General features: G+C 70.2%; 100 protein-coding genes, 2 tRNA genes and 1 pseudogene (1 of these 103 running past the window's edge). 68 read left to right on the plus strand and 35 right to left on the minus strand.

Annotated features, from left to right (window positions below; genetic code table 11):
* Positions 1–210: 210 nt before the first annotated feature.
* Both ACWCPI_RS28885 and ACWCPI_RS28890 read right to left on the minus strand, forming a co-directional pair.
* Positions 211–879: a hypothetical protein gene (locus ACWCPI_RS28885; protein WP_451040907.1), complete on the minus strand. Its 669-nt coding sequence runs from the start codon at positions 877–879 to the stop codon at positions 211–213.
* 265 nt (positions 880–1144) lie between these two features.
* Positions 1145–2179 carry a DUF3883 domain-containing protein gene (locus ACWCPI_RS28890; protein ID WP_451040908.1) on the minus strand — a complete coding sequence of 345 codons (1035 nt, stop codon included), beginning with the start codon at positions 2177–2179 and terminating at the stop codon, positions 1145–1147.
* A gap of 970 nt (positions 2180–3149) precedes the next feature.
* Here ACWCPI_RS28890 and ACWCPI_RS28895 point away from each other — a divergent pair.
* Together ACWCPI_RS28895 and ACWCPI_RS28900 are read left to right on the plus strand one after the other, a co-directional pair.
* Positions 3150–4277 carry a hypothetical protein gene (locus ACWCPI_RS28895; RefSeq protein WP_451040909.1) on the plus strand — a complete coding sequence of 376 codons (1128 nt, stop codon included), beginning with the start codon at positions 3150–3152 and terminating at the stop codon, positions 4275–4277.
* A 160-nt stretch (positions 4278–4437) separates the two neighbouring features.
* A complete protein-coding gene (locus ACWCPI_RS28900; RefSeq protein ID WP_451040910.1) occupies positions 4438–4707 on the plus strand; it encodes a hypothetical protein in 270 nt (89 codons plus the stop codon).
* 91 nt (positions 4708–4798) lie between these two features.
* Here the strand turns inward: ACWCPI_RS28900 and ACWCPI_RS28905 are convergent, their stop codons facing one another.
* The gene (locus ACWCPI_RS28905) at positions 4799–6046 is read right to left on the minus strand and encodes an XRE family transcriptional regulator (protein ID WP_451040911.1); all 1248 of its coding nucleotides are present in this window, start codon (positions 6044–6046) and stop codon (positions 4799–4801) included.
* 158 nt (positions 6047–6204) lie between these two features.
* Positions 6205–6585 carry a GntR family transcriptional regulator gene (locus ACWCPI_RS28910; protein WP_362668338.1) on the minus strand — a complete coding sequence of 127 codons (381 nt, stop codon included), beginning with the start codon at positions 6583–6585 and terminating at the stop codon, positions 6205–6207.
* A 488-nt stretch (positions 6586–7073) separates the two neighbouring features.
* Here ACWCPI_RS28910 and ACWCPI_RS28915 point away from each other — a divergent pair, with 488 nt between their 5' ends.
* The 14 genes from ACWCPI_RS28915 to ACWCPI_RS28980 all read left to right on the plus strand — a co-directional run bounded on the left by ACWCPI_RS28915 (position 7074) and on the right by ACWCPI_RS28980 (position 19470).
* Complete coding sequence (locus tag ACWCPI_RS28915; RefSeq protein WP_451040912.1) at positions 7074–7847, plus strand: DUF4097 family beta strand repeat-containing protein; 774 nt, start codon at positions 7074–7076, stop codon at positions 7845–7847.
* A gap of 158 nt (positions 7848–8005) precedes the next feature.
* Positions 8006–8296, plus strand: a complete 291-nt coding sequence (locus tag ACWCPI_RS28920; protein WP_451040913.1) for a hypothetical protein — start codon at positions 8006–8008, stop codon at positions 8294–8296.
* Positions 8293–9288: a DUF2637 domain-containing protein gene (locus ACWCPI_RS28925; RefSeq protein ID WP_451040914.1), complete on the plus strand. Its 996-nt coding sequence runs from the start codon at positions 8293–8295 to the stop codon at positions 9286–9288. Before ACWCPI_RS28920 ends, ACWCPI_RS28925 begins: the two co-directional genes overlap by 4 nt.
* On the plus strand, positions 9288–9659 hold the full coding sequence (locus ACWCPI_RS28930) for an RRQRL motif-containing zinc-binding protein (RefSeq protein WP_451040915.1): 372 nt from the start codon (positions 9288–9290) through the stop codon (positions 9657–9659). The genes ACWCPI_RS28925 and ACWCPI_RS28930 overlap by 1 nt, the downstream gene beginning before the upstream one ends.
* Positions 9660–9752: 93 nt before the next feature.
* Complete coding sequence (locus ACWCPI_RS28935; protein WP_451040916.1) at positions 9753–11978, plus strand: cell division protein FtsK; 2226 nt, start codon at positions 9753–9755, stop codon at positions 11976–11978.
* A gap of 141 nt (positions 11979–12119) precedes the next feature.
* A complete protein-coding gene (locus ACWCPI_RS28940) occupies positions 12120–12377 on the plus strand; it encodes a hypothetical protein (protein WP_037760950.1) in 258 nt (85 codons plus the stop codon).
* 14 nt (positions 12378–12391) lie between these two features.
* Positions 12392–12586 carry a hypothetical protein gene (locus ACWCPI_RS28945; RefSeq protein WP_073492950.1) on the plus strand — a complete coding sequence of 65 codons (195 nt, stop codon included), beginning with the start codon at positions 12392–12394 and terminating at the stop codon, positions 12584–12586.
* Between the two features lie 12 nt (positions 12587–12598).
* A complete protein-coding gene (locus tag ACWCPI_RS28950) occupies positions 12599–13060 on the plus strand; it encodes a hypothetical protein (protein ID WP_451040917.1) in 462 nt (153 codons plus the stop codon).
* 138 nt (positions 13061–13198) lie between these two features.
* Positions 13199–13906, plus strand: coding sequence for a DNA methylase (locus ACWCPI_RS28955; RefSeq protein WP_451041023.1), 708 nt, complete (start codon positions 13199–13201; stop codon positions 13904–13906).
* The gene (locus ACWCPI_RS28960) at positions 13903–14793 is read left to right on the plus strand and encodes a bifunctional DNA primase/polymerase (protein WP_451040918.1); all 891 of its coding nucleotides are present in this window, start codon (positions 13903–13905) and stop codon (positions 14791–14793) included. Before ACWCPI_RS28955 ends, ACWCPI_RS28960 begins: the two co-directional genes overlap by 4 nt.
* A gap of 349 nt (positions 14794–15142) precedes the next feature.
* Positions 15143–16309: a DUF3631 domain-containing protein gene (locus ACWCPI_RS28965; protein ID WP_451040919.1), complete on the plus strand. Its 1167-nt coding sequence runs from the start codon at positions 15143–15145 to the stop codon at positions 16307–16309.
* Between the two features lie 206 nt (positions 16310–16515).
* Entirely contained in the window at positions 16516–16821 is a 306-nt protein-coding gene (locus ACWCPI_RS28970; RefSeq protein WP_451041024.1) for a helix-turn-helix domain-containing protein, read from the plus strand.
* Positions 16822–16893: 72 nt separating this feature from the next.
* The gene (locus ACWCPI_RS28975) at positions 16894–18408 is read left to right on the plus strand and encodes a LacI family DNA-binding transcriptional regulator (RefSeq protein ID WP_451040920.1); all 1515 of its coding nucleotides are present in this window, start codon (positions 16894–16896) and stop codon (positions 18406–18408) included.
* Positions 18409–18708: 300 nt separating this feature from the next.
* On the plus strand, positions 18709–19470 hold the full coding sequence (locus ACWCPI_RS28980; protein WP_451040921.1) for a hypothetical protein: 762 nt from the start codon (positions 18709–18711) through the stop codon (positions 19468–19470).
* A gap of 139 nt (positions 19471–19609) precedes the next feature.
* Here ACWCPI_RS28980 and ACWCPI_RS28985 read toward each other — a convergent pair whose 3' ends face one another.
* From ACWCPI_RS28985 to ACWCPI_RS29000, 4 genes are all read right to left on the minus strand, one after another.
* Positions 19610–21562 (minus strand): hypothetical protein, encoded by a 1953-nt coding sequence (locus ACWCPI_RS28985; protein ID WP_451040922.1) that lies wholly within the window; start codon positions 21560–21562, stop codon positions 19610–19612.
* A gap of 266 nt (positions 21563–21828) precedes the next feature.
* A tRNA-Pro gene (locus ACWCPI_RS28990) sits at positions 21829–21902 on the minus strand.
* 33 nt (positions 21903–21935) lie between these two features.
* Positions 21936–22745 (minus strand): Pr6Pr family membrane protein, encoded by an 810-nt coding sequence (locus ACWCPI_RS28995; RefSeq protein ID WP_451040923.1) that lies wholly within the window; start codon positions 22743–22745, stop codon positions 21936–21938.
* 199 nt (positions 22746–22944) lie between these two features.
* Positions 22945–23871, minus strand: a complete 927-nt coding sequence (locus ACWCPI_RS29000; protein ID WP_451040924.1) for a metallophosphoesterase — start codon at positions 23869–23871, stop codon at positions 22945–22947.
* Positions 23872–24057: 186 nt separating this feature from the next.
* Here ACWCPI_RS29000 and ACWCPI_RS29005 point away from each other — a divergent pair, with 186 nt between their 5' ends.
* Positions 24058–24522: a GatB/YqeY domain-containing protein gene (locus tag ACWCPI_RS29005; RefSeq protein ID WP_451040925.1), complete on the plus strand. Its 465-nt coding sequence runs from the start codon at positions 24058–24060 to the stop codon at positions 24520–24522.
* 191 nt (positions 24523–24713) lie between these two features.
* On the opposite strand, the gene ACWCPI_RS29010 is transcribed toward ACWCPI_RS29005, so the two are convergent.
* Complete coding sequence (locus ACWCPI_RS29010; protein WP_451040926.1) at positions 24714–27002, minus strand: transglycosylase domain-containing protein; 2289 nt, start codon at positions 27000–27002, stop codon at positions 24714–24716.
* A 614-nt stretch (positions 27003–27616) separates the two neighbouring features.
* On the opposite strand from ACWCPI_RS29010, the gene wblA reads away from it, so the two are divergent.
* Complete coding sequence (gene wblA / locus ACWCPI_RS29015) at positions 27617–27955, plus strand: transcriptional regulator WblA (RefSeq protein ID WP_451040927.1); 339 nt, start codon at positions 27617–27619, stop codon at positions 27953–27955.
* Positions 27956–28134: 179 nt separating this feature from the next.
* Here the strand turns inward: wblA and ACWCPI_RS29020 are convergent, their stop codons facing one another.
* Positions 28135–29529 carry an ArsA family ATPase gene (locus ACWCPI_RS29020; protein WP_451040928.1) on the minus strand — a complete coding sequence of 465 codons (1395 nt, stop codon included), beginning with the start codon at positions 29527–29529 and terminating at the stop codon, positions 28135–28137.
* A gap of 94 nt (positions 29530–29623) precedes the next feature.
* Positions 29624–30601, minus strand: a complete 978-nt coding sequence (locus ACWCPI_RS29025; protein ID WP_388804216.1) for an ArsA family ATPase — start codon at positions 30599–30601, stop codon at positions 29624–29626.
* A gap of 106 nt (positions 30602–30707) precedes the next feature.
* Between ACWCPI_RS29025 and ACWCPI_RS29030 the strand changes: the two genes are divergently transcribed.
* A complete protein-coding gene (locus tag ACWCPI_RS29030) occupies positions 30708–30869 on the plus strand; it encodes a DUF4177 domain-containing protein (protein WP_003975360.1) in 162 nt (53 codons plus the stop codon).
* A complete protein-coding gene (locus tag ACWCPI_RS29035; RefSeq protein WP_019754118.1) occupies positions 30866–31333 on the plus strand; it encodes a RidA family protein in 468 nt (155 codons plus the stop codon). Before ACWCPI_RS29030 ends, ACWCPI_RS29035 begins: the two co-directional genes overlap by 4 nt.
* Positions 31334–31536: 203 nt before the next feature.
* Here ACWCPI_RS29035 and ACWCPI_RS29040 read toward each other — a convergent pair whose 3' ends face one another.
* From ACWCPI_RS29040 to ACWCPI_RS29050, 3 genes are all read right to left on the minus strand, one after another.
* Positions 31537–32367: an MBL fold metallo-hydrolase gene (locus ACWCPI_RS29040; RefSeq protein WP_451040929.1), complete on the minus strand. Its 831-nt coding sequence runs from the start codon at positions 32365–32367 to the stop codon at positions 31537–31539.
* A gap of 49 nt (positions 32368–32416) precedes the next feature.
* Positions 32417–33283, minus strand: a complete 867-nt coding sequence (locus tag ACWCPI_RS29045; protein ID WP_451040930.1) for an NUDIX hydrolase — start codon at positions 33281–33283, stop codon at positions 32417–32419.
* 119 nt (positions 33284–33402) lie between these two features.
* Positions 33403–34077 carry a Crp/Fnr family transcriptional regulator gene (locus tag ACWCPI_RS29050; RefSeq protein ID WP_053750087.1) on the minus strand — a complete coding sequence of 225 codons (675 nt, stop codon included), beginning with the start codon at positions 34075–34077 and terminating at the stop codon, positions 33403–33405.
* A 368-nt stretch (positions 34078–34445) separates the two neighbouring features.
* Here ACWCPI_RS29050 and nth point away from each other — a divergent pair, with 368 nt between their 5' ends.
* The 3 genes from nth to ACWCPI_RS29065 all read left to right on the plus strand — a co-directional run bounded on the left by nth (position 34446) and on the right by ACWCPI_RS29065 (position 37644).
* Complete coding sequence (gene nth, locus ACWCPI_RS29055; protein WP_451040931.1) at positions 34446–35546, plus strand: endonuclease III; 1101 nt, start codon at positions 34446–34448, stop codon at positions 35544–35546.
* Between the two features lie 106 nt (positions 35547–35652).
* Positions 35653–36348, plus strand: coding sequence for an NUDIX hydrolase (locus tag ACWCPI_RS29060; protein ID WP_388804610.1), 696 nt, complete (start codon positions 35653–35655; stop codon positions 36346–36348).
* A gap of 96 nt (positions 36349–36444) precedes the next feature.
* Positions 36445–37644: a MarP family serine protease gene (locus ACWCPI_RS29065; protein WP_388804229.1), complete on the plus strand. Its 1200-nt coding sequence runs from the start codon at positions 36445–36447 to the stop codon at positions 37642–37644.
* 87 nt (positions 37645–37731) lie between these two features.
* On the opposite strand, the gene ACWCPI_RS29070 is transcribed toward ACWCPI_RS29065, so the two are convergent.
* The 6 genes from ACWCPI_RS29070 to ACWCPI_RS29095 form a co-directional block, all read right to left on the minus strand.
* Positions 37732–37914 carry a hypothetical protein gene (locus ACWCPI_RS29070; protein WP_388804232.1) on the minus strand — a complete coding sequence of 61 codons (183 nt, stop codon included), beginning with the start codon at positions 37912–37914 and terminating at the stop codon, positions 37732–37734.
* A gap of 127 nt (positions 37915–38041) precedes the next feature.
* Positions 38042–38980 carry an alpha/beta fold hydrolase gene (locus ACWCPI_RS29075; protein WP_451040932.1) on the minus strand — a complete coding sequence of 313 codons (939 nt, stop codon included), beginning with the start codon at positions 38978–38980 and terminating at the stop codon, positions 38042–38044.
* Positions 38977–39474 carry a phage holin family protein gene (locus tag ACWCPI_RS29080; protein ID WP_451040933.1) on the minus strand — a complete coding sequence of 166 codons (498 nt, stop codon included), beginning with the start codon at positions 39472–39474 and terminating at the stop codon, positions 38977–38979. The genes ACWCPI_RS29075 and ACWCPI_RS29080 overlap by 4 nt, the downstream gene beginning before the upstream one ends.
* A 76-nt stretch (positions 39475–39550) precedes the next feature.
* The gene (gene nhaA, locus ACWCPI_RS29085) at positions 39551–40990 is read right to left on the minus strand and encodes a Na+/H+ antiporter NhaA (protein WP_451040934.1); all 1440 of its coding nucleotides are present in this window, start codon (positions 40988–40990) and stop codon (positions 39551–39553) included.
* Between the two features lie 186 nt (positions 40991–41176).
* Positions 41177–43132: an acetate--CoA ligase gene (gene acs, locus ACWCPI_RS29090; RefSeq protein WP_451040935.1), complete on the minus strand. Its 1956-nt coding sequence runs from the start codon at positions 43130–43132 to the stop codon at positions 41177–41179.
* A gap of 298 nt (positions 43133–43430) precedes the next feature.
* On the minus strand, positions 43431–46037 hold the full coding sequence (locus ACWCPI_RS29095) for a bifunctional SulP family inorganic anion transporter/carbonic anhydrase (protein ID WP_451040936.1): 2607 nt from the start codon (positions 46035–46037) through the stop codon (positions 43431–43433).
* A 295-nt stretch (positions 46038–46332) separates the two neighbouring features.
* Between ACWCPI_RS29095 and ACWCPI_RS29100 the strand changes: the two genes are divergently transcribed.
* Complete coding sequence (locus tag ACWCPI_RS29100; protein ID WP_451040937.1) at positions 46333–47661, plus strand: hypothetical protein; 1329 nt, start codon at positions 46333–46335, stop codon at positions 47659–47661.
* Here the strand turns inward: ACWCPI_RS29100 and ACWCPI_RS29105 are convergent.
* Positions 47651–48661 (minus strand): ATP-binding protein, encoded by a 1011-nt coding sequence (locus ACWCPI_RS29105; RefSeq protein ID WP_451040938.1) that lies wholly within the window; start codon positions 48659–48661, stop codon positions 47651–47653. The genes ACWCPI_RS29100 and ACWCPI_RS29105 overlap by 11 nt on opposite strands.
* A 101-nt stretch (positions 48662–48762) precedes the next feature.
* Here ACWCPI_RS29105 and ACWCPI_RS29110 point away from each other — a divergent pair, with 101 nt between their 5' ends.
* Positions 48763–49587 carry a Fic family protein gene (locus tag ACWCPI_RS29110; RefSeq protein WP_451040939.1) on the plus strand — a complete coding sequence of 275 codons (825 nt, stop codon included), beginning with the start codon at positions 48763–48765 and terminating at the stop codon, positions 49585–49587.
* A gap of 513 nt (positions 49588–50100) precedes the next feature.
* On the opposite strand, the gene ACWCPI_RS29115 is transcribed toward ACWCPI_RS29110, so the two are convergent.
* Positions 50101–50934, minus strand: a complete 834-nt coding sequence (locus tag ACWCPI_RS29115; RefSeq protein WP_388804259.1) for an HAD family hydrolase — start codon at positions 50932–50934, stop codon at positions 50101–50103.
* Between the two features lie 558 nt (positions 50935–51492).
* Between ACWCPI_RS29115 and ssd the strand changes: the two genes are divergently transcribed.
* The 7 genes and pseudogenes from ssd to ACWCPI_RS29150 form a co-directional block, all read left to right on the plus strand.
* Positions 51493–52620 (plus strand): septum site-determining protein Ssd, encoded by a 1128-nt coding sequence (gene ssd, locus ACWCPI_RS29120; protein WP_451041025.1) that lies wholly within the window; start codon positions 51493–51495, stop codon positions 52618–52620.
* Positions 52621–53000: 380 nt separating this feature from the next.
* Positions 53001–54173: a TadA family conjugal transfer-associated ATPase gene (locus tag ACWCPI_RS29125; RefSeq protein ID WP_451040940.1), complete on the plus strand. Its 1173-nt coding sequence runs from the start codon at positions 53001–53003 to the stop codon at positions 54171–54173.
* Between the two features lie 34 nt (positions 54174–54207).
* Positions 54208–55068, plus strand: a complete 861-nt coding sequence (locus tag ACWCPI_RS29130) for a type II secretion system F family protein (protein ID WP_451040941.1) — start codon at positions 54208–54210, stop codon at positions 55066–55068.
* Between the two features lie 75 nt (positions 55069–55143).
* The gene (locus ACWCPI_RS29135; protein WP_451041026.1) at positions 55144–55935 is read left to right on the plus strand and encodes a type II secretion system F family protein; all 792 of its coding nucleotides are present in this window, start codon (positions 55144–55146) and stop codon (positions 55933–55935) included.
* A 157-nt stretch (positions 55936–56092) separates the two neighbouring features.
* Positions 56093–56302 carry a DUF4244 domain-containing protein gene (locus ACWCPI_RS29140; protein ID WP_451041027.1) on the plus strand — a complete coding sequence of 70 codons (210 nt, stop codon included), beginning with the start codon at positions 56093–56095 and terminating at the stop codon, positions 56300–56302.
* A complete protein-coding gene (locus ACWCPI_RS29145; RefSeq protein WP_451040942.1) occupies positions 56289–56693 on the plus strand; it encodes a TadE family type IV pilus minor pilin in 405 nt (134 codons plus the stop codon). Before ACWCPI_RS29140 ends, ACWCPI_RS29145 begins: the two co-directional genes overlap by 14 nt.
* A 185-nt stretch (positions 56694–56878) precedes the next feature.
* Positions 56879–57253 (plus strand): annotated as a pseudogene (locus tag ACWCPI_RS29150) (Rv3654c family TadE-like protein); the annotation flags it as partial.
* Here the strand turns inward: ACWCPI_RS29150 and ACWCPI_RS29155 are convergent.
* Complete coding sequence (locus tag ACWCPI_RS29155) at positions 57222–59912, minus strand: DEAD/DEAH box helicase (protein ID WP_451040943.1); 2691 nt, start codon at positions 59910–59912, stop codon at positions 57222–57224. The pseudogene ACWCPI_RS29150 and the gene ACWCPI_RS29155 overlap by 32 nt on opposite strands.
* A gap of 82 nt (positions 59913–59994) precedes the next feature.
* Here ACWCPI_RS29155 and bldG point away from each other — a divergent pair, with 82 nt between their 5' ends.
* The 8 genes from bldG to tmk all read left to right on the plus strand — a co-directional run bounded on the left by bldG (position 59995) and on the right by tmk (position 73287).
* Positions 59995–60336 (plus strand): anti-sigma factor antagonist BldG, encoded by a 342-nt coding sequence (bldG, locus tag ACWCPI_RS29160; RefSeq protein WP_003975386.1) that lies wholly within the window; start codon positions 59995–59997, stop codon positions 60334–60336.
* A 117-nt stretch (positions 60337–60453) separates the two neighbouring features.
* A complete protein-coding gene (locus ACWCPI_RS29165; RefSeq protein ID WP_451040944.1) occupies positions 60454–60888 on the plus strand; it encodes an ATP-binding protein in 435 nt (144 codons plus the stop codon).
* Positions 60889–61196: 308 nt separating this feature from the next.
* On the plus strand, positions 61197–63602 hold the full coding sequence (locus tag ACWCPI_RS29170; protein WP_451040945.1) for a sodium-translocating pyrophosphatase: 2406 nt from the start codon (positions 61197–61199) through the stop codon (positions 63600–63602).
* Between the two features lie 195 nt (positions 63603–63797).
* Entirely contained in the window at positions 63798–64406 is a 609-nt protein-coding gene (locus ACWCPI_RS29175) for a small secreted protein (RefSeq protein ID WP_451040946.1), read from the plus strand.
* A gap of 89 nt (positions 64407–64495) precedes the next feature.
* Positions 64496–66037, plus strand: a complete 1542-nt coding sequence (locus ACWCPI_RS29180) for a DUF7059 domain-containing protein (RefSeq protein ID WP_451040947.1) — start codon at positions 64496–64498, stop codon at positions 66035–66037.
* A gap of 529 nt (positions 66038–66566) precedes the next feature.
* Positions 66567–66764, plus strand: coding sequence for a hypothetical protein (locus tag ACWCPI_RS29185; protein WP_451040948.1), 198 nt, complete (start codon positions 66567–66569; stop codon positions 66762–66764).
* A gap of 245 nt (positions 66765–67009) precedes the next feature.
* Positions 67010–69844 carry a type I DNA topoisomerase gene (gene topA / locus ACWCPI_RS29190; RefSeq protein ID WP_451040949.1) on the plus strand — a complete coding sequence of 945 codons (2835 nt, stop codon included), beginning with the start codon at positions 67010–67012 and terminating at the stop codon, positions 69842–69844.
* Between the two features lie 167 nt (positions 69845–70011).
* Positions 70012–73287: a dTMP kinase gene (gene tmk / locus ACWCPI_RS29195; protein WP_451040950.1), complete on the plus strand. Its 3276-nt coding sequence runs from the start codon at positions 70012–70014 to the stop codon at positions 73285–73287.
* A gap of 103 nt (positions 73288–73390) precedes the next feature.
* On the opposite strand, the gene ACWCPI_RS29200 is transcribed toward tmk, so the two are convergent.
* Complete coding sequence (locus tag ACWCPI_RS29200; RefSeq protein WP_451040951.1) at positions 73391–73534, minus strand: hypothetical protein; 144 nt, start codon at positions 73532–73534, stop codon at positions 73391–73393.
* 121 nt (positions 73535–73655) lie between these two features.
* On the opposite strand from ACWCPI_RS29200, the gene ACWCPI_RS29205 reads away from it, so the two are divergent.
* From ACWCPI_RS29205 to ACWCPI_RS29245, 9 genes are all read left to right on the plus strand, one after another.
* A complete protein-coding gene (locus ACWCPI_RS29205; protein ID WP_451040952.1) occupies positions 73656–74861 on the plus strand; it encodes a DNA polymerase III subunit delta' in 1206 nt (401 codons plus the stop codon).
* 156 nt (positions 74862–75017) lie between these two features.
* A complete protein-coding gene (locus ACWCPI_RS29210; RefSeq protein WP_451040953.1) occupies positions 75018–76661 on the plus strand; it encodes an alpha/beta hydrolase in 1644 nt (547 codons plus the stop codon).
* A gap of 89 nt (positions 76662–76750) precedes the next feature.
* Positions 76751–76824, plus strand: a tRNA-Thr gene (locus tag ACWCPI_RS29215).
* A gap of 496 nt (positions 76825–77320) precedes the next feature.
* Positions 77321–78772, plus strand: a complete 1452-nt coding sequence (locus ACWCPI_RS29220; protein ID WP_451041028.1) for an AAA family ATPase — start codon at positions 77321–77323, stop codon at positions 78770–78772.
* A 384-nt stretch (positions 78773–79156) separates the two neighbouring features.
* Positions 79157–79942 carry a CDP-diacylglycerol--serine O-phosphatidyltransferase gene (gene pssA, locus ACWCPI_RS29225; RefSeq protein WP_451040954.1) on the plus strand — a complete coding sequence of 262 codons (786 nt, stop codon included), beginning with the start codon at positions 79157–79159 and terminating at the stop codon, positions 79940–79942.
* A gap of 167 nt (positions 79943–80109) precedes the next feature.
* Complete coding sequence (locus ACWCPI_RS29230; protein ID WP_451040955.1) at positions 80110–80631, plus strand: hypothetical protein; 522 nt, start codon at positions 80110–80112, stop codon at positions 80629–80631.
* Positions 80632–81300: 669 nt separating this feature from the next.
* Entirely contained in the window at positions 81301–82704 is a 1404-nt protein-coding gene (locus tag ACWCPI_RS29235; RefSeq protein WP_451040956.1) for a Tat pathway signal sequence domain protein, read from the plus strand.
* Between the two features lie 190 nt (positions 82705–82894).
* The gene (locus tag ACWCPI_RS29240) at positions 82895–83791 is read left to right on the plus strand and encodes a glycosyltransferase family 2 protein (RefSeq protein ID WP_451040957.1); all 897 of its coding nucleotides are present in this window, start codon (positions 82895–82897) and stop codon (positions 83789–83791) included.
* A gap of 446 nt (positions 83792–84237) precedes the next feature.
* On the plus strand, positions 84238–87717 hold the full coding sequence (locus tag ACWCPI_RS29245) for a BTAD domain-containing putative transcriptional regulator (protein WP_451041029.1): 3480 nt from the start codon (positions 84238–84240) through the stop codon (positions 87715–87717).
* Here the strand turns inward: ACWCPI_RS29245 and ACWCPI_RS29250 are convergent, their stop codons facing one another.
* Positions 87718–89421 carry a bifunctional 3'-5' exonuclease/DNA polymerase gene (locus tag ACWCPI_RS29250; RefSeq protein WP_451040958.1) on the minus strand — a complete coding sequence of 568 codons (1704 nt, stop codon included), beginning with the start codon at positions 89419–89421 and terminating at the stop codon, positions 87718–87720.
* A 34-nt stretch (positions 89422–89455) separates the two neighbouring features.
* Positions 89456–90226 (minus strand): Clp protease N-terminal domain-containing protein, encoded by a 771-nt coding sequence (locus tag ACWCPI_RS29255; protein ID WP_451040959.1) that lies wholly within the window; start codon positions 90224–90226, stop codon positions 89456–89458.
* A gap of 374 nt (positions 90227–90600) precedes the next feature.
* On the opposite strand from ACWCPI_RS29255, the gene ACWCPI_RS29260 reads away from it, so the two are divergent.
* Entirely contained in the window at positions 90601–91719 is a 1119-nt protein-coding gene (locus ACWCPI_RS29260; protein WP_451040960.1) for a DUF2786 domain-containing protein, read from the plus strand.
* A 6-nt stretch (positions 91720–91725) separates the two neighbouring features.
* Here ACWCPI_RS29260 and ACWCPI_RS29265 read toward each other — a convergent pair whose 3' ends face one another.
* From ACWCPI_RS29265 to rpmB, 4 genes are all read right to left on the minus strand, one after another.
* Entirely contained in the window at positions 91726–92262 is a 537-nt protein-coding gene (locus tag ACWCPI_RS29265) for a DUF4232 domain-containing protein (RefSeq protein WP_451040961.1), read from the minus strand.
* A gap of 72 nt (positions 92263–92334) precedes the next feature.
* On the minus strand, positions 92335–92868 hold the full coding sequence (locus ACWCPI_RS29270) for a hypothetical protein (RefSeq protein ID WP_451040962.1): 534 nt from the start codon (positions 92866–92868) through the stop codon (positions 92335–92337).
* A 122-nt stretch (positions 92869–92990) separates the two neighbouring features.
* The gene (gene rpsN / locus ACWCPI_RS29275) at positions 92991–93296 is read right to left on the minus strand and encodes a 30S ribosomal protein S14 (RefSeq protein ID WP_451040963.1); all 306 of its coding nucleotides are present in this window, start codon (positions 93294–93296) and stop codon (positions 92991–92993) included.
* Positions 93296–93532, minus strand: a complete 237-nt coding sequence (rpmB, locus tag ACWCPI_RS29280; RefSeq protein WP_019753827.1) for a 50S ribosomal protein L28 — start codon at positions 93530–93532, stop codon at positions 93296–93298. The genes rpsN and rpmB overlap by 1 nt, the downstream gene beginning before the upstream one ends.
* 62 nt (positions 93533–93594) lie before the next feature.
* Between rpmB and rpmG the strand changes: the two genes are divergently transcribed.
* The 5 genes from rpmG (at position 93595) to ACWCPI_RS29305 (ending at position 96079) form a co-directional block, all read left to right on the plus strand.
* Positions 93595–93759, plus strand: a complete 165-nt coding sequence (rpmG, locus tag ACWCPI_RS29285; RefSeq protein ID WP_003999141.1) for a 50S ribosomal protein L33 — start codon at positions 93595–93597, stop codon at positions 93757–93759.
* A 7-nt stretch (positions 93760–93766) separates the two neighbouring features.
* Positions 93767–94024 (plus strand): type B 50S ribosomal protein L31, encoded by a 258-nt coding sequence (locus tag ACWCPI_RS29290; RefSeq protein WP_451040964.1) that lies wholly within the window; start codon positions 93767–93769, stop codon positions 94022–94024.
* 4 nt (positions 94025–94028) lie between these two features.
* Entirely contained in the window at positions 94029–95249 is a 1221-nt protein-coding gene (locus ACWCPI_RS29295; protein ID WP_451040965.1) for a CobW family GTP-binding protein, read from the plus strand.
* 4 nt (positions 95250–95253) lie between these two features.
* The gene (rpsR, locus tag ACWCPI_RS29300) at positions 95254–95487 is read left to right on the plus strand and encodes a 30S ribosomal protein S18 (RefSeq protein ID WP_451040966.1); all 234 of its coding nucleotides are present in this window, start codon (positions 95254–95256) and stop codon (positions 95485–95487) included.
* A 373-nt stretch (positions 95488–95860) separates the two neighbouring features.
* Positions 95861–96079 (plus strand): DUF397 domain-containing protein, encoded by a 219-nt coding sequence (locus tag ACWCPI_RS29305; RefSeq protein ID WP_388804619.1) that lies wholly within the window; start codon positions 95861–95863, stop codon positions 96077–96079.
* 109 nt (positions 96080–96188) lie between these two features.
* Here the strand turns inward: ACWCPI_RS29305 and ACWCPI_RS29310 are convergent, their stop codons facing one another.
* Positions 96189–96716, minus strand: a complete 528-nt coding sequence (locus tag ACWCPI_RS29310; protein ID WP_451040967.1) for an ATP-binding protein — start codon at positions 96714–96716, stop codon at positions 96189–96191.
* A gap of 333 nt (positions 96717–97049) precedes the next feature.
* Between ACWCPI_RS29310 and ACWCPI_RS29315 the strand changes: the two genes are divergently transcribed.
* From ACWCPI_RS29315 to ACWCPI_RS29335, 5 genes are all read left to right on the plus strand, one after another.
* Positions 97050–97874, plus strand: coding sequence for a helix-turn-helix domain-containing protein (locus ACWCPI_RS29315; RefSeq protein WP_388804622.1), 825 nt, complete (start codon positions 97050–97052; stop codon positions 97872–97874).
* Positions 97875–97986: 112 nt separating this feature from the next.
* The gene (locus ACWCPI_RS29320; protein WP_451040968.1) at positions 97987–99447 is read left to right on the plus strand and encodes an aldehyde dehydrogenase family protein; all 1461 of its coding nucleotides are present in this window, start codon (positions 97987–97989) and stop codon (positions 99445–99447) included.
* 61 nt (positions 99448–99508) lie between these two features.
* Positions 99509–100150 (plus strand): PadR family transcriptional regulator, encoded by a 642-nt coding sequence (locus tag ACWCPI_RS29325; RefSeq protein WP_451040969.1) that lies wholly within the window; start codon positions 99509–99511, stop codon positions 100148–100150.
* A 73-nt stretch (positions 100151–100223) separates the two neighbouring features.
* Entirely contained in the window at positions 100224–101189 is a 966-nt protein-coding gene (locus ACWCPI_RS29330) for an ATP-binding cassette domain-containing protein (protein WP_451040970.1), read from the plus strand.
* Positions 101190–101191: 2 nt separating this feature from the next.
* Positions 101192–101947 (plus strand): ABC transporter permease, encoded by a 756-nt coding sequence (locus ACWCPI_RS29335; protein ID WP_451041030.1) that lies wholly within the window; start codon positions 101192–101194, stop codon positions 101945–101947.
* 20 nt (positions 101948–101967) lie between these two features.
* Here ACWCPI_RS29335 and ACWCPI_RS29340 read toward each other — a convergent pair whose 3' ends face one another.
* Positions 101968–103389, minus strand: a complete 1422-nt coding sequence (locus ACWCPI_RS29340) for a glutamate decarboxylase (protein WP_451040971.1) — start codon at positions 103387–103389, stop codon at positions 101968–101970.
* 88 nt (positions 103390–103477) lie between these two features.
* Here ACWCPI_RS29340 and ACWCPI_RS29345 point away from each other — a divergent pair, with 88 nt between their 5' ends.
* Entirely contained in the window at positions 103478–104239 is a 762-nt protein-coding gene (locus ACWCPI_RS29345) for a MerR family transcriptional regulator (protein ID WP_451040972.1), read from the plus strand.
* A 25-nt stretch (positions 104240–104264) separates the two neighbouring features.
* Here the strand turns inward: ACWCPI_RS29345 and ACWCPI_RS29350 are convergent, their stop codons facing one another.
* A complete protein-coding gene (locus ACWCPI_RS29350) occupies positions 104265–104630 on the minus strand; it encodes a YbjQ family protein (RefSeq protein ID WP_019753737.1) in 366 nt (121 codons plus the stop codon).
* 134 nt (positions 104631–104764) lie between these two features.
* Between ACWCPI_RS29350 and ACWCPI_RS29355 the strand changes: the two genes are divergently transcribed.
* Complete coding sequence (locus ACWCPI_RS29355; protein WP_451040973.1) at positions 104765–105670, plus strand: DedA family protein; 906 nt, start codon at positions 104765–104767, stop codon at positions 105668–105670.
* 38 nt (positions 105671–105708) lie between these two features.
* Here ACWCPI_RS29355 and ACWCPI_RS29360 read toward each other — a convergent pair whose 3' ends face one another.
* Together ACWCPI_RS29360 and ACWCPI_RS29365 are read right to left on the minus strand one after the other, a co-directional pair.
* Positions 105709–107349 carry a threonine/serine ThrE exporter family protein gene (locus tag ACWCPI_RS29360; RefSeq protein WP_451040974.1) on the minus strand — a complete coding sequence of 547 codons (1641 nt, stop codon included), beginning with the start codon at positions 107347–107349 and terminating at the stop codon, positions 105709–105711.
* A 119-nt stretch (positions 107350–107468) separates the two neighbouring features.
* Entirely contained in the window at positions 107469–107960 is a 492-nt protein-coding gene (locus tag ACWCPI_RS29365) for an inorganic diphosphatase (protein WP_019753733.1), read from the minus strand.
* 79 nt (positions 107961–108039) lie between these two features.
* Here ACWCPI_RS29365 and dacB point away from each other — a divergent pair, with 79 nt between their 5' ends.
* The 6 genes from dacB to folE all read left to right on the plus strand — a co-directional run.
* Positions 108040–109665, plus strand: coding sequence for a D-alanyl-D-alanine carboxypeptidase/D-alanyl-D-alanine endopeptidase (dacB, locus tag ACWCPI_RS29370; RefSeq protein ID WP_451040975.1), 1626 nt, complete (start codon positions 108040–108042; stop codon positions 109663–109665).
* Between the two features lie 113 nt (positions 109666–109778).
* On the plus strand, positions 109779–110903 hold the full coding sequence (locus tag ACWCPI_RS29375; RefSeq protein WP_451040976.1) for a zinc-dependent metalloprotease: 1125 nt from the start codon (positions 109779–109781) through the stop codon (positions 110901–110903).
* A 211-nt stretch (positions 110904–111114) separates the two neighbouring features.
* Positions 111115–112308 (plus strand): tRNA lysidine(34) synthetase TilS, encoded by a 1194-nt coding sequence (gene tilS / locus ACWCPI_RS29380; RefSeq protein ID WP_451040977.1) that lies wholly within the window; start codon positions 111115–111117, stop codon positions 112306–112308.
* A gap of 65 nt (positions 112309–112373) precedes the next feature.
* Positions 112374–112934: a hypoxanthine phosphoribosyltransferase gene (gene hpt / locus ACWCPI_RS29385; protein WP_031487462.1), complete on the plus strand. Its 561-nt coding sequence runs from the start codon at positions 112374–112376 to the stop codon at positions 112932–112934.
* A gap of 206 nt (positions 112935–113140) precedes the next feature.
* Entirely contained in the window at positions 113141–115180 is a 2040-nt protein-coding gene (gene ftsH / locus ACWCPI_RS29390) for an ATP-dependent zinc metalloprotease FtsH (protein ID WP_451040978.1), read from the plus strand.
* A 141-nt stretch (positions 115181–115321) separates the two neighbouring features.
* Positions 115322–115343 carry the 5' end (the start) of a GTP cyclohydrolase I FolE gene (folE, locus tag ACWCPI_RS29395; RefSeq protein WP_451040979.1) on the plus strand. 584 nt of this gene lie beyond the right edge of the window, so only the first 22 of its 606 coding nucleotides appear in the window; its start codon is at positions 115322–115324; its stop codon lies off the right edge, out of view.

Below are 115343 nucleotides of genomic sequence, written 5' to 3' on the forward strand. Positions count from 1 at the left end.
ATCAACGCGACCAACCGGCTCGGCGTGATCCTCAACAACCAGGGTGGATCCTACGTGCCCGGCAACCTGACCACCGTCGCCGGTTGACGCACCGAGACTGGCCCCGATCGACGGGTCTTCTCCCTCGGGGTCAAGGCCACCCTCCGCTACACCAGCGCAGTGACCGAATCGGCAGCCGAGCAAGAACCGAACACCCGCTGTCCTGGAGGTTTACTCCACGGGGAGCCGTCGCCGGCCCTCTGGGGTGAAGGTGAAGGTCTGGCGGAAAGGCCCCGATCCAAAACGCACTGCAAGCAGGAGGGGTTCTTCGTGCTCAGGTGGCCATGATTGCTCAGCTCCTGGAGCACTGCCGTTCCAGAGATGGAAGGACACCATCGGTTCCTCCGAGTTCTCAGTCAGGTAGCCCAGGGTCTTGCCGTAGTAGGGGTTGTTGCTACCGAACAGCATGGACGGGTTACCGAACTCGTCGACAACGTCCGTCCACACACGGTCCTCTCCCGCCCACTGGCGGACCGCCCCCTGCAGGACTGCGTATTCGTCAGGGTCCAGTACGCGGTCCGGCTTGAGCCAGCCGCGGTGGTGTGCGAACTCGGCATACACCGAAGCAATCCCGTACTCGTAATAGCGTTCCGGGATCAGATTGCGGAACACGCCCGCGACGCCGGTGCTGGACCAGGCGCCGCGCTCTTCCCAGCTCCGCTGCTGCTCGGCCAAGGCCTCGGGCTGGCACTCCACGAACAGCAAGTGATCCATCAGCATGCGCAGGGCCAGCTCCGGCTCCTTCCCGAACATTCCGGGACGAAGCAGGGCGAGATTCAACTGATCGACCAGATACGCACGTATCTCGTCGGAGGCTGCAAGCGATCTGGAAGTAGGCACCCCACCTGCCGAACGAGTCAGGGCCGGTTTCCCGTGAAGGGAAACCGGCCCTGACCTGGTGTTTCGGCTGTCGGGGTGGCGGGATTTGAACCCACGACCTCTTCGTCCCGAATAAGGTCAGGGCGAGATCCAGACCTGACCTGTGGAGTGTTTATGCAGGTCAGCGCCTTGGTATCGATAGGTCTGGCAAGGCGTCCGGGAGGCAACGGGAGAAGATCTTCTCCCAGATTTCTCCCAGCGTCAGGGCGCGTGGGGAGGGCGGTTGTTAGGCCGGAGGACGACCCTGGTGGCTTCCCTCTGGAAGTGGGTAGCGGTACGCGGTGGCAACAAGCTCTTCCCGCCTTGGCACCCACGCAGTCCACGTCCGCCAACGTCCGCCACGGCAGCGGAGATCGTCGTCGAGTTCGATCTGATCTATCACTATGAGGCAGGTAGATATGCCTTCAGCGTGGCGTACCTCTCCCTCGGTCAGGTCGATAGCCTCGCGGGTGGTCGTGCTGCCCTTCACCTCTATGTGAGTCTCGCTCCCGTCCTTGCGCACGGTGATGTCCCACGGCGAGTGATCACCCACGTCCTCAGCTTCATAGCCCAGCGAGCGGTAGTGGCCGAGTACGAGATCCATGGCGTACCGCTCGACAGCCTGTCGCCGTTTGGCGTCGCGCTGGCGACCGTAGCCGAAAGACCTCGCCAGCTTCGTTGACGAAGAGGGCGAAGGGCCGGGTGCTTCCGCCTCATGGGGTTCGGAGGTCGCAGTCTGGCGTAGCTCCAGAAGCTCAGGGAGCTCTTCCACCAGTGCCCGTGGCAGCTTGGTCAGGTATCCCTGTGCGGCTCGGAGGGGCCGGGTGGCCGACAAGGCGAAAGGGAAGTAGAGCGGCCCCTCGACTGCCTCTGCGAGGTGATCCCGCAGCGTTCGGATAGTCGGCTCGATCTCACGCAGGCGTGCCTGCGTGACTGGATGCTTCAATCGCCGATACCCGCCCAGGGGCGCCTCCCAAGCGGACTCTGGGCCCGATGTACTCCGCTGCCGACCGTAGGTGCCTCGGCTCTGCCAGGTGATGGTGGATGCGAAAGCCTCACCCCGAACGTGGGAGTACCCCACCACTCCGGGGCCGTGGTTCTTGTCCCAATGCAGAACGAGGTCACCGGGCCGTACCTCACGGACGAGTGCGTAGGACCAGTACTCCTCGCCCCGGTCATTGACTTGGGGTGCGAGCAGGTTGGTGCCGATGTCCTCGCGGTTCGTAATCTCCAGCCAGAAGCGTTCGTTCGGGTCGTGTCGCCACCACCTGTTGACGGGCATGGTTCCCCTTGACTAGCAGCCTTTGTCCTTCCGCCGATCTTGTCAGGGCCATTTGGATCCGTGGGCGCATTCGAGGGCACCGCCTTACGGCCTGAGCCTGGCGTGGGCGCCAGCGCCCACGCCAGGCTCAGGCCCGTGCTAACGAGCGCCCACCAAGTGCCACCTACATGCGCTGTGCAGCAGCCCGGCGGTAGCGACCTCTTCGTCCCGAACGCGATCAGACCCCCTTCTGACGTCGTTCCAGGGGGACTGACCTGCTCCTTCACCTCCGTCACAGTCCACTACCCTCCGGGACGGTCTTGGGGCGACCACCTCGTTTGGCCCCCCAGACATGCCCCCCAGGACTCGATTCCCGCATGTCAACGCAGCGCATCGCGGCCGTGATATCTCGTCTCTCCCTCGGTAAAGGTTGAGCAGTCAGGCCCCGCGGTGCTCTACCGCGGTGGGGGCGTGTGGGCCACGATTAGAGCCAGCCGGGCGAGGCGCGCCGGCCGCCAGGGCCACTCGGAGGGGGACAGAGTGCGTAACCCGGACGCGATCCGACATGAATGCGCCGACTGTGGTGCGACTACCAAAGTCAACACCCGGACGGGCCGCCTCTACTCACACCAAGCGCCGGGGGAAGTCGCAGCCTGCTCAGCCTCGGGCGAGGTCGTGGCACCTCCACGGGGCGGTGAACCGCTCCTTCTTCCACCACTGAAGGCTGTGCAAAAGCCTGCGGTTCCCGAGCCACACAGGCCTGTGGTCGACGAACCGTCGAGCAGCGTTCGGACTGTGTCCGGCGGATTGCCAGGCCTCGGGAAGCGGAGCTGACGCCGTCGGTCAATCTTCGGTGAGACGGAAGACGTGCCCCAGGGGCTTCAAGGTGAGATGTTGTTCGATTGCTTCTGAGGGGGCGACAGAGCAAAATTGATCTGCGCTGGAGTGCGACATCAGGGGGTTCTGGCGCTGTCTCAGTAGGGTGGGGGGTATGGGGACGGACAGTCGCGCTTTTGGATCATGGCGCCTGCAAGGCGGGCGCTACGAGCAGCCAGGCTTGCCTGTTGAAGTCCTGGCTGAGTTCGCCAGGTATGAGCGCTTGGTAGTGGACGTCGCTCGGGGGCTCTACAAGCAGCGCCACGCATCGCGCCAACGTGTCCCCAGGGGATTTGCTTCTTCCTTCTCGCTCCGCCTCTCGGATATCCGCAGAGGGAGTGTGATTCCGGTCCTGGAGAGGACCGCAGTCGACGCTGATGCACTCTTCGATGATCGTGACGCGGGCATCTTCGAAGAGGCACGGATGATTATTCAAGACGCTCTTCGGTCGATCCAGGACGGATCGGGCATTCCTCGAACATTTCCGCCGCATGCCTTGCGTGAGTTCTCGCGTTTCGGAAGAAGCCTGCGGGACGATGAACTCATCGAATTCGATAGCGGAACTTCCAATGCTGTCATTTACTCGCAGCCTGTTCGTCGCCAGATCCAAGAGCAGGCACGCCTCGAAAGATTTGAGATCGAAACGCTGGTCTCAGGGCAAGTGGTTGGGGTTAGTGCGGACAAGGGTATTTTCGAATTCCGGCTGACCCGGGGTGACAAGGTAGTTCCCGGCCGCTTCTCTTCGGATGACATTGTTGCGGATCTGAAGCAGTATCTTGATCTCTCGACGATGGCGCCGACTGTTGCCATTAATGCTGTGGCCATTCAGTCGATGAATGAAGAGATTATCGAAATTCAAGACGTCCTGTCCATTGAACCGGTTCTTCCGCCTGAGTGGTCGGAGCGTCTGACTGAGCTGCACGATCTCGAAGCTGGTTGGCTGGACGGGGTGGGGCAACAGGTAAGCCGCAAGGTCCTCCGTGAGGCAGAGTCGTTGCTACTGGAGTTCCTGGACGAGCAAGTTAAGCGTCCTTACATCTACCCGACGGAGGATGGCGGCGTACAACTGGAGTGGCCCTATTCGGCGGGTGAAGTGACGCTGACCGTTACGTCAGATGAGAAGGTGGAAGCTTACGCGTTCTCCAAAGAAGATGATCGGGAGAGCGATCGGACGTTCCACTGGCGCCAGTTGAGCGAGATTACAGAGTTCGTGATCGGGGGGATCACTGAATATGCCGACTGATGGCTCGAACCTTCGTCCTGGTGAGTTCGAGATAACGGATCTAGAAGAGAAGCTATGGCGCCAAGTTCATCCCATCTGGGTCCATGAAGGACGAGTTACCAGTCAACTTTTCAGTCCCACCCCTAAAGACTCGGGTGAACTCTCCGTGACGAGAGCCTCAGTGGTCACCGCCGAGGCTGCCCATCAGCACCACACTGAGGTGGTGGGGTTGAAGTCGATCGGCGTCTATTGCGTGGACATTGCCGAGGTGCAAGAGGTGGGACTCAATGCGGTAGACGATTCTCAAGTCGATGATGGGGCGGAACGCCCTCCGGGGCATGCGTTCGTCGATTTCAAGGCTGCACCGAGCGCAAAGCAGCAGAAGAGGCGTGCCAGCGCTTTGCGCGACAAGGCTGAGAAGCGCGGCTGGCAGCACGGGCCGACATCCTGAGGGTCCCCTCGGAAGACGCGCCGTGCTGACTGACGGCCCGTGCTCTTGGGTTGTTGCGGTAGTTTCTGATCTGCCGCAACGAGCAGACCGCTCATCGGGGCATGAATCCGGGCTTCTGCTCAGCGAGTGAGTGAAGCCGCGCGAGGTAGTCCTGTGCCCCCGGCTCGGAGCTGTACCGGCGGCGCATCTCGGCAGCAAGCTCGCGGCTGGTCATGATCAGTGAGGGGACCGACTTACGGTCCCCTTCGAGGGCCCGCTCCCCCATGATGAGTGCCTGCTCCAAGTCGCCCTCGCGTGCCGCCGTGACGCCCAGCGTGACGCGAGCTTCAGCGTTACGCATCGGCGAGCGGTCGGTGCCGTCGAAGTCCGTTCCTACCCTCAGCACCTCTTCGGCGAGCGTGCGCGCGAGCTTGTCCTCACCGACCAGGCGGTAGCAGTCCATCGCATAGAAGTCGAACTTGGCGGGGTCCACCACGAAGTGGTTGTCCAGGTTCTCGGGGTGCGGCATCCCTTCGAGCATTCGCCGCCCCTTGTCCAAGGCGACCTCGACTTGCCGGCGGTCTCCGAGCCGCGCCCATGCCTTGGCTTCCTGGGCAGCGAGCTGCACGGCCACGCCGTGGTGCGCCGCCGTCTCGGCTCCGGCCCGCGCCGCCGCGATGACGCCGCGGTAGTCGCCGGTCGTGAGGGCGAACCATGCCCGCATCTCGTGCGCCCACCCGGCAACCTCCGCATGGTCAGCCTCGGTTGCGAGGGAGAGCGCAGCCTGTCGCGTCGACTCGGCCGCGTGGCGGTCGCCCGTGTCGTACTCGACACATCCGACCAGCAGGGCGAGCCAACCGGACAGCGCGAGAACCTCACGGTGTTGCGCGAGCGTGAGGCTCTTCGAGTGAAGTTCGACGACACGGCGAAGCCACTGCCGCCCCTCGATGAGAAGTTGCTCGCTCGGCATGAACGGGTACTCCGAGGCGAGTCGGTCCGTCGTGATCCGCAGAGCGTCAAGAGTGGCGTTGTCGACGTCGGACCGGTTGAGACGGCTCACGATCTCCAGCGTCTCCATGCCGGACGCTGCCAGGATCTCCCTGTCCCCGTCTCGCCGTGAGGGCGCTGGGAAGAGCGCGTTCGTCACGGTGCCGAAAAGGGCCGCAATGATCGGTTGGTAGAAGTCGTTCGGCATCTGGCCTGACTCCCAGCGCTTCCACTGGCGAATCATGCTGTCTTCCGCGGGCAGCTCCGTGGGAGCGTGCGCCCGCAGTGCCCTGACTGCGTCACGCTGCGACCAATCGCGCGCCATCCGTTCAGCCGCAATGCGTCGCGCCCATGCGGGCCTGTCGTCGGTCATGCGCCCTCCTCCGAGTGCCTACTCCGAGTCTCGCGCGCGAGCCGGGGGGACAGGGAAGGTGACAGGGGGGTGTCACCGGACATGTCCCCTCCTCCGCTCTGCCGTCCCCTGGCTGTCACTTACGTCACACCCTCCGTTACTCGCATGCTGGTTGCAGATCACGCACCACCCGGCACGGAGCGGCTTTCTAGCGCTTCGAGCCTGCCGCGGAGTTCCGAGACTTGGGAGGTGAGATGTTCGAGCTGACGCAGGACTTCGGGAAGGTCGACACCTGCGTCGGCCTCGCTGGCTTCAGTGGCTTGCTGCGGATCGCGGGCGTAGCTGCCGCGGGATGTGGTCAGGATGAGTCCATCCTCACGGAGGATCGAAAGGGCTCGCTGCACCGTCATTCCCGAGATCTTGAACCGTGTGGCCAAGTCTCGCACGGAGCCCACATGAGCCCCCGGCTCGATGTCGCCACGCAAGATCTCTTGCCGCAGGATGTCGGCCGCCTGCTCGGACTCCGGTCTGGGGTCGTCTTTCGAGATTTCAGCGCTCATCACGCCATCGAGCGTACCCACCCCTAGTACGACCTAGCACGAATCTTCGCGGCCCTCTTGCGTCATGGTACGTGCTAGTACATGCTGTTACATGTCAGTACGGCAGGCCCGAAAGGGCTTCGCCGGCTGTGTCTGCAAGTGCTTGACCTGCAAGACCGCACGACCAGGAGCCCCGCATCGGACGGGGGGAGGCGACCCGGCGCCTTGTCATTAACCGGAGGGCTTAGACCGAAAGGTCACGTCTCCATACGCCTACTTCGAGGCCGGACAGCTCTACCTGATACGGGAGCGCGGTCGCGATGAAGGAGACATGCACTACCGCCCCGATGGTCGTACGAACCGTTCGACTCGGTTCGGGGGCGCCGCCCCGCCGCATCGCGGCATGAGGGCTTCGCGGTACGGCCGCCGTCTCACCACTTCAATGCCGCGGCCGTCCCGCTCCTTCGCTCATCCCGTGCTCCACTCCAACAAGCCTTGGGAGCTTGACCATGACTGAGCGCACCTTCGTCTCCGAGACCTCCGGCCCCATCATGCTGGGCCTGTCGCTGCCGATCGGCAGCGTCCGCGTTCAGGTCCTCGACAGCCTGACCACCGCCCGCGTTGTGCTGCGTACCGACGACGCCACCGGGCCCGCGGCCGACGCCATCAACCGCGCCCGCAGCATGCAGAGCGGGCAGGCGTTCGGCATTGAGGTGCCGGAGATGCCCGGCAACGTGATGGTGCAGAGCCGGCGCGGCAACCGCATCGTGCAGAACGTCGGCACGGTCTACGGTTCGGTGACCGGCGTGACCATCGTCAACGGCCGCGTCATCTCCGGCGGCACGAACACCATGACGACCGTCAGCCCGATCGAGGCCACGGTGTGCCTGCCCCCGCACTCCTCCCTCGCGGTCGTCTCCCAGTCCGCCGACGCGGAGGTCTTCGGCTACGTCGACCGGATGGAGTTCCGTTCTGTCTCTGGCAGCGTCGACGCTGATGGCGTCCGGGAACTGCGCGCCAACACCACCTCCGGCGACATCCACGCCGGCCGCATCACCGAGCTGATCAGCGCACAGGCGGTCTCCGGTGACATCGAGGTCGACCTGTACGACGGTCGCGGCGCGACCCTGAGCACTACCTCGGGGGGCATCAGGGTGCAGGCCACCAATGGCGCCGCCGGGCAGGTCAGCGCCAACAGCGTCTCCGGTGACGTGCGCATCTCCGGTGCCCGGCACCTGAACGTGTCCGCCAACACCGTCTCCGGCCGCGTTCGCAACGGCTGACCCTGCACCACTGCCCCGATGGTCGTAGACCGGGTTCGACTCCTGGTCGGGGCACTTTCCCCTGCCGTGCTGCGGCTCGGGTTCTTCCGGAGTAGTCGCCGTCTCACCAAACGCCTGCGGCTCTCCGGCTCCGTGTCCCTCCCACTTCAGGAGCAGTCATGCGTACGTACATCGGCCACCAACAGGCCATCTCTGCCGCGGACTTCGCGGAGCTGGCGCTCGGCACCCCGGTTGAGCTGTGGCTCGGGGTCGAGGGCGAGACGGACGAAGAGCGCGCGGCCCGCGAGGACGCGGCGCGCGACATCCTCGCCGACCACCCCGACCTTCCCGACGACCTGATCCGCATCGCCGCGCAGGTCATCGAGGAGAGCCCGGACCTGTTCGACGTCATCCCCCTGACCCGCCCCGCCCGGCGCCGCCGCGCGGCACGCAAGGGGGTAGCGGCATGACCACCAACCCCGCTCCCGAGGCGCCTGTGTCCGGGGTGCCGCCACTGACGAAGCCGGAGATGGGGCTCGCCGGAGTTGGCGCGCTTGCCGCGGCCGGCGTCGGCGCGCTCGGTCTCATCTCTTCCTTCGACGCGGTGTCCGCTGCCGCGGCCCGCTGGGGGTTCGGCGAGCCGTGGATGCTGCCGGTCGGTATCGACGTGGCCATTCCGGTGTTCACAGTGGCCAACCTGCTGTTGATCCGCATGGATATGGCGCTCGCGTGGGTGCGGTTCGTGCCCTGGGTGCTCACGCTGATCACGTGCGGGCTGAACATCGCGGCCGGACACTCCCTGTCGGCGAAGGTGGCGCACGGCACGATGCCGCTGCTGTGGGTGGTGTTCTCCGAGATCGGCGCGCACATCTACGCCGTACGGATCGGCGCGGCCACCGGTCGCCGCATGGAGAAGATCCGTTTCTCCCGCTGGCTGCTCGCCTTCCCCTCTACCTTCGCGCTGTGGCGCCGCATGACGCTGTGGGAGGTCACCTCCTACTCCGAGGCGCTGGCGCGGGAGAAGGAGCGGCAGTTGGCGCGCGCGGACCTGCGCGAGCGCTACGGCCGTAAATGGCGCTCCAAGACCCCGCGGCGCGAGCGCGTGATGCTGCGCATGGGCGACCTGGCCCCCGCTGCTGAGCAGGAGACGCCCGCACCGCCCCCGGCGGACAATCCGCCGGCGCCGGTCGACGCCAAGCCGCGCCCGCGCCGCCGGACCCCCGCCAAGGGCAAGGCCAAGGCGCAGCGCACCTTCGAAGAGGCGCTGACCGAGGCGCGCACGGTCACCACAGAGTGGACCGCGGCGGAGCTGACCGCAGACCGTCTGCGCACCACGCTGCATGTCTCGCAGGCCAACGCCCGCAAGCTGCGGGAGAAGTTGAAGGCAGAGCGCGCCAACGGCCGTCCGCTGCACTCCGTGGACGACGCGGAGGGCGACGGCACGACGGCTGAGGCTGCCTGATGTTCGCTAAGTGCTTTGACCCGACCGGTGCGAGGCACGGACTGCCCACCTACCCGTGGCGTTACGCCCCGGACGGGTTGGCCACCCGCCGTCAGCTCCGCGCCCGCGGCTTACGGCCCGGTGGGCAGTCCATCGCGGCACAGATCATGCGCCCGCGTTACCGGCGCGGCCCGCTGGTCGCCTACCTCTACCGCATCGACCGCGCCAAACCGGTCCGGCCGATGACGCCGGGCAAGTGGGCCGCACTCGCCAAGGCCAACCGTGCCCGCCGCACCTGCCCCGCCTGCCGGCAGGACGCCGGATACGTCATCCCTTCCTCGCTCGGCATGTGCGTGCCATGCGCCTACCCCGAGGAACAGCGCGCCGCCTGAACACCCCTGCACCACGATCCGGCGGGGCCCGTCCGCTCACCTCCTACAGCGACGGACCGGCCCCGCCTTTCCTCCCATTGGAAGGGACCATCAGTGAAGCACCCCGACGACGACAACGAACTGTTCAACCGACTCGAAGCCGAGATGAACGCCGACTCCGGGGGAGAGGTAGTCGACCTCGACAAGGCACGGTCGGCCCGTACCGAGTCGGCCGACCCGACCGCCCGACCTGCCTCCGACCCGTCGGCCGACTCCGAGACCGGTCGGTCGGGTGCCGAGTCGGGCGACCCGACCGCGCGCGTGATGGTCGACCTGCCGACCCCGACGGCCACCGGTCCGGGCTACCTCGGTCGGCTGCTCGGTGCCCAGCGCCGTGCGGTCGTTCCCGTGTGGCTGCGGTCGGTGGCGGAACTGCGGACTGCCACGGCGTGGGTGGCCCGTCACTACGCCCACGCTGCCGGGTATCACGCGCTGCGTGCCCCGGTCTACGCCGCCCGGCTCGCCCTGCAAGCCCCGACCGGCGCCGCCCGATTCGTGGGCGGCACGATGCGATGGGTGGCCGACCGTGAGGGCGAACCGGTCCGACTCGCCGCGGTCCGGCGTGAGGACGCCGCGGAGTACCTGAAGCTGTCGCGGCAGCGCGACGGACGCGTCCGACTGCGCACCCTCGTTGCCGTGCTCGCCATGTTCGTCGGGCTCGGCTCCGCGCTCGCCATCTACGTGCTCGCCCCCGACTGGCTTCAGGCGGTGTCGGTGAGCGCGGTCGTGATGGCGCTCGGGTTCGCCGGACGCCGTGCGGATGCCCCGGTCATCCACCGCGCGGTGGAGCTGCCCAAGGCGGTCAAGCTCACCAGTGACATCGTGCTGCGGGCGCTGGGTGCTCTCGGCATCCCTGCCATCAACCAGGCGCAGGCCAAGGGGCGCGACGGATTCGAGTTCACCGCCCCGATCACCCGTGACGGCCCCGGATGGCGCGCGGAGGGAAACCTCCCGTACGGCGTCACGGTGACCGACGTCATCGAGCGTCGCGACCGGCTCGCTTCCGGCCTGCGCCGCCCGCTCGGGTGCGTGTGGCCCGAGGCGGTACCGGATGAGCACACCGGTCACCTCGTGCTGTGGGTGGGGGATCAGGACATGTCCCGCGCCAAGCAGCCCAAGTGGCCGTTGCTCAAGTCGGGTTCGGTCGACCTGTTCAAGCCGGTCGCCTACGGCACCGACCAGCGCGGACGCTGGGTCGAAGCGACGCTGATGTACATCGCGGGCGTCATCGGCGCCATCCCGCGCATGGGCAAGACCTTCCTGCTCAGGCTGCTGCTGCTCATCGCTGCGCTGGACCCGCGCGCGGAGCTGCACACCTACGACATGAAGGGCACAGGCGACCTGGACCCCGTTGGCGACGCCGTCTCCCACCGCCACGCCGCGGGCGACGACGACGAGTCCATCGAGTACTGCCTGAACGACTTCCGGGCACTGCGCGAGGAACTGCGGCGCCGCACCAAGGTGATCCGCTCGCTTCCGCGGGATGTCTGCCCGGAGTCGAAGGTGACCAGCAGTCTCGCTGACAAGCGCTCCCTGGGTCTGCACCCGATCGTGATCGGAGTGGATGAGTGCCAGGTGCTGTTCGAGCACCCCGAGCACGCCAAGGAGTTCGAGGAGATCGCAACCGACCTGGTCAAGCGCGGTCCGGCCACCGGCATCGTGCTGTTGCTCGCCACGCAGCGCCCGGATGCCAAGGCGCTGCCCACGGGCATCTCTGCGAACGCGTCGGCCCGTTGGTGCCTGAAGGTCATGGGGCAGCTCGAAAACGACATGGTGCTCGGCACGTCCGCCTACAAGCGGGGCGTGCGGGCGACCATGTTCGCCTGGGGTGACAAGGGCATTCACTACTTCGTCGGTGAAGGCTCGGACGCCCGGATCGTGCGCGCCATCTACATCGACGGCCGTGCCGCCGAAGACGTCGGAGCCCGCGCTCGCCGCCTGCGCGAGGAAGCGGGCACCCTGTCCGGGCACGCGCTCGGGGAGGCACCCGAGCCGGTCACCAGCGCGTATGACCTGCTGCGCGACATCCTCGCCGTGGTGCCGGCCGATGAGCCCAAGGTGTGGTCCGAAACCGTCGTCGCCCGGCTCGCAGAGCTGCGCGAGGAGGTCTACGACGGCTGGGACCCCGAAGGGCTCGCCGCCGCGCTCAAGCCGCACGGCGTCTCCACCATCCAGGTGGGCCGCCGGGTGAAGGGCAAGGTCGTCAACCGGCGCGGTATCGACCGCTCCCACATCGTCGCCGCGATTGCGGAGCGTGACGGAAAGCGGGACGCGGGATGACCGTCCGGGGCCGCTAGCGCTAGCGGCATACCCCGCTAACGTTAGCGGCCCCGCTAGCGCCCCAAACCAGCTCTGATCAGGCCGCTAGCGGATAGCGGCCCACCTGCGGAAACCCCTGAAACCCGCCTGGAAGGGCCCGTCATGACCCCTGTCCTGCTCGCTATCACCCTGATTCTGGGTGTAACGCTGTGTTACGTCGCCGTGTGCGCTGCCTCGCCGTTCGGCAACTGCCGCAAGTGCAACGGCTGGGGCTTCGCGATGAAGACCGACCGCAAGGGCCGCATGAAGCGCGGCAAGGACTGCCGCCGCTGCAAGGCCACCGGCAAGCGCATACGCGTCGGCCGCTGGCTCTACAACCGCTGGGCCCGCATCTACCGCGCCGGCACCGACACCCCCTGACCGGAAGGCTCCCAATGATCCTGAACATCTCCGCCGTGCTGCTGTTCGGCGCCGCGTCCGCCCTCGCCGTCAAGACCAAGTCCGCCGGAGGCGGCGCGGCCATCGTCCTGTTCCTGTTCGGGTTCTTCGCCGCCGGGACCGGCGCGTACGAGCCCATCCACAACCTCGTGCAGGCGTCCGCCGACGCCCTGTCCGCCCTCGGGAACTGAAGGAGGCTCGTTGTGCACGAGCACGCCAACCTCGTACCCGGCCGTCGTGAAGCGGCCGTGGAAGTCCACCGGCCCACTCCGCTCGCCCCGGTGCCGTCGGCGCCGGTCGTACCGGTACAGCCGGGCGCCATCACGTCGGTGACGAGTGTCGTCCTGCCGGACGGTCGCGTCGTAACCGGCTACGCCCTCGAACCCGCCAAGCCCGAACCCGTCGCGGCCAAGCCGCCCGTCTCCCGCGCGGCGGTGAACATCGCCCTCGGGGGTATCGGGTTCGGTGCCGTCTGCGGCGGACTGTTCCTGCTGACCGCGTTCATCACCGCGCTGACCGCGCTCATCACTCAGCTCATCACCCTCGCCGCCGTCATCTTCGGCGGCTGGGTCGCCGTACAGGTCTTCAGCGCGAGCGGCCACGGCAGCGGGACCACGGTCAACATCCGCAAGGCCGTCTTCAAGCGCAACCACTTCCACGGCTAGCTACGCCCGAGGCGGGCGCCGTCTCACCACAAGCCTGCGCCCGCCCCGGTTCTCCTGTCCCTCCAACAGAACAAGGAGACCTCCAGCATGACCCAACGTCGTGCATTCGGCGAGGGCCATCCGGCCCATGCCACCCCGATGGGGCGCGGCCGACTCCGGCCGCGCCTGCTGGATCTGTTCTCGTGCGCCGGCGGCGCCGCCATGGGCTACGCCCGTGCCGGATTTGTCGTGGACGGCGTCGACATCGCCGACCGGCCGAACTACCCCTTCCCACACCACCGGGGCGACGCGCTCGAACGGCTCGCCGCGCTCATCCTCTCCGGGGACATCGAGCGGTACACGATCGTGCACGCCTCCCCTCCGTGCCAGGACAAGTGCGCCTTGACCGTGGGTACCAATCGGTCCCAGGGGTGGGGCGGAACCCACGAAGACCTCGTGGCGCCCACCCGAGACCTGCTCGACAAAACAGGTCTGCCGTACGTCATCGAGCAGCCCAATGGCCGCGCTGAGATCCGCAAAGACCTCACGCTGTGCGGCGAGATGTTCGGGCTCGGGGTGATCCGCCACCGTAACTTCGAGTTGGGCGGCTGGACCATCGAGCAGCCGGCGCACGTCCCGCACCGCGGGCGGGTGCGCGGCTACCGGCACGGCCGCTTCTACGACGGCCCGTACGTGGCCGCGTACGGCAACGGCGGGGGCAAGCCGTCCATCGCGGAGCTTCAGGCCGCGATGGGCATCACGTGGACCGACGTGCGCGAGGAACTCACCGAAGCCATCCCGCCCGCCTACGCGGAGTGGATTGGCCGCGCGTTCCTCGCGACCCACGCCCTGGGGGTGGCCGCATGAACCGCCACCTCCTGTACGCCGCGCTGGACGCTGCGGAGCGAGGGTGGGCTGTCCTCCCGCTGCGCCCCGGTGACAAGCGTCCGGCCCTGCATGGCGAGGACGTCTGCCCCGGCATCGGGGACTGCGCCGGCGGTCACCGCAAGTGGGAAGAGCGCGCCACCATCGACCCGGACCGCATCCGCCGCGCGTGGGGCGACCTGCCGTTCAACGTCGGCATCGCGACCGGCCCGTCCGGGCTGGTCGTCGTCGACCTTGACATGCCCAAGCGCAAGAGCAGCACGGACACGCCTAACGGCGTGACGACCTTCACGGCGCTCTGCGAGCGCGCCGGGCAGACCGTGCCTACCACCCGCACGGTGCGGACCGCGAGCGGTGGGGTCCACCTGTACTTCACCGCCCCGCCTGGTGCCCGGCTCGGCAACACGGCCGGACGGCTCGGCAAGCGCATCGACACCCGCGCGTGGGGTGGCTACGTCGTTGCCCCCGGCAGCCTCACCCCCGCGGGCGCCTACGCGGTCGTCAACGACATGCCACCCGCACCACTGCCGGAATGGCTGTACGCCCGCCTGACGGCCCGTCAGGCTTCGCGGGCACTAACGGCTGCACCGTCGTCCGTACGGGCGTCCAGCTACGCCGCAGCGGGCTTGAACGCGGAAACCGCGTCCGTACGGCAGGCCCCGGAGGGCGAGCGCAACGCCACCTTGTTGCGGGCGGCGCGAGCCTTGGGGCGGTTCATCGCGTGGGGCGACCTCCCCAGGGAGCAGGTTGAGAAGGCTCTTCAGTGGGCGGGGGAGCAGGCCGGTTTGTCGCCGCGGTCGTGTGAAGCGACCATTCGTAGCGGTCTGAACTGGTCGATTGCCCGCAACGGTCAGGGGAGGGCGGCATGAGCACCCCTCCCCGCCATCCCCTGAAGAGCCTTCCCGCCACCCGGACCGGTCCGCGCGCCGCCGCACAAGCCGCGCCCCGTCCGGCCGTGGGCGAGCCGAAAGGCGCCGCCCGCAAGGGCGTCCCTTCTGCTCTTCGTCCTGACCCACGGCAGGGCGACGGCCGGTACCCGATTGCGTGGCTGTGCATCTGCGCACCGCGCGGCGCCGTGCCTACCGCCACCTCAAAGTGCCTGTGCGGCAGGGACCGCAGCGCCGTCGGTCACACGAAGGTGCTCGCCCTGATCGAAGACCACACCGCCCACCGCGACGCATGCCCGCTCCGCACCAACCAGGAAGGGAGGCAGGCGGCATGAGCGCCAACCCGCCGGCACCCGCCATGGACGGCTCCGCACTGCTCGATGAGGTGGAAGCCTTCCACCGCCGTTTCAACATCTTCCCCCTCGAAGCCGCGTACGTCGCCGTGACGCTGTGGGACGCACACGCGCACCTGCTCGACTGCTTCGACTCCACACCGCGGCTCGCGTTCCTGTCGCCGGAGCCGGGCTCCGGCAAGTCCCGCGCGTTGGAGATCGTGGAAACCCTCGTGCCGCAACCGATGGTGGCGGTCAACGCCTCGGCCTCCGCACTCTTCCGGGCGGTGTCCGGGATGGAGGGACGGCCGACCATCCTGTTCGACGAGATCGACACTGTCTTTGGCCCCAAGGCCGGAGAGAACGAACAGCTCCGCGGGTTCCTGAACGCCGGGCACCGCCGTTCCGGCGTCATGTGGCGCTGCGTGGGCGACGGTTCCAATCAGCAGGTACAGGAGTTCCCGTCGTTCTGCGGGGTCGCGGTCGCCGGTCTCGGCTCGCTGCCGGACACGATCCTGACCCGCTCCGTCATCGTCCGCATGCGCCGCCGCGCACCGAACGAGCGGGTTGAGCCGTTCCGGCAGCGCATCCACGAGAAGGAGGGCCACGCGCTGCGTGACCGGCTCGCCGCCTGGGCACAGTCCGTGCGCCACCTGGTCGACGGGGTGTTCCCGGCACTGCCGGTGGGCATCAGCGACCGGCCCGCGGACGTGTGGGAGCCTCTGCTCGCCATCGCGGACGCCGCGGGCGGCGCGTGGCCGGAGCGCGCCCGCACCGCGTGCATCGAGCTGGTGAACGCGGCCAAGACCAGCGACAAGGGCAGCATCGGTATCCGCCTGCTCACGGACCTGCGCGACTACGTGTTCAACGGCATCGACCGCTTGCCAACCGTCGCCATCCTCGACAGGCTGCACAGCCTCGAAGAGGCGCCGTGGGCGGACATGAGCGGCAAGCCGCTCGATGCCCGCGGGCTGTCGCGGATGCTGCGGGAGTACATGACCGCGGACAACACCCCCATCGCGGCCCGCAACATCAAGGCCGGCGGGAGCGTCATGAAGGGCTACTACGCGAGCGATCTGCACGACGCGTGGCAGCGCTACTGCCCGCCCCCCGCGGAAAGTGCGCTACTTCCGCTACCTCCGCTACCGGGCAGGTCAGAGACCTAAAACCGGTAGCGGATCGCGCTTCCGCATCCGCTACCGCGCCGCCCCGTCCGCTACCCGCCCCGCGGCCACGAACCCGGGGCCGGTAGCGGCTCCATCCGCTACCCGCACCCCTATCCGCTACCTCGATCATGCCCCTGACCAGGGCGGTAGCGGAGGTAGCGGAAGTAGCGGACCTGAGAGGAAGAGGAGCCATGAACCCGGGTGAGATGAACTCCCCCCTTCCCAAGTCCTACTCGGCTGCTGAGGTAGCCGCAGCACTCGACTGCTCCGAGTGGTGGGTGAAGGAACAGGCACGGCGACGCCGTATCCCGTTCCTCCGGAGTGGCAGCGGCTACCGCTTCACACGGAGCCACGTCGAAGAGATCTTCCACATCCTTGAGGAACGTCCCGAACCAGTGAATGTGCCCCAGACCAGGAGCACTTCGACGCGCCCGCGGAGGTTCGTCTCCTTGGACGCACCGGCGTCGCAACTGAGGGCGCGACGCCCCCGACGTATGCGCAACGCCGCCTGACGAACTGACGAAAGACCGCGATGGGCGGGAGCCGTTTTCGGCTCCCGCCCATCGCTCGTGATGAGAGGAAATATGGGGTTCGCGGAGAACCGCGGCACGTACTGGCGTGGCCGCTTCAAGATCTCAACGGGCAAGTACGGCACCGTGGCCGACGAGAACGGCAACGCCATTCGCTTCCGCACGAAGCGCGAGGCCAAGCAAGCCGCCGATGCCGAAGAGGCCAAAGTACGGGGCGGCACATGGAGGGATCCGGCGGCCGGTCAAATCACCTTCGGTGAGTACGCCTCACGGTGGTACGCGGCGCAGGATCTCGCCGCGTCCACGATGCAGAACTACCGTCGGCACCTGGAAGAACACCTACTCCCGGAGTTCGAGGACTGCCCGCTTTCCTCGATCCAGCGCACAGACGTCGACACATGGGAGAAGAAGGAGAAGGCGCTCTACGCCGCGTCAAGCGTGAAGACGTGGCGTGGCACGCTTCACCTGGTCCTCGAAGACGCGGTGGACGACGAACTCATCAGCGCCAACCCCGCCACCAAGCGGCGTGGCAGGGGAAAGCGCGCGGGCCGGTCGCGCGACCGCGGACCCGAAAAGGTGGTAACGGATCCGCTCGGAATTCTCCTGTGCGCTGAGCGCGCTTCTCTCCTTTCCGGGCGAGATGACGAGTTTGTTGCCGTCGTCACCAAGGGCTACACGGGTATGCGGTGGGGCGAAATCGTCGGGTTGGAGACTGAGTTCATCCGGCGTGCGGCCGTACGCGTGGAATGGCAGCTCTACGAACTGGACTCGGGGGAGTTCGAGCGTTGCCCTCCCAAGGACGACAGCTATCGCACCATCGACGCGCCGCGGTGGCTCACTCGTCTCTGGACGGGGCACATCGCCCGTACTCAGCCCAAGCCCTGCTCGTGCCACGGCAACACCTACGTGTTCCGTGGGCAAGGCATGTCCCGGACCGGCGAGACCGGCGCGAAGGTGGTCGACGTGGCGAGACGCGCTGGTGTCTCCACAGGCACCGTGTCCAACGTCCTCAACCGGTCAGACGTCGTAACCGAAGCGACCAGAGCGCGCGTGCTGGAGGCCATCGAGGCTCTCGGGTTCACACGTGGCGGGGGCGCCGTCGACCAGGCTGAGCACTGGCGACGGAACGGGTTCGCCACATGGCTCTTCACGCCGGCCGCCTCCGGCTGGTACCCGAAGAAGGCGCCGCAGGAAGCGCGGCCCGTGCCAATGCTCGCCAGCCCCTGGCCCGGTGTGCCAGCGCGGGGGAGAGGAGCGCATACGCGCGCGGACTCCTGCTGGGTGCCGATCGCGAAGGGGCTTACGCCCCATGGACTGCGCCACACGCACAAGACGCGAATGGAGGGGTTCCGCACCCCGCCGAAGCTGATGGATGAGCGCATGGGGCACATTGACGGTTCGGTCCAGTCGCGCTACACGCACATCACCCGAGAAATGCGTGAGGAGCTGTTGGCCAACCTGACTGCGGAGTGGGAGAAATCCATCGACGCCCGCTTGATGATGTGTTCCACGTCTCCGGTCGCCGCACTCAACGATCTATTGCAGGAACGTCTGAGAGCGCACCGATAAGGCGAAATACAGTCAATCTCAGGGGTGGTGCGATCCAATCGCGCGGCTCCTGATTGCTGGGCCCTGCACCTAGGCCTGAACTGCTCCGGGTCTGATGGGGGCTCGACTCCCTGAGAGGATCGAGCCCCCATCAGACCGGAGCAGTTCAGGCCTCGACCTTCGGACTGGAGCTAACCGCCGAGGCCTTCAAATTGCGAGAAGTGTCAATCAGAGGTAGAGGCCTTGCCCAGCTCAGCGGGCGGTACGTCGCAGTCGCGCGTACGGTAGCAGTAGAGCACCGAACGAGGGGTTCATGAGGCAATGAATGTCGAATCGCTGCTCCGTGCAATTGACGTGAGCAACCGCTGCACACTCATCCTCCAACTTGATCGTGTTTGGAGTAGCAAGTCGGAGCAGGCGTCTGACCTCTCCCCAACCGAACTGGCAGCAGTAGCCGGTATTGGGCACCGTCTGCGTATCAATATAGAACAGCTGATGCTTGACGAGTACTTCCTCACGGAAGCCTTCCCAGGCATGGTTCGTGACGACGCGGCAGCTGGGCTATTCGGTTCTCCAGAGGCTAACGACGATGCGACTCATGAGGCACAGATTCTGGCTAGGGAGGCCACTGCCCTTATAGCAGGCGCCAACGGTGAGCTTTGGGAGATGTGGTATAAGGTACGCGACGTCGAGGACTTGGCTAAGGGAAAAGAAGGCGATCCGCCAGAGGGAGACATAAGCGGTTCGTGGAAGCGGAGACTACAGCGGGTCGCGGCGTCGATGATCTACCTCACGTTCCGCTACTACACGGGCGATGGGCTCCCGGATATTTCAGGGGTTGACGATTTCATCATCAATTATGGGCCCATAATTTACAAACATGCTGGGGGTGAGGTACAGGAGATAGTGCGGCGAATCCAGGGCGATGACGGATCCACCAAGGGGAGTTCTGAGCAGGGTCAGGAGGAGGGCCGCCCCGGCGAGATCGCTGGTCCTGGTCAAGGGGACCAGGACCAGCGGACAGGGAAGGTTGACGAAGGCACCAAGCAGGACGGCCGTGGTCAGGAGCCGCCCGAGCGGTGACGCATGTCATTTGCGAGGGCCTCGGGTCCCTGCCGTGGGCGCCTCGGCCAGTCTGCAGAACAGCTCCACTGCAAGGGGCGGAGCCACCTACTCGCTTGGGTAGGTGGCTCCATCCCCTCTGCCGGTGTGTGACGGTTCCTTACGAGCCGGCGCGGCGCCCGAAGAGTCCTCCGCCCTGGGTCAGGATGCGTTGCTCGACGTTTACGAGTCCCAGCAGCGCTGCGGACAGAGCGGCGGGTTCCAGGAGCTGTCGAACGTCTTCCTCGCCGATGAGAATCGGCTCATCGTCCTCGGTCTTGCCTACGAGAGTTCCGTTCAGTCGTTGGGCGTGAACCACGTGCGCTACCGCTTCTTCCCCGTAGACCCGCTCCACCAACTCCTGCACCTTCGCCGAATTGGCCTTAGGCCATATCTGGTTGGCCCAGTGAGCGAACTCCTGCACGAAAACAGGGTGAGCGGAGTTGAGGTAGACAACGCCTCGATACTCTGTTTCTTCGATGGTACGAGTGGCGTTGCGTACGTACTGTGCCAGGTACTTGCTTTCGTCAGGGTCGAAAGGCTTCCAGTCGAATGCGGGGTATCCACCCCGCACGCGCGAAGGCGAACCTTGCACCGAGCCAGTCGTCGTAGGCACGAGGATGTGCCGCGGCCCGGATGTCCCACCCGTTCCGCCCGGTCGCCCGGCTCCGCCAGCGGGCCGCGGGCCACGCGAGCCAGGGGCACCAGCGAAGGAGCCGCTCGGATTGCCAAGAACCTTACCCATCGCCGAGCTGAGGACCCGAGATGCCTTAAAACGAGGGTTCAGACGATCTAGGATCCGCGCCAGGTTCTTCGCCATCGACGGATCCGTCTGCGTGGTGTTCCGTGCACGGGCCTGCTCTTGCGCCTTGGCCAACTCCCCAGGGAAGTTGTCGAAGAAGGCGTCCCCCCACTCCTCCCAGGGCAACTCCAAGCCGCCCTTGCCGAAGAGGATGTGGCGGGATGCTTGGGTGATCACACCCCACCGGGTGGGCCGGCTGTCGCTGTAGATGGGCGGACGCACGATCAGCCACGTACGCCCCATGATCTCGTCGGTGATGCCGAACAAGCGGTACCGACTCTTGCTCCGGTCCGCGTGATAGGCCTCACCCTGGTAGTCCACGACCGCCACAGGGCGTTGGACGATGTAGTCGGATGTACCGCCCACGGGCGCCTCCGGCTCCGGTACGTAGAACCAGTCCACTTGAGTGCCGTGCTCATCGACAGTGACCGTGCCCTTCACGGCGACGTCCGGGATGTAGTGCCGGAGGCCGTAGATGCGCCGAGGGCGCCACACCATGGCCGTGCCGTCGGGCAGTGTGATGGTCTTGTCGCGGGTGTCTCGGCGGTCTGTGCTGCGCTTGGCGTAGGTATCAATGACCGTGGTCTCGATTGGTGCGTCGTCCCGCTGTGGCACCTCAATGAGCCGGCTGTTGAGATACCGAATCAGGTCGTCCACAGTCTCCGTTCGGGACGGGTCCTGGTCCCCCATGTAGGTATCGGCATCCGGGGCGGCCCCCAGCAACACCATGATCGTGCCTGTTGTCATCCACCCTGGGCGGATGCGGCTCCAGTCGCAACCGTGGTCATCATCCATGAACGGCTGTACGACATCCGTGATCCTGGTTTCGCCGTTCTCATCCTCGGCGGACCACTCCTTGAGGGCGTAGTTGCCGTCACCGTCCCGATAGATCCACAGCATGGCACCGTCCGGCGCCTCCGCCGTGTAGCTGATGACGACCACACCGTACGGGTTCCATGGCAAAACGGAGGACTTGAATCCTTGACCGAAGTTGCCGTCAACCCCGATGGGCTTACCGCCGCCTCCGAACGTCGTGAGGAAGACTTTGAGGTCGTTCGGCTGCATCCCGGCGCCGTTGTCCATGATCGTGCGACGCAGGACGCCCTGTCGTTCCGCGGCCTGCTCCTCGATCCCGAAGTGGATGATCGAGGCGCCGCTTTCCTCGGAGTTCTTCCATGCCTCTCGCGCCCACTGATAAGGGCCGCCCGCCTCGTATGCTTGGCGGATGAGGTGAGTCGTGGCCTCTGTCGGCACCTCTACAAATTTGGGCATGCCTGCCCCCTTCTCCCCTAGAGCCGTAGCCCTAGAAGTCCTGACAAGAGCAGTGGCCCTTGTCAGGAGCAACGGTACTCGTCCGCCTTAGGTGGGTGGGAGTGCATTTGGGATGAGTGGAAGGCGCCGTCGGTGGTGTCTAGATCCGCAGCCCGTAGCCGGGGTGTGTTCAAGATCTTCTCCCAGATTTCTCCCAAGAGCCCCCGGAAACCACTCAGGGGCCCGACCCGCTGAGCGGATCAGGCCCCTGACCTGGTACTTCACTGTCGGGGTGGCGGGATTTGAACCCACGACCTCTTCGTCCCGAACGAAGCGCGCTGCCAAGCTGCGCTACACCCCGATGTCACTGCTTGTCGCGGCGACGACGTTTACTTTAGCCCACCGGTGGCTGGAGACGAAATCCGGTTTTCGCGCGGCGGTGCAGGCGGTGGCGGACCGGGTTGGGGCGGACGTGATCCAGGGCCACGAGGGCGAGGGCCAGGGCGTAGATGGCCAGGCCGATGAGGAGGGCGTTGCCCAGGACGCTCTTGTAGCCGTGCCGGTCCACGTCGAGGAAGGGGTAGAGATAGTGGGCCGGCGTGCCGGGGAGCAGGAGCTCGCCTCGGATGAACGTGAACGCCAGGTAGGTGAGGGGATACAGCATCCAGGTCGCCGCCCGGCGCAGACGCAGCTGGCCGGGGGCCGTCAGGAGCAGCCAGTCCAGCAGGGCCGCGAGGGGTGTCACCGTGTGCAGGACCTGGGTGGTGATCGCGTGCCAGCCCGTCGGCGGGGTCGCCTCGCTCGTGAGGACGCCCGGGAGCGCGAAGGGCCCGGCGCCTTTCGCCAGGAGCAGGTGGTAGACGAGGCCCGTGACCACGGCGTAGAGCAGCGTGGCGCCCGTCAGGGCCGAGGGGAGGGGGCGCCGCGCGGTCCAGGCCCGGCGGGCCGAGAGGGCGAGGACGAGGGCCAGCAGGATGTTGCTCTGGATCGCGAAGTGGCTCAGGGTGCGCACGGGGCTGCCGAGGGCCAGCTCGACCGCTACCGCCCCGGCCGCGGCCAGCGCGACCAGCAAGCGGTAGGCGGCGGCCGCGGGGCGACGCACGGGGGCCCGCACCGCGGTGGCCGGGACGTGGGAGGGCATCAGTACGGGTATGCCCGGTATCGCGGGGAGATCCGGGATGTCCCTGGGTATCGGGGCGGTCATGCCCTCACGCTAAGCAGGGTGGACAAAAGGGGCGATACGGGTAGGCCGTGCGGGTTAAGCACCGGGACGTTCCCCGCCGAGCGTCCGCCACCCAGAGCCCAGAGCCCAGAGCCCAGCGTCCGCCGCCCGCCGCCCGGCGTCCCCGCCCAGCGTCCTGCGATCGCCCTCTCGGGCCCCTCACCCCCTCCGGGGACGACCCCTACTCCCGCTCCACCAACGTCAACAACGTCGCCTCCGGCGGACAGGCGAACCGGAACGGGGTGTAGCGGTTCGCGCCGCAGCCCGCCGAGACGTGCAGGTACGCCGTACGGCCCTGCGACGTGTGGGTGGACAGGCCCTTCACGCGGTCCGTGTCCAGGTCGCAGTTGGTGACCAGGGCGCCGTAGAAGGGGATGCAGACCTGGCCGCCGTGGGTGTGGCCGGCCAGGATCAGCGGGTAGTCGTCCGCCGTGTAGGAGTCCAGGACGCGCAGGTACGGCGCGTGGACGACACCCATGGCGAAGTCGGCGGCGCCGGACGGGCCGCCGGCCACCTGCTCGTAGCGGTCCCTCTTGATGTGCGGGTCGTCCAGGCCGGTCAGCTCCACCGACACGCCCTCGACCTTCAGCGTCCCGCGGGTGTTCGTCAGGTTGAGCCAGCCCGCGGCGTCGAACCCGTCGCGCAGGTCCTCCCAGGGGTTGTGGATCGCGCCGACCACGGGCGGGTTGCCGTTCAGGCCGTGGCGGCCCTGGACCTTCTCCAGCAGGTAGCGGGCGGGGTTGCGGGGCTTGGGCCCGTAGTAGTCGTTCGAGCCGAAGACGTACGCGCCCGGGAACTCCATCAGCGGGCCCAGCGCGTCCAGGACCTCCGGTACGCCCTCCGGGTCGGACAGGTTGTCGCCGGTGTTGATCACGAAGTCCGGGCGCAGGCCGGCCAGGGAGCGCAGCCAGCGCTGCTTCTTGCGCTGGCCGCCGACCATGTGGATGTCGGAGACCTGCAGCACGCGCAGCGGGCGCATCCCCGCGGGCAGGACGGGGACCGTCACCCGCCGCAGGCGGAAGGAACGGGCCTCGAATCCCGCCGAGTAGATCAGACCGGCGGCGCCAACCGCCGTGATTCCCAGGGGTACTCCGTATCGCGCGCGCATACGTCCATCGTGTCAGACCGCAGGAGCGCCCCGTTCCGGGCGCCCGCCCGAGGCCGTCGTCCGCGACGGCACGGGCCCGTCCCCTGCGCGCTGCGCCCCCTGCTCTCCCGCCTCCACCCGCCCGCCCGTTCCGCCCCCTTGAAATCAACGGGCGTACGACCCCTCACACCTGCGACAATCAACCCCATGACCACGCTCAAGTCGAAGCTGCAGGAAGACCTCAACGCCGCGATCAAGGAGCGCGACGAGCTCCGCTCCTCGACGCTCCGGCTGACGCTCGCCGCGATCACCAAGGAGGAGGTCGCGGGCAAGGAGAAGCGCGAGCTCTCCGACGACGAGGTGCAGAAGGTGATCACCCGTGAGGCGAAGAAGCGCCGTGAGGCCGCCGAGGCCTTCGCGCAGGGTGGTCGTGCCGAGCAGGCCGAGCGGGAGAAGGCGGAGGGCGAGGTGCTCGCCGGGTACCTGCCGAAGCAGCTCAGCGACGACGAGCTGAACCAGATCGTCGCCCAGGCCGTCGAGGAGGCCAAGGCGGCCGGCGCCGAGGGCCCGCGGGCCATGGGTGCGGTCATGAAGATCGTGAACCCGAAGGTGGCGGGGCAGGCGGAGGGCGGTCGTGTCGCCGCCGTCGTGAAGAAGCTGCTCGCCGGCTGAGTCCCCGCGCGGGCGGGACCGGGACGGAAACACCCTCGTGACGGGCGCCGGCGCGCAGGAACCCACGCGCCGCGGCCCTCGTCACGAGGGTGTTCTCGTCGGGGGGTTGGGGAGTTCGGAGCGGGGGGCACTTCGAGGGCCTGGTTGCCTCAGGCCGCCGGAGGCGGCCTGACCGACCGCCGACCCGTCCGTCAGTCGCGTCCCCCGTTCCCGTTGCCGCTCGTCTGGCCCCGCCACCAGCCCTCCGGGATGGAGAACGAGGGCGTCGGGAAGGCGCCGCCGTCCGTGCCGCCGTCGGTCAGGCCGCCGAGGAGGCCGCCGTTGTTGCCGTTCCCGTTCCCGTTGCCGTTCCCGTCACCGTTGCCGTTGTCCTCGTCGTCGTCCTCGTCGCGGTCCCGGCCCTTGTCGCCGTCGGGGATGTGGACGATGTTGAAGTTCGGCGCCTCCTTGCCCGCGAGGGCGCCCTCCATCATGTCCCGCCAGATCGGGCCGGGGACCTTGCCGCCGAACACCTTGCTGTGCCAGACACCGCCGATGCTGATGGACTGCATCTTGCGCTCGTGCTTGGGATCGCCGACCCAGACCGCCCCGGCCATGTTCGGCGTGTAGCCCACGAACCAGGCGGCGTAACGCTCGTCCGTCGTACCGGTCTTGCCCGCGCTGGGACGGCTCGCGCCGAGGCCCGCCTCGGTACCCGTACCGTCCTCGACCACGCCCTGGAGAAGCGTGTTGATGGTGTCGGCGGTGGTCTCGGACATCGCGCGGCGGCAGGTCGACTTCGGGACCTGAAGGGACTTGGTCCTCCCGCCCGCCTTCTGGGTGATCGACTCGATGGCGATCGGCGTGCAGTACATGCCCCGCGAGGCGAACGACGCGTACCCGGCCGCCATCGTCAGCGGGGACATCTCCATGGTGCCGAGGGCGATGGACGGGGCCTGGGCGAGGTCGCCGCCGTCGGCACGCTCGACGCCCATCTTCTTCGCCATCGTCGTCACCGGGCAGATACCGATGTCCGAGATCATCTCCACGAAGTAGGTGTTGACCGACTTCGCGGTGGCGTCCTTCATGTCGTACGGGCCGACCTCGGACTCGTTCTCGTTCTCGACCGGGACGCCCTTCTCGTTCCAGGTCCTGCCGTCACAGGCGGAGACCGGGCTCGGGTAGTCCATCTTGTACGGCGAGGAGTACACCTGGGTCGGCGGCATGCCGTCCTCCAGGGCCGCCGCGGCCACGATCGGCTTGAACGTCGAACCGGGCTGGTAGCCCGCGCCGCCGTTCATGTTCTGGTCGACGGAGAGGTTGATCGAGGTCTCGTTCTTCTTGACGTCGATGCCGTACGGCCGGGACTGGCCCATCGCCAGGATCTTGCCGGTGCCGGGCTCCACGATGGTGGCGGCGGTGGCGACCTCGTCCTTCTGGTAGACGTGCCTCTTGACCGACCGCTGCACCGACTTCTGCGCCTGCGGGTCCATCGTGGTCCGGACCGTCAGACCGCCCTGGTTCCAGATCTTGGCCCGGTCCTCCTTGGTCTTGCCGAAGACCGGGTCCTTCAGGAACACCTGGCGTACGTAGTCACAGAAGAAGCCGCCGCCCTTGACCGCGGTGATGCAGCCGTTCTTGGGCTTGCTGACCTTCAGGCCCAGTGGCGTCCGCTTGGCCTCGTCGGCCTCCGCCTGGGAGATGTCGCCGAGGTCGGCCATGCGCTGGAGGACGATGTTGCGCCGCTTGGTGGCCTCGGCCTCGTCGTTGACCGGGTCGTAGCGGCTCGGCGACTGGACGATGCCGGCGAGCAGGGCCGCTTCCTGGACCTTGAGTTTCTTGGCGGACTTGGAGAAGTAGCGCTGGGACGCGGCCTCGACGCCGTACGCCTGCTGGCCGAAGAACGTGATGTTCAGGTAGTTCTCGAGGATCTTCTTCTTGCCGAGCTCCTCCTCGACCTGGATCGCGTACTTCAGCTCCTTGATCTTTCGGCCGAGGGTCTGCTGGGTGGCCTGCGCGACCTTCTCCTGGTCGTCGCCGGCCTCCTCCACGAAGACGTTCTTCACGTACTGCTGGGTCAGCGTGGACGCGCCCTCGGCGACGCCACCGCTCTGGGCGTTGCGGTTGAGGGCCCGCAGCACGCCCTTCAGGTCGATCGCGCCGTGCTGGTAGAAGCGGGCGTCCTCGATCGCGACGATCGCCTTCTGCATGTAGGGCGAGATGTCCTTGAGGTCGACCACCGTGCGGTCACGCGAGTAGACCGTGGCGATCTGGCCGCCCTCGGCGTCCAGGATCGTGGTGCGCTGGCTCAGCGGCGGGCGCTTGAGGTTGGCCGGGATCTCGTCGAAGCCCTCGACCGACCCCTTGGCCGCAAGCCCCAGCGCACCGGCCGCGGGCAGCGCGATGCCTGCCATCACGGCTCCCGCGAGCACACTGACACCGAGGAACTTCGCGGCCTGCTGCGTCGTCGACAGACCACCGCCCGAACGCTTCTTTGGCATGGGTGCAGCCTAATCCGTACGCATGAGCGTTCCGGGAGAGCGGTTGCCTGTCGGGAGGTTCGGAGCGAGATCGTGACGTGCGGCGGAGTACCGCATCCGCGCGGATGGGGACGAGGCGGACTGTGACGCACCTCGCGGTCCTCGGTGGGCAGTGGACCTCAGCCGCCCCCGCGTGGGAACGGAGCCGGCTCCCATGGCACGGCAAAGTCGGGCACCTGGGTTCTCATTTGCCGGACACGCGTCAATGCCTTGGCCTAAGCTGCTCTCAACTGTCACAGCAGTGCGGCCACGTATCAATACGTCCGACGACCCCGAATCGTTTCGGAGGTTGCTCACTTTTTTTGGTGAGCGCGTGTCCGAATCCGCCTTGTGTGTCATCCGGCGTCCGTTGTGACGCAACAGAACTGTCCCGGTTTGCCGGGAAAGTCACGCATGTCGCCAGCTCACTCCCCCGGGTGATCTGCCGCTTACGCATAGTCCGTTCGGGCCATTCAAGATTGGGCCCGAAGGGGGTGTTGCGCTGTGCCCACCTTCCGTAACGTCCTCAACTGGCGGCGGTGAATATGCCGCTGCCGCCGTGGGGGAGCCTCGATTCGGGAGAGGACGGCGCCGGTATGGGCTGGGTAGTCGACTGGAGTGCGCAGGCGGCCTGCCGCACTACCGATCCGGATGAACTGTTCGTTCAGGGAGCAGCGCAGAACAGGGCCAAGGCGGTGTGCACCGGCTGCCCGGTGCGCACGGAGTGCCTGGCGGACGCGCTGGACAATCGCGTCGAGTTCGGCGTGTGGGGAGGCATGACGGAGCGGGAGCGCCGCGCGCTGCTGCGCAGGCGGCCGACCGTCACCTCGTGGCGCCGGCTGCTGGAGACCGCGCGTACGGAGTACGAGCGAGGGGTCGGCCTGGTGCCCCTGGACGACGACCAGGTGTACGAGAGCTACGCGGCAGTGAGCTGAGGGGGCCACGAGGTCTCCCCTCGGGCGGATCCAACGGGCCCTCCTCGGAGGCGGGCCCAGAAGGACTCCCTCACGCTGGTCACGAGGGCTCGGACGGCGTGCCCCGGGTTTCGGCAGGCGGACCCGGAGGTTCGCGGAAGACGGGCCCGGCGGCTTCGCACGGGCCCCACGGCCCTCTCTCAGGCGCCGGCCGTGGGATCGGGCAGCTCCGGCCGGTGGGCCGCGAGCCGGTTTCCGATGTCCCGTAGCCCCGCGAGGTCGTGCACATCACCGGGCAGCGCGGCCACTTCGGCCACCGCCACCTCGGGGTGGAGCGCGGTGAAGCGGTCACGGGTGCGCTGCTCGCGGGAGAGCAGCTGCATACGCTCGGCGTGCAGCCTCAGCAGGCCTGCGGTGAGCTGGTCGACGGACCGCTCCAGATGGGGGGTGACGGATCGGGGTCCGTCCGTTGCCGCGGTGTGCTCCATGTCCGTGACGGCGGGGGAGCCTTCGTCAGGAGCCGGTGCCTCGGAAGCTGCTGATTCTGAACTGTCGTACGTGTCGGGGGAGTTACGAAGTCCAGCTTTCCCGCCCTCCTGATCCACAATGCGGGGCTCTTCAAGATTTTCCGCGGCGGCGAGCGCCCGCTCGGCCGACAACCGGTCGGCGCCGCTGCCGTGGACGCGGTTGAGCACCAGCCCGGCGAGCGGCATGTCCTCGGCTGCCAGTCGCTCCACGAAGTACGCGGCCTCGCGCAACGCGTCCCGCTCCGGCGCCGCCACCACCAGGAACGCCGTCCCGGGCGCCTGCAGCAGCTTGTACGTGGCGTCCGCGCGTGTGCGGAACCCTCCGAACATCGAGTCCATCGCCGCCACGAAGGTCTGGACGTCCTTCAGCAGCTGACCGCCGAGCAGCTTGCCCAGCGCGCCCGTCATCATCGACATGCCGACGTTCAGGAACTTCATGCCGGCGCGCCCGCCCACCTTCGCCGGCGCCAGCAGGACGCGGATCAGCTTGCCGTCCAGGAACGAGCCGAGCCGCTTGGGCGCGTCCAGGAAATCCAGCGCGGAGCGGGACGGCGGGGTGTCCACGACGATCAGGTCCCACTCGTCCCTCGCCCGCAGCTGGCCCAGCTTCTCCATCGCCATGTACTCCTGCGTGCCCGCGAAGCCCGCCGAGAGCGACTGGTAGAAGGGGTTGCCCAGGATGGCCGCGGCCCGCTGGGGGTCGGCGTGCGCCTCGACGATCTCGTCGAAGGTGCGCTTCATGTCGAGCATCATGGCGTGCAGCTCGCCGTCGCCCTCGACGCCCTTCACCCGGCGTGGGGTGTTGTCCAGCGAGTCGATGCCCATCGACTGGGCGAGCCGACGCGCCGGGTCGATGGTCAGCACCACGACCTTGCGTCCGCGCTCGGCGGCCCGCAGGCCCAGGGCGGCCGCGGTGGTCGTCTTGCCCACGCCGCCCGAGCCGCAGCAGACGACGATCCGGGTCCGCGGATCGTCGAGCAGGGGGTCGAGATCGAGCACGCGGGCGGGGGAGAGGTGCGCGGGATGGCGGGCGGCGTCATGCGCGTGTGCCGGTTCCGGACGACTCATGACATCCCCTGCTTCCGACGTGCGGCGGACGGCTTCCGGGCCACCGCGAACGGCTCCCGACGTACCGCGAACGGCTCCCGATCTGTGAACGACCTCATGACAGGCCCTGTTCCCGCAGCTCGCCCGCGAGTTCGTACAGGCCCGCCAGGTCCATGCCCTCGGCGAGGTGGGGCAGTTCGTGCACCGGCAGCCCCAACTCCTGCAGGACCGCCCGCTGCTCGTGCTCCAGCGCGTGCCGCTCCGCGTACTCGTCGGCCTGCGTCAGCAGCGGACCCACCAGCCGCTCGGCGTTCCCGCCGCGCCGCGCCCCGCCCAGCCCGGCCGAGGACAGCGCCTTGGCCACGGCGGCGCGCGGAACGCTCCGTACGAGTTCCAGATCAGCGGCGTCCAACACCTCCGGCCGCACCATGTTCACGATGATCCGCCCCACCGGCAGCCGCGCCGCCCGCAGCTCGGCGATGCCGTCCGCCGTCTCCTGGACGGGCATCTCCTCCAGCAGCGTCACCAGGTGCACGGCCGTCTCCGCCGACTTCAGCACCCGCATCACGGCCTGCGCCTGATTGTGTATCGGGCCGATCTTGGCGAGGCCGGCCACCTCGTCGTTGACGTTCAGGAAACGGGTGATGCGGCCCGTGGGAGGCGCGTCCATCACGACGTAGTCGTAGGCGAACCGCCCGCTCTTGTCCTTCCGCCGCACGGCCTCGCACGCCTTGCCGGTCAGCAGGACGTCTCTGAGGCCCGGCGCGATGGTGGTGGCGAAGTCGATGGCGCCGAGCTTTTTCAGGGCCCGGCCGGCACCGCCCATCTTGTAGAACATCTGGAGGTAGTCCAAAAGGGCCAGTTCGGGGTCGATGGCGAGGGCATACACCTCCCCGCCCCCTGGAGCGACGGCGATCTTCCGCTCCTCATAAGGCAGCGCCTCTGTTTCGAAGAGCTGCGCGATGCCCTGCCTGCCCTCGACCTCGACGAGAAGCGTCCGCTTCCCCTCGGTGGCGAGGGCGAGCGCGAGCGCGGCGGCGACCGTGGTCTTTCCGGTCCCGCCCTTGCCGCTGACGACCTGGAGCCTGCTCACGTCTTCGAGCCTAACCAGTCGGTGCGCCGACTACGCGGCGGCCTGTGGACAACGTGACCGCGGTCGGCCGCTCGGGCTCCGGCGGGCAGCGGATAAAGTCGGCCGCATGACCAAGTGGGAATACGCAACCGTGCCGCTGCTCGTCCACGCCACGAAGCAGATTCTGGACACCTGGGGCGAGGACGGCTGGGAGCTCGTCCAGGTCGTGCCCGGGCCGAACAACCCCGAGCAGCTCGTGGCCTACCTGAAGCGGGAGAAGCAGGCGTGAGCGCGGTCGAGGCGAAACTGGCCGAGCTGGGCCTCAGGCTCCCGGAGGTGGTCCCTCCGCTGGCCGCTTACCAGCCGGCGGTCCGCTCGGGCGTGTACGTGTACACCGCCGGCCAGCTCCCCATGGTGGAGGGCAAGCTTCCGGTCACCGGGAAGGTGGGCGCGGAGGTCACCCCGGAGGAGGCCAAGGAACTCGCCCGTACCTGTGCCCTGAACGCGCTCGCGGCCGTCAAGTCGGTGGCCGGTGACCTGGACCGGATCGCGCGCGTGGTGAAGGTGGTGGGCTTCGTGGCCTCGGCCTCGGACTTCACCGGCCAGCCGGGCGTTCTCAACGGCGCGAGCGAACTGCTGGGCGAGGTCCTCGGCGACAAGGGCGTCCACGCCCGCAGCGCCGTGGGTGTGGCCGTGCTCCCGCTGGACGCGCCGGTGGAGGTCGAGATCCAGGTGGAGCTGACGGAGGCGTAGGACCTCCGTTGGCGGCGGCCGGGTCCGGGAACGGTTTGGGCCGGCCGCCGTACGCCCGCTGAGCGGTGCCGCAGCGACGCGAGCGGTGCCGTCTCACCGGGATCAGCCACGCGCGCGTGTGTGCGGGCAGGCGTCGGAGGGCCGCGGTGGCGGCTCTGTGGACGGTCCCGGCGCCGACTGGACGGGCCTGGATCTGGACGGGCCTAGATGAGGCCGTGCTCCTCCAGGTAGTCCAGCTGGGCCCGCACCGACAGTTCGGCCGCCGGCCACAGGGAGCGGTCCACGTCCGCGTACACATGGGCCACGACCTCGGCCGGTGTGCGATAGCCGTCCTCCACCGCGGTCTCCACCTGGGCGAGACGGTGGGCGCGATGGGCGAGGTAGAACTCGACGGCTCCCTGTGCGTCCTCCAGGACCGGCCCGTGGCCCGGCAGGACGGTGTGCACGCCGTCGTCGACGGTGAGGGACCTCAGGCGGCGCAGCGAGTCCAGGTAGTCGCCCAGGCGCCCGTCGGGATGCGCCACCATCGTCGTACCGCGGCCCAGGATCGTGTCGCCGGTCAGGACGGCGCGGTCGGCCGGCAGGTGGAAGGAGAGCGAGTCGGCGGTGTGGCCGGGCGTCGCGACGACGCGCAGCTCCAGCCCGCCGACACGGACCACGTTCCCGGCCCCCAGCCCTTCGTCGCCGAGCCGCAGCGCCGGATCGAGGGCACGCACGCGCGTACCGGTCAGCTCGGCGAAGCGTGCGGCACCCTCGGCGTGGTCGGGGTGGCCGTGGGTGAGCAGGGTCAGGGCGACGCGCTTGCCGGAGTTCTCGGCCGTGTCGATGACATTGCGCAGGTGCGCCTCGTCCAGCGGGCCGGGGTCGACGACCACGGCCAGGTCCGAGTCCGGCTCGGAGAGGATCCAGGTGTTGGTGCCGTCCAGCGTCATCGCGGACGGGTTGGGCGCGAGGACGTTCACGGCGCGCGGGGTGGCGGGGCCGGAGAGGACCCCGCCGCGCGGCTGGCCGGGGAGGGCGGCTGCGTCCGTCATACGAGGGGGCCTTCCGGGGCTTCGGGTGCTGCGGGCGCTTCGGGCACGGTCATGCGGGAGCTCCGCCGGTCGGGATGTGCTTGGTGAACTCGTCGTGGCCCGGCCAGGAGAGCACGATCTCGCCGTCCTCCAGCCGGGCCTGCGCCAGAACGGGCGTGAGGTCGCGTCCGGGGGCGGCGGCGAGGGCCTGGGCGGCGCTGTCGTAGGGCATCAGCTGGCGCAGGGTCGCGATGGTGGGCGGCATCATCAGCAGCTCGCCCTTGTCGTAGGAGGCGGCGGCGTCCGGGGGGCGGATCCACACCGTCCGGTCGGCCTCCGTGGAGGCGTTGCGGGTGCGCTGGCCCTCCGGGAGGGCGGCGACGAAGAACCATGTGTCGTAGCGGCGGGGCTCGAACTCCGGGGTGATCCAGCGGGTCCAGGCGCCCAGCAGGTCCGAACGCAGCACCAGGCGGCGGCGGTCCAGGAACTCGGCGAACGACACGTCCCTGGCGACCAGCGCGGCGCGGTCCGCCTCCCAGTCCTCGCCGGTGGTGTCGCCCACGACGGAGTCGTCGGTCGGCCCGGCGAGCAGGACGCCCGCCTCCTCGTACGTCTCCCGCACGGCCGCGCACACGATGGCCTGGGCCGCCGCCTCGTCGACGCCGAGCCTGCGCGCCCACCACGCGCGCGTGGGGCCCGCCCAGCGGATCGGATGCTCGTCGCGCGGATCGACGCCGCCGCCCGGGTAGGCGTAGGCCCCGCCGGCGAAGGCCATGGAGGCGCGGCGGCGCAGCATGTGCACTGCAGGGCCGGCCTCGGTGTCCCTGAGCAGCATGACGGTCGCCGCACGCCGCGGAGCGACCGGGGTGAGGTCTCCTTCGGCGAGCGCACGGATACGGTCCGGCCACTCCGGTGGGTACCACTGCCCGTTTGCCATGGGCGGAGGCTATCTCCTGGTGCGCGGATGTTCGAGAGGTGGCCGGTCCCGGTGGCCGTACGCGCCGGGGCCCCGCCTCGTAGTGAGACGGGGCCCCGGCGTCGTACGAGAAGCGCGGGTCACCGCGACCGCTTGGCCAGCCGTTCCACGTCCAGCAGGATCACCGCGCGGGCCTCCAGGCGGAGCCAGCCGCGTCCGGCGAAGTCCGCCAGAGCCTTGTTGACCGTCTCGCGGGACGCGCCGACGAGTTGGGCCAGTTCCTCCTGCGTCAGGTCGTGGACGACATGGATGCCCTCCTCCGACTGCACGCCGAAACGGCGGGAGAGGTCGAGCAGCGCGCGGGCCACACGACCGGGGACGTCCGAGAAGACGAGGTCGGACATCGCGTCATTGGTGCGGCGCAGGCGGCGCGCGACGGCGCGCAGCAGCGCGGTGGCCACCTCGGGGCGGGCGTTCAGCCAGGGCTGGAGGTCACCGTGGCCCAGGCCGAGCAGCTTGACCTCGGTCAGCGCGGTCGCCGTCGCCGTACGCGGACCCGGGTCGAAGAGGGACAGCTCGCCGATGAGCTCGCCGGGACCGACGACGGCCAGCATGTTCTCCCGGCCGTCGGGTGAGGTGCGGTGGAGCTTCACCTTGCCCTCGGTGACGACATAGAGCCGGTCACCGGGGTCGCCCTCGTGGAACAGGGAGTCACCGCGTGCGAGGGTCACCTCACTCATGGAGGCGCGGAGCTCCGCGGACTGCTCGTCATCGAGCGCCGCGAAGAGCGGGTTGCGCCGCAGAACGTCGTCCACGAGTTCTCTCCTTGTCGACCTGCTCAGGGGATCTTGCTCCCCCGCGTACCAGGGGACCGTGGTGCCCATTTTGCCGGACAGTCCAAACAGTGTGATCTGTCACAAGGATGCCGCACAGGTGTCCCGGGGTAAGCGGCAGGGGTCCAATTGGGGGCCGATCTTCAGGGTCCGGGGCGGATGTCGGTGCCGGGCTTTAGGCTGGCCGGGTGTCCAAATCGCCGGTGAGAACACAGGCCAAGGGGGCTGGGCGGGTGGTTGTACGTCGCGATTCCGCTGTGGGCGAACAGGACCCTGGTGGCGGAAGGAAGACCGCAAAAGCGGCGAAGAAGGCGCCGGGTGAGACGGCGGCGGGTGGCGAGAAAGCGGCGGTGAGGAAGACGACGGCCGCGAAGAAGGCTACGGCTGCCGGGAAGACGCCCGCCGGGAAGGCCGACGCCGAGAAGGCGCCCGGGGCGGAGGCGACGGCGAGCAAGTCGGCGGCCGGAGCGAAGAAGGCGGCCGGTGCGAAGAAGGCGGCCGGTGCGAAGAAGGCGGCCGGTGCGAAGAAGGCCGTCGGTGCGAAGAAGGCCGTCGGTGCGAGGAAGGTGGCCACGAAGAAGGTGATCACCAAGGAGCCCGCCGTCCTTCCCGAGAAGGCCGCCGCCGCGGTGAAGTCCGCCTCCTCCGTCAGGACGGTCACGCCGAAACCCCCCGCCGCCGAGTCCCGCACGGCCCTCGTCCGCCGGGCCCGCCGTATCAACCGCGAGCTCGCCGAGGTCTACCCGTACGCCCACCCCGAGCTGGACTTCGACAACCCCTTCCAGCTCCTGGTCGCCACGGTCCTGTCCGCCCAGACCACCGACCTGCGCGTCAACCAGACGACCCCGGCGCTCTTCGCCAAGTACCCCACCCCCGAGGACCTGGCAGCGGCGAACCCGGAGGAGGTCGAGGAGATCCTCCGTCCCTGCGGTTTCTTCCGGGCCAAGACCAAGTCGGTCATGGGCCTGTCGAAGGCGCTCGTGGACGACCATCGCGGCGAGGTCCCGGGCCGGCTGGAAGAGCTGGTCAAACTGCCCGGCGTCGGCCGCAAGACCGCCTTCGTCGTCCTCGGCAACGCCTTCGGACGCCCCGGCATCACCGTGGACACCCATTTCCAGCGGCTGGTGCGGCGCTGGCAGTGGACCGAGCAGACGGATCCGGACAAGATCGAGGCCGAGATCGCCGCGCTGTTCCCCAAGAGCGACTGGACGGATCTCTCCCACCATGTGATCTGGCACGGCCGCCGTATCTGCCACGCCCGCAAGCCCGCCTGCGGTGCCTGTCCCATAGCGCCGCTCTGCCCGGCGTACGGCGAGGGCGAGACGGACCCCGAGAAGGCGAAGAAGCTGCTCAAGTACGAGAAGGGCGGCTTCCCCGGTCAGCGGCTCAAGCCTCCGCAGTCGTACCTGGACGCGGGCGGCAGGCCGGCCCCGCCGCTGGGGGCCGGATGACGGGGCGGACCGGACGGGACGGGGCGCCGTGGCACGCCCGTCCCGGTGAGGCGGAACGATCCAGGTCGCGTCAGGCGTTGGACTCGGCAGGACGACGGGGGTGGCGATGACGCGGGCGAGCGATACGCAGGACGGGCCGGTGGTGATCAGCAAGGAGGGACTGCCGGCCTGGCTGGACCCGATCGTGCGGGTGGTCGAGACCGTGGAGCCGGTGCAGCTGAGCCGCTTCCTGCCGCCGGAGAACGGCGCGGGACGCCAGTCGGCCGTACTGATCCTCTTCGGGGACGGGGAGCACGGACCCGAACTGCTGCTCATGGAGCGTGCCAGTTCCCTGCGCTCCCATGCCGGCCAGCCCTCCTTCCCGGGGGGCGCCCTCGACCCGGAGGACGGTGACCCCAGGGCCGACGGGCCGCTGCGGGCCGCGCTGCGCGAGGCCGAGGAGGAGACCGGGCTCGATCCGAGCGGCGTGCAGCTCTTCGGTGTGCTGCCCAAGCTGTACATCCCGGTGAGCGGCTTCGTCGTGACGCCCGTCCTGGGATGGTGGCGCGAGCCCAGCCCGGTCGGCGTCGTCGATCCGAACGAGACGGCGCGGGTCTTCACCGTCCCCGTGGCGGATCTCACGAATCCGGACAACCGAGCCACCGCGGTGCACCCCAGCGGCCACCGAGGTCCGGCATTTACGGTCGAATCGGCCCTTGTCTGGGGCTTCACGGCCGGAATCATCGACCGTCTGCTCCATTTCTCGGGCTGGGAGCGGCCCTGGGACCGGGAGAAGCAGGTCCCGCTCGACTGGCGGTCATGACAGGGTGTCTGCCGTGCTGTGTTGTCCTGGCGTTCTCGCCCCGGCCCCGCGGCCGATGTGTGGTGACCGGAAAGTGATGAGGCGAGGCCTGAAGCAGTGAACGTCGTGGACATCCTGTTGCTGGTCGCCGCCGTGTGGTTCGCCGTCGTGGGCTATCGCCAGGGCTTCGTCGTCGGCATCCTGTCGGTGATCGGATTCCTCGGTGGCGGTCTCGTGGCCGTGTACATCCTCCCGGTCATCTGGGACGCGCTGACCGACAACGCGGAGGTGAGCACGACCGCCGCGATCGTCGCGGTCGTCATCGTCATCGTCTTCGCGTCCATCGGCCAGGCGTTGACCACCCACCTCGGCAACAAGCTGCGCCGGTACATCACCTGGTCCCCGGCCCGCGCCCTGGACGCGACCGGCGGCGCCCTGGTCAACGTCGTCGCCATGCTCCTGGTGGCCTGGCTGATCGGCTCCGCACTGGGACAGACCACGCTGCCGGGCATGGGCAAGGAGGTCCGCAGCTCCAAGGTGCTGCTGGGCGTCTCCGAGGCGCTGCCCGACCAGGCCGACACCTGGTTCAAGGACTTCACCTCGGTCCTCGCGCAGAACGGCTTCCCCCAGGTCTTCAGCCCGTTCGCCAACGAGCCGATCAAGGAGGTCGCGCCTCCCGACCAGGCTCTCGCCAACAGCCCCGTGGCCACCCGCGCCAAGCGCTCCATCGTCAAGGTCATGGGCACGGCGCCGAGTTGCGGCAAGGTCCTGGAGGGCACCGGCTTCGTCTTCGCCGACCGCCGGGTCATGACCAACGCGCATGTCGTCGGCGGTGTCGACGAACCCACCGTCCAGATAGGCGGTGAGGGCAAGAAGTACGACGCGACGGTCGTCCTCTACGACTGGGAGCGCGACATCGCCGTGCTCGACGTGCCGGACCTGCGCGCGCCCGTGCTGCGGTTCACCTCCACCGACGCCGAGAGCGGTGACGGCGCGATCATCGCGGGCTTCCCGGAGAACGGCGCGTACGACGTGCGCGCCGCGCGCGTGCGCGGGCGCCTGCCGGCCAGCGGCCCGGACATCTACCGCCGCGGCACCGTGAGCCGAGACGTGTACTCGCTGTACGCGACCGTCCGCCAGGGCAACTCCGGCGGTCCGCTGCTCACGCCCGAGGGCAAGGTGTACGGCGTGGTCTTCGCCAAGTCCCTCGACGACGCCGAGACCGGCTACGCGCTCACCGCGGACGAGATCCAGGAGGACATCGTCAAGGGCCGTACCGCCAACCAGCAGGTGGACACCGACAGCTGCGCGCTGTAGTCCGTGCCGAAGCGGTGAGACCGGTGGGGTGGGGTGGTCGAACCCCGCGGTGAAGGCCGTTGTACCCGGCCGCGATCGGTGGCCGGGTCAGCCGCGCGGATGGCGCAGCCGCACCGAGACCCAGCGGGCCCGGCGGCGCAGGATGAGCGGAATGCCCACGCGGGGATCCGAGTCCGGCATCTGCGGGGCGCTGCCTCGCTGGTGGGAGCTCAGCGCAGTGGCCGAGCGGCGGTTGCGTGCTGCGTCACTGTAGTCGTGCGTCCAGCCCATACCCCGACGTCTGCCCCCGCCCCATGGTCGATAACCGCCTCTGGCGCCCTCAATTGGCCTATGCGCCGGGCAATTGGCTGTTCGTAGGACACCTGTTCAGTTCCGGATACCGGGCGCATCGGCGCGGTCACCGATCGGGTTCGGGATCCTTCAGCCAGTTGATCAGTTCGGTGGAGAAGGCGACGGGGTCCTCCTCGTGCGGGAAGTGGCCGAGCCCGTCGAACAGCCGCCAGCGGTACGGTGCTTCGACGTACTCGCCCGAGCCGGCCGCGCTGCGCGTGCGCATCACCGGGTCGAGCGAGCCGTGCAGATGCAGCGTCGGTACCCGCACCGGCCGCTTCATGCGCCGGTTGAACTGGATGCCGTCGGGGCGGGCCAGCGAGCGCACCATCCAGCGGTAGGGCTCGATGGAGCAGTGCGCGGTGGACGGGATGCAGATCGCGCGGCGGTACATCTCCACCGTCTCGTCCTCCGGCAGCCGCGGGCCCGACCAGTCCCGGATCAGCCGGGCGACGAGCGCCCCGTCGTCGGCCGTCAGCTGCCGCTCCGGGATCCAGGGCCGCTGAAACCCCCAGATGTAGGAACTCGCACTGGTCTGCTTGACGTCCGAGAGCATCGCCGAGCGCCAGCGCCTGGGGTGCGGCATCGACGCGACCGCGAGCCGCCGTACGAGCTTGGGGCGCATCGCGGCCGCCGTCCACGCCAGATATCCGCCGAGGTCGTGGCCGACCAGCGCGGCGTCGGGCTCGCCCAGGGAGCGGATCACGCCGGTGACGTCGAGGGCGAGGTTGGCCGGGTCGTAGCCGCGTGGCGTACGGTCGCTGCCGCCGACGCCCCTGAGGTCCATCGCGACGGCCCTGAAGCCCGCGTCGGCGAGCGCGACGAGCTGGTGCCGCCAGGTCCACCAGAACTGGGGGAAGCCGTGCAGCAGCAGCACCAGCGGCCCGTCCCCCAGCTCGGCGATGTGGAAGCGCGCGCCGTTGGCGGCCACGTCCCTGTGGGTCCAGGGACCGTCGAGTCGTACGACCGAAGCAGGTTGCGCCGAAGGGGTGGCGGGATCCGTCATGACGACGAGCGTGCCACAGCCTCGATGGCCGCGGGCGCCCGGTCCTCCAGCTCCGGTGCCGGGGCCGTTCGCGGGTGCGGCTTGGCATTCTGCAGGACGCCCGCCGTCTCCTTCATCGAGGCGGCGACCTTCTGCGGACCCTTGCTCTTCTTGGCCTTCTTCGCGGCGGCGACACCGATGAGCGCCAGGACCAGGGCGATGAGCACGTTCGCCGCGAAGGAGAGCAGGAAGCAGATCGCGAGGTTCCAGTCGCTCCAGGTCCGAATGCCGTACGCCAGGGCGAAGTTCAGCATCGGCAGGGAGAACAGCAGCACCGCGCCTGCCACCGTGAACGCGCCGCCGCTCGTCGCGCCGCGCTTGACGTCCTGCTTGAGCTGCGCCTTCGCCAGCGCGATCTCGTCGTGCACCAGCGCGGACATCTCGGTCGTCGCCGAGGCGAACAGCTGGCCGATGCTGCGTTCGGCGCCGACCGGGCTGCCGTCGGGTGCGCTCATCGCGATCTCCCTCGTCGTTACGGTTCCGTGTTCTGCCTGAGTGCGTACGGTTCCGTCTTTGTACCGTCCCGTCAGATCATGCCCGACGCTGGTCCTCCTCGCCTGCCCCGCCCGGCACTTCGGCACGCGCGTGGCGAGCTGCGATCTTCTCCTCGGCGATACGGCGGTGCTCGGCGGCCTTGCGGTCGTAGAGGGCGGCCATCCGCAGGTGGTACTCCGGCTCGTCCTGCTCGTAGATGTCCGGGATGCCGCTGGCGTCCTCGTCGCGTTCCTCGTCCTCGACCATCCGGCGGTACTTGGCGTTGCGTATCTTGAGCAGCACCGTCGCCAGGGTCGCCGCGATGAGCGATCCCAGGAGTACGGCCGCCTTGACCTCGTCGGTCAGCGCGGCGTCGCCCTCGAACGCGAGCTCGCCGATGAGCAGCGAGACGGTGAAGCCGATGCCGGCGAGGGTCGCGACGGCGAAGACGTCGGCCCACTCCAGGTCGTCGCTGAGCGAGGCCTTGGTGAAACGTGCCGTCAGCCAGGTGCCGCCGAAGATTCCGATGGTCTTGCCGACGACCAGCCCGAGGACCACGCCGAGCGTCTCCGGCTGGGTGAACACCTCGCCGAGCGCGCCCCCGGAGACGGCCACACCGGCACTGAACAGCGCGAACAGCGGCACGGCCAGCCCCGCCGACAGGGGGCGTACGACATGCTCGATGTGCTCGCCGGGGGAGTGCGCCTCCCCCTCGCGCCGGGTGCAGCGCAGCATCAGGCCCATCGCGACGCCCGCGATGGTGGCGTGGACGCCGCTGTTGTACATCAGCGCCCAGATGACGAGGGCGAGCGGGACGTACACGTACCACCCGCGGACGCCCTTCCTCAGCAGCAGCCAGAAGACGGCGAGGCTCGCCACGGCGCCGCCGAGCGCGGCGAAGTTGATGTGCGAGGTGAAGAAGACCGCGATGATCAGGATCGCGAAGAGGTCGTCGACGACGGCGAGCGTGAGCAGGAAGGCACGCAGGGCGCTCGGCAGCGAGGTGCCGATGACGGCGAGCACGGCGAGCGCGAAGGCGATGTCGGTGGCGGTCGGGACGGCCCAGCCGCTCAGTGAGCCGCCGCCGGTGACGGATGTCAGCGTGTAGACGAGCGCGGGCACCGCCATCCCGCACAGCGCGGCGACGACTGGCAGGACGGCCCTGCTCGGGTCCTTGAGATCTCCGGCCACCAGCTCACGCTTGAGCTCGATCCCGGCGACGAAGAAGAAGATCGCCAGGAGGCCGTCGGCGGCCCAGTGCTCGACGGACAGGTTCAGGCCGAGTGCCTCGGGGCCGAAGTGGAAATGGCCGACGCTCTCGTAACTGTCCTGCAGCGCGGGCACGTTCGCCCAGACCAGCGCGGTGATCGCGGCGATGAGCAGCAGCACACCACCGACGGTCTCGGTGCGCAGCGCCTCCGCGACGAAGTTCCGCTCGGGGAGGGACAGCCGTCCGAGGAGCTTGCGAGCGGGGGTGGGGGTGGGGGGCGCGGTCACGGGGGAGACCTCCGGTCGGTGGGCATGACGAAGCACATGCCGACCAGACTTCCCGGCGCACCTGAGGTTGCGATCTTTTTGGTTAGCTTACCTAAGGATGCGCCTCGGTGCATCCGCCGATGTCCACGGTACGTACTCGAAGGGCACCCGGCGCGGGCTGCGCCGGGTGCCCTTCGACGGCCGTGCTCAGTCCTCGCTGGGAGCGGCCGGGAGCTTCGCCTGGATGAGGTCCATGACGGTCGAGTCGGTCAGCGTCGTCACATCACCGAGCTGGCGGTTCTCGGCGACATCGCGCAGCAGCCGGCGCATGATCTTGCCGGAGCGGGTCTTCGGCAGCTCGGCCACCGGCAGGATCCGCTTCGGCTTGGCGATCGGGCCGAGCGTGGCGCCGACGTGGCTCCGCAGCTCGGCGACCAGGTCCTCGGTCTCGGCCGCCGTACCGCGCAGGATCACGAAGGCGACGATGGCCTGCCCGGTGGTCTCGTCGGCGGCACCGACGACGGCCGCCTCGGCGACGGAGGGGTGGGAGACGAGGGCGGACTCGACCTCCGTGGTGGAGATGTTGTGGCCCGACACGAGCATGACGTCGTCCACGCGGCCGAGGAGCCAGATGTCCCCGTCGTCGTCCTTCTTGGCCCCGTCACCGGCGAAGTACTTGCCTTCGAACCGCGACCAGTACGTGTCGATGAACCGCTGGTCGTCGCCCCAGATGGTGCGCAGCATCGACGGCCACGGCTCGGTCAGCACCAGGTAGCCGCCCCCGCCGTTGGGCACCTCGTTGGCCTCGTCGTCGACGACGGTCGCCGAGATGCCGGGCAGCGGCCGCTGCGCCGACCCGGGCTTGGCCTCGGTGACGCCCGGCAGCGGGGAGATCATCATCGCCCCGGTCTCGGTCTGCCACCAGGTGTCGACGACCGGGGTGCGGTCGGCTCCGATGTTCTTGCGGTACCAGACCCACGCCTCGGGGTTGATCGGCTCGCCCACCGAACCCAGCACCCGCAGGCTGCCGAGGTCGAACTTCGCGGGGATGTCGTCGCCCCACTTCATGAACGTACGGATGGCGGTGGGCGCCGTGTACAGGATCGTCACCCCGTACTTCTGCACGATCTCCCAGAAACGGCCCTGGTGCGGCGTGTCCGGGGTTCCCTCGTACATCACCTGCGTAGCGCCGTTCGCCAGCGGCCCGTACACGATGTACGAGTGGCCGGTGACCCAGCCGACGTCGGCGGTGCACCAGTAGACGTCGGTCTCCGGCTTGAGGTCGAAGACGGCGTGGTGGGTGTACGCGGCCTGGGTGAGATAGCCGCCGGAGGTGTGCAGGATGCCCTTCGGCTTACCCGTCGTACCGGACGTGTAGAGGATGAAGAGCGGCTGCTCGGCGTTGAACGCCTCGGGGGTGTGCTCGGCGGACTGCCGTTCGACGATCTCGTGCCACCAGACGTCGCGGCTGTCGTCCCAGGCGACGTCCTGGCCGGTGCGCCGTACGACGAGCACGTGCCGGACGTCGTCCACCTTGCCGATCGCCTCGTCCACGGCCGGCTTGAGCGCGGACGGCTTGCCGCGCCGGTAGCCGCCGTCGGCGGTGATGACGACCTTGGCGTCCGCGTCCTGGATACGGGTGGCCAGCGCGTCCGCCGAGAAGCCGCCGAAGACGACGGAGTGGGCGGCGCCGATGCGGGCGCAGGCCAGCATCGCGACCGCCGTCTCCGGGATCATCGGCATGTAGACGGCGACCCGGTCGCCCTTTTGCACACCCAGTTCCAGCAGCGCGTTGGCCGCCTTGGAGACTTCGTCCTTGAGCTCGGCGTAGGTGACGGCGCGGCTGTCGCCGGGCTCGCCCTCGAAGTGGATGGCGACCCGGTCACCGTGCCCGGCCTCGACATGCCGGTCGACGCAGTTGTACGCGACGTTCAGCTCGCCGTCCTGGAACCACTTCGCGAACGGCGGGTTCGACCAGTCCAGCGTCTGCGTCGGCTCCTTGGCCCAGGTCAGCCGACGGGCCTGCTCGGCCCAGAAGCCGAGCCTGTCAGCCTTGGCCTGTTCATACGCCTCCGCCGTGACGTTGGCGTTCGCGGCCAGGTCGGCGGGGGGTGCGAACCTGCGCTCTTCCTTCAGCAGGTTGGCCAGGCTTTCGTTGCTCACGACATCTCCCTTTCCCAGGGTGTCCGTTGTGTCCCAGGCCACAGCTCATCAGACCCGAGGGCCCGATGACAAGGGTCGACGGAAAATTGGTTTAGACCTGTGTGCGGGCGGGTTCCGGAGCCCCTTCGGGCACCCGGGGTCATCCGTTCCCACGGACGCGCAAGGGAGGAGGTTCACGTCTGTTATCCCTTTCACACCCGGGCTGAGGCGCAGCTGAGGCCGACGCCCCTCACACGTGTCGCCGTCGGTGGAGCCGTGCGGCCCCGTGCCGAACGGGACCGCACCGCGCCCGCGCGCCTCACGCCGACAGGTCGGCCACCCTCACGTCGTCGAACACCTCGTCACCCTGGCCCTCCATGAGCAGGTAGGCCTGAGCCTCACCCACGTGGAAGTACATGCCGTGCAGCTCCAGCTCACCGGCGCGCAGAGCCCTGGCCACCGACTCGTGGGCGCGCAGATGATCCAACTGCTGGACCACGTTGGTCAGACAGAGCTGCTCGACCGCGTCGGCCGGCGCCCGCCCGGCGAGTCTGGCCCACGGCCGGCTCTCGTCGGACACCCGCTCCAGGCTGGGTCGCCCGTGCCGCAGCCACCGCCTGAGCGGGGTCTGCGGATCGCCGGGTTCGGAATTGAGCAGCGCCTGCATGGCCCCGCACCCGGAGTGCCCGCACACCGTGATCGACCGCACCCGCAGCACGTCGACCGCGTACTCGATCGCGGCCGCCACCGAGTCGTCCCCGCTGTCCTCACCGGGCAGCGGAACGAGGTTGCCCACGTTGCGCACCACGAACAGGTCACCGGGACCACTGGAGGTGATCATCGAAGTGACCACCCGGGAGTCGGCACAGGTGAGGAACAGCTGGGAAGGCTGCTGCCCCTCACGCGCCAGCCGTGCCAGCTCGCCCCGCACCAGGGGTGCGGTGTTGCGCTGGAACGCGCTGATGCCGCGAGCCAGTTGATGCGAGCTCGGGCGGCTCCCGTCGGATCCACCGGAGGTCTCGGCTCTGCTTTCCCCCGGGCGGTCGGGGCGGCCCGGCACGTCGTTCCCGTTCGGCCCGGCGGCCGCGCTCGCTGCACCGGTTCCGCCGAACCCGTCGGCCGTGCCGGGCTCGGCCGGGGCGCCGGGGGAACCGGGGGGACCGGAGGCGCGGGAAGTCCCGGAACCGTCGGGGTGACCCGCTCCCTGGCCTTGAGCCTGCCCGGAGAGACCCTCGGGCCTGTCGTGGGGCTGGATCGACTCCGGGATCTCGCACTGGTGGTTGCGCCAGGGCGTCCAGGGGTGACAACGGCAGTCCGCGGACCGGGCCACGGCCTTTCCGGGGTCGAGGTGGAGACCGATCGGAGTGGTGGGCTCACCGATCCGGACTCCGGACCTGCGGCCGACCAGCTCGACGGAGCCGCCGTGCGCGGTGTGCGTTTTCTGCCAGTCCTGCAGGGACTCGTACGCCGCGTGGTCCATGAACGACCCGTCCAACTCCACGACGGTGCGGGCGCCCTGTGGCACGAGGTGCAGGGCCCGGCTGAGGCGCGGCACCGCGAGGAACGTCAACTGACCGCGTACGTGTACGTGATGGACTCCTTCCTTCTCGTCGTGCGTGATCCGGGTGCGGGTGAGGCGGTGCAGGGCGACGGTCACGGCCATGGCGATCCCCAGCGCCACGCCCTCCAGGACGCCGAAGCACACCACGCCGAGGGTGGTGACCGCGTAGACCAGCACCTCACGGTGGCGGGTCACCGTGCGGATGTGGTTCAGGGACACCATCTGGATGCCGACGGCCATCACGAGGGCGGCGAGCGAGGCGAGCGGGATGAGCTCCAGGATCGGGACCATCAGCAGCGTGGCGATCACTACGAGAACGCCGTGCAGCATCGTGGAGTTCCGGCTTACGGCACCGGAGTGGACATTCGCCGAACTCCGCACGGCCACACCGGCGACGGGCAGTCCACCGAGCGTGCCGGAGACGATGTTGGCGGCGCCCTGGCCCAGAAGTTCCCGGTCCAGATCGCAGCGGCCGACGCGGGCGGGCAGCCCGGGACGCGCTGCCGCCATCTTGTCCACGGCGACCGCGCCGAGCAGCGACTGCACACTGCACACCAGCGTGGTGGTCAGCACGGCGGCGATCACGCCGAGCACCGGGCCTTCCGGCATTCCGGCCAGGGCGTGGCTGCGCCACGACGGAAGGTCCACCTTGGGCAGGGTCAGGCCGGCGAGCGAGGCGGCCGAGGAGGCACCGGCGACGGCGACGAGGGCCGGCGGGATCTTGCGCAGAACGCGTCCCGCCGGCCCCGGAATCCGCGGCCAGAGCAGCAGCAGGGCCAGGGTCAGCGCGCTCACCGACACGGCGGCGGGCTGCAGCTCGGCCAACTGGGCGGGCAGCACGCGCAGGTTGTCGAGAACGGAGCTGTGGGGTGTGCCGCCGACGACGATGTGCAGCTGGGCGACGGCGATGGTGACGCCGATGCCGGCGAGCATGCCGTGCACGATCGCCGGGCTCACCGCGAGCGCGCCGCGCGCCACCCGCAGAGAGCCCAGGCCGAGCTGGGAGAGTCCGGCGAGGACGGTGATGGCACAGGTCGTTCGCCAGCCGTACTGCTGGATGAGGTCGGCGGTGACCACGGTGAGACCGGCGGCGGGTCCGCTGACCTGGAGCGGGGCGCCACCGAGCCAGCCGGCGACCAGTCCTCCGACCGCGGCGGCGACCAGGCCGGCCTGCAGGGGGGCGCCGGTGGCGAGGGCGATGCCCAAGGACAAGGGCAGTGCGATCAGGAAGACCGCGATCGAGGCCGACACATCGGCGCCCGCGATGCCGTGGCGGCGGTGCGGGGGTGGCGGCGGGCTGGGGGGTTCGTGGGTGCGCTCCGCTCGACTCGGGTCGTCGGCGCGGGTGGGGACGCAGGCGGACATGTTTCCCGTCTCCTCCGGGGCAGCGCGGTCGCGGATCTGGTGGTCCCCCGCTCGGGGCGAGGGGTCGGGTCGCGGCCGTGTGGTCACGGCATGCAGCGGCGGGATGCATCAACAGTCAGTAAACGGATCGTAATGCAGAGTAAAGGGCTGGAATAGGTTTTCCGAGCAAATGGACTAATAAATCCCCCTGAAGGGTGAAGTGGTCGATTAGTCGGCTTGTCGTACTAATTCCTTCTCTGTCCCATGCGACCTTGGCGGCGCTGTCGCCACCCGAGAGAAGGAAGGTGGACGGAACATGGCCGCCACCCGCAGGATCGCCGTCCCCAGCAGGACCACTGCGACACACGGGACCACTGCGACGCGCAGGATCGCCGCGGGCACCGCGATCGCCGCGGTCTGCGCCGCATCGCTCACCGGTTGTGCGACCGGCGCCGACCCTGCCGGTCGGGGAGCGTCAGGACCGCAGAAGGCGAAGCCGGCGGCGCCCGCGCCCAGGAGCGCCGTCCGACTGATCGGCGACGGATCCACCGCCTACACCGGAGCGCAGCCCCACCTGCCCACACCGGAGCGGTTGCCGCCCGGCCAGAAGCCCCCGCAGTTCGTGGTGTTCAGCTGGGACGGAGCAGGCGAGGACAGTCAGAAGCTGTTCTCTCACTTCCGTGGGGTCGCCAAGGCCAACAACGCGACCATGACGTACTTCCTCAGCGGCGTGTACATGCTTCCGGACCACAAACGTGACCTGTATCGCCCGCCGCAGCACTCGCCGGGCCGCAGCGACATCGGCTTCAACGACGAGGAGGGCATCGCCGCCACCGTGAGGCAGCTGCGTCTGGCCTGGCTGGAGGGCAACGAGATCGGCACCCACTTCAACGGCCACTTCTGCGGCAGAGGTGGCGGAGTCGGGGAATGGTCGGTGGAGGAGTGGAAGGACGAGATCGTCCAGGCGAAGAAATTCGTGAAGTCCTGGAAGACCAACACCGGCATGACCAAGGCGCCGCCCCTGCCCTTCGACTACGACAAGGAACTCATCGGGGCGCGCACGCCCTGCCTGGAGGGCCGCAAGAACTTCGTCAGGGCTGCCCGCCAGATGGGCTTCCGCTATGACTCGAGCGGCGTCAACGACCAGGTCTGGCCCGCCAAGCAGGGGGGCCTGTGGGACCTGTCGATGCAGCTGGTGCCCTTCCCCGGGCATTCCTACGAGCAACTCACCATGGACTACAACTTCATGGTCAACCAGTCGGGCACCACGAGCCAGGGCGACCCCGCCAAGCACGACTTCTGGGGTGACCAGATGCGTGACGGGCTGCTCATGGGATTCCGCCGGGCCTACCACGGCAACCGCGCACCCCTGATCATCGGCAACCACTTCGAGTCCTGGAACGGCGGCACCTACATGCGTGCCGTCGAGGAAGTCGTCGAGGCGGTCTGCAACAAGCCCGATGTGCGGTGCGTGTCTTTCCGGCAGCTCGCCGACTGGCTCGACGCACAGGACCCGCTGACCTTGCAGAAGCTGCGCACGCTGCGCGTCGGCGAGGCGCCCAAGCAGGGTTGGGCGTCCTTCCTGTCGGATCACCCGGCGCCGGCCCCGAAGGGGGCGCCGGGGGCGCCGGCGGTCAAGCAGTAGGTGTCAGAGGGGAGTTGTCCGCGGACAGCGCGGCGGCGCTCTCGCCGAGCACGAAGCCGGGGTCGATCTGCTTCGCCAGGTCGGCCCCGGTTCGCTCGTTCCCCCAGGTCCGGGCGTTCTTCAGATGGAAGTGCACCATCTGGCGCGTGTAGCGCTCCCAGTCCCGCAACCCGTACGTGGCGTCCACGGCCGTGTGCAGCCGGCGCAGCGCGAGCCGGTCGGCGTCCTCCAGGAGCTCGAACCGGGGTGGGCGGCCCTTCTCCATGGCGCGCACCCAGTCCGAGTGCCCGACGGTCACGAGCAGGTCGTCCCCTACCTCTGCGCGAAGGAAGTCCAGGTCGTCCTGCCCCTGCACCTTGTTGCCGACTACCTTCATCACGACACCGAAGTCCTGGGCGTACTCCTTGTACTGGCGGTAGACGGAGACCCCCTTCCGGGTCGGCTCGGCGACGAGGAACGTGATGTCGAAACGGGTGAACATGCCGGAGGCGAAGGAGTCCGAACCCGCTGTCATGTCGACCACGACATACTCATCGGGGCCGTCCACCAGGTGGTTCAGGAACAGCTCCACCGCTCCCGTCTTGGAGTGGTAGCAGGCGACCCCGAGGTCGGAGTCCGTGAATGAGCCGGTGACCATCAAACGGACGGTGCCACCGTCGAGTTCCACCGGCTGCGCGCAGGCGTCGTACACCGGGTTCTGCTCACACACCCGCAGCAGTCGCGAGCCCTCACCGGGCGGTGTGGTCTTGATCATTGCCTGGGCGGAGGCGATCCGCGGGTTGGAGCCGCGCAGGTAATCCTTGATCAACGGCAACCGCTCGCCCATCGCGGGCAGCGCGGCGGCCTCCGCCTCGTCGAGACCGAGCGCGACCCCCAGATGCTGGTTGATGTCGGCGTCCACAGCGATTACCGGGGCGCCGGTCGCGGCGAGGTGGCGGACGAACAGCGAGGACAGCGTCGTCTTGCCGCTGCCGCCCTTCCCGACGAAAGCAATTTTCATGTTCACGAAGCGTAGTGCTCCGATCGCTTTGTGTGGCAGCCGTGCGTGAAGAAGGCCACTCGATCGTGGGGTGGGGGCCCCGGGTGCGTAGTGTCGTACTCATGAGTACGACAGGTGCGACCGCGGATCCGCTCGCTGCCCTCGGTGCACTGCCCGGTGTGCCCGAGTCCGTGGAGTCGGTACGCAAGGCCGTGGACCGGGTCTACGGGCATCGGATCATGCGGCGCCGCAGCAACGAGATCACCTCCGAGGCGGCCCTGCGCGGCGCTCGTGGCACGGCGGCGCTGTCGGGGGCCGACTGGGCGCTCGAAGAGGTCCGTCGGCGTACCGACTTCAGCGTGGACGACGAGTCACGCGTCATGGGAGCGGCCCTGCGGCTGACCGCCGAGGCGGGTCAACTGCTGTCCATCTGGCGGCAGTCGCCGCTGCGGGTGCTGGCCCGGCTGCACCTGGTGGCGGCGGCCGACGCGGACGACAGGGTCGGACGCCCGCGCCAGGAGGGCGAGCCGGTCGACGAACCGCTGGTCGAGTCGGCGCCGCCGGGTGCGGCGGAGGTGCACGGGCGTCTGGAGGGTCTGTCCGAGCTGATCATCGCCGGCAGTTCTGCACCCGCCCTGGTGACGGCCGCCGTCGTACACGGCGAACTGCTCGCGCTGCGTCCCTTCACCTCGCACAACGGCCTGGTCGCGCGTGCGGCCGAGCGCATCGTCCTGGTCGGCAGCGGCCTCGACCCCAAGTCCGTCTGCCCGGCCGAGGTCGGCCACGCCGAACTGGGCCGCGCGGCCTATCTGGCTGCGCTCGACGGCTACGTCTCCGGCACTCCTGAGGGTATGGCCGCCTGGATCGCGCACTGCGGCAAGGCGATCGAACTGGGGGCGCGTGAGTCGACGGCGGTGTGCGAGGCGCTGCAGCGCGGGGCTGCGTGACGCACGCGCGCGCGGGGCGCCGTACGGCGTGGACGCCCCGGGTGCGAAAAGAGCCCTGCGAGGGGCTCACATAAGTTGCGGCGGTACGAGGATTCGTACCGCCGCTGGCATGTTCATCGGGTTACCAAGCGTCCTCGATATATTGCCCATCAGGTCGGGAACTTCGCCCGTCACCTGGTGCGGCTGGCCCGTAATCGACGGGTCGACGTCGCGTGGGTGCCCAATGTCCATGCTCGGTCCGTGGGGCCAAATGCGTATTAAAGGTGATCCTCTCGGATGTCCTTGGTCTCGCGGGCCGTTGAGTCATTTGTACTCCAGGACCCCAACCAAGTGGAAGGCCTGGCTGCACTTCTTTACTTTTGCTCTCAAAGACGCGTCAAACGGTCATCGATGTGTCGAACGAGGCACGCGAGACCGGCGAGTACCGGCCACGGGGCTACGCGGGTACGGGCCACGGGGCCGCGCGAGTACAGGCCGCGGGAGTGCAGGCCGCACGCGACCGGCGAGTGCGGATCAGGCGAGTGCCGCGCGGCGTCGGCTGGCGTACCAGACGAGGCCCGCGGTGGCCGCTGCGGCCCCTATGGCCGCCGCCGCGACCAGGGCGGGGCGCGGCGGCACGGAGAAGGAGGGGATCCGCTGCTTGAGTCGGACCGGGCGGTGGAAGTCGAGAATCGGCCACCCGCGCGCGAGGGCCTCGCGGCGCAGCGGACGGTCGGGGTTCACGGCGTGCGGATGGCCGACGGACTGCAGCATCGGCAAGTCGGTGGCGGAATCGCTGTACGCGTAGCAGCGGTCGAGGTCGTAGCCCTCGGACTGGGCCAGCTCCCTGATCGCCTCGGCCTTGGTCGGACCGTAGGCGTAGTACTCCACCTCCCCCGTGAAGCAGCCGTCGTCGCCCACGACCATGCGCGTGGCCACCACGCGGTCCGCGCCGAGCAGCTCGCCGATCGGCTCGACCACCTCGGCGCCGGAGGTGGACACGATCACGACGTCACGGCCGGCGGCGTGGTGCTCCTCGATGAGGGAGGCGGCCTCGTCGTAGATGATCGGGTCGATCAGGTCGTGCAGCGTCTCGGCGACGAGCTCCTTGACCTGCTGGACGTTCCAGCCGCGGCACAGCGCGGACAGGTACTCGCGCATGCGCTCCATCTGGTCGTGGTCGGCGCCACCGGCCAGGAAGACGAACTGGGCGTATGCGGTACGCAAGACGGCCCTGCGGTTGATCAGGCCGCCTTGGTAGAACGACTTGCTGAAGGTGAGCGTGCTCGACTTCGCAATGACCGTCTTGTCCAGGTCAAAGAAGGCGGCTGTGCGGGGCAAGGAGCGGTTTTCCACGCTGCAGAGCATAGGGGCAGCCCATTCGGCGTAAGGTGGGCGCGTGGGTTTGCCTGAGAGGGCTCTCGGGTACACCATGGAAGTCACGGATCGTTCGCGACCGTGCTAACCCGGTCCGACTCCTCCCCCCCCGAGTCGGCCGTGGAGACGACCCCCGCTCTCCCCCCCGGCGGGGGTCGTCGCATGTCCGGGTGGGTTTTCCTCTTCTGAGCGCGGCCGTGGGGCCGGGTCCGGGCGGCTTCGGCCGCCTCTTCGGCATGCAGCCAATCCGTGACTGTGCGTAGTCGTCGCGCTGCTCTGCGGAAGTCGCACACGGGTGGGTGCGTGGGTCACCGGTATGGGTGACGGCGATATTCACAGCGGTCGAGTTGTCCACAGTTATCGACCAAGATCCACACGATTTCCGGGATCGCTGCACCGTGATTCCAGCGCGCTCCGCTCGGACCGACTTCATGGCCGGTTCTGCTTAGCCGGGCGTGTTTGGCCGGTTCCTATCGGCCGTTCATATGGAGACCGGTTGCCGGTTCTTCACACGTTTGGGAATCGCGGGGCCGCAGCGCCACGCGAGTGATGCAGCGAAGGGGGACGGAAACCGTGACCGCAACCGTCACAGATGATCCGCCGCCCACCGCCTCCGGGCGGCCGGGCAAGCCGTTGATCGTCACGGAAGACGCCGAACTGCTCGACGACCTGCTGCGCCTGTGCGCGGCGGCCGGTGCCACACCCGAGGTCCATCACGGGGTGCCCGAGCCCAGGGGCAGGTGGGAGGCGGCGCCGCTCGTCCTGGTCGGCGACGACGCCGCACGCCGTGTGCGAGGGGCCGGACGCAGAGGCGCGGTGGTGCTGGTCGGCCGGGACCAGGACGACCCGGGGGTCTGGCGCCGCGCCGTCGAGATCGGTGCCGATCACGTCCTGATGCTGCCTGACGGGGAGCAGTGGCTGGTCGACCGCATCGCCGACGTCGCCGAGGGCGTCGGCAGGCCCGCCCTCACGGTCGGGGTGATCGGCGGGCGCGGCGGTGCGGGAGCCTCCACGCTCGCGTGTGCCCTCGCGGTCACCGCCGCGCGTGAAGGGCTGCGCACGCTGCTCGTGGACGCCGATCCGCTGGGTGGCGGGCTCGATGTCCTGCTCGGCGGCGAGGCTGCAGACGGACTGCGCTGGCCTTCGTTCGCCGGCTCACGCGGGCGGCTCGGCAGCGGTGCCCTGGAGGAGTCGCTGCCGGAGCTGCATTCCCTGCGGGTGCTGAGCTGGGATCGCGGGGACTGCCTCGGCGTACCCGCGCAGGCGATGCGGGCGGTGCTCGCCGCTGCCCGGCGCCGGGGTGGCGCGGTCGTCGTAGACCTGCCCCGGCGGATCGACGACGGCGTCGCCGAGGCGCTCGTCCAACTCGACGTCGGGATCCTGGTGGTGCCCGCCGAACTGCGCGCCGTCGCCGCGGCCCGACAGATGGCCTCCGCGGTCCGGATGGTGCTCGGGGATCTGCGAGTGGCGGTACGCGGTCCGTACGCGCCGGGACTGGACGACGACGAAGTGGCCCGGTTGCTGGAACTGCCGCTTGTGGGCGAAGTGCCGGTGGAGTCAGGTCTGTTGCGGCCCCAGGAGGGCAAGGCGCCGCCGGGAGCCGCGGGGCGTGGGCCGCTGGCGCGGTTCTGCCGCGAGTTCTGGGAGCGCGCTCTGCTGGAGGCGAGGACGGCATGAGCGGAGACGGCACGAGCGGAGACGGCACGAGCGGGGACGGCATGGGTACGGCTGTGGGGCTCGACTGGGTGAGCGGGAGCACGGCGGGGTCGGTACGGGCAGCCCCCGCGCGGTGGAGGTCGGGCGGGAAGACGGCAGGCAGGGCGCGTAGGGCCGCGCCGCGATGGGCGGTGGGCGAGGACGTGGGCGGCGTGGCGAGGGAGGGCGCCGCGCGGGCGGTGCGGGCTCGGGGTGTGCCGGCTGCTGCGGGGCGCGTGCCGGAGGACCGGGGCCGTCCGTCCGCTGCTCGGTCGGGCCCGTCGGCATCGAGGTGGGCGTCGGACACGGAGCCGACAAGGCCGCCACGGCCGACAGGGCCGGACGGGCAGGCCGGGGCGGGTATGCCGACCGGGTTGCTCGACGGGGTGCGGCAGTGGCTCGCCGAGAGCGGGGGAGAGCCGACGCCCTCGCGCGTGGCGCAGGCCCTGCGCGAACAGGGCAGGGTGCTCGGCGACGCCGAAATCCTGGGCGCGGCACAGCAGTTGCGCTCCGAGCTGGTCGGGAGCGGCCCGCTGGAGCCGCTGCTCACCGACCCCTCGGTGACCGACGTGCTGGTCTCGGCGCCGGACCGGGTCTGGGTGGACCGAGGCGGCGGCCTGGAGCTGACCTCCGTCTCCTTCCCGGACGAAGCGGCCGTACGTCGTCTCGCGCAACGTCTCGCCGCGGTCGCCGGGAGGCGGTTGGACGACGCGCGGCCCTGGGTGGACGCCCGTTTGCCCGACGGGACTCGCCTGCACGCCGTGCTGCCACCGGTCGCCGTCGGCTGTGCCTGCCTGTCGCTCAGGGTCGTGCGGCCCCGGGCGTTCAAACTCGACGAGTTGGTCGCGGCGGGCACAGTGCCACCTGGCGGGGATCGGGTGCTGCGGGCGCTGGTCGACGCGCGGCTGTCCTTCCTGATCAGCGGCGGCACGGGGAGTGGCAAGACCACGCTGCTCAGCGCCTTGCTGGGACTGGTCGGCCCCGATGAGCGGATCGTGCTCGCCGAGGACTCGGCGGAACTCAGGCCGGACCATCCGCATGTCGTACGGCTGGAGAGCAGACCCGCCAACCAGGAAGGCGCCGGACTGGTCACGCTCCAGGACCTGGTGCGGCAGGCGCTGCGAATGCGGCCGGACCGGCTGGTCGTGGGCGAGGTGCGCGGACCCGAAGTGGTCCATCTGCTGGCGGCGCTGAACACGGGCCACGAGGGAGGCTGCGGGACCGTCCACGCGAACGCGGCGGCCGACGTACCGGCGCGCCTTGAGGCGCTCGGCACGGCGGCCGGACTGGACCGGGCCGCGCTGCACAGCCAGCTGGCGGCCGCGCTGTCGGTCGTACTCCATCTCGTACGTGACCGGGACGGGCGGCGGCGCATCGCCGAGGTGCATGTGCTGGAGCGGGACCCGTCGGGGCTGGTGCGAACCGTGCCGGCGCTGCGGTGGGGCGCGGAGGCCTTCGCGAGCGAGCGGGGGTGGGAGCGGCTGCGGGGACTGCTACGAGGCGCGGGCGATGAGGGGCGCCAGGGCGTGAGGTGAGGGTTCGGCGATCGTGAGGGGGCCGGTGGGCTGTATGGGTGAGATGTCGTTGGGCGCGGCGGTGATGTGTCTCGGGGCGGTCGTCTGCCTGCTGGGCGGGCAGGACTCAGGGGCCCGGCGGGCGCGCTTGCTCCTGGCGGGCGGTGGGACGGTGGGAATCGGGCCGCCCGACTGGCGGCGGATGGTCCGGGAGCTGAGGCAACTGCGCGGGCGGCTTGGGGCCGAGTGGTGGGCGGCGGTCGTCGGGCTGGCGCTGGGCGTGCTGGGGTCCTCGGTGCTGCCGGTCGTCGCGGGGGCGGTCGGAGTGCCGTTGCTGCGGAGAGCACGGCTGGTGAGGGAGGCGAGGCGGGCACGGGAGCGTCGAGGGGGCGCCGTGATCGACCTGTGCGGGGCGCTCGCCGGCGAGGTGCGGGCAGGGAGGCAGCCGGGGGAGGCGTTGCTGCGGGCGGCGCGGGACTGCGATGGGCTCGGGGAAGCACAGGCGGCGGTGTTGGCGGCGGCGCGGTTCGGCGGAGATGTGCCGGGCGCGCTCGCCTGCGCGGCACGGCAACCGGGTGCCGAGGGGCTGTCGGGCCTGGCAGCGTGCTGGCGGGTCGCCGTGGACCAGGGCGCGGGACTCGCTGCCGGCCTCGACCGGCTGGAAGGGGCGTTGCGCGCCGAACGGGACCGACTCGCCGACCTGCGCGCCCAGTTGGCAGGGACGCGATCGACCGTGGCGATGCTCGCGGGGCTGCCCGCCTTGGGGCTGCTTCTCGGTGCCGCCATGGGGGCCGATCCACTGCGGGTGCTGTTCCACACCGGAGCCGGACTCGGCTGCCTCGTGGTCGGCGGGGCGCTGGAAGGGCTGGGGATGTGGTGGGCACTGCGGATCGTGCGAGGGGCGGAGGCGGCGTGAGGAGTGGTGTCGCGCCGGAGTGTCAGGGGGTTCGGTGGCGTGGATGCGGACGTTGTCCACAGGTTGGGGGCGGTGGTGAACGTGGAGTTTGTCCACAGGCTGGGGGTAGCCGTATGCGTTGCCCCGGCCGTCTGGGGGTTGCTGCGGTGGCCCGTGGCCGCCCGTCATGAAAGAAGAGTCCGGCGGCGACTGGCCGCCATGCTGACGGGTGCGGAGGGGACGTCGAAACGCCCACGGTTCGACGTTCGGCGGCGGGTGCGGCAGTGGCTGCCCGTGGGAGCAGTTGTCGGCGCCGGTTGGGTGCTGTTCGGCGGTGCCGCCGGGCCGGCGGTGGGGCTGTTCGTCGCGGGTGGGTTGTGGCTGTGGCGGCGTCGGCAGGAAGCCGCCGAAGGCGCCGAGGAGGCGCTCGACGCCGGCGAGGTGGCCCGACAACTGCCGCTGGCGGCAGATCTGTTGGGAGCCTGCATCGCGGCGGGCGCCGGGCCGGCGATCGCGGCGCAGGCCGTGGGCGATGCCCTGGGCGGCCCTGTCGGGGACCGGTTGGCGAAGGGCGCTGCGGAGGTGCGGCTCGGCGGTGCGCCGGCGGAGGCGTGGCAGCGGCTGGCTTCGCTGCCGGGGGCCGGGGCTTTGGCGCGGTTGCTGGAGCGGGCCGATGTGTCGGGGCTTCCGGCGGCCGGACCGGTCGCGCGGCTCGCCGCGGATGCTCGCGCCGACTGGGCGCGCAGCGCCACGGAACGGGCCAGGCGGGCGGCCGTGATGGTCACGGCACCGGTTGGTCTGTGCTTCCTTCCGGCCTTCATCGCGATCGGTGTGGCGCCGGTGGTGATCGGCCTGGCGGGCGGGGTGTTGGGAGAAGGCGGTGGATGAGAAGGGAGAGGTGGCAACGGCCGCGGATCAGGAGTGGGAGATCGGCGGCGGGCGTACAGCGGACAGGCGTTCGTCGACGGAAGGCGAACGGCAGACGACCAGCAACTGCTTGCAAGACAGCTGCGTTCAAGTGGAACCGGACCTCACGGGGGTTGAGATGTGCAAGGCGGTACGGGCGCGGATGCGCGCCCTGGTGTGCGGGATGCGGGCGGCGCGGAGGGACGAGGGGATGGTCACCTCCGAGTACGCGATGGGAATCGTCGCGGCCGTGGCGTTCGCCGTGGTGCTCTACAAGGTCGTGACGAGCGGGCAGGTCAGCGAGGAGTTGCAGGCCATCGTGAAGCAGGCGCTCGATGCGCGGATGTGAGCGGGACATCGAGGAGCGCAGGTCCAGAGCGGCTCCGGGACGCGGGGCCGACGAAGGGTTCGTGACGGCCGAGTCGGCTGTTGTGCTGCCCGTGCTCGTGATGTTCGCGATGGCACTGGTGTGGGGTCTGCTCGTGGTGGCCGCGCAGATCCAGTGCGTGGACGCGGCACGGACCGGTGCCCGCGCGGCGGCCCGGCAGGATCCGGCCGACGCCGTCGTCGAGGTGGCGCGAGAGGCGGCACCGCGCGGTGCGACGGTCACCGTCGGCCGGGAGGGGGACGAGGTTCGCGTCACCGTCGTCGCGCGGCCGCCGTTGTTGCGCGGGCTTCCCTTCGAGGTTCGGGAGGAGGCCGTGGCGTCGGCGGAGGAGATGGTGGGGGCGGGGACGTGAGGAGAGACGTCGGCGGCGGCCGCCGAGGGGCCCCCGCAGGGCAACGATTCGGGCGGGCGGTGGCACGGGGAGCGCGCCCCGACCACGCCTCTGTCGTCGACCGGGTCGGAGACCGCAGCACGGACGGGAGTGCGGGCCTCCGCACGGACAGCGATGCGGGCATCCGCAGGGACGGGAGGGAGGGCATCCGTACGGACAGGAGTGCCGGCACCAGACCCGGCGCGGCCCCGCACCCCGACCGGGGCTCCGCCACCGTCTGGAGCGTGGGCGCCATCGCCGTCCTCTGCGTCCTCTTCGGCGTCCTGCTCGCCCTGGGGCAAGCCGTCGTGACCCGGCATCAGGCGGCCGGCGGTGCGGATCTCGCGGCCCTCGCGGCGGCCGACCACTGGGCGGAGGGACGTGCGGTGGCCTGCGCCCGGGCGGAGCGGGTGGCTCGGGCACAGGGCGTGCGGCTCGTGCGGTGCGCGGTGGTGGGCGAGGTCGCGGACGTGACTGCGGCGTCGGGCCGGGGGCCCTTCGCGGCGGAGGTCAGGGCGCGGGCGGGGCCTGCGGACCCTGCTCTGCCGACGGAGCACTCCCGGGCGGGGCCAGCTGACCCGGCTCTGCCGACGGAGCACTCCCGGGCGGGACCTGCGGGGACGGATCGGTCGCCTGGGCTTCCGTAGGCCGAGGTTGGGTCTGCGGGGACGGATCGGTCGCCTGAGCCTCCGCAGGTCGAGGCCGGTTCTGCGGGGACCCGCCGTCGGGCGTCGGCGCCACTACCGGATCCTCCTTCGGCGCTCCCCGCAACAGCACCGTGAGCAGGCGCACCGCCCCCCGCTTGTGCAGCGGATCGTTCCCGTTGCCGCACTTGGGGGACTGGATGCAGGACGGGCAGCCGGCGTCGCACTCACAGGAGGCGATGGCCTCGCGGGTGGCGGTGAGCCAGGCACGGGCGGTGTGGAAGGCGCGCTCCGCGAAGCCCGCGCCGCCGGGGTGGCCGTCGTAGACGAAGACCGTGGGCAGCAGTGTGTCGGGATGCAGCGGGATCGAGACACCGCCGATGTCCCAGCGGTCGCAGGTCGCGAAGAGGGGCAGCAGGCCGATCGAGGCGTGCTCGGCGGCGTGCAGGGCACCGCCGAGGATCTCCGGGTTGATCCGGGCCTCGTCCAGCTGGTCCTCGGTGACCGTCCACCACACCGCGCGGGTGCGCAGCGTACGAGGAGGGAGGTCGAGTTTCGTCTCGCCCAGTACTTCACCCGTGATGAGCCGACGACGCAGGAAGGAGACGACCTGGTTGGTGACCTCGACGGAGCCGTAGCACAGGCGGCCGTCACCCCACGGGATCTCGACGTCCGTCTCCAGGACGGAGATCGACGTCGTGTCCCGGGCGACCGTCGAATAGGGCGGGGCGGCCTCCTCGACCAGGGCGACCGAGTCCTCCAGGTCGAGGGACCGGACGAGATAGGTGCGGCCCTGGTGCAGGTGGACGGCGCCCTCGTGCACCGTGCCGTGCGCGGCGCCCGCGTCGACCGTGCCGAGCAGCCGGCCCGTCCCGGTCTCCACCACCTGGACGGGACGGCCGCCCCCACCGCGGATGTCCGTGAGGTCGGCGGCCCGTTCCCGGCGCGTCCAGTGCCAGGCCCTGGTGCGGCGGCGCAGCAGCTTCGCGGCCTCCAGCTGCGGCAGCAGCCCCTCGGTCTCCGGGCCGAACAGCTCCAGATCCTCGTCGGTCAGGGGGATCTCCGCGGCCGCCGCGCACAGGTGGGGGGCGAGGACGTACGGGTTGTCGGGGTCGAGGACCGTCGACTCCACCGGGCGGTCGAACAGGGCCTCGGGGTGGTGGACGAGATAGGTGTCCAGGGGGTCGTCCCGGGCGACCAGGACGGCCAGCGCCCCCTGTCCGGAGCGGCCCGCGCGGCCCGCCTGCTGCCACAGGGACGCGCGGGTGCCCGGGTAGCCGGCGATCAGCACGGCGTCCAGGCCGGAGACGTCGATGCCGAGTTCCAGGGCGGTGGTGGCGGCCAGGCCCAGGAGTTCGCCGGAGTGCAGGGCCTGCTCAAGCGCACGGCGCTCCTCGGGGAGGTAGCCGCCGCGGTAGGCCGCGACACGCCGGGCGAGGGAGCGGTCCACCTCGGCGAGACGTTCCTGGGCGATGACCGAGATCAGCTCGGCGCCGCGCCGGGAGCGTACGAAGGCGACCGTTCGGGTGCCCTGGACGGCGAGGTCGGTCAGCAGGTCGGCCGTCTCGGCGGTGGCGGTACGGCGGACGGGGGCGCCCTTCTCGCCCTGGAGCTCGGTGAGCGGGGGTTCCCAGAGGGCGAAGACCAGTTCGCCGCGTGGCGAGGCGTCGTCGGCCACCTCGACGACCGGCAGGCCCGTGAGACGGCGTGCGGCGACCGCGGGCTCGGCGGCGGTGGCGGAGGCCAGCAGGAAGACGGGGGAGGAGCCGTAGCGGGCGCAGAGGCGGCGCAGGCGGCGCAGGACCTGGGCGACATGGGAGCCGAACACACCGCGGTAGGTGTGGCACTCGTCGATGACGACGAACTTCAGGGCCTTCAGGAAGGAGGACCAGCGCGGGTGCGAGGGGAGTATGCCGCGATGCAGCATGTCGGGGTTGGTGAGGACGTAGTTGGCGTACTGCCGGATCCACTCCCGTTCCTCGAACGGAGTATCGCCGTCGTACACGGCCGGGCGTACGGAATTGCCCAGCGGATGTGAAAGTTCCTTCACCGAGCGGCACTGATCCGCCGCAAGAGCCTTGGTCGGCGCGAGGTACAGCGCGGTCGCGCCGCGGCCGTTCGGGGCCTCGGAGCCGTCCAAAAGGGTGGACAGGACCGGCACGAGGTAGGCCAGGGACTTGCCTGACGCCGTGCCCGTGGCGACCACCACGCAGTCGCCGTCCAGGGCGTGCTCGGCGGCCCGTGCCTGGTGGGCCCAGGGGTGTTCGACTCCCGCGTCCTGTACGGCCGCGATGACCTCCGCGCGGATCCGGTCGGGCCAGACGGCATGGCGGCCCTCCCTCGGGGGCACATGCTCCGTATGAGTGATGCGCGAAGCCCGGCTCGGCCCCGAGGCGAGCCGGCCCAGGACCGTGCCCGGGTCCACCCGGGATACGGGCCCCGTCGGGGATCGATCGGATCGGTGATTCTTGGCCATCGGCACCGAGTGTGTCACTGGCGTGACGGACAATGGGACCAAGGCGTCGTGCACGCCTGCCGGTAAGTGATTGAATGCCATCGCGGCTGGCGAACCGTCCTGGGGGCTGTAAGCCGAGGTGTCCCGAGGGACGACCGCTCGATAGCAAGGTGCTGGAGGATCCGTGGACCTGTCCCTGTCGACCCGTACCGTCGGCGATCGTACGGTCGTCGAGGTCGGTGGCGAAATCGACGTATATACCGCGCCCAAGCTGCGCGAGCAGTTGGTCGAGCTGGTGAACGACGGGAGTTTCCACCTCGTCGTCGACATGGAGGGCGTGGACTTCCTCGACTCCACCGGGCTCGGCGTGCTGGTCGGTGGCCTGAAGCGCGTGCGTGCCCATGAGGGCTCTCTGCGCCTGGTCTGCAACCAGGAGCGCATTCTCAAGATCTTCCGCATCACCGGCCTCACCAAGGTGTTCCCGATCCACACCTCGGTCGAGGAAGCGGTGGCGGCGACCGACTGATCACCGTATCGGGCCCGTCGTAGGGGTCCGGCACGGCAGAAGTGGAAAGTGACGGGGGACCGGGCTTTCGGCGGCCCGGTCCTCCGGACAGCACGCCCGTAGTTCGGAGGGGGATGCATGGCCACCGTTGAACTCCGCTTCAGCGCGCTGCCCGAGCACGTCAGGACCGCCCGACTGGTGGCGGCAGCGGTGGCGCGCAGGGCCGGAGTGGACGAGGCCGTACTCGACGAAGTGCGACTTGCCGTCGGCGAGGCCTGCAGCCGCGCCGTCGGACTGCATCAGAGCGTCGGCATCACGGCGCCGGTGAAGGTGGCGCTGATCGAGGAGGAGAAACAGTTCTCCATCGAGGTCGGCGACGAGGCGCCGCACGCCACTCCCGGCGACCGCGGTTCCGGTGCGGGCGGCGAGGGGGACGTGGAGGCCGAGGAGGACGAGATGGGTCTCGCGGTCATCAGTGGCCTCGTCGACGACGTCGAGGTCTCCGTCGGCGAGCACGGCGGGTTGATCCGCATGACCTGGCCGACCACGCCGCCGGCCGTGGTGCTCGCCTGATCCGACTCATCGCTCGACCCGTTGCTTCACGAAGGGGCCCTGCTCAGCAGGGCCCCTTCGTGTTTGTCCCACCGGCCTGGCAGAATTCGTGAAGGAATTCACGATCAGCAGCCCATAATTTGATCAAGTGCAATACGGGCGTCAATGGTTTTGGGGCATTAGCACTTTCGGGTTCCGTGGCGCGGCGTCGATCATTTGCTGAACGGCATGTGAAGGCCAATTCCGATTACCGCGCTCTGTTTTGATCAGGTTCCGGTACCTAGAATCCGTCCACATCTTGAGCTCAGCCCAAGCGTCAAGGAGGACGAATGGCGGGGCTTTCTACCCCTCATCAGCTTGACCACCCCACAACCCTCGCAGCCGCAGTGCTGACCGACGACAACCGGATCATCATCACGGTCATCGGGGTCGTCGCGTTGGCCGCGCTCGTGGTCGCCGGCGTCCTGGTGCGCCAGGTGCTCACGGCGGGCGAGGGCACCGACAGCATGAAGAAGATCGCGGCAGCGGTCCAGGAAGGCGCCAACGCCTATCTGGCCCGCCAGTTGCGCACGCTCGGTGTATTCGCCGTCGTCGTGTTCTTCCTGCTCATGCTGCTACCCGCGGACGACTGGAATCAGCGCATCGGCCGATCCGTCTTCTTCTTGATCGGCGCCGCGTTCTCGGCGGCCACCGGCTATATCGGCATGTGGCTCGCCGTGCGCAGCAATGTGCGCGTCGCCGCGGCCGCACGGGAAGCGACCCCGGCGGAGGGAGAACCGGAAAAGGATCTCACCGCCGTCTCGCACAAAGCCATGAAGATCGCTTTCCGCACGGGCGGCGTCGTCGGCATGTTCACGGTGGGGCTCGGCCTGCTGGGCGCCTCCTGTGTGGTGCTGGTGTACGCGGCCGACGCGCCGAAGGTGCTGGAGGGCTTCGGCCTCGGCGCCGCGCTGATCGCGATGTTCATGCGTGTCGGCGGCGGCATCTTCACCAAGGCCGCCGACGTCGGCGCCGACCTGGTCGGCAAGGTCGAGCAGGGCATTCCGGAGGACGACCCGCGCAATGCCGCGACCATCGCCGACAACGTGGGCGACAACGTCGGCGACTGCGCGGGCATGGCCGCCGACCTCTTCGAGTCGTACGCCGTGACCCTGGTCGCCGCGCTGATCCTCGGGTCGGCGGCCTTCGGCGACTTGGGGCTCGCGTTCCCGCTGATCGTGCCCGCGATCGGCGTGATCACCGCGATGATCGGCATCTTCGCCGTGGCACCGCGTCGCAGCGACCGCAGCGGCATGACGGCGATCAACCGCGGGTTCTTCATCTCCGCGCTGATCTCGATCGTCCTGGTCGCGATCGCCGTGTTCGCGTACCTGCCGTCGTCGTACGCCGACCTCGACGGCGTCACCGACACCGCGATCGCCGGCAAGGACGGCGACCCGCGCATCCTCGCGCTCGTGGCGGTGGCCATCGGCATCGTGCTGGCCGCCGTCATCCAGCAGCTGACCGGCTACTTCACCGAGACCAACCGCCGACCGGTCCGGGACATCGGCAAGACCTCGCTCACGGGGCCCGCCACCGTCGTCCTCGCCGGTATCTCGGTCGGCCTGGAATCGGCCGTCTACACCGCCCTGCTGATCGGCCTCGGCGTGTACGGGGCGTTCCTGCTCGGCGGCACCTCGATCATGCTGGCGCTGTTCGCGGTGGCGCTGGCCGGCACCGGCCTGCTCACCACGGTCGGCGTGATCGTCGCCATGGACACCTTCGGTCCGGTCTCCGACAACGCCCAGGGCATCGCCGAGATGTCCGGCGACGTCACGGGCGCGGGCGCTCAGGTGCTCACCAACCTGGACGCGGTCGGCAACACCACCAAGGCCATCACCAAGGGCATCGCCATCGCCACGGCCGTCCTCGCGGCAGCGGCGCTCTTCGGGTCGTACCGCGACGCCATCACCACCGGCGCGCGGGACGTCGGCGAGAAGCTCAGCGGTGAGGGCGCGCCGATGAACCTGATGATGGACATCTCGCAGCCCAACAACCTCGTCGGCCTGGTCGCGGGCGCGGCGGTCGTCTTCCTGTTCTCCGGACTCGCCATCAACGCCGTGTCGCGGTCGGCCGGTGCCGTGGTCTACGAGGTGCGGCGGCAGTTCCGCGAGAAGCCCGGGATCATGGACTACAGCGAGAAGCCGGAGTACGGCAAGGTCGTCGACATCTGCACCAAGGATGCACTCCGGGAGCTCGCGACTCCCGGGCTGCTCGCCGTGATGGCGCCGATCTTCATCGGGTTCACGCTCGGCGTCGGCGCCCTCGGCGCCTTCCTCGCGGGCGCGATCGGTGCCGGCACGCTGATGGCGGTGTTCCTGGCCAACTCCGGCGGCGCCTGGGACAACGCCAAGAAGCTCGTCGAGGACGGCCACCACGGCGGCAAGGGCAGCGAGGCCCACTCCGCCACGGTGATCGGCGACACGGTCGGCGACCCCTTCAAGGACACCGCCGGTCCCGCGATCAACCCGCTGCTGAAGGTGATGAACCTGGTGGCGCTGCTCATCGCGCCCGCGGTCATCCAGTTCAGTTACGGCGAGGACAAGAACGTCGGCGTTCGGCTCGTGATCGCCGTACTGTCGCTGGTCGTGATCGTCGGCGCGGTGTACGTCTCCAAGCGGCGCGGTATCGCCATGGGTGACGAAGGCAACGCCGACCGGGTGGCCAAGCCGGTCGACCCGGCGGTGGTCTCGTAGGCGGCCTGACGACGGCCCAGCTCATGGGGCGGGCGGGCGGCGCGCGTTGACGTGCCGCCCGCCCGCCCCGTGCGTGTTCACCCCTTGCCGTGACCCTTCTCTCACATGGTGCAAAAGGTAATAAAAAATGACGTACGGGGTGCTCGGAGCCTGGTTCCTTCCGGCCCGCCGTGTAGATTCCGGTGGCCGAGAGCCATGGAAGGGACCGAACCGGTGAACAAGAAGCTCACGGCCGCACTGTCCGGCGGTGCGGCACTGGCACTGGCCTTGACGGGATGCACGGGCGACGAGGGCAACCCTGAGCTGGACGCCTGGGCCAAGAAGGTCTGCGACACGGCGCCGGCGCAGAACGCGAAGATCGCGGCCGCCGACGCCGCGATCACGAAGGCGGCCAAGGACAGCCCGCCCAAGGAGCTCCAGAAGGTCGACGCCCAGGCATTCCAGGACCTCTCCGACGGCTTCAAGGCACGCGCGACCCTGCTCCAGCAGGCCGGACCGCCTCCGGGCGTCGAGGGCGGCGCGAAGAAGCAGCGGGACGCCATCAAGAAGCTCACCGCCGTCTCCGTGAGCTACGCCGAGCTGAAGAAGCAGACGGACGAGCTGAACACCAAGGACCAGGCGAAGTTCGCGTCCGGGCTGCGCAAGGTCGGTGAAGAGATGAAGAGCATGGTGAGCCAGCGCAAGAGCGCGCTCGACGCGCTGAAGCAGCTGGAGTCGAGCGGCGACACCAAGAAGGCGCTGCTGGAGCAGGAGGGCTGCAAGCAGGTCGTCGCGTCCGAGTCCGCGGCGGCCACCGGCAGCTGAGCTTCCGACAGCTGAACCACCGGCAGCTGAGCCACCGACAGGTGAACCGCCGTGGGCGGGCGGGGCCGGGCCCGGGTCACAATGAGAGCGTGAGTGACTCCAGCCTGTCCGTCCTGCCCGCCTCCGACCGCCCCGAGGCCGCCGCCCGGCTGCGGGATGCCCTGCTCGGGGCCTCCTTCACCCCCGACGGGCTCCTCGAACTGCTCGGTGCGCCCGCGTACGCGGCGCTCGCGCGGAGCGAGGTCGTGCCCGCGCTCCGCGCGACCCGCGGCGACACACCGCTGGAGGCGCTCGTACGGCTCTTCCTGCTGCAGCAACCCGTGCCGCGGGCCCGCGTGGCGGACGTTCTTCCCGTCGACGCCTGCCTGGAGAGCGGTTGGCTGATTCGCGTCGGTGAGGGCTCCGGTGACGACCTCGCCGCGACCGTGGACGTACGGCCGTACGGCGGGCCCGGCGGCGAGGACTGGTTCATCGTGTCCGACCTGGGTTGCGCGGTCGGCGGGGCGGGCGGCATCGGCGGCACCGGCCGTCAGGCGGACGCAGCCGTCGTGCTCGGCGTCGGCGGCGCCTCCACCACCCTCGCCGGCATCACCGTGCGGGCGCCCGTCGCGTCCGCCCTCGACCTCGGCACCGGCTCCGGCATCCAGGCGCTGCACGCGGCACAGCACGCCACGCGCGTGACGGCGACCGACCTCAACCCGCGCGCGCTGCACATCACCGCCCTGACGCTCGCGCTCTCCGGTGCGCCGGTCGCGGATCTTCGGCAGGGCTCGTTGTTCGAGCCGCTCAAGAACGGCGAGACGTACGACCTGATCGTCTCGAACCCGCCTTTCGTGATCTCACCGGGCGCCCGGCTGACGTATCGGGACGGCGGGATGGGCGGGGACGATCTGTGCCGGTCGATCGTTCAAGGGGCGGGGGAGCGACTGAACGAAGGCGGGTTCGCGCAGTTCCTCGCCAACTGGCAGCACGTGGAAGGGGAGGACTGGCAGGACCGGCTGCGGTCCTGGGTGCCGCGCGGGTGCGACGCCTGGATCGTGCAGCGCGAGGTCCAGGACGTCATGCAGTACGCCGAGCTGTGGCTCAGGGACGCCGGTGACCATCGGGGGGACGCGGCCGCGTACCAGGCGCGGTACGACGCATGGCTCGACGAGTTCGAGGCGCGCAAGGTGAAGGGCGTGGGGTTCGGGTGGATCACCCTGCGCAGGACGTCGGCCGCCGTGCCCTCGATCACGGTCGAGGAATGGCCGCATCCGGTCGAGCAGCCGCTCGGAGACACGATCCGCGCGCACTTCGACCGCCTCGACTACCTGCGCTCCCATGACGACGCGGCCCTGCTGGAGGACCACTTCCGGCTCGTCTCCGAGGTCGTGCAGGAGCAGGTCGGGCTGCCCGGCGCCGAGGACCCGGAACACGTGGTGCTGCGCCAGAACCGCGGGATGCGCCGGGCCGCCCAGGTCGACACGGTCGGCGCGGGGTTCGCGGGCGTGTGCGACGGCTCGCTGAGCGCGGGGCGCATTCTCGACGCCATCGCCCAATTGATGGGCGACGACCCCGTGTTGCTGCGGGACCGCACTCCCGCGCAGATCCGGCTGCTGGTGGAGCAGGGGTTCCTCGAACCGTCCGAATGATCTCGAACGGTCTCGTCACCTCGATCCACCGCTACGGCCACCGACGCGATGCCCTGCTTTGCCCTGCCCTGCCCTGCCCTGGCCTGAACCGACGCTATGACTGATACCGACGCGCTGCCTCGGCCCGGCGCGGTGACTGGATGCGGCGCGGTGACTGGATGCGGCGCTCGCGTCAGCGCGAGCGCGAGCATCTTTTTCCCGGGCGGCGCTTGGCGGGGTCACCGACAACCCCGCCAAGCGGTGGGCAACAAATTCGAGTCGATCTCCGGGCGTCCCGGACGGCGTTCCCCGCGGAACCGGATCTGTTGCCGATGAGGTTCACGAGGCCGAAGACTCGAACGAGTTCAATGGCACCAGTGAGGACAACGGGTCTTCTGAGCCTGAGGTGACCACCGGTGCGATGGGCACGCGGCAGTACCACGGCCCGGTCGGCCCTCCGTTCACCTGAGGTTCGCCTGTGCGCCGCACGCGCGTGACAGCCTCGCCGGGCCGAGCACGCGCGGACCGGAGAAAAGGGGCGAGCGGGACTATGGAAAGGGCATCGGCGATCTTCGCCGGGGTGGTTTTCGCCCTGTTCGGAGGGGGGCTGCTGTTGTGGACGGCGGTCCGGGTACGACAGCACAGGCCCGTCGCCGAAGGTGTGAGCCCCGTCGCATCGGCGACGCTCGCCGGCGTTGTCTCGTTGGTCGCGTTGATCTTCGGAACCTGGTGCTTCAGCCGCCTGTGAGAACGCCCTACGAGCTGGGCGGCGGATAATTGGGAGGGCCTCTTCCGGAAAGGCTCGAATAGGACTGCGGGCACTCCGGGCGGCAGGAATGGCGGAAGTCGGGTTACCGTTCGAGTGGCCGTTGCGGGCTTTTACCGTTTGACAACGGGGCGGGATGTACCGTCACACTCCGCAGCGTCACCACGACCCGACCCGGGATCTCAGCCTGGGGAGGCCCCAGCGTCGATCCGGAGAGAAGAGCGAAGTTGTCCCCGACCAGCGAGACCGCACAGGGCGGCCGCCGACTCGTCATCGTCGAGTCGCCTGCCAAGGCGAAGACGATCAAGGGCTACCTGGGCCCCGGCTACGTAGTCGAAGCGAGCGTCGGGCACATCCGCGACCTTCCCAACGGTGCCGCGGAGGTGCCGGAGAAGTACACCGGTGAGGTCCGCCGCCTCGGCGTCGACGTCGAGCACGACTTCGAGCCCATCTATGTCGTCAACGCCGACAAGAAGGCCCAGGTCAAGAAGCTCAAGGATCTGCTGAAGGAATCCGACGAGCTCTTCCTCGCCACCGATGAGGACCGCGAGGGCGAGGCCATCGCGTGGCACCTGCAGGAGGTGCTCAAGCCCAAGGTCCCGGTCAAGCGGATGGTCTTCCACGAGATCACCAAGGCCGCGATCCAGGCCGCCGTCGCCAATCCGCGCGAGCTGAACCAGAAGCTGGTCGACGCCCAGGAGACCCGCCGCATCCTCGACCGCCTCTACGGCTACGAGGTCTCGCCGGTCCTGTGGAAGAAGGTCATGCCGCGCCTGTCGGCGGGCCGTGTCCAGTCCGTCGCCACCCGTCTCGTGGTGGAGCGGGAACGCGAGCGCATCGCGTTTCGTTCCGCTGAGTACTGGGACCTGACGGGCACCTTCGCGACCGGCCGCGCCGGGGATCCGTCGGACCCGTCGTCACTGGTCGCCCGCCTCCAGACCGTCGACGGCAGGCGGGTCGCGCAGGGCCGCGACTTCGACTCCCTGGGACAACTCAAGAGCGCGAACACCCTCCACCTCGACGAGGCGAACGCCCGCGCCCTCGCCGCCGCCCTGGAGCAGACGCGGTTCGCCGTCCGGTCCGTCGAGTCCAAGCCGTACCGCCGCTCGCCGTACGCCCCGTTCCGTACGACGACGCTGCAGCAGGAGGCGAGCCGCAAGCTCGGCTTCGGCGCGAAGGCCACGATGCAGATCGCGCAGAAGCTGTACGAGAACGGCTACATCACGTACATGCGTACGGACTCCACGACGCTGAGCGACACCGCTGTCGCGGCCGCCCGCGCCCAGGTCACGCAGCTGTACGGCGCCGACTACCTGCCGTCCGCCCCGCGGACGTACGCCGGCAAGGTCAAGAACGCCCAGGAGGCGCACGAGGCGATCCGCCCCTCCGGCGACCGCTTCCGCACCCCGGCCGAGACCGGGCTGACCGGCGACCAGTTCAAGCTCTACGAGCTGATCTGGAAGCGGACCGTCGCGTCCCAGATGAAGGACGCGACCGGCAACTCGGTCACCGTCAAGATCGGCGGCACCGCGGCCGACGGACGGGACGTCGAGTTCAGCGCCTCCGGCAAGACGATCACCTTCCACGGCTTCCTCAAGGCCTACGTCGAAGGGGCCGACGACCCGAACGCCGAGCTGGACGACCGCGAGCGCCGGCTCCCCCAGGTCTCCGAGGGCGACGCCCTGAGCGCCGAGGAGATCACGGTCGACGGACACGCCACCAAGCCCCCGGCCCGCTACACCGAGGCGTCGCTGGTCAAGGAGCTGGAGGAGCGGGAGATCGGCCGCCCGTCGACGTACGCGTCGATCATCGGCACGATCCTCGACCGCGGCTATGTGTTCAAGAAGGGCACCGCCCTCGTCCCGTCCTTCCTGTCCTTCGCCGTGGTCAACCTCCTGGAGAAGCACTTCGGGCGGCTCGTCGACTACGACTTCACCGCGAAGATGGAGGACGACCTCGACCGCATCGCGCGCGGCGAGGCCCAGTCCGTGCCGTGGCTGAAGCGTTTCTACTTCGGCGAGGGCACCAGCAACGGCGACGCGGCCGACGCCGGCAACGGCGACGGGGACCACCTCGGCGGCCTCAAGGAGCTGGTGACCGACCTGGGCGCCATCGACGCGCGCGAGGTGTCGTCGTTCCCCGTGGGCAACGGCATCGTGCTGCGGGTCGGGCGCTACGGCCCGTACATCGAGCGCGGGGAGAAGGACACCGAGCAGCACCAGCGCGCCGACATCCCGGACGACCTGGCGCCGGACGAGCTGTCCGTGGAGCTGGCCGAGGAACTGCTGGCCAAGCCCAGCGGCGACTTCGAGCTGGGCACCGACCCGGCCACCGGCCACGCGATCGTCGCCAAGGACGGCCGCTACGGCCCGTACGTCACCGAGGTGCTCCCCGAGGGCACGCCGAAGACCGGCAAGAACGCGGTCAAGCCGCGCACCGCCTCCCTCTTCAAGTCGATGTCGCTCGACACCGTGACGCTGGACGACGCGCTCAAGCTGATGTCGCTGCCGAGGGTCGTCGGAACCGACGCCGAGGGCCAGGAGATCACCGCGCAGAACGGCCGCTACGGCCCGTATCTGAAGAAGGGCACGGACTCGCGCTCCCTGCAGTCCGAGGAGCAGCTCTTCACGATCACCCTCGAAGAGGCGCTGCAGATCTACTCCCAGCCCAAGCAGCGCGGTCGTGCCGCCGCCAAGCCGCCGCTGAAGGAGCTGGGCACCGACCCGGTGAGCGAGAAGCCGGTCGTCGTCAAGGACGGTCGCTTCGGGCCGTACGTCACCGACGGGGAGACCAACGCGACCCTGCGCTCCGGCGACAGCGTCGAGACGATCACCCCGGAGCGCGGCTTCGAGCTGCTCGCCGAGAAGCGGGCGAAGGCGCCCGCGAAGAAGACGGCGAAGAAGGCCGCCGCGAAGAAGACCGCCAAGAAGGCCGCCCCGGCCAAGAAGACGGCCGCCAAGAAGACGGCGGCCAAGAAGACCACCACGACCGCGAAGAAGACGACGGCGAAGAAGACGACCGCGAAGAAGGCGACGGCTTCCAAGACGGCGACGGAGGACTGAGCCGCTCTCACCTCGCGTCCAACCGGGCCCTGACCGGGGCCGGTTGGCGGTGCGGTTCTTCACTTCAGGTTCGCAGAACGAACGCCTCGGCATCAGTTTGGTGTCGGGGCGGGCGTACGTTCGGGCGGGCTCGCCAGGCTGTCAGTGCGTCCCGATAGGCTGAACGCATGACGCGAGCCGAGCAGCCAACGGCCCCCAGCACCGAGCCCGACGACGCCCTCGCGGCGGACTCCCGTGAGCGCGCCGTCCGCGCGCTGCTGCGCCGACCGCAGCTCAAGCGGTTGTGGAGCGCGCAGTTGGTGGGCGGTGTCGGCGACATGCTCGCCCTCCTGGTGCTGGTCCTGCTGACCCTTCAGGCGGCGATCGCCGAGACGGCGTTCGGCGGCGGGTACCGGGGCGTGGCGTTCGCAGTGGCGACCGTCTTCGGAGTGCGCATCCTGGCGACGCTGCTCTTCGGCGCCGTGCTCCTCGGCCCGCTGACGTCCCTCACCTCCCACGACGGCCCGCTCGACCGGCGCTGGACGATGGTCGCCGCGGACGGTCTGCGGGCGGCCCTGCTGATCGTGGCGCCCCTGTGGATCGACTGGACGCCGGACAACGCGCTCGCCATGCTCCTGGTCACCGTCTTCGTGACCGGTGTCGCCGAGCGGTTCTGGACGGTGTGCCGGGAGAGCGCGGCGCCCGCCCTGCTGCCGCCCCCGCCGCCGGAGGGCGCGACCGTACGGCCCCTGCCGGACCACATGGACGCCCTGCGCCGGCTGTCGCTGCGCACCGGCTTCGTGGCGATCCCCCTGGCAGCCGCCGTACTCGTGGTCGCGGCGCTGCTCAACAACCTGCTCGGCGCCGGGATCGACTGGTTCGACCAGCACCAGGCGGCACTCGCCTCGTACGTGGCGGCCGGCCTGTTCGCCGCGTCCCTGTCCGTGCTGACCTTCCTGGAACTGCCCGGCACGCGCACCCCCCGCGCGCGGTCGCCGCTGGAGGGGCTGCGCCGGCCCAAGACCGGCACGGGCGTGGACAAGGGCCGCACCGGAGCGATCCCGCTGCTGGTGACGGCCTGCGCGGCCGTCGCCGGGGCGGTGTCCGCCGCGGTCGCCGTGGCCGTGCTGCACGCCAAGGACCTGGGCGGCGGGCCGGTCCTGTACGGCCTGCTGGTGCTCGCGCTGGCCGGCGGAGTGGTCGTCGGCATCCGTACGGCGCCCTCCGTGCTGCCCGCACTGTCGCGGCGCCGGCTGCTGGCGCTGGCGATCGCCCTCACCGGCATCGCGCTGCTGGCCGCGGGACTCGTCCCGGACGTCACCACCGTGCTGCTGATCCTGGCGCTGGCCGGGACCGGCGCGGGCATGGCCGCGAACACCGGCCACACCCTCCTCGACCAGGAGGCCGAGGAGTTCCGGCGGCCCCGCACGACGGAGCACCTGCACGCGGTCGCACGGGTGTGTGTCGCGCTCGGCGCGGTGATCGCGCCGCTGGTGGCCGCGCTCATCGGGCCGCACCGGCTGGAGAGCGGCAGGTTCACCTTCGCGCACGGCGGGGCGGCGTTCACGTTGATGCTGGTGGGCGCGCTGCTGCTGCCGGTGGCCGCGCTGGTGCTCGCCAAGGTCGACGACCGCTCCGGCGTGCCGCTGCGGCAGGACCTGCGGGACGCGCTGCTCGGCGGAGACGACCCGGAGCAGGTACCCGCGGCGTCCGGTTTCTTCATCGCGCTGGAGGGCGGTGACGGCGCCGGTAAGTCCACCCAGGCCGAGGCGCTCGCCGAGTGGATCCGGGCCAAGGGCCACGAGGTCGTCGTCACCCGCGAACCGGGGGCGACGCCGGTCGGCAAGCGGCTGCGGTCGATCCTGCTCGACGTGTCGAGCGCGGGGCTGTCGCACCGGGCGGAGGCCCTGCTGTACGCCGCGGACCGCGCGGAGCACGTCGACACGGTGGTCCGGCCCGCGCTGGAGCGCGGCGCCGTCGTGATCTCGGACCGCTACGTCGACTCCTCGGTCGCCTACCAGGGAGCCGGCCGGGACCTGTCCCCGACGGAGATCGCCCGGATCAACCGCTGGGCGACCCACGGCCTCGCACCGCATCTGACGGTCCTGCTGGACGTCGCTCCGGAAGTCGCCCGCGAGCGGTTCACCGAGGCGCCGGACCGGCTGGAGTCGGAGCCGGCCGAGTTCCACGCGCGCGTGCGGTCCGGTTTCCTGACGCTGGCCGCGGCCGACCCCGGGCGGTACCTGGTGGTGGACGCGGGGCAGGAGGCCGAGGCGGTCACGACCGTCATCCGGCACCGGCTCGACCAGATGCTTCCGCTGTCCGAGGCCGAGATCCGGGCCCAGGAGGAAGCGCGCCGCAAGGCCGAGGAGGAGGCCCGCCGCAAGGCCGAGGAAGAGGCCGCCCGCAAGGCCGAGGAGGAGCGCCTGGAGCGTGAGCGCCAGGAGCAGCTCGCCCGACTGCGTGCCGAGGAGGAGGAGCGCAAGCGGCGCGAGCTTGAGGAGGCGCAGCGGCGCGAGGCCGAACGTCAGGCGGAGGAGGCCCGGCAGCGGGCCGAGGAGGCGCGCCGCAAGGCCGAGGAGGAGCGGCAGCGGCTCCTCGCGGAGGAGAAGGCGCGCGCCGAGGAGGAAGCGCGTCGCAAGGCGGACGAGGAGCGGCGCCGCAAGCAGGCCGAGGAGGAGGCCCGCATCCACGCCGAGGCCGAGGCGCGGCGCCTGGAGAAGCAGCGCAAGGCCGAGGAGGCCCTGCTGCGGGCCGAGGAGGCGCGCCGGCTGGCCGAGCAGGCGGCGGCGCAGGCCCAGACCGGGCCGCGACCGGCAGGGCCCGGGGCCGGGGTTGCCCAGGGGGATGCGGCGACCGTGCCCACGCCGGTGGTGACGCCGGGTAAGGAACCGGGCAGGGTGTCCGACGAGACGACGGTGCTGCGGCCGGTGCGGGACGAGCGGCGGCGGGAGCCGGACGCCGAGCGGCCCTCCGGTGACCGTGCCGCCGAGGGCTCCGACTCCGAGGTGACGACGCAGCTGCCGCAGCCGCCGGCGCCTTCGGGGGCGGCGGACGAGACGGCGGTGCTGCCTCCGGTGGTGCCTGGCGCCGCGGACGAGACGGCCGTACTTCCGCCCGTGGTGCCGGGCGCGGCGGACGAGACGGCGGTGCTGCCTCCGGTTCCTCCGGGGGCGGCGGACGAGACGGCGGTGCTGCCTCCGGTGTCGGGGCGGGGTCCCGCGGACCGGGTTCCGCCGGGGTACTTCCGCGACGAGCGGGCGGCCCAGCCGGACGGGTCCGAGGGCCGGACGCGGGAGATGCCGCAGGTCGACGAGTCGGGGGCGCCCACGCGCAGGGCCCGGTCCGACTGGGCCGAGGAGACGCCGCTGGACGATCTGCCGACGCTGGCGGACGAGCTGCTCGGGCCGCGTGAGGACGAGCGTGACGACGAGGGCGGCCGCGGGCGGGGTCGGCGGCGCTGAGGCCGGATGGCCTTCGGGGCGGTCCGACGGGTCGGGCGGCGACCTGAGCCGGTGGTTCGGCGGCCCGGCGGCCCGGTGGCCCGGTGGCCCGGGGGCCCGGGGGTCAGGGCTGGGCGGGCTGCCGGGTGGTGCCGTGCCGGTACGGGCGTACCGGCGGGTGTTCGTCGGCAGGTATCGGCGGGTGTTCGTCGGCAGGTACGGCGGGTCGTTCGTCGGCGGTGTCGTCCGGGTGCCGCTCGTTGCGCATCGATGCCACCCAGCGGCATCGTTTCAGCGCTCGTACAGCCCGTCCGCTCGGCCCCGTTGTCAGTCCCGCCCCGCACAATGGATCCGGCGACGCGAAGTGTGACGAAAGGCGGGCGTGACCCATGACCGTGTGGGACGACCTGGTGGGCCAGGAGCGGGTGAGCGAGCAGTTGGGCGCCGCCGCTCGGGACGCCGACGCTTTCGTGACCGCCGCCGCTGCCGGCGCGCCGCCGCCCGAGGCGTCCAAGATGACCCACGCCTGGTTGTTCACGGGCCCCCCCGGGGCGGGCCGGAATCAGGCAGCACGGGCCTTCGCCGCCGCGTTGCAGTGCGTCAGCCCCGACCGGGCGCTCGGCGGATCCCCCGGCTGCGGCTTCTGCGACGGCTGCCATACGGCGCTCGTCGGCACGCACGCCGACGTCACCACCGTCGCCGCCGTCGGCACCCAGATCCTCGCCGACGACATGCGGGACACCGTCCGCAAGTCGTTCACCTCACCGGCGAACGGCCGCTGGCAGATCATCCTCGTCGAGGACGCCGAACGGCTCAACGAGAAATCGGCCAACGCCGTCCTCAAGGCCGTGGAGGAGCCCGCCCCCCGCACGGTCTGGCTGCTCTGCGCCCCCTCCATCGAGGACGTCCTGCCCACCATCCGCTCCCGCTGCCGCCACCTGAACCTGAGCACCCCGTCGGTCGACGCCGTCGCCGACATGCTGGTACGCCGGGAAGGCATCGAGCCCGACGTCGCCGCGGCGGTGGCCCGTGCCACGCAAGGGCACGTCGACCGGGCCCGCCGCCTGGCCACGGATCCGGCCGCCCGGGAACGCAGGGCCGCCGTTCTGAAGCTGCCCCTGCGGCTGGGGGAGATCGGCGGCTGCCTCAAGGCCGCCCAGGAGCTCGTCGACGCCGCCGCCGAGGACGCCAAGCAGCTCGCCGAGGAGATCGACGGCAAGGAGACCGAGGAGCTGAAGGCGGCGCTGGGCGCGGCCCAGGGAGGCCGGATGCCGCGCGGCACGGCGGGCGTGATGAAGGATTTGGAGGACAAGCAGAAGCGACGCCGTACGCGCACACAGCGCGACAGCCTCGACCTCGCCCTGACCGACCTCACCGCCTTCTACCGCGACGTCCTCGCCCTGCAGCTCGGCTCCCGTGTCGCCCTCGCCAACACCGACGCCGAGGACGCCCTGGAGCGCATCGCTCGCGACAGCGCCCCGGAGTCCACGCTTCGCCGTATCGAGGCGATCGCCGCCTGCCGCGACGCCCTCGACCGGAACGTCGCCCCGCTGCTGGCGGTGGAGGCGATGACCATGGCACTCAGAGCGGGCTGACAGGACGTTCATCCCGGCTGCACAGGCCCTGAGCCGGCGGCCCCGGCCGCTCTCTCTCCGCGCTGAGGGTTCGGCACCAGCTCGACCATGTAACTCGTACGAGCCACGTTGCGCACGCAGCGCGTTCAATCCGCTGCACAGAGTTACGCTCGCCTGATGCACACCAGGCGCAGCTCCGCACCCAGTCCCGACCTGATTCCACGCGTTCGGGGCTCACGCCACCGCGGCTCGACCCCTCGCCGAGTCGGCGCTGTCGGCACCTTCCTGGCCGTCGCCGCGCTGCTCGTCTCCGCCTGCTCCTCAGGTGAGCCGACCAGGTCGACGAAGCCGGGGAACCCGGCGGCCGGGGCGGCGTTGGCCGCGCTGCCGCGGGCCACGCCGGCCGCGCTCGCGCCGTACTACGCCCAGAAGCTGAGGTGGCGGGGCTGCGGTGCGCCCGGCTTCCAGTGCGCCACCATGCGGGCGCCCCTGGACTACGCGAAGCCGGAGGCCGGGAGCATCAGGCTCGCCGTGGCCCGCAAGAAGGCCACGGGCCCGGGTGAGCGGCTCGGCTCACTGCTGCTGAACCCGGGCGGTCCCGGAGGCTCGGCGATCGGCTACCTCCAGCAGTACGCGGGTATCGGCTATCCGGCCGACGTACGGGCCCGCTACGACATGGTGGCCGTGGACCCGCGCGGAGTCGCCCGCAGCGAACCCGTCGAATGCCTCGACGGACGCGCGATGGACCGGTACACGCGGACGGACTTCACGCCCGACGACGAGAAGGAGACCGACCGGCTCGTCGCCGCGTTCAAGAGGTTCGCGGAAGGCTGCGGAGCGGACGCGCCCGGGCTGCTCCGCCATGTCTCCACCGCCGAGGCGGCCCGGGACATGGACATCGCGCGGGCGGCGCTCGGCGACGAGAGGCTGACGTACGTGGGGGCGTCGTACGGAACGTTCCTCGGAGCGACGTACGCCGGACTCTTCCCGGACCGGGTGGGCCGGCTGGTCCTGGACGGGGCGATGGACCCCTCCCTGCCCGCCCGCAGGATGAACCTCGACCAGACGGCGGGCTTCGAGACGGCGTTCCGGGCGTTCGCGCGCGACTGCGTGCGACAGCCGGACTGTCCGCTGGGTACGAAGGCCGCGGACGTCGGCAAGAACCTCAAGGCGTTCTTCCGCAAGCTCGACGCCCGGCCCGTCCCGACCGGTGACGCGCACGGCCGCAAGCTCGGCGAGTCCCTCGCCACCACGGGCGTGATCGCCGCGATGTACGACGAGGGGGCCTGGGCGCTGTTGCGCGACGCGCTGTCGGAGGCGATGCGGGAGAACGACGGCGCGGGCCTGCTCGCCCTCTCCGACAGCTACTACGAGCGCGACGCCGACGGCAGCTACACGAATCTGATGTTCGCCAACGCGGCCGTGAACTGCCTCGACCTCCCGGCCGCCTTCGCCACTCCGGACGACGTCCGCGAGGCGCTGCCCGCCTTCGAGAAGGCGTCGCCGGTGTTCGGCGAGGGCCTGGCCTGGGCCACCCTGAACTGCGCGTACTGGCCGGTGGCCCCGACCGGTGAGCCGCGCCGCATCGTGGCGAAGGGCGCGTCCCCGATCGTCGTGGTCGGCACCACCCGCGACCCGGCGACCCCGTACCGCTGGGCTCGCGCCCTGACCCACCAGCTCTCCTCGGCCCGCCTGCTCACCTACGAGGGTGACGGCCACACGGCCTACGGGCGGGGCAGTGCGTGCGTCGACGACACGATCAACGCGTATCTCCTCCGGGGGACCCCGCCGACGGACGGAAAGCGCTGCTCATCGCGTTGATCGCGGCCGGGGAGGGGGTTGGTACGGAGCGCCTTGGAAACTGTGTAGACTTACCGACGTTGCCGATCGCACCATAGTGCGGACGGCGTGCCGCCTTAGCTCAGATGGCCAGAGCAACGCACTCGTAATGCGTAGGTCTCGGGTTCGAATCCCGAAGGCGGCTCTTCTCAAACCCCAGGTCAGGTCTTTGACCTGGGGTTTTCTGTTGTTCGTGTTGCGTCGTCCGGGCTGGACTGTGGCGGTTGACCTGCGCAGGCGCAATGCCTAGGTCGGAGCCTGTGGGGGTGGAGTTCCCCGGGGCGTGCGTGCGGATGCCCCTCTGACCGCGTGGTTTTGAGAGTTCGCCTCTGCCCGATCGGTTCCTGGTTGGCAATGGAGTGCGGGAGGGGAGCGCATCGCTGCAACTGCCATTGCGTCAGCTGGCGTTACTGGCGGGCGGCCGAGCGGGAAGTGCTGACTCCGGCCAGGTTGTGGATGTCGCGTCGGCCTGGTGGTGCCGTCCGGGGTGAGGGCGGGGGTGTGAGTGCCGTACGCGCGAGGTGCGCCGCCGTACTCTCGGGGTTCCGCCGCCCGCAATGGGCCCATCGGCGGTAGTGAATAAGCGCAGCTATAATAACTGCATCTATATGCAGGAGGGTGCCGTGGACAAGCCCGCCGAGATGTTCGACCGTGCCTTCGAATGGTCCGAGCTCACCCGGTTCGCCACCCTGCCGGGCCCGCGGGCCACGCTGGGCGTGGTCTCCGGTCGTCGCCGACAGGGCAAGACCTTCCTGCTCGACGCCGTCGCTCGTGCCAGTGGCGGCTTCATGTTCACCGCTACCGAGACCACCGAGGCCGACGCCCTGCGTCAGTTCGGTGAGGCACTGGCCCGTTATCGAGGGCAGCCCACTCCGTTCCGTTTCGCGCACTGGGACGAGGCGGTCGCGGAACTCATGCGCATCGCCGACGCGGGCGGCCCCACCGTGGCGGTCATCGACGAGTTCCCCTTCCTCGCCAAGGCATCTCCCTCCCTGCCTTCGATCATCCAGCGCGCTCTGGACCCCGCTGCCCAGCACACCAACACCCCCGTGCGTCTGCTGCTGTGCGGTTCCGCGCTGTCGTTCATGGGCCGGTTGCTGTCCGGCAATGCTCCGCTGCGTGGCCGAGCCGGCCTCGAACTCGTGGTCCCGACGCTGGACTTCCGGCTCGCTGCCGAGTTCTGGCAGATCGACGACCCGCGCACGGCGTTGCTGACCAATGCCATCGTCGGGGGTACGCCTGCCTACCGGCGTGAGTTCACTCAGGGGGACACCCCTGCCGGGCCGGGTGACTTCGACGACTGGGTCATCCGCGCCGTGCTCAACCCGGCGAGGCCGCTCTTCCGGGAGGCCCGCTATCTTCTCGCCGAGGAGCCCGAACTCCACGACACCGCGCTGTATCACTCGGTACTGGCGGCCATCGCCGCGGGTAACGCGGCTCGTGGCGGCATCGCCGACTATCTGGGGCGCAAGTCCACCGACCTCGCCCACCCGTTGAGCGTTCTCCAGGACGTCGGCATGATCACACACGAAGCCGATGCCTTTCGCCGCAACCGCTCCGCCTACCGCATCGCCGAACCGCTCGTCACCTTCTACCACGCGGTCATGCGCCCGGCCTGGGGTGATCTGGAACGCCCCGGCCGGGCGCCCGACGTATGGCGCCGAGCCCAGTCCACCTTCCGCAGCAAAGTCGTCGGTCCGCACTTCGAGCAGGTCTGCCGGGAATGGGCCCGCTGGCATGCGGCACCCGACACTCAGGGCGGACACGTCACACGCGTCGCCGGCGGAACCGTCAACGACCCGGCTGCCAGGATCAGCCACGAGGTCGACGTCGCAGTCCACGGCGAGAGCCAAGAGGGGCGCCAGGTGCTGCTCGCCATCGGCGAAGCGAAGTGGAGTGACGTGATGGGAGCCGGCCATCTGGAACGCCTCCGGCACATCCGTTCCCTCCTGACCAGGCGTGGCACGGCTACCGAGGAGACGAGGCTGTACTGCTTCAGCGGCACCGGCTTCACCGATGAGCTGAATCACCTCGCAAAGAACGACTCCACGATTGAACTGATCGACCTGCCCCGCCTCTATCACGGAGAGTGACCCCTGAACTGCAACACATCTCGGGTTCGAATCCCGAAGGCGGCTCCACTCGAACGTCAGGTCGGATGTGCTCCGGCATGGGGACGCGGCGACCTGACGAAGCGGACCGTGACCCGGTGGACCGCATGGACGACGTCATCCACGTGAGTGCGTGGGGCGTCACGCCTCGGGCGTGTGGGAGACGTCTGCAGCAGACGCGTACCGGCCGGCGGAGAGCTTGCGCCGGTCGGAGCTCGTGCTGATCGAGGTGGGCCCCGGCTGCCGCCGCGATCGCCCCGCTGCGATGATGCTCGCCACTGGTGACCGCCGCAGATCGTGCGTAGGAGAGAAGCCTTGCCCCTCACCGAACCCGAGACGTCAGCGTCGCGGGCTGAAGAGCCCGCCGTGGAGACAGTTCGCCAACCGCCTCCGTCGAGACTGTCGGTCGCTGATGTGCTGACGCTCGGCAACGCGGTCTGCGGTTTCTCCTCCGTCTACTTCATCACGACCGCCGTCCTGGTCCCCTATCTCACCGAGGGCCGTGGCGACGGCTCGGTGAGGCAGGGGGCGGCCGCCGCCGTGATGCTGATCCTGGCGGCCTCGCTCTTCGACCTGTGCGACGGGCTGGTGGCACGGAGGTTCCGCAGCTCCGGGATGGGGGCCGAACTCGACAACCTGTCGGACCTCGTGAGCTTCGGTCTCGCGCCCGCGTACTTCGTGCTGGTGTGGGGGCTCGTGAGCCACGACGCCCAGTTGGGGCTCGTCGTCGTGGCCGCCGTCGCCGTACTGCTGGGCGGCGTGCTGCGCCTGGCGCGTTTCTCCGTCACCACGATGCAGGACGGCATGTTCCAGGGGATGCCGATCCCGTTCGCCGCGCTCACCGTCGTCTCTGTCGTCCTGCTCGAACTGCCCTTCGTGGTCACGCTGGGCGCGGTCCTCGGCGTCGCCTGGCTCATGGTGAGCCGGGTGGAGTACCCCAAGCCCACGGGCGTGATGGCGTCTGCCACGGTCGGGTGGGCGGCGGTCAACATCGGCTGTCTGGTCGCCTGGGCCGGCGATGTCCCCGGGTCCGAGACCCTTCTGGTGACCGGCTGCACGCTCCAGGTCACCCTTGCGGCAGTGCTGCCCCTGTTCGCCGCGGTACGCCGCATCAACGCGGCACGCAACGCGCGCTCGGGCGGGGCGCCCTGATCCGGGGGACCGGTTCGAACGAAGACACCCGGCACTACGAGGTCGCGCCTATCTGCGCACCTCTACGTCGGGTGATCATGCGGACGCATCGCGCATCGCGCATCGCGCATCGCGCATCGCGTGGCGAGTGGCGAGTGGCGAGTGGCGAGTGGAGGGGTGGGGGATTCGTGAGTGAGTTCGTGCCGGTCGGAGAGGACTTCACCGAGCTGGGGCCCGAACGTGGCGGTGAGCTCGCTGCCCGCTGGTGGCAGTGGGCGCTGTCCGCGCCCGAGGACCGCAGCCCCGTCAGGGACCGGACCGGAGAGTTCGCGAACTGGCGCCAGCCCGACGACGTGTGGTTCCTGGCCGGCACCTACGGTGGTCGCGTGGTGCGGCGCTGCTCGATGCCCTCGGGGCGGCCGGTCTTCTTCCCGGTGTTCAACACGCAGCGGTCGCAGACGCTGACCTCCCGCGAGCCGATGGTGATGGCGGTCGCGCAGGCCGAGGTGTTCCTCAACGGAGTTCCGCTGCCGATGCGGGAGTTCACGTCGAAGCCCTTCCGGGCGGCTCAGCGGCGGCGTATCGCCTGGGGGCTCTGGTGTGCGCTCGATCCGTTGCCCGCCGGCCACTACGTGATCGAGATCAAGGCGCGCACCACCGGCGGGTTCTGGGTGGACACGACGTACCACCTCGCCGTCGTCGACAGCTGAGCGCGGACACCGCGACCGAGCCGGCCCGCCGCCGGGCGTCGCCGAGTCCGCTCGGTCCGCCGGTGTCCGTACGGTCAGCCCTTGCAGAACCCCAGGCCCCTCAGCGCCTCGTTGATCTGCTTGCCCTGTGCCTCGGTGGTGGTGACGTCCTCGTACGTGAAGCGCTGCGCGGCCGACCGGTCGAGCTCGCGGCCGCCGCTGCTGATGGCCGAGCACTGGTTGCGCGCGGCGTCGACGGCCTTGTCCTCGTGCTCGACGTGTCCTGGTCGGCCGCGGCGAGGGCCCGCGGCAGTCCGGCGCGGGCGGCACCAGTGGGCTCGGGCGGGATGCCGGTGGCGGCAGGGGCGTCGCCGGTGCCCGGTGTGCGGGCACCGGAGTCCGGGGCGCCGGAGGTGCCGGGCGCGTCGGACGTGACCTGTGCTGACGGCTTCCCATCATGCACGGACTGATCCGTGCGCGCCGGTGATCTCCCGGTCGGCGGGCTCTGCGTACGAGCCGCCGGCGCGCTCGTACGACGTTCGTGCCCCCTGGCACTGCCACCGTCTCCCTCCCCCGACCGCGGCCCCACCGCAATGCCCCATCCAGTCGCGACCGTTGACCCGCCCCCGTGCGCCCCAGCACAATGAGCGCGCATTTGAGAGCGCTCTCAAGACCCGCCGAGGGAGACCCATGAACGGCAAGACCCGCAGGACGGACAGACAGAGCGCGGCGCTCAGCCGTCGCACCCTCATCGGTGCCGGCCTCGGCGCCGCCCTGCTCACCGGGGCCGGTACGGGCACCGCACTGGCCGGGACGCGTACGTACTCCGGCGGGCCCTCCGCCCGGCGCCGCGGCCAGGGCTTCCTCGCCGCCGCGATGGACGCCTACCCCGACCACGGCCCCGTCCGCCTCGCCCAGAGCTACGCCGACCAGGCCGGCCTGTTCAGCACCGCCTTCACCTACGACAACGCCCTGGCGATCCTCGCCCTCCTCGCCACCCGCACCACCGACGGACGGTCCCGTGCCGTCGCACTCGGGGACGCCCTGCTGTACGCCCAGCGGCACGACCCGGTCCACGACGACGGCCGGCTGCGGCAGGCGTACAACGTGGGGCCGTACACCTTCTACGACGGCTCCCGGCAGCCCGACGGGTTCGTGCGGGCGGACGGCACAGCCAACGTGGGGACGCAGTTCGGGTTCACGGGCACGGCCGTCGGGGACATGGCCTGGGCCGGGATCGCGCTCAGTGCGCTCGCGCGGCGGACGGGCGAGGGGCGGTTCCTCGCGGGCGCCGTGCGGATCGGGGAGTGGATCGAGCTAAACGGCCGTACCGACGAGCCGCTCGGCGGGTACAAGTTCGGCGTCGACGGGGCCGGCGGGAAGCTGCCCTTCACCTCCACCGAGCACAACACCGACCTCGTCTGCCTCTTCGGGCGGCTGGCCCGGCTCACCGGGGACCGGGTGTGGCTGGAGCGGCGGGCCCGGGCCCGGGCGTTCCTGGCGAAGATGTGGGACGCGGACGGCGGCTTCTTCTACACCGGCACCAACGACGGGGTCACCGTCAACACCTCTCCGATTCCCGAGGACACCCAGACCTGGACGTACCTCGCCCTCGACTCCGGCGCCCACGCCCGGTCGCTGGACTGGACCGCGCGCGAGCTGGCAGTCCTCGACCACGCCGGCCGGCGCAACAGCACGGTGCCGGAGGGACAGTCGTACGAGGGTGTCACCTTCAGCTCCGCCAGTCTCCTGGCGAACGAGGACGCCCCGATCGCCGAGGGCCAGCCCCGGCCCGACCGCAACGGCGTCTGGTTCGAGGGGACCGCTCATCTGGCGCTCTGCCTGCGGGAGCGGAACCGGCCGGGTGACGAGGGGCGGGCACGGCGGCTGATGGACTCCATCGAGCGGGCTCAGGACCTGCTCGGTGCGGGCCAGACCGTCGGCGGACGGGCGCTGCCCGAGCGGTCCGGCGTCGTGTCGGCCAGCAGCCCGCTCGACACCGGATTCGGCTTCGGCTACTACCCGTACCGGCACCTGGGGGCGACCGCCTGGTACGTGATGGCGGCGGTCCGCCACAACCCGTTGCGCGTCTGAACCCGCCGTCGGGGCCGCGGCGTCGGGGGAGGACCGGTCGGGCCGGAGGTTCGCACGGTGCCGGGAGAACCGTGCGAACCGCCGCCCATGACGGCCGACTCGCCCTGCGATTCGGCGTACTGGAGACGTCCTCATCGTGAACGGCTAGCATCCGCCGGTAGTTGCAGCCGGGACGAAGTGAGGGACGGGCATGGCGGAACCGAGGATCGCCGTCGCCGTGGTGACGATGGGCAACCGCCCCGACGACGTCGACGCGCTGCTTCGGTCCGTGGCCGAGCAGGACCTCGCCCCGGCCCGCATCGTCGTCGTCGGCAACGGCTGTCCGCTGCCCGAGTTCGCCGAACGGCTGGGGCTGCCCGGCGAGGTCACCCCGATCGAGCTGGACGAGAACCTGGGCTGCCCGGGTGGCCGCAACGCCGCCCTCGCCCGGCTGCGGGACTTCGGGGACGTCGACGTCGTGGTCGAGCTGGACGACGACGGGCTCCTCGTCGACGCCGACGTACTGCGCCGGGTCCGTGATCTGTACGCCGCCGACGACCGGCTCGGCATCGTCGGCTTCCGCATCGCCGACGAGCACGGCGAGACACAGCAGCGGCACGTGCCGAGGATCGGCGGCTCCGATCCGCTGCGGGGCGGGTACGTCACCGGCTTCCTCGGCGGCGGCCACGCGCTGCGCATGTCGATGCTGGCCGAGACCGGGGACTGGCCCGGCGAGTTCTTCTTCGCCCACGAGGAGACGGACCTCGCCTGGCGGGCCGCCGACGCGGGATGGCGGATCCTCTACGCTCCCGAACTGCTGCTCCAGCACCCGAAGACATCGCCCGCCCGGCACGCCGTCTACTACCGCGTGAACGCCCGCAACCGGGTCTGGCTGACCCGCCGCCGACTGCCGCTCGCGCTGATCCCCGTGCATCTCGGGGTGTGGGTGCTCCTCACCGTCGTACGCAATCGCTCGTCGCCCGCGGGTCTGCGCGCCTGGTTCGGGGGCTTCCTGGAGGGCCTTCGGGAGCCGGCCGGTGAGCGGCGGCCCATGCGCTGGCGCACGGTGTGGCGGCTGTGCCGGCTGGGGCGGCCGCCGGTCATCTGACCGAGGCAGGGGCGCAAGGAGGGACGCGGGCCCCGGTCGTTCACCTCCGCCGACCGGGGCCCACATGCGTCCCCGGACCCGGCCGCGGCGGCGACACTCCCCCGAGCTGCGCGTTCTACGCGCGCACCGTCGGGCCAGATCCGATGCAGTGATCACATCAGGCCACACCAACGGATCGCTAACATGTGGCCAACGGTGTTCCGCTTCAGCTGCGTTCAGTTGGCGTGAAGTCGACGGACGGTACCGGAAGAGTCCCCGGGAGGGAACGTTTTCCGCCCGACGAGCATCAATGAAAGGTGGCGGGAAACCGTCGGGCAGGGGCGGATCTCCGCCACGTACGGTGGTTCTCGTCCGCCGGTCGTGGGGGGGTGTACGAGGTCGTACGAGCATTCCGCCGGAGCGAAGGCGCGGGCGTGGGCCCGCCGCGTGGGAAGGCAGTGGGCGGCGTGAAGCGGTGCGGGCTGCGGTTCGGACTGCTGGGGCCGCCGGTTCTCTACGAGGACCGTTTCGAAGCGGGCGGCCGGACGGACCCGGCGACGCGGACCGCTGAGCCGGTCCGGGCCGCCGCGAACGGCTCCCACGACGGCCGAAATCCCCGCCCCGACTCCGCCGACGTGTCCGACTGCACCGTCCGGACCATCAGCAGCCCCAAGGTGCGGGCCCTGCTCGCCGCGCTGCTGCTCGAAGGCGGCCGGGTCGTCTCCGTGGAGTCGCTCACGGACGTGCTGTGGGGCGGGGCGCCGCCCGCGTCCGCGCGTGCCTCGCTGCACAACCACGTGGCCCGGCTGCGCCGGTTGCTCGACGACCCCGAGCGGCTGCGGGCGGTGCCGCCCGGCTATGTGCTGCGCGTCGACGAAGGCGAGCTGGACGTCGACGTCTTCGTGAGCCGTGTCGTCGCCGCCCGTGCCGCGCACGCGGCCCGGGACTGGGAGCGCACGGCGGGCGAGTGCACGGCGGCGCTCGCGCTGTGGCGGGGTACGCCCCTGTCCGGCCTGCCCGCCGAGGTGGGCGGTTACGCGCTCGTCCAGCGGCTGGCGGAGGCACGGCTGCAGCTCCTGGAGTGGCTGCATGACGCCGGGCTCGGCGTGGGGGGACCGCGCCTCGACGCCCTCGTGCCGGAACTGGCGGAGCTGGCCGCCGAGCACCCCTTGCGTGAGTCCTTCCACCGCCAGCTGATGCTCGCCCTGCACCGGACCGGCCGCCGCGCGGAGGCCCTGGCCGTCCACCGTGATCTGCGCACCCGCCTGATCGAGGAACTCGGCGTGGAGCCGGGGGCGGGGGTGCGGGAGGCGCACGTGGAGGTGTTGCGAGGGGCGTCGGAGAGTACGGCCGGCGGGGAGGGCGGCGGGGTCCGTGACGCCGTCCCCGTCACCGCCGAACGCGAAGGCGCCTTGATCCGCGGCGCCGGGGACGGCGACGCCACGCGCGATGAGAAGGCCGTCCGCGAGGAGGAAGCCGGCCAGGAGGGGGACGCTCCGGCCGGACCCGCTGACCTTGGGACGGCCGTGTCGGCGGTGCCGACCCCGAGGGAACCGGGCGCGCCCGCCACCCCGCCCCTCGCCGAGCCCGCCGCCCCACCCCAGGACCCCTTCCCTCGGCCACCCCTTCCGGCCCAGCTGCCTCCGCCGCCCGCCCACTTCACCGGCCGTGCCGCCGTACTTCAGGACCTGCGCCGCCGGCTTGCCCCCGCCTCCGCGCGGCGGCCCACCGTCGCCGTGATCAGCGGTATGGCCGGTGTCGGCAAGAGCGCGCTCGCGCTGCAGGTCGCACACGGGCTGGCGGATCGTTTCTCTGACGGCCAGCTCTACGTCAACCTGCACGGGGCCACCCCCGGCATGCCCCCGCTCACCCCGGGCCAGGCCCTGACCGCACTGCTCCGTGACCTCGGCGCCGACCCCCGCTCCATCCCCGAACACCCGGACGCGGCGGCCGCGTTGCTGCGTTCGTTGCTCGCGCCGACCCGCACGCTCATGGTCCTGGACGACGCCGCGAGCGCCGCCCAGGTACGGCCGCTGCTCCCGGCCGGCCCCGGCTGCGCGGTGATCGTCACCAGCCGCTCCCCGCTCACGGCCCTGGACGGCGTCCACCGCTTCCTGCTCACGCCCCTGACCGCCGAGGAGAGCGCGGCCCTGCTGTGCGCGGCTTCCGGGCGGGGCGGCGGTGACCGTGCCGTCGGAGGCGGCGACCCCGTGGCCGCCCCCGCCGGTGACTGCTTCGACGCCGTCCACCCTCTCGTCGGACTCACCGGCGGCCTCCCGCTCGCCCTCCGCGTCGTCGCCGCCCGCCTGGCCGCCCGCAGTGCCCTCACCCCGGAGGTGCTCGCCCGGCAACTGGCCGACGCAGAGAGCCGGTTGCACCACCTGGAGTACGACGACCTGAGCGTCCGCCGCTCCCTCGCCGTCGCCCACGACGCCCTCGCCGCATCCGAGCGCGAGGCCGACCGGGACGCGGCGCTCGCCCTGCGCCGCATCGGCGCCGTCGACCTGCCCGCGTACGGGGCACCCCTGCTGGCCCGCCTCACCGGCACCGACGAACGCCGCGCCGAGGCCGCCCTCGACCGCCTCGTCGACGTGGCCCTCCTCGAAGAGACGGCGTACGGCCGCTACACCCCCCACGGCCTCGTCCGTGACTTCGCCCGCGAACTGGCCGCGTCGGAGGGCGACTTCACCGACACCGCCCTGCGCTGGTACGCGGCCGTGGCCGAGCGTGCCCTCACCGCCATCGTCGAGCCCGGCCTCGACCAGGACGACCGCCGCCGCCCGACCGCCGGCCAACCGCCGGACCACGCCGCGGCCGTCGACACGGTGCCCCCCTTCCCCGACGCGGAACACGCCTTCGCCTGGGGCGATACGGAGCTGGAGAACATCCTCGCCCTGGCGGAGCGGTACGGCGATGCCGGCGGCGGCGAGGACGACGGCAGCGAGGACGACGGCAGCGAGGACGACGGCAGCGAGGACGGCGGCGACAGCAGGGACGGCGACGGCGACGGCGGCGACGTCGCAGGCTTCCCCGACGACAGCGAAGGCACCCGAAGAGCCGCTCTCCTCACCACTCTCATCCGCCTGTTCTTCCCCTACCTCCAACGCAGCGGCCGTGTCGCCGAGATGGAGGTGCTCGGCCGGACCGCGCTCCGACTCGCGCGGCGGCTCGGGGACGCGGCGGCCGAGGCGTACGCGCTGGGCGACCTCGCCGGCCTGCACTTCCTGACCGGCCGGCAGGCCGAGGCCCTCCACCTCAACGACCGGGCACTGACGATCTGGCGGCGGCTCGGCGTGGTCTCCTGGATGCGCCGCTGCCTCAACAACAGGGGCCTGCTGCTCGAAGGGCTCGGCCGCTACGCCGAGTCGGGCCGGGCGCTGCGCCGGAGCCTGGAGTACTCACGGCAGTTGAGCGACCCGCACGGCGAGGCCGTGACCTACAGCCATCTCGGCAACCTCTACGAGCACACCGACCCCCGGGCCGCCATCGAGCAGCACCGCCGCTCCCTCGCCATCGGCGACGAGATCGGCAACGTCATCGTGCAGCACTCCGCCCACTGCAACATCGGCTACGCCCACCTCAGCCTCGGCGAACCGGCGGCGGCGGCCACGCACTTCGAGGAGAGCCTGCGCATCCTCGGCGGCCACGGCGACTGGCACGGCGAGTCCCAGACCCGCCTCGGCCTGGTCCGCGCGCTGCGCCTGCTGGGGGAGACCGAGCGCGCCACCCGGGAGTGCGCCGAACTCCTGGCCCGCGCCGATGCCCGTGCCGACCGCTTCATGGGCGGGCTGGCCCGTCACCAGCACGGTCTGCTGTTGCGGGAAACGGGCCGGGCGCGGGACGCCGAAGCCGAATGGCGCACCGCTCTCGACGCGCTGGACGGTACGGACGAGCGGGCGGTCGTCGAGGAGCTAAGGCGGCTGCTGGACGCGACCGGACCGGTCTGATCACTTCGCGTCGGCGTAGCACTCCACCACCGCCGTGGTGAACGGGAACCGCACCGGCGTCTCCCCGAACGTGAGCCGTCCGGCCAGGTCGGCGGCCTCGCGGATCGCGGTCACGACCGCCTCGGCCTCCTCCTTCGGGCAGTGCACGATCACCTCGTCGTGCTGGAAGAAGACCAGTTCCGCCGCCATGTCCGCGCAGGCGCGCCGCAACGCGGCGAGCACCAGCAGGGCCCAGTCGGCGGCGCTGCCCTGGACGACGAAGTTGCGGGCGAAGCGGCCTCGGGCGCGGGCGTTGGTGGAGGCGTAGCCGGGCACCCACTCCTGTGGTCCGCCGCCCTCGGCGGGCTCGCTCGGGGTGTCCGCCATGGGGATCCCCGCTTCCTCGGCGGCGTCTTCCGTCGCCCCCGCCGCCGGCGGGCACGTCCGCCCCAGCCACGTCCGCACGAGCCGGCCCTCCTCCCCGGCCCGCGCCGCCTCGTCGACGTACGCCACCGCCCTGGGGAAGCGGCGTCTGAGCGCGGCGAGGTTCTTCAGGCCGTCGCCGGAGGTCTGTCCGTAGACGGCACCGAGCACGGCGATCTTGGCCTGGTCGCGGTCGCCGGAGAAGGCGCGGTCGGAGACGGACTGGTAGAGGTCGGTCTCCCGGCCGGCCACCTCCATCAGCCCCGGGTCGCGGGAGATCGCTGCGAGCACCCGCGGCTCCATCTGGTCGGCGTCGGCCACGACGAGCCGCCAGCCGGGGTCGGCGACCACGGCACGCCGGATGACCTTCGGGATCTGCAGCGCGCCCCCGCCGTTGGTCACCCACCGGCCGGTGACCGTGCCACCCGCTAGGAACTCCGGCCGGAACCGTCCGTCGCGCACCCAGTCCTGCAGCCAGGACCAGCCGTGCGCCACCCAGATCCGGTACAGCTTCTTGTACTCGACCAGTGGCTTCACGGCCGGATGGTCGAGGGACTCGATCTCCCAGCGGCGGGTGGATCTGATCCTGATCCCGGCCTGCGCGAAGGCCTTGATCACATCGGCCGGCAGATCGGGCCGTACCCGGCGCCCGAACGCGGCGGACACCTCGTCCGCCAGCTCGGCCAGCCGGCGCGGCTCCCCGCCGCCCGCATACCGTTCGCCGAGCAGTTCGTGCAGCACCCGGCGGTGCACCTCGGCGCTCCACGGCAGCCCGGCCCGGTTCATCTCGGCGGCGACCAGCATGCCCGCCGACTCGGCCGCCGTCAGCAGCCGCATGCGCTCCGGATGCGCGGTCGTGTCGTGCCGCCGCTGCTGGTCGGCGTAGACCTCGAGGAGGTCGGCGAGCGGCACATGGACCGCCTGCGGCTCGAAGAGCGAGGACTGCGAGCCGGGCTCGGCCGAACGCTGGGGCGGATCGGGCGGCACGGGGCCGCCGTGCAGCCGGGCGAGGGCAGCGGCGGCGGATCTGGGTTCGCCGTACCGCCCCTCGTGCCCAAGCAGGAGGGTCTCGGCGGCCTCGATGTCGTAGCACCGCTCCACTCGCACCCCCGCGGCGAGCAGGCGCGGACCCACCTCGGCGGTGGACCGCCACACCCACCGCGCCACCTGCGGCCGCCCCCGCACGGCCTCCGCCAGGTCCGGCTCCCGCCGCACCGGTCCGGCGAGCAGCCCGTCGGGGCCGAGGGGGGCGGTCTCGACGCCGCCTTCCTCGGCCGGAGCGAGTGCCCACCGGTCGGTCATGCCGCGAGTGTGGCACCCGGGTCTGACAACGCCCTCAGTCCTGCGCCTCGCCCTGCTCGCCGGCCGCCTCCTGCCCGGCGTGCTCACGGCCCGTGAGGAACGGGGCGAGTGCCTCGACGACGTACGCCTCCACCGCTTCCTTGGTGAGGCCGAGGCCGGACAGGACACCCTGGCCGTTCTCGAACTCCAGCAGGGCCAGCAGGATGTGCTCGGTGCCGATGTAGTTGTGGCCGAGGCGCAGGGCCTCGCGGAAGGTGAGTTCCAGGGCCTTCTTGGCGTCGGAGCCGTAGGGGATGAGTTCGGGGACCTCGTCGGAGGCGGGCGGGAGTGCCGCGGTGGCCGCCTGGCGTACGGCGTCCAGGGGGAGGCCCCGGGCCGTGATCGCCTTGGCGGCGAAGCCGTCCGGCTCGGCGAGCAGGCCGAGGACCAGGTGCTCGGGGCGGCCCTCGGGGTTGCGGGCCGCGATGGCCTCGTTGTGGGCGGCCATCACGACGCTGCGGGCACGCGGCGTGAAGCGGCCGAAGCCCTCCTGCGGGTCGAGGTCGACCGACTCCTTCGGCACGAAGCGCTTCTGCGCGGCCTGCCGGGTGACCCCCATGCTCCTGCCGATGTCGGTCCAGGAGGCGCCCGAGCGCCGGGCCTGGTCCACGAAGTGGCCGATCAGGTGGTCGGCCACCTCACCGAGGTGATCGGCGGCGATCACCGCGTCCTGCAGCTGGTCGAGGGGCTCGTCGTGGACCTTCTTGATGGCGGCGATGAGTTCGTCGAGACGTACGGATGACGTGATGCTCGGGTTCGTCGACATGTGTCAACCCTAGGTTGACGCTGAAGAGGTGTCAACTCATGGTTGACAGTGGTTCGGGGGCTCCCGGTGGAGCAGCGGCCGTCGAGAGAGTCGCGGCCCGAGCCGAAGTCGGCCGACGGCTCGTACCGCGGCAAGCGCCCGGAGCGCCGCGGCAACGCGGGGTGCGCCCGTCTCCGGCACCAGCCGGAGCCGTCCGGCCCGTCCGTGCGCCGTCCTCCCGCGCCCGCAGCACGCGGCGCGGCGGGCGAGCCCACCCTCTGGCCTCGGCCGACCATGTGAGCTCCGCCCCGCTTCGAGCACCGCGGCGCCGCGCTCCACGACCGCGGATGCCGGGTGCGCTCCTGCGTCTCCCGCGACGGATCTACCATCCCTTGGTGAGCACGCCCAGCACCGTCGACCGCGCCTTCGAGGCCGCCCTCTACGACACCGAGCACACCACGCTCGACACCGGCGCCTCCCTCCTGGCCGCCGATGCCGGGGCGGACGCCGAACTCGCCCGGCGCGGCGAGGAGTTCCTCGCGGCGGCCTGGCGGCGCGGCTGGCAGCCGGCCGACGTCGTACGGCTCGCGCGCCGGGACCTGGACGACGTGCACGTGCGACTGCTCGCGGCCCTGATCCGCGCACAGCGGCCGCACGACCGCCCCCGTGGCCGCCGCTGGAACGCCCAGCTGGAAGACCTGCCGACCGGAGCACCGCCCCGCGCCGACCGCTTCTCCCACGCGACCGCCGTCCTGGAGCTGTACCGCCTCCTGCTGCGCCTGCCCGCGCTGGAGCCCTTGGACGACCCCGCGACACCGCCGACCGGGCACGCCGGACCCGAGTCCCGCATGCTCACCCGCATCCGCGCGCTGCTGGCGAAGGCGGAGGCGACCGGATTCCCCGAGGAGGCGGAGGCGCTCAGCGCCAAGGCGCAGGAGCTGATGGCCCGGCACAGCGTCGACGAGGCCCTGCTCGCGGCCCGCGACCACCTGCGCAGGGACGCCCCCGGCGCCTGCCGGATCGGTGTGGAGCCGCCGTACGAGCAGGCGAAGGCCGTCCTGCTGGACGCGGTGGCCACCGCCAACCACTGCCGTGCCGTGTGGAACGAACCCTTCGGGTTCTCCACCGTCGTCGGCTTCGAGGGCGACCTGGACGCGGTCGAGCTCCTCTACACCTCGATACTCGTGCAGGCCCAGACCGCGATGACCAAGGCGGAGGCCGCCCAGCGCGCGGGCGGCCGCAAGCGGACCAAGACCTTCCGGCAGTCGTTCCTGGCGGCGTACGCCCACCGCGTCGGCACCCGTCTGGCCACGGCGGCACGCACGCCGGTGACGCAGGACCTGCTCCCGGTCCTCGTCTCGCGCGAGGTGGCGGTGACCGACCGCATGGAGCGCATGTTCCCCGAGACGACCACGACCCGCCTGCGCGGCGTCAGCGACGAGGCGGGCTGGGTCGAGGGCTCCGAGGCGGCCGACCGGGCCCAGGTGGATCCTCGTCGCCCGCTGGGCAGCTGAGCCGCGTCAGTCGCCGCTGCGCTGGAACCCGCTCACCGAGGCGTCCGGGGTCTTCCCGTCGCTCTTCAGGGCGACGGCGCCGTACGACCACCTGAAGTCGTGCGTCTCGGCGGACCCGGGCAGGCGGATCACCGCCGTCTCGGCGGCGAGGCTCTTGCCGCCGGCCTCCTCACCGCGGACGTAGGTGAGGGTGAAGGAGGTGGTGGCCCCCTTGGCGAGGGTCGTCTTCCTCGGCACGGCGCCCTCGTCGGGCTTGAGGGCGGTCGAGCTGCCGCCCGCCCGGAGGTCGACGCCGGGCAGCCCGTCCAGGGTGCAGGCGGAGTCACCGCGGTTGGTGAGGGTGACGGGCACGTTGCCGGTGTCCCCGGCGGCGGGGGCGGCGTTGGCCGGGCCCACCTGCAGGGCCACCTCGCCCACCTGGCAGGCGGAACCGGCCCTGCCGTCCTGGCTGCCGCCGCCGTCCCCACCGCCCCCGCCGCTGTCGCAGGCGGTCAGCAGGAGGGCCGCGGCGAGGGCGGGGACGGCGAGGGACGTGGCGCGCATGGGGACCTCGGAAGTGGTGTCAGCGTAGGGGCGGTGGGCACCGGTGACCGGGCGGGGTGCACCGGTCCGGCATCACGATCCCAGACCGGCCGTCGGGAGTCCCGTCGGGAGCTTGCCGCCCTCCGACCGGGTGAACGTCTCCTGGCCGAGGCCGTTCTCCCAGGTGACCTTCAGCCGCGTCTTCCCCACGGAGTCGACCGTGCCGACCGTGCGGTCCTTGCCGCCGCCGGAGCACTTCAAGCGGATCGTCCGCGTCCCGTCCTCCTCACCGGCGCTCCCGCTGCACACGGTCCCGCCGGTCGCGAACAGCCCGGCCTCCTTGCCGTTGACCATGAGCACCACGGCCTTGCCGTCGGTGGTGGCGAGCCAGCTGCCCGCCAGACCGCCGGCCGACGGCGCCGAACCCCCGCTGCCGCCGCCGGTGCCGGCACCGCCGGTCGCGGAGGCACCGGGCGTGGAGGCGCTGGGCGCGGGCTCGTCGCCGGAGCTGGAGTCGCCGCTGCACGCGGTCAGCACGAGTGTCCCCGCGAGGGACGCGGTGACGGCCGCGACCCGCAGCCGACGGCCCGGCAGCGTTCGCGAGGACGAGGAATTCGCCGAGGTCACTGGAGGCTCCCAACGCTGTAGCGGTCGGCATGCGGCCGAGCCGGCCCACCGGGCCGGAGCGACCGCAGCAAGTTACCAGGCAGTCGGAGCCGGGAGCCGGGCCCGTCCACCCTGTGCCGGACCTACCAGGAGGCCTTGCGGACCCCCGGCAGATGTCCGGCGTGCGCCTGCTCCCGCAGGTTCACCCGGGACAGCCCGAAGGTACGGAGGTAGCCGCGCGGGCGCCCGTCCACCTGGTCGCGGTTGCGTACGCGCGTGGCGCTCGCGTCGCGCGGCTGCCGCCGCAGTTCCCGCTGGGCGGCCAGTCGCTCGGCCTCGGTCGTGGCGGGTCGCCGGATGATCTCCTTCAGCTCGGCCCGCCGCTCGGCGTACCGGGCGACGACCTCCCGTCGCTGCCGGTCCTTGGCGATCTTGCTCTTCTTGGCCATCAGACCTTCACCCCCCGGGCGCGGATACGGGCGACGGCGGCCTCGACGCCGATGACGTCGACCGTCTTGATCCCCTTGGCGCTCAGCCGCAACCGGACGTACCGGCCCTCGCCGGGCAGCCAGTAGCGCTTGGTCTGGATGTTGGGGTCGAAGCGGCGGGAGGTCCGCCGATGGGAGTGGGAAATCGTGTTGCCGAAGCCGGGCCGGGCGCCGGTCAGCATGCAGTGGGCGGACACGGGTGACGTACCTCTCCTCCGTCGTGACTGTAAATGGAATTCATTTTCAGTAAGATAGCAGCATGGCACGCAACGAACTCCGTCCGGTCATCAAGCTCCGGTCCACCGCCGGCACCGGCTACACCTATGTGACCCGGAAGAACCGCCGCAACGACCCGGACCGCATGACCCTGCGCAAGTACGACCCGGTCGTCGGCCGCCACGTCGACTTCCGAGAGGAGCGCTGAAGCACCGATGCGCAAGGACATCCACCCGGCCTACGGTCCCGTGGTCTTCCGCGACCGGGCCGCGGGCCACGCGTTCCTCACCCGCTCGACGCTCGCCGCCGTACCCACGGACAAGACGATCGAGTGGGAGGACGGCAACACCTACCCGGTCGTCGACGTCGAGATCTCCGACGTCAGCCACCCCTTCTACACCGGCACCGCCCGCGTCCTGGACACCGCCGGCCGCGTCGAGCGCTTCGAGCGCCGGTACGGGAAGCAGGGCTGACGCCATGGCCGTGAAGTCAGGGCTCAGCGTCGTGATCGTCGGCGGCCTGCACACCGAGGCCCGCAGGGCGACGGTCGACCAGCTGCTCGCGGACGTCCCCGGCAGCGTCGTACTCCACCACGACCTGGCGACGGCCACCGCCGGCACGGTCGTGCGCACGATCCGCGACGCCACCGGCCTCGTGAGCGCCGACGAGACGCCCCTCGTCAACGACTGCGCCTGCTGCGCCCTGCGCGAGGACCTGGTGCCGGAACTGATCCGCATCCGGGACACCGGCGGCGTGCGGATGGCGGTCGTCGAGCTGTGGGACTCGGTCGAGCCGAAGGCCATGGCCGAGGTGGTCACGGCGGGCGGGCTCACGGTCACCGGCGTGATCACCGCGGTCGACCCGGCGCTGGTCCTGCCGTACCTGGGCAACGGCGACGACCTGGCCGACCGGGGCCTCGCCGCCGCGGCGACGGACCAGCGCACGGTCGCGGACACGTTCGCACGCCAGCTGGAGTACGCCCCCGTCCTGGCCGTGACCGACTCCCCGGAGGCCGACGAGGAGGACCGAGAGCTGCTCGCCCAGCTCCACCCGACGGCCCGTCAGGTCCCGCTCGGCCACGGCGACCTGGCGGGCGCACAGCCCTCCGCTCCGCCCGCCCCGGACGACCTGACGGTGCCGCCCGCGCGCCACCGCCCCCTGACCCCCCTCGCGCAGGCGGCCCTGGCCGGCTTCGACGTCGAGGCGGCGGACGCGGCCCAGCACCCGGCCTGCGCCCTGCTCCCCGCCGAGGCGGACGCGCACGGCGTCTCCACCCTGGTCTGGCACCGCCGCCGCCCCTTCCACCCCGAGCGGCTCTACGCGGCCCTGGAGGACCTGACCTGCGCGGCGGCCCGCAGCCGGGGCCGCTTCTGGCTGGCCGACAAGCCGGACGTCCTCCTGCACTGGGACGCGGCAGGCGGCGCCCTGTGCGTGGAGAGCGCGGGCCCCTGGCTCGCCTCCCTCCCCGATGCCGCCTGGGACATGGTCCCGCCGGTCCGCCGGGCCGCCGCCGCCCTGGACTGGCACCCCGAGCACGGCGACCGCTGCCAGCACCTGGTCTTCACGTCGCCCGCCCTCGACCGCGACGGCCTTGCGCAGCTCCTCGAGTCCTGCCTGCTCACCGATGCCGAGTACGCCGCCGGCCGCGACGCCTGGAAGCAGCTCCCGCCCGCCTTCGACACCCTCCTGGAGGTCTGACCCCGTGCCCCGCAAGCCCGACCGCAATCCCGCCAAGAACCGCCCCAACCCCCTGGACCAGGCGGGCATCACCTACATCGACTACAAGGACGTCGACCTGCTCCGCAAGTTCATCTCCGACCGCGGCAAGATCCGCAGCCGCCGGGTCACCCGGGTGACGGTCCAGCAGCAGCGCCGGCTGGCCGCGGCCATCAAGAACGCCCGCGAGATGGCACTGCTCCCGTACGGGAGCCGCTGACCCGGGATCGCGCACGCCGGTCGGGTGGGAGTGCCCGGCCGGCGTCCGTGTGCAAGTCTCCTCGTGCCGCCGTGCGCCGGTGGAACAAGAAGGCCGCGGAACGCGTCTCTTGCAGTGCGCGAGGGATTCGGCAGCATGCGACGCGATGCCCCGGGGCAAGCGGTGGAACGCATGCAGGGCCGCGTACGTCACACGAGTAACCGCAGGACCACCCCGCGTGCACGTGCATCTGCTCACGCAGATGCACGTGAATCAGAGCTATGATCCGGGACAGTTGACCGGTGCACCACCACTGCACCATCTCTGGCATCAATGGCCTCGAAGCCACCGCACCACCGGGGAGCGACCTGTGGACCACGACGTGTACAACGGCATGGCAGCCACGGATCTGAACGGGGTGGCATGGCAGAAGAGCAGGCACAGCAACTCCCAGGGCTCATGCGTGGAGTTCGCCCGGCTGCCCGGTGGGGACGTGGCGGTACGCAACTCCCGCTTCCCCGACGGCCCGGCCCTCGTCTACACCCGCGCCGAGATCGAGGCGATGCTCCTCGGCATCAAGGACGGCGAGTTCGACCATCTGATCGCGAGCTGACCGGACCACCTGCTCGTCGGCCGCCGCAACGGCACCTTTCGTACCGCACAGGACCGTACGCTCCGGATGACGCGCGTAGAGTCACGGCGTCAGGGAACGCCGCGGCTCATCACTCCGTCGACGCCGTCGCCGCAGCGGCCGCCGGTGGGGGCTGCAACCGGAACAGCGCCCACACCACCTTGCCGCTCAGCGTCCCCGCCATCGGATGCCAGCCCCAGCCGTCACTGAAGGAGTCCACCAGGAACAGGCCGCGTCCGGACTCGGCCGAGAAGTCCTCGGAATCGCGCGCGACCGGGCTGTCATGGCTGGGATCACGCACCACGCACACCAGCCGCTCGGTCCAGCGCATCAGATGCAAGCGCACCGGCGGCGTCTGCTCCGGCGTCCGCTGCGCACCCGCCGGCAGCGCGTGCCGCAGCGCGTTGGTCACCAACTCCGAGACGACTAGGCACACGTCGTCGAAGCGATCGCCCAGCTCCCACTGGTCCAGGGTGCGCCGCGTGAACTTCCGTGCCTCGCGCACCGCCTCGTAGCGTGCGGGCAGCGCGCAGGAGGCGGCGCTGGAGACGTCTGCGGGATCCAGCGGCGGAAGGCCCTGCCGTAACGGCTTGAGCATGGTCGATCCATTCGTCCCCATGCGAGGCACTCCCGGGAGTTCGCGGTCGTTGCGATGCAGCGGTTGCGCGGGACCATGGTTTCGGATGCGCACAGCAGATGCAAGGGCAGATGCACGTGCACGTGACCGAATTGGACGTTCCCGTACCGCTTGTTGGCCATTTTTTCCGCCAACTTCACGCCCTCTCCGTGCCCTACGTTGCCTCCTTCCTGAGTGGAATCCTTGGCTTCTTTCCGTCTCTGTAATCGGACGAGTACTGCTCGAAGTGATTTAGTGGCAGACTGCGGGCCCTGAAGACGGTTGGGGAGGCTGGCGAAAGTGAGCGCGGGAGAGCCCGGATCGGTGGTGCGGCGCATGCTGCTCGGCTCGCAACTGAGGCGACTGCGGGAGGCGCGCGGGATCACGCGCGAGGCGGCGGGTTACTCGATCCGCGCCTCCGAGTCGAAGATCAGCCGGATGGAGCTGGGCCGGGTGAGCTTCAAGACGCGTGACGTCGAGGACCTGTTGACCCTGTACGGCATCACCGACGAGGTGGAGCGCAACTCCCTGCTCTCCCTCGCGCGCGAGGCCAACGTCGCAGGCTGGTGGCACAGTTACTCCGACGTGCTGCCGAGCTGGTTCCCCACCTACGTCGGCCTGGAGGGCGCCGCCAGTCTCATCCGCGCCTATGAGGTGCAGTTCGTGCACGGGCTGCTGCAGACGGAGCAGTACGCCCGCGCGGTCGTGCGGCGCGGCATGAAGGGCGCGAGCGAGGCGGACGTGGAGCGGCGTGTGGCCCTGCGCCTGGAGCGCCAGAAGTACCTCGTCTCCGAGAACGCCCCCGAGTTCCACATCGTCCTCGACGAGGCCGCCCTGCGCCGCCCCTACGGCGACCGCGAGGTCATGCGCGGGCAGCTCCAGCACCTGATCGAGATCTCCGAGCGCCCGAACGTCCGCCTCCAGGTGATGCCGTTCAGCTTCGGCGGCCACTCCGGGGAGTCCGGCGCCTTCACCATCCTCAGCTTCCCCGAGTCCGACCTGTCGGACGTGGTCTACCTGGAGCAGCTCACCAGCGCCCTGTACCTGGACAAGCGCGAGGACGTCACCCAGTACGAGTCGGCTTTGAAGGAACTCCAGCACGACAGTCCGGGCCCGGACGAGAGCCGGGATGTTCTCCGGGGTCTCCTCCAACTCTCCTGAAACACAAGTACGATGACGTGTGATCAGACCGCGAGGACGATCAAGGGTGATCGAGCCGATCGAGGCTTCCGCGATCAGTCGACCGGGTCTCCGCTAGGGATTGAGGGATCACATGTCGTCGTACTTCACCGACCTGGCTCAGCAGTACATCGACGGTGAGTGGCGCCCGGGCACCGGCTCCTGGGACATCATCGACTTCAACCCGTACGACGGTGAGAAGCTGGCGTCGATCACGATAGCCACGGTCGACGAGGTGGACCAGGCGTACCGGGCGGCGGCCCGCGCCCAGAAGCAGTGGGGCGCCACCAACCCCTACGCCCGCCGCGCGGTCTTCGAGAAGGCGCTGCGGCTGATCGAGGACCGTGAGCAGGAGATCGCCGAGGTGATCATCGCCGAGCTCGGCGGCACCCGGCTGAAGGCCGGCTTCGAACTGCACCTCGCCAAGGAGTTCCTGCGCGAGGCGATCCATCTGGCGCTGCGCCCCGAGGGCAAGATCATCCCGTCGCCGACGGACGGCAAGGAGAACCGCGTCTACCGTGTGCCGGTCGGCGTGGTGGGCGTCATCAGCCCCTTCAACTTCCCCTTCCTCCTCTCCCTCAAGTCGGTCGCCCCGGCCCTCGCGCTCGGCAACGGCGTGGTCCTCAAGCCCCACCAGAACACCCCGATCTGCGGCGGCTCCCTGGTCGCGAAGATCTTCGAGGACGCGGGCCTGCCCGCCGGGCTCCTCAACGTCGTCATCACCGACATCGCGGAGATAGGCGACGCCTTCATCGAGCACCCCGTCCCGAAGGTCATCTCCTTCACCGGCTCCGACAAGGTCGGCCGGCACGTCGCCACCGTCTGCGCCTCGCAGTTCAAACGCTCGGTCCTCGAACTCGGCGGCAACAGCGCGCTGGTGGTCCTCGACGACGCCGATGTCGACTACGCGGTCGACGCCGCGGTCTTCAGCCGGTACGTCCACCAGGGCCAGGTCTGCATGGCCGCGAACCGGGTGCTCGTGGACCGCTCGGTGGTGGAGGAGTTCACCGAGAAGTTCGTCGCCAAGGTGAAGTCGCTGAAGGCCGGTGACCCGCGCGACCCGGAGACGGTCATCGGCCCGGTCATCAACTCCTCGCAGGCGGACGCGCTCGCGGCCGTGGTCGAGCAGGCGATCGCCGAGGGCGCGACGGCGCTGGTGCGGGGCACGACGACGGACAACCTGGTCGAGCCGTCGGTCCTCACCGACGTTCCCGCCGACTCCGCCCTGCTCCGGCAGGAGGTCTTCGGCCCGGTCGCCTTCCTCATCCCGTTCGACGGCGAGGAGGAGGCCGTACGCCTGGTCAACGACACCCCGTACGGCCTCAGTGGCGCCGTCCACACGGGCGACGTCGAGCGGGGCGTCGCCTTCGCCAAGCGGATCGACACGGGCATGTTCCATGTGAACGACGGCACCGTCCACGACGAGCCGATCGTCCCCTTCGGCGGCGAGAAGCACTCCGGCCTCGGCCGCCTCAACGGCGAGACGATGCTGGACGCCTTCACGACGGTCAAGTGGATCTCGGTCCAGCACGGCAGGAGCGGGTTCCCGTTCTGACCGGGGCTGCGGGGCGGGGCTGCCCGGCGCGCGCCGGCGGCCCGGCCCTACTCTGGGCACCATGTCAGCGATCCGTCTCCTGGTGCTCGGCGCGGTCCGTCAGCACGGGCGGGCCCATGGGTACCAGGTGCGCAACGACCTGGAGTACTGGGGCGCGCACGAGTGGTCCAACGCCAAGCCCGGCTCGATCTACCACGCCCTGAAGCAGATGGCGAAGCAGGGGCTGCTGCTCGCGCACGAGGTCGCCCCGTCCACGGTCGGCGGGCCGCCCCGCACGGAGTACGAGATCACCGAGCAGGGTGTCACCGAGTACCTCGGGCTGGTGCGTGAGTACCTCACGGCATACGACCAGCGCCCCGACATGCTCACGGCGGCGCTCGGCTTCATGGTGGACCTGGACCGTGAGGAGGTCCTCGCCCTCCTGGAGGAGCGGGTGCGCCGCATCGAGGAGTGGCGCAAGGGTGTCACCGAGTACTACACGCCCGAGGACGGTCCGGGCCAGCTCGGTCACATCGGCGAGATCATGAACTTCTGGGTGCACTCCGCCGACACCGGCGCCGAGTGGACCCGCGGCCTCATCGACCGTATCCGGGGCGGCGCCTACACCTTCGCCGGCGAGGGCGAACCGTTCGTCGGCATTCTCGCCGAGGATCAGGACAACCCGTACGCGACGGGGGAGCGGCATCCCGAGGACTCTCATTAATCAAGTTTGACTAATGCAGTCCAGGGGTATTAGCCTCAAGCTGTAGTCAAATTTGACTAGCGAAGGAGTGTCAGTGGCCGACCCCGCGATCATCGTCGAAGGGGCACGCAAGAAGTACGGCGGCAAGAACGGCAGGCACGCACTGGACGGGCTCGACCTCAGGGTCACCCGCGGCACGGTGCACGCAGTGCTCGGCTCGAACGGCGCGGGCAAGACGACGCTGGTCCGCGTCCTGTCCACGCTGCTGCGGCCGGACAGCGGCCGCGTCGAGGTGGCCGGGCACGACGTGCTCCGCCAGGCGTACGAGGTCCGCCTGCGCATCGGCCTCCTCGGTCAGCACGCGGCGCTGGACGAGGGGCTGGACGGTCACCAGAACCTGGAGATGTTCGGCCGCCTCTCCCATCTGGGCGCCCGCCGCGCGCGCGTGCGGGCAGGCGAGCTCCTGGAGCGCTTCGGCCTCGCCGACACCGGGCGCAAGCCGGTCGAGCGGTACAGCGGCGGCATGCGCCGGCGTCTGGACCTCGCGGCCTCGCTCATCACCGAACCGCAGGTGCTCTTCCTCGACGAACCCACCACCGGCCTCGACCCGCGCGGTCGCGCCGAGGTCTGGTCCGCCGTCCGCTCGCTGGTCGGCGGCGGCACCACGGTCCTGCTCACCACCCAGTACCTGGAGGAGGCCGACCAACTCGCCGACCGCATCTGTGTCGTCGACGCCGGCCGCGTCATCGCCGACGGCACCGCGGACCAGCTCAAGGCGCTGACCGGCGGTGACCGCATCGATGTCGTCCTGCGCGACGCCGGTCAGCTGGGCGCGGCCGTCGCCCTGCTGCCCGTACCGAAGGACGACGTGAGCGTCGACGCCGACCGCCGCCTGCTCAGCGCCGCGGTCAGCGACCGGATGGCGGCGCTCTCCGGTGTCGTACGGGCCCTGGAGCGGGCCGGAATCGAGGCGGAGGACATCGCACTGCGCCGGCCGACGCTGGACGAGGTGTTCCTGCACCTCACGGGAGACGACCGCCGAGTGAAGGAGCCCGCATGAGCATGAGCGCCCACGCCCTGACCGACTCCTGGACCATGACCCGCCGTGAACTCGCCCACTGGGCGCGGCAGCCCGTGCAGGTCGTGGTCAACCTGGTGTTCCCCGTGATGCTGCTGCTGATGTTCGGCTACCTCATCGGCGGTGGCCGGGGCGTCCAGGGCTCCTACATCGACTACCTCCTGCCCGGCATGCTCGCGCTCACCATGGCCTTCGGCCTCGAAGGCACGATGATCGCGGTCACCCAGGACCTCAACAAGGGCGTCGTCGACCGCTTCCGGTCGATGCCGATGGCCAACGGGGCCGTGCTGGTGGGCCGTTCGGCGGCCGACATGCTCCAGTCGGCGCTCGCCGTGTTCGTCCTGATGGGCATCGGCCATGCGCTCGGCTGGCGCCCGGACGGCGGTCCGGGCGCCTTCCTGGGCGCGGTCGGACTGCTCCTGCTGTTCCGATTCGCCATGCTGTGGATCGGTATCCACCTCGCCCTGGTCGCCGGGAAGCCGGAGATGGTGCAGGCGGTGCAGATCCTGGTCTGGCCGATCGGCTTCCTGTCCAATGCCCTCGCCCTGCCCCGGACCATGCCCGACTGGCTGGGCACCGTCGTCGAGTGGAACCCGATGTCCCACACGGCGACGGCCGTACGCGACCTGTTCCGCGGTGCGGGCACCGACCACGTCGCAGCGGCGATCGTGTGGCCGCTGCTGCTCCTGGCGGTGTTCTTCCCGCTCGCGGTACGGCGGTACGCGCGCCTGAGCCGTTAGGGCCGTCGTCGCAGCAGGCCCTAGTGATGGAAGCCGGTGGCCGCGCCCTTGTCCCGGGTCAGGGGCCGCGGCTGCCGGCGGAGTTCCGGCAGCAGCCGGCCCAAATCCTCCACGAACAGCTCGGCGAGGTCCTCGGAGAACCCGTTGCGGCAGACCACCCGCAGGACGGACAGGTCCTCCCGGTTCGGCGGGAAGGTGTACGCGGGGACCAGCCAGCCCTTCTCCCGCAGCCGCCGGGAGACGTCGAAGACGTCGTACGCCCGCACCTGAGGCGCCGTCGTGAAGGCGAAGACCGGCAACTCGTCGCCCCTGGTCAGCAGCCGGAAGTCCTCGAACCGGTCCACCGCCCGGGCGACCTTCCGGGCCACGTCCCTGGCCGCCTGCTGCACGGCCCGGTACCCCTCCCGGCCCAGCCGCAGGAACGAGTAGTACTGCGCGACGACCTGCGCCCCCGGACGGGAGAAGTTCAGCGCGAAGGTCGGCATGTCACCGCCCAGGTAGTTGACGCGGAACACCAGCTCCTCGGGCAGGGCTTCCTGGTCCCGCCACAGCGCCCAGCCGACACCGGGGTAGACCAGCCCGTACTTGTGGCCCGAGGTGTTGACGGAGGCGACCCTCGGCAACCGGAAGTCCCACACCAGCTCTTCGTCGAGGAAGGGCGCGACCATGGCGCCCGACGCCCCGTCGACATGCACCGGGACGTCGAGCCCGGTCCGCTCCTGCAGGGCGTCGAGGGCCGCGCACAGCTCCTCGACGGGCTCGTAGGACCCGTCGAAGGTGGAGCCGAGGATCCCGACCACCCCGATGGTGTTCTCGTCGCACAGCTCGGCCGCCGCCTGCGGATCGAGATGGAACCGCTCGCCCTCCATGGGCACCTGCCGCGCCTCCACCTCCCAGAAGGTGCAGAACTTCTCCCAGCAGACCTGGACGTTGACGCCCATCACGAGGTTGGGGCGGGCACCCGGGTACCGGTCGGCGTTGCGCCGCGCCCAGCGCCGCTTGAGCGCCATCCCGGCGAGCATGCACGCCTCGCTGGAACCGGTGGTGGAGCAGCCCACGGCGGCCGAGGGGTCGGGCGCGTGCCACAGGTCGGCGAGCATCGCCACACAGCGCCGCTCCAGCTCGGCGGTGCGCGGGTACTCGTCCTTGTCGATCATGTTCTTGTCCCGGCACTCCGCCATCAGCACCCCCGCCTGCGGCTCCATCCAGGTCGTGACGAAGGTGGCCAGGTTGAGCCGGGAGTTGCCGTCCAGCATCAGCTCGTCGTGGACCAGCTGGTACGCCGTCGACGGCGGCAGGGGTGCGCGCGGCAGGCGGTGCCTGGGCGGGGCCTCGGTCATGGCGACGACCGGGTTCGCCTCACCGTAGAAGGGATTGACGGCGAGCCTGCCCCCGCCGCCCTCCGCGTCCGGTTCCTCGCCGTCCCCACGATGCAGTGGCATGCCTACGACGGTAGGCCCGTACCGTCGGGCTTGCACCTCACGCCACGTGAGGGCCCACCGTGGAGTGCGTACCGAGAAGGGAGCGGAAGTGAGCTACTCCGTGGGACAGGTGGCGGGCTTCGCCGGAGTGACGGTGCGCACACTGCACCACTACGACGCCATCGGCCTGCTCGCGCCCAGCGAGCGCAGCCACGCGGGACACCGGCGCTACAGCGACGGCGACCTCGACCGGCTGCAGCAGATCCTGTTCTACCGCGAGCTCGGCTTCCCGCTCGAAGAGGTCGCCGCCCTGCTCGACGACCCGGACGCGGACCCGCGCGAACACCTGCGCCGGCAGCACGAGCTGCTGACCGACCGGATCGAGAAGCTGCAGAAGATGGCGGAGGCCGTGGAGCACGCCATGGAGGCACGCACGATGGGGATCAACCTCACACCGGAGGAGAAGTTCGAGGTGTTCGGGGACTTCGACCCCGACCAGTACGAGGAGGAGGTGCAGCAGCGCTGGGGCGACACAGATGCCTACCGGCAGTCCCAGCAGCGCGCCGCCTCCTACACCAAGGAGGACTGGCTGCGCATCCAGCGCGAGGCCGAGGAGCTCACCCGGCGTTTCGTCGCGCTGATGGAGGCCGGTGAGCCGGCGGACTCCGAGGCGGCCATGGACGCCGCCGAGGAGCACCGCCGGGGCATCTCCCGCAACCACTACGACTGCGGGTACGAGATACACACCTGCCTCGGTGAGATGTACGTGGCGGACGAGCGGTTCACGCACAACATCGACAAGGCCAAGCCGGGCCTCGCGGCCTACATGAAGGACGCCATCCTGGCCAACGCGGCCCGCCACACCTCCTGATCCCTGGCCCGGGAGCCCGTACGCGTCACTCCCGGGCCAGGACCACCGCGGTCCCGTAGGCACACACCTCGGTGCCCACGTCGGCGGCCTCGGTCACGTCGAAGCGGAACGCCAGGACGCCGTTCGCGCCACGCGCGCGTGCCTGCTCCACGAGCCGCTCCATGGCCTGGTTGCGGGTCTCCACGAGCGTCTTGGTGAGCCCTTTGAGTTCACCGCCGACCAGCGACTTCAACCCGGCGCCGATCTGGCTGCCGACGTGCCGGGAGCGCACGGTCAGTCCGAAGACCTCGCCGAGCACCTCGGTGACGCGATGGCCGGGGACGTCGTTCGTGGTCACTACAAGGACGTCGGGCCGGGGTCCCTGCCCGCCGCCGTACTCTTCGATGCCCATACAGCACAGCTTTGCCCCAGCGGGGGCACAGTGCATCCTGAGGGGGTCCATGGAACCTGGGCGACCGCCGCGGCGTTGATAATTGAGCAGTCAGCTGCACCCCGCCCGCCCCCACTCAGCAGGAGCCACATCCCGTGACCACGCTTGCGCTCGGCCCCGAGTGGCTCGACCCGCACTATCTGATCGAGACCTTCAGCCTCCCGGGCATCCTGCTGATCGTCTTCGCCGAGTCGGGCCTCTTCGCGTTCCTGCCCGGCGACTCGCTGCTGTTCACGGCGGGCCTCTTCGTGGCGCAGGGTGAGTACATCAGCCAGCCCCTGTGGCTGGTCTGCACGCTCATCGTGCTGGCCGCCGTCATCGGTGACCAGGTCGGTTACATGATCGGCAAGTTCCTCGGACCGAAGCTCTTCAACCGCCCGAACTCCAGGCTCTTCAAACAGGAGAATCTGGACAAGGCCCACGAGTTCATGGAGAAGTACGGCCCCAAGGCGATCGTCCTGGCCCGCTTCGTGCCGATCGTGCGCACCTTCGCCCCCATCGTGGCGGGCGCCGGCCGTATGCAGTACCGCACGTTCCTGACGTACAACGTCATCGGCGGCGTCGCCTGGGGCGTCGGCGTCACCGTCGCGGGCTACTGGCTCGGGCAGATCGACTTCATCAACAAGAACGTCGAGGCGATCCTCGTCCTGATCGTCTTCGTCTCCGTGGTCCCGATCATCATCGAGTACCTGCGGGAGCGCGCGAAGAAGAAGCGCGCGGCGGCCGAGGCCCCGGCCGTACAGCCCCAGCAGGCCCCCCGGATGGACGACGCGACGACCCAGCTCCGCCGCATCCCGTCCGACGACCAGCCCCAGCAGCACTACGGCGACCAGGGCGGCCCGCAGTACGGCTACGACGAGCAGTACTACGACCAGCAGCCCCAGCAGCAGCCGTACGCCCAGCAGTACCCGCAGGGCTACGGCAACCAGCAGCCGTACGGCAACCAGCAGCCGTACGGCAACCAGCACAACCAGCAGTACCCGCCCGGCCAGGGGTACTGAGACGCCGGTGAGGGGTGCGGGGCCGAGGCGCTACGGCGTCAGAAGCCCCGCGTCCGCTTGGCTGCCTTGCGCCCGGAATCCGCTCCACCCGGAATCCGCAGGAACATCCGAGAGATCTCCGACCCGAGGTTCACCCCGATCGCAATGGCCATGGCCAGGGAAGCCGCCGTGGCCAGCGACACCAGCCCGGCGTCGACCTTGTTCTGCGCGATCGACAACAGCCCGAAGTACGTGGCGGATCCGGGCAGCAGCGGACCGATCGCGGCAGTCGTGTACGGCAGCGCCGAAGCGAACCGGTAGCGAGCCATCAGCTGCCCGAACAAACCCACCACACCGGCCGCCACGGCCGTGGACGCGACCGGCGACAGCTCACCGGCATAGTGCATCGCGCCGTACACCACCCACGCGACACCCCCGTTGAGCGTCACGGCGAGCACAGTGGACCGTTCCTGCTGCAGCAGCACCGCGAACGTCAGCGACAGCAGCATCGACGCGCCGATCTGCCAGTACGGCCGCTCGGAGATGTGCAGCGCCGCGTCCGGGTTGAGCTTGGCGCCCAGGTTCACGCCGAAGTACAGGATCACCAGCACGCCGACGACGATGCCGACGAAGAAGTACATGACCTCCAGCAGACGCGCCGACGCGGTGATGTAGAACCCGGTCAGCCCGTCCTGCACCCCCGCCACCAGCGCCCGCCCCGGCAGCAGCGCGAACAGCCCACCGGTGATCACCGCGGACGCCTTCACGTCGACATGCGCGAGCGTCAGCGCGACCCCTATCGCGGCCGGCGGCATCGCGGCCACGGTGAACTGGTAGAACTCCGGCAGGCCGCGCCCCGCGCACAGCCACGCCAGCCGGTCCCCGAGCATCGCGCCCACCATGGCGGCGACGAAGACGACCAGATCACCGCCGACCAGCACGGACGCCGCCCCCGCCAGCAGCCCGCTCGCCCCGGTCAGCACCCATGTGGGATACGGGTGCCGGTTGCGCCGGATCTCCGCGAGCCGCCGGTAGGCCTCCTCCAGGGAGAAGTGGGTCTCGGGGTCGCTGAGCTCGTCCACGAGCCGGTACACGGCCGCCAGCCGGGTGTAGTCGGTCCCGCGGCGGCGTACCGTACGCGACGCCGACACCGGGTCGTCCACCAGCGACGGCTGGTACGAGATCGACAGCAGGGTGAAGGTGACGTTCGGCTCGCAGCGGTCCAGGCCGTAGGACCGGCAGACCGCGAACATCGCCGCCTCCACGTCCTCCGCGCCCTCGCCGCCCGCCAGCAGCAGCTCGCCGATACGCAGCGTCAGGTCGAGCACGCGCGGGACGGCCGGGCCCTCGTCCTCCTCCGCCTTCGGCATCCGCTCCGGCGCCGGCCGCTCGGCCACCGGCATGCGCAGCATCGTGCGCATCCGGTCCTGCCAGGGCAGGTCCTTGGTCAGGCTGACCCGCGGGATGCCGGCGGCGGGGGTGAACGCCGGCGGTGCGTCCTCGACGCTGTAGACGCTCGGTGTGCTGAACGCCGACCTCTCCGGCTCCTGGACCGGCGTCTGCGGTACGCCGAGCCCCTTGGGAAGGGCGAACTCGGAGGTCGTCTCCGACTCGCTGTCCCCCACCTCGACGCCGGCCGGTGGCCTGAAGGCCATCCTCGCCTCGTCCGACTGCGGTTTGCGGTCCTCCACGTCCGTCACGTGTGTAGCGCTCCTCGTACGACACCTCCTGCCGCACTCAGTATGCGCACAGACACACGAACGGGCCGCACGCGCATGCGCGTGCGGCCCGTTCGGTATGCCCGAAAGCCGGGGGTGCCTCAGTGGCCGCCCTGCTCCTTGAACCGCTTGTACGAGCGCTCGATCTCGATCTCGGCGTCGACACGGCCCACCCAGTTGGCGCCCTCGACGGACTTGCCGGGCTCCAGGTCCTTGTAGACCTCGAAGAAGTGCTGGATCTCCAGGCGGTCGAACTCGGACACGTGGTGGATGTCACGCAGGTGCTCCACACGCGGGTCCGTCGCCGGCACGCACAGCAGCTTGTCGTCGCCGCCCGCCTCGTCCGTCATACGGAACATGCCGATCGCGCGGCACTTGATGAGGCAGCCCGGGAACGTCGGCTCGTCCAGGATGACCAGCGCGTCCAGCGGGTCGCCGTCCTCGCCGAGGGTGTTCTCGACGAAGCCGTAGTCGGTCGGGTAGGCGGTCGAGGTGAAGAGTCGACGGTCCAGGCGGATCCGACCGGTCTCGTGGTCCACCTCGTACTTGTTCCGCGAACCCTTCGGAATCTCGATCGTGACGTCGAACTCCACCGGTGGCTCCTCCATGATCAACACATAGTTCTGGTGGTTAAGTGTCCCTCACGCAGGTGTGTGATCGCGAAAGGGGCTGGTGGTCGTGCCCAAGCTGAGGCCTTGGCGGGCCGCGGGACCGCGGGTGACGCGGGTCGCGAGCGCCGTACGACCGCGTCTGGCACAAGCCGCGGACGCCGTACGCCCCCGCCTCGCACGCGCCGCGACGGCCGCGAAACCGCGGTTCGCACGGATCACGCGAGCCGTCACCCCGCAGGTCACGCGGTCACGTGGGCCGAAGACCTGGCAGTACACCGCGGGCGCCGCCACCGCCGGACTGGCCCTGGCCGCCGGAGTGGTGACCACCGTCGGCCCCTGGGACTCCACCGGTCAGCGTACGGCCGAGCGGGACCGGGCGGCCGCCCGGGAGCGCACGGGTGGCGCAGATCACGGTCGTCCCGAGACGTCCGGCACGACCGCCGAGGGGCCCCGCCCCGCCCCCAGCGCGCCCGCCGTCCTCACCGGCCTGGGCGGCGGCGTCGACACCGTGAAGTCGGCGCCGGACGGCCGCGCCCTCGCCGACGTCCTCGACCCGCTCCTGGACGTGCCCGAACTCGGCACCCGCGGCGCCGCCGCGATCGTGGACGTGGCCACCGGCAAGCGCCTCTACGGCTCGGGAGCCGCCGCCTCCCTCACCCCCGCCTCGACGACGAAGATCGCCACCGCCGCGGCGGCGCTGGCCGCGCTGGGCCCCGACCACCGCCTCACCACCCGCACCGCCCTGGAACCCGACACCGGGGAACTGGTCATCGTCGGCGGCGGCGACCCCACCCTGACGGCCCGCAAGCAGACCAAGGGCTGGGCGAGCCTGCGCGACCTGGCCGACGAGACGGCACGCGCGCTGAAGAAGCGCGACCTGCGCGAGGTCACCCTCTCGTACGACACCACGCTGTACGAGGGCCCCGCACTGCACCCCATCGGAGTGAACGACAACCTCGCCCCGATCACCGCCCTCATGGCCGACGAGGCCCGAACCGACGGCTCCACGAGGGGCCCGGCACCACGGGTGGCCGACCCGGCGAAGGACGCGGCGGACAGGTTCGCGTCCTTCCTCGCCGACCACGGCATCAAGACGACGTCCCCCGGCCCGTCCAAGGCGACCGACCGCGCCGAGGCGCTCGCCGAGGTGTCCTCGCCCCCGCTCTCCGCCCTGGTCGAGCGCATGCTCACCAACAGCGACAACGACATCGGCGAGGCCCTGGCCCGCCAGACGGCCGTGGCCGGCGGCGAACGCGCCGACTACGCGGGCGCCGGAGCGGCGATCGAGGCCGAGCTGAAGAAGCTGGGCCTGCCGATGTCCGGCGTCGACGTCAGGGACGGCAGTGGCCTGGACCGCGCCGACAAGCTCACCCCGGGCCTTCTCGCGACCCTCCTGGCCAAGGCCGCCGACCCGACCCACCCGGAACTGCGTCCCACCCTCACGGGCCTGCCCGTCGCCGGCTTCACCGGCACCCTGACCAGCCGCTACACGGACGGCCCGGCAGGCGTCGTACGAGCCAAGACCGGCACCCTGACAGGCGTGAACGCCCTGGCCGGCACGGTGGTCGACCAGGACGGCAGGCTGCTGTCCTTCGCCCTCCTGGCCACGAACACGACCGACCCGGCGGCAGCGCAGTCGGCCCTGGACAAGGCCGTGACGGCACTGGCGTCCTGCGGCTGCCGCTGACCTAGGCGCCCCGCCACCGCCCACCCGCGACGGCGCGCGCCCTCGCAAGGCACCATGGCCCCGCCGCCCCGCGTGGCCTGCCCCTAGCGGGAACGCTCACGTACGGTTGACACATGACGAGCATCGGTGGTGCCGAGATGGTCGACTGGAATCTCGCGGTGGCGACCGCGACCCGGCTCGTACGGCCGGGCCCCGAGGTGAGCCGCGACGAGGCCCGGGCCGTCGTCGCCGAGCTGCGCCGACATGCCAAAGCCTCGGAGGAGCACGTCCGGGGCTTCACTCGTCTGGGCACGGAGGACGTTCACGACACCCCCGTCCTGGTCGTCGACCGCCCCGGCTGGGTGCGGGCGAACGTCGCCGGGTTCCGCGAGATCCTCAAGCCCCTGCTGGAGAAGATGCAGGAGCGGCGCGGCGGCAGCACCGGCGGCGCCGTCCTCGGCGCCGTCGGCGGCAAGGTCACCGGCGTCGAACTCGGCATGCTGCTGTCCTTCCTCGCCTCCCGCGTCCTCGGCCAGTACGAGACCTTCGCCCCCGCCACCCGCGAACTCCCCGCGGGCGAGAACGGCGGCGGCCGACTCCTCCTCGTCGCCCCGAACATCGTGCACGTGGAGCGCGAACTCGACGTGCACCCCCACGACTTCCGCCTGTGGGTCTGCCTGCACGAGGAGACCCACCGCACGCAGTTCAGCGCGGTGCCGTGGCTGCGCGACCACCTGGAGGGCGAAATCCAGTCTTTCTTGGGGGAGACCGACGTCGACCCCATGACCGTCCTCGAACGCATTCGCGAGGCAGCCCAGTCCCTCGCGGGCAGCCGGCCGGAGGCCGAGGAGGACGACGGCGGACGGTCCTTCGTCGAACTGGTGCAGACCCCGGCACAGCGCGAGATCCTCGGCCGCCTCACCGCCGTGATGTCGCTGCTCGAAGGCCACGCCGACTTCGTGATGGACGGCGTCGGCCCCCAGGTCGTGCCGTCCGTCGCGGAGATCCGCGAGAAATTCCAGCAGCGGCGCGCCAAGGGCGCCTCCCGTCTGGACCTCGCCCTGCGCAAACTGCTCGGACTGGACGCCAAACTCCGGCAGTACCGCGACGGCGAACGCTTCGTGCGGGCCGTCGTGGACCAGGTCGGCATGGACGGCTTCAACCGCGTGTGGACCTCCCCGAACACCCTCCCGACCAAGGCGGAGATCTCCAAACCGGCGGACTGGATCGCGCGGGTGCACCGCAAGGCCGAGTCGTGAAACCCGCAGGGAGTTGTGCATCTCATACGACGGTCGTGAACCGGATCCGGCCGACGGCAGGCGAACGCCCCTTCAATCACCCGTCCGAGGGACCGTGAGCCATGGGTAGGCGTGCAATGCTCGGGGAACGGCCCGGTTCTGTCACCATCTACACACTCTGAGTGACCGAACTCGGGCTCACCCCCCGAAAACTTCATGAAGGGAACCGGACATGGGTCCCCATCCTGCGGTCGCGGCGATACGCCTGGCGGTCCGCCGCGTCCTCCACGACATCCTCGACGAACACAGCCGCATCACCGACACGACCCCGCCCGGCAGTCCGCGCGCGGCGGTCTCGTACGCCACGCCGGCCGGCACCCCGACCGCCCCGGCCGCGTCCGACCCCACACGCGCCGCGGCCACGGACGACACCGCAGCGCGCGAGCCGTCGCACGAGCTCCCCCGCGCCACCGCGCCGCGCCCCCCGAGCACCGCACCGCACGAGCGAACCCCCTCCCCGCTCGTGCTCGTCGCGTGCTCCGGCGGCGCCGACTCCATGGCCCTCGCCTCCGCGCTCGCCTTCGAAGCCCCCAAGCTCGGCATCCGCGCCGGCGGCGTCACCATCGACCACGGACTGCAGCCCGGCTCCGACCTGCGCGCCGAGGAAGTCGTCCTGCGCCTGCGTGAACTCGGCCTCGACCCGGTCGAGTCCATCGCCGTCACCGTCGGCCGCGCGGGCGGACCCGAGGCCGCCGCCCGCGATGCCCGCTACGCCGCCCTCGACGAGGCGGCCGTACGCCATGGCGCCCGCGCCGTTCTCCTCGGCCACACCCGCGACGACCAGGCCGAGACCGTCCTGCTCGGCCTCGCCCGCGGCTCCGGCATCCGCTCCCTGTCCGGAATGGCCGCGGTCTCGGGGGCCGGCGGCCGTTACCGCCGCCCCTTCCTCGGACTCGACCGGCAGACCGCCCGCAAGGCGTGCATGGTCCAGTCCCTGCCCGTCTGGGACGACCCCCACAACGCGGACCCCGCCTATACCCGCTCCCGCCTGCGTCACGAGGGCCTGCCCGCCTTGGAGAAGGCGCTCGGCAAGGGCGTCGTCGAGGCCCTCGCGCGCACCGCCCAGCTCTCCCGCGACGACGCCGACGCCCTCGACGCCTGGGCCGGCCAGGCCGAGGCCGCCGTACGCGACGCGGCCGGCCTCCTGGAGTGCGCCAAGCTGTACGCGCTGCCGCCCGCCGTCCGCCGCCGCGTCCTGCGCCGCGCCGCCATCGAGGCCGGTGCGCCCGCCGGTGCGCTGTTCGCCCGTCACATCGAGGAAGTGGACCGCCTCATCACCGGCTGGCGCGGTCAGGGGGCCATCAATCTCCCCGGCAAAGTCGTCGCCCAGCGCCAGGGTGGCAGACTGGTGATTCGGCAAGGCTGAATCCCGACCCCTCCGCACACCGGACGGAGGGGCGGACAAGCCGGTGGGACGACCGACCGAAAGTGATGCGGGTGGACGCGAAAGACATGGGTGCCGACCTCAAGCAGGTACTCATCACCAAGGAAGAGATCGACGCGAAGCTGGCCGAGCTGGCCGCGAAGATCGACGCGGAGTACGAGGGCAAGGACCTGCTCATCGTCGGTGTCCTCAAGGGCGCGGTGATGGTCATGGCCGACCTCGCCCGGGCGCTGTCCACCCCCGTCACCATGGACTGGATGGCCGTGTCGTCGTACGGCGCGGGCACCCAGTCCTCCGGTGTCGTGCGGATCCTCAAGGACCTCGACACCGACATCAAGGGCAAGCACGTCCTGATCGTCGAGGACATCATCGACTCCGGCCTGACGCTCTCGTGGCTGCTGTCCAACCTCGGCTCCCGCGAGCCCGAGTCGCTCAAGGTGTGCACCCTGCTGCGCAAGCCGGACGCCGCCAAGGTCGCCATCGACGTCGAGTGGGTCGGCTTCGACATCCCCAACGAGTTCGTCGTCGGCTACGGCCTCGACTACGCCGAGAAGTACCGCAACCTCCCGTTCGTCGGTACGCTCGCGCCCCACGTGTACGGCGGCTGAGTCCGGCGGTCCGGGGAAACCGGACCCGAAGGGCCCAAGCGCCCACGAAGATCGGGAACCCCGGCGGGCCGCGCCGCGTTGGAGCATGCAGACGGGCTTGCCAGCCGTCCGTGCGGCTATGGGCGCCGAAGCTGGGGTACCGTCAGAAGAACTGTCTTATCAAACTCACTATGGCAGGAGGGACGGGGCGACACCGCTCCGTATGGATGGACGTGAAGCGATACTTCCGTGGGCCGGTCATGTGGATCGTGCTGGCCGTCCTTGCCGTGGTCGTGTTGATGCAGGTCGTCGGCTCGTCCGGCGGCTACAAGACGGTGGACACCGGCCAGGTCGTCCAGGCGATCAATGAGAACAAGGTCGAGTCGGCCAAGCTGACCACTGGCGACGAGAACACCATCAAGGTCCAGCTCAAGGACGGCGTCAAGATCGAGGACGCCACCAAGATCCAGGCCAGCTACATCGGCGACCAGGGCGTGACCATCGCCAGTTCGCTGCAGAACAAGTACCAGGAGAAGCAGATCCCGGACGGCTACACGGTCTCGCCGTCCAAGCAGAACCCGTTCGTCGGCATCCTGCTCTCGCTGCTTCCCTTCGTCCTCATCGTGGTCGTCTTCCTGTTCCTGATGAATCAGATGCAGGGCGGCGGCTCCCGGGTCATGAACTTCGGCAAGTCCAAGGCCAAGCTCATCACCAAGGACACCCCCAAGACGACGTTCGCCGACGTCGCCGGCTCGGACGAGGCCGTCGAGGAACTCCACGAGATCAAGGAGTTCCTCCAGGAGCCGGCCAAGTTCCAGGCCGTCGGGGCGAAGATCCCCAAGGGCGTACTGCTGTACGGCCCGCCCGGAACCGGTAAGACCCTGCTCGCGCGCGCCGTCGCCGGCGAGGCGGGCGTCCCCTTCTACTCGATCTCCGGTTCCGACTTCGTCGAGATGTTCGTCGGTGTCGGTGCCTCCCGGGTCCGTGACCTGTTCGAGCAGGCCAAGGCGAACGCCCCGGCGATCGTCTTCGTCGACGAGATCGACGCGGTCGGCCGCCACCGCGGCGCCGGCCTCGGCGGTGGTCACGACGAGCGCGAGCAGACCCTGAACCAGCTGCTCGTCGAGATGGACGGCTTCGACGTCAAGGGCGGCGTGATCCTCATCGCCGCGACGAACCGGCCCGACATCCTCGACCCGGCCCTTCTGCGCCCCGGCCGCTTCGACCGCCAGATCGCGGTCGACCGCCCGGACATGCAGGGCCGTCTGGAGATCCTCAAGGTCCACCAGAAGGGCAAGCCGGTCGCCCCCGACGTCGACCTGTCGGCGGTCGCCCGCCGCACCCCCGGTTTCACCGGCGCGGACCTGAGCAACGTCCTCAACGAGGCGGCCCTGCTCACGGCCCGCTCGGACAAGAAGCTGATCGACAACCAGATGCTGGACGAGGCCATCGACCGCGTCGTGGCGGGCCCGCAGAAGCGGACCCGGATCATGTCGGACAAGGAGAAGAAGATCACCGCGTACCACGAGGGCGGACACGCCCTGGTCGCGGCGGCCTCACCGAACTCCGACCCGGTCCACAAGATCACGATCCTGTCGAGAGGCCGGGCCCTCGGCTACACGATGGTCCTGCCGGACGAGGACAAGTACTCAACCACGCGCAACGAGATGCTGGACCAGCTGGCCTACATGCTGGGCGGGCGCGCGGCCGAGGAGCTCGTCTTCCACGACCCGACCACGGGCGCGGCGAACGACATCGAGAAGGCCACGGCCACGGCTCGCGCGATGGTCACCCAGTACGGCATGACCGAGCGTCTGGGCGCGATCAAGTTCGGTGGCGACAACACCGAGCCGTTCCTCGGACGTGAGATGGCTCACCAGCGCGACTACTCGGAAGAGGTCGCCGCGCTGGTGGACGAGGAAGTCAAGAAGCTCATCGAGAACGCGCACAACGAAGCCTGGGAGATCCTGGTCGAGAACCGCGACGTGCTCGACAACCTCGTCCTGGCCCTCCTGGAGAAGGAGACCCTGGGCAAGGAGGAGATCGCCGAGATCTTCGCGCCGATCGTCAAGCGCCCGCCGCGGCCCGCCTGGACCGGTTCCTCGCGCCGCACGCCGTCCACCCGTCCGCCGGTGCTCTCCCCCAAGGAGCTCGCACTGACGAACGGGGCGAACGGCGCGACGCCGGCGATCTCCACCGCCAAGTCGACGGTGACGGAGCCCGCCCCGGCGGCCGAGCCGACTCCTGAGGAGCGCCCGGAGAGCTGACGTCCCGGAACCGGTGACCCCACCGCCCGGAATGGATGCCGCGCCCCCCTGGTTCTAGCCTGGGGGGCGCGGCATTTTCCGTATGCCCGCAGTTCAGACGCGTGACCCACACGCGCCACCCGCAGAGGAACGAGGCACCACATGACCGACCCCGTGACGCTGG

The organism is Streptomyces sp. NPDC001920 (genome assembly GCF_053594495.1).

Excerpts from the sequence above, each read along its gene's own strand:
- ACWCPI_RS28975 (WP_451040920.1), top strand. The coding sequence starts at position 16,894 with ATGGGGTTCGCGGAGAACCGCGGCACGTACTGGCGTGGCCGCTTCAAG.
- ACWCPI_RS28925 (WP_451040914.1), top strand. The coding sequence starts at position 8,293 with ATGACCACCAACCCCGCTCCCGAGGCGCCTGTGTCCGGGGTGCCGCCA.
- ACWCPI_RS28980 (WP_451040921.1), top strand. The coding sequence starts at position 18,709 with ATGAATGTCGAATCGCTGCTCCGTGCAATTGACGTGAGCAACCGCTGC.
- ACWCPI_RS29295 (WP_451040965.1), top strand. The coding sequence starts at position 94,029 with ATGGCCGTGAAGTCAGGGCTCAGCGTCGTGATCGTCGGCGGCCTGCAC.
- ssd (WP_451041025.1), top strand. The coding sequence starts at position 51,493 with ATGCAGCGAAGGGGGACGGAAACCGTGACCGCAACCGTCACAGATGAT.
- ACWCPI_RS28965 (WP_451040919.1), top strand. The coding sequence starts at position 15,143 with ATGAGCGCCAACCCGCCGGCACCCGCCATGGACGGCTCCGCACTGCTC.
- ACWCPI_RS29235 (WP_451040956.1), top strand. The coding sequence starts at position 81,301 with ATGAACGGCAAGACCCGCAGGACGGACAGACAGAGCGCGGCGCTCAGC.
- wblA (WP_451040927.1), top strand. The coding sequence starts at position 27,617 with ATGGGCTGGGTAGTCGACTGGAGTGCGCAGGCGGCCTGCCGCACTACC.
- ACWCPI_RS29335 (WP_451041030.1), top strand. The coding sequence starts at position 101,192 with ATGAGCGCCCACGCCCTGACCGACTCCTGGACCATGACCCGCCGTGAA.
- rpmG (WP_003999141.1), top strand. The coding sequence starts at position 93,595 with ATGGCACGCAACGAACTCCGTCCGGTCATCAAGCTCCGGTCCACCGCC.
- ACWCPI_RS28940 (WP_037760950.1), top strand. The coding sequence starts at position 12,120 with ATGACCCCTGTCCTGCTCGCTATCACCCTGATTCTGGGTGTAACGCTG.
- tilS (WP_451040977.1), top strand. The coding sequence starts at position 111,115 with ATGGGTCCCCATCCTGCGGTCGCGGCGATACGCCTGGCGGTCCGCCGC.
- ACWCPI_RS28930 (WP_451040915.1), top strand. The coding sequence starts at position 9,288 with ATGTTCGCTAAGTGCTTTGACCCGACCGGTGCGAGGCACGGACTGCCC.
- ACWCPI_RS29040 (WP_451040929.1), bottom strand. The coding sequence starts at position 32,367 with ATGACGGACGCAGCCGCCCTCCCCGGCCAGCCGCGCGGCGGGGTCCTC.
- ACWCPI_RS29070 (WP_388804232.1), bottom strand. The coding sequence starts at position 37,914 with ATGGGCTGGACGCACGACTACAGTGACGCAGCACGCAACCGCCGCTCG.
- ACWCPI_RS29350 (WP_019753737.1), bottom strand. The coding sequence starts at position 104,630 with ATGGGCATCGAAGAGTACGGCGGCGGGCAGGGACCCCGGCCCGACGTC.
- ACWCPI_RS28905 (WP_451040911.1), bottom strand. The coding sequence starts at position 6,046 with ATGACCGACGACAGGCCCGCATGGGCGCGACGCATTGCGGCTGAACGG.
- ACWCPI_RS28960 (WP_451040918.1), top strand. The coding sequence starts at position 13,903 with ATGAACCGCCACCTCCTGTACGCCGCGCTGGACGCTGCGGAGCGAGGG.
- tmk (WP_451040950.1), top strand. The coding sequence starts at position 70,012 with ATGACGCGAGCCGAGCAGCCAACGGCCCCCAGCACCGAGCCCGACGAC.
- ACWCPI_RS29185 (WP_451040948.1), top strand. The coding sequence starts at position 66,567 with ATGGAAAGGGCATCGGCGATCTTCGCCGGGGTGGTTTTCGCCCTGTTC.
- ACWCPI_RS28910 (WP_362668338.1), bottom strand. The coding sequence starts at position 6,585 with ATGAGCGCTGAAATCTCGAAAGACGACCCCAGACCGGAGTCCGAGCAG.
- ACWCPI_RS28955 (WP_451041023.1), top strand. The coding sequence starts at position 13,199 with ATGGGGCGCGGCCGACTCCGGCCGCGCCTGCTGGATCTGTTCTCGTGC.
- ACWCPI_RS29060 (WP_388804610.1), top strand. The coding sequence starts at position 35,653 with ATGACGCGGGCGAGCGATACGCAGGACGGGCCGGTGGTGATCAGCAAG.
- ACWCPI_RS29250 (WP_451040958.1), bottom strand. The coding sequence starts at position 89,421 with ATGACCGACCGGTGGGCACTCGCTCCGGCCGAGGAAGGCGGCGTCGAG.
- ACWCPI_RS29125 (WP_451040940.1), top strand. The coding sequence starts at position 53,001 with ATGCCGACCGGGTTGCTCGACGGGGTGCGGCAGTGGCTCGCCGAGAGC.
- ACWCPI_RS29080 (WP_451040933.1), bottom strand. The coding sequence starts at position 39,474 with ATGAGCGCACCCGACGGCAGCCCGGTCGGCGCCGAACGCAGCATCGGC.
- ACWCPI_RS28985 (WP_451040922.1), bottom strand. The coding sequence starts at position 21,562 with ATGCCCAAATTTGTAGAGGTGCCGACAGAGGCCACGACTCACCTCATC.
- ACWCPI_RS29005 (WP_451040925.1), top strand. The coding sequence starts at position 24,058 with ATGACCACGCTCAAGTCGAAGCTGCAGGAAGACCTCAACGCCGCGATC.
- ACWCPI_RS29075 (WP_451040932.1), bottom strand. The coding sequence starts at position 38,980 with ATGACGGATCCCGCCACCCCTTCGGCGCAACCTGCTTCGGTCGTACGA.
- ACWCPI_RS28890 (WP_451040908.1), bottom strand. The coding sequence starts at position 2,179 with ATGCCCGTCAACAGGTGGTGGCGACACGACCCGAACGAACGCTTCTGG.
- ACWCPI_RS29095 (WP_451040936.1), bottom strand. The coding sequence starts at position 46,037 with ATGTCCGCCTGCGTCCCCACCCGCGCCGACGACCCGAGTCGAGCGGAG.
- ACWCPI_RS29100 (WP_451040937.1), top strand. The coding sequence starts at position 46,333 with ATGGCCGCCACCCGCAGGATCGCCGTCCCCAGCAGGACCACTGCGACA.
- ftsH (WP_451040978.1), top strand. The coding sequence starts at position 113,141 with ATGGACGTGAAGCGATACTTCCGTGGGCCGGTCATGTGGATCGTGCTG.
- ACWCPI_RS29175 (WP_451040946.1), top strand. The coding sequence starts at position 63,798 with ATGGAAGGGACCGAACCGGTGAACAAGAAGCTCACGGCCGCACTGTCC.
- ACWCPI_RS29000 (WP_451040924.1), bottom strand. The coding sequence starts at position 23,871 with ATGCGCGCGCGATACGGAGTACCCCTGGGAATCACGGCGGTTGGCGCC.
- ACWCPI_RS29240 (WP_451040957.1), top strand. The coding sequence starts at position 82,895 with ATGGCGGAACCGAGGATCGCCGTCGCCGTGGTGACGATGGGCAACCGC.
- ACWCPI_RS29115 (WP_388804259.1), bottom strand. The coding sequence starts at position 50,934 with ATGCTCTGCAGCGTGGAAAACCGCTCCTTGCCCCGCACAGCCGCCTTC.
- ACWCPI_RS29030 (WP_003975360.1), top strand. The coding sequence starts at position 30,708 with ATGACCAAGTGGGAATACGCAACCGTGCCGCTGCTCGTCCACGCCACG.
- ACWCPI_RS28895 (WP_451040909.1), top strand. The coding sequence starts at position 3,150 with ATGGGGACGGACAGTCGCGCTTTTGGATCATGGCGCCTGCAAGGCGGG.
- ACWCPI_RS29020 (WP_451040928.1), bottom strand. The coding sequence starts at position 29,529 with ATGAGTCGTCCGGAACCGGCACACGCGCATGACGCCGCCCGCCATCCC.
- ACWCPI_RS29265 (WP_451040961.1), bottom strand. The coding sequence starts at position 92,262 with ATGCGCGCCACGTCCCTCGCCGTCCCCGCCCTCGCCGCGGCCCTCCTG.
- ACWCPI_RS28915 (WP_451040912.1), top strand. The coding sequence starts at position 7,074 with ATGACTGAGCGCACCTTCGTCTCCGAGACCTCCGGCCCCATCATGCTG.
- ACWCPI_RS29205 (WP_451040952.1), top strand. The coding sequence starts at position 73,656 with ATGACCGTGTGGGACGACCTGGTGGGCCAGGAGCGGGTGAGCGAGCAG.
- ACWCPI_RS29305 (WP_388804619.1), top strand. The coding sequence starts at position 95,861 with ATGGCAGCCACGGATCTGAACGGGGTGGCATGGCAGAAGAGCAGGCAC.
- ACWCPI_RS29255 (WP_451040959.1), bottom strand. The coding sequence starts at position 90,226 with ATGTCGACGAACCCGAGCATCACGTCATCCGTACGTCTCGACGAACTC.
- ACWCPI_RS28995 (WP_451040923.1), bottom strand. The coding sequence starts at position 22,745 with ATGACCGCCCCGATACCCAGGGACATCCCGGATCTCCCCGCGATACCG.
- ACWCPI_RS29105 (WP_451040938.1), bottom strand. The coding sequence starts at position 48,661 with ATGAAAATTGCTTTCGTCGGGAAGGGCGGCAGCGGCAAGACGACGCTG.
- ACWCPI_RS29290 (WP_451040964.1), top strand. The coding sequence starts at position 93,767 with ATGCGCAAGGACATCCACCCGGCCTACGGTCCCGTGGTCTTCCGCGAC.
- ACWCPI_RS29130 (WP_451040941.1), top strand. The coding sequence starts at position 54,208 with ATGGGTGAGATGTCGTTGGGCGCGGCGGTGATGTGTCTCGGGGCGGTC.
- ACWCPI_RS29220 (WP_451041028.1), top strand. The coding sequence starts at position 77,321 with ATGTTCGACCGTGCCTTCGAATGGTCCGAGCTCACCCGGTTCGCCACC.
- ACWCPI_RS28970 (WP_451041024.1), top strand. The coding sequence starts at position 16,516 with ATGAACTCCCCCCTTCCCAAGTCCTACTCGGCTGCTGAGGTAGCCGCA.
- ACWCPI_RS28945 (WP_073492950.1), top strand. The coding sequence starts at position 12,392 with ATGATCCTGAACATCTCCGCCGTGCTGCTGTTCGGCGCCGCGTCCGCC.
- ACWCPI_RS29170 (WP_451040945.1), top strand. The coding sequence starts at position 61,197 with ATGGCGGGGCTTTCTACCCCTCATCAGCTTGACCACCCCACAACCCTC.
- rpsN (WP_451040963.1), bottom strand. The coding sequence starts at position 93,296 with ATGGCCAAGAAGAGCAAGATCGCCAAGGACCGGCAGCGACGGGAGGTC.
- ACWCPI_RS29045 (WP_451040930.1), bottom strand. The coding sequence starts at position 33,283 with ATGGCAAACGGGCAGTGGTACCCACCGGAGTGGCCGGACCGTATCCGT.
- ACWCPI_RS29145 (WP_451040942.1), top strand. The coding sequence starts at position 56,289 with ATGCGCGGATGTGAGCGGGACATCGAGGAGCGCAGGTCCAGAGCGGCT.
- ACWCPI_RS29375 (WP_451040976.1), top strand. The coding sequence starts at position 109,779 with ATGACGAGCATCGGTGGTGCCGAGATGGTCGACTGGAATCTCGCGGTG.
- ACWCPI_RS28920 (WP_451040913.1), top strand. The coding sequence starts at position 8,006 with ATGCGTACGTACATCGGCCACCAACAGGCCATCTCTGCCGCGGACTTC.
- ACWCPI_RS29110 (WP_451040939.1), top strand. The coding sequence starts at position 48,763 with ATGAGTACGACAGGTGCGACCGCGGATCCGCTCGCTGCCCTCGGTGCA.
- hpt (WP_031487462.1), top strand. The coding sequence starts at position 112,374 with ATGCGGGTGGACGCGAAAGACATGGGTGCCGACCTCAAGCAGGTACTC.
- ACWCPI_RS29320 (WP_451040968.1), top strand. The coding sequence starts at position 97,987 with ATGTCGTCGTACTTCACCGACCTGGCTCAGCAGTACATCGACGGTGAG.
- ACWCPI_RS29325 (WP_451040969.1), top strand. The coding sequence starts at position 99,509 with ATGTCAGCGATCCGTCTCCTGGTGCTCGGCGCGGTCCGTCAGCACGGG.
- ACWCPI_RS29315 (WP_388804622.1), top strand. The coding sequence starts at position 97,050 with ATGCTGCTCGGCTCGCAACTGAGGCGACTGCGGGAGGCGCGCGGGATC.
- ACWCPI_RS29200 (WP_451040951.1), bottom strand. The coding sequence starts at position 73,534 with ATGCGCAACGAGCGGCACCCGGACGACACCGCCGACGAACGACCCGCC.
- ACWCPI_RS29310 (WP_451040967.1), bottom strand. The coding sequence starts at position 96,716 with ATGGGGACGAATGGATCGACCATGCTCAAGCCGTTACGGCAGGGCCTT.
- ACWCPI_RS29010 (WP_451040926.1), bottom strand. The coding sequence starts at position 27,002 with ATGCCAAAGAAGCGTTCGGGCGGTGGTCTGTCGACGACGCAGCAGGCC.
- ACWCPI_RS29155 (WP_451040943.1), bottom strand. The coding sequence starts at position 59,912 with ATGGCATTCAATCACTTACCGGCAGGCGTGCACGACGCCTTGGTCCCA.
- ACWCPI_RS29140 (WP_451041027.1), top strand. The coding sequence starts at position 56,093 with ATGTGCAAGGCGGTACGGGCGCGGATGCGCGCCCTGGTGTGCGGGATG.
- ACWCPI_RS29165 (WP_451040944.1), top strand. The coding sequence starts at position 60,454 with ATGGCCACCGTTGAACTCCGCTTCAGCGCGCTGCCCGAGCACGTCAGG.
- ACWCPI_RS29340 (WP_451040971.1), bottom strand. The coding sequence starts at position 103,389 with ATGCCACTGCATCGTGGGGACGGCGAGGAACCGGACGCGGAGGGCGGC.
- ACWCPI_RS29210 (WP_451040953.1), top strand. The coding sequence starts at position 75,018 with ATGCACACCAGGCGCAGCTCCGCACCCAGTCCCGACCTGATTCCACGC.